This window comes from Bradyrhizobium yuanmingense, from assembly GCF_029167105.1.
Taxonomy (GTDB): domain Bacteria; phylum Pseudomonadota; class Alphaproteobacteria; order Rhizobiales; family Xanthobacteraceae; genus Bradyrhizobium; species Bradyrhizobium yuanmingense_A.
On record NZ_JARFML010000031.1, the window covers coordinates 1 to 90902 of the forward strand.

Consider the following 90902-nt stretch of genomic DNA (forward strand, 5'->3'; position numbering starts at 1 on the left):
CGATGTGACGCAGCTTCGTCGACATCGGCTTGACCACGATTTCTTCGGTGTGGAACACGCCGTCGACGACGATGCCGAAGGTCTGGCTGCCGACTTGCGTCACCACGATGAAGCCGTTCTCGGGATCGGAGGCCGCGCCGTCGTCGATCTTCAGCAGCTTCTTCAGATGGATCAGCGGCAGCAGCTTGTTGCGCAGGCGCAGCACGGCGGTGTCCTTGATGCGCTCGATGCGGTGCTCGCTATTGGCGCGGGCCCGGACCAATTCCACCACCGAGAGCTGCGGGATCGCAAAGCGGTCGCCGGCGGCTTCGACGATCAGCGCCGAGACGATGGCGAGCGTCAGCGGGATCTTGATGGTGACGGAGCTTCCTTCGCCGGCGACACTCTTGATGTCGATGGTGCCGCCGATCTGGTCGATATTGGTGCGGACCACGTCCATGCCGACGCCGCGGCCCGAGACCGAGGTGATGGCAGCGGCAGTGGAGAAGCCCGGCGCGAAGATGAACTTGTGGATCTGGGCTTCGCTCATCTTCTCCAGTTCAGCCTCGGTGACGAGACCGGACGAGAGCGCCTTGGCCTTGATCTTCTCGGTGTTGAGGCCGCGGCCGTTGTCGGCGATGCAGATGATGATGTGGCCGCCCTCGTGATAGGCGGACAGGCGAATGGTGCCCTGCTCGCTCTTGCCGCTGGCGAGGCGCTCGGCGGGGGTCTCCAGGCCGTGATCGGCGGAGTTGCGCACCATGTGGGTGAGCGGGTCCTTGATCAGATCGAGCACCTGGCGGTCGAGCTCGGTGTCGGCGCCGTGCATCTCGAGCTCGATCTGCTTGCCGAGTTCGGATGAGAGATCGCGGACGATGCGGGGCAGCTTCTGCCAGGCATTGCCGATCGGCTGCATGCGCGTCTTCATGACGCCTTCCTGCAGCTCGGCGGTGACGTTGGAGAGACGCTGCAAGGGCACCTTGAACTCGGTGTCCTCGTTGCGGCGGGAGATCTCCAGGAGCTGGTTGCGGGTCAGGACCAGCTCGGAGACCATGGTCATCAGGTGCTCCAGCGTATCCACGTTGACGCGGATCGACTGGTTGGCGATGCGGTCGCCCTCGCCCGCCATCTCGTCGGCCATCGACTTCTTCGGCGCGGCCTTCTCCTTAGGCTTTGCGGCTTCCTTCGCCACGGGCGCTTCAGCCGCGGGCTCGGCCTTTGCCTCAGCCTGAGCAACGGGCACCGGCGCTTCGATCGCGGTCTCGCGGAAGGCACGCTCGAGCTCGTCGAGCGAGACCTCGCCCGGACGCAGCGGACGCTCCAGGGTCTGATCGACCAGCGTGCCCATGGTCATCTCCTTGGCGGGGGCGGCAGCCGGAGCTTCCGGCACCAGCGGCGGGGCGTCAGCGACGGGAGCAGGCGCAGTTGCACCGGCAGCCATTGCCGCCATGCCCTGCTCGACCATCGCTTCCAGCTTGTCGATGAGATCGCGGTCGTTCCCCTCCGGCTCGGCCTCGGTCGCCTCCAAGCCAGCCAAAATCTCCTTGATGCGGTCGATCGAGGACAGGATCACCGTCACCGCCTCGGCCGTCACAGGCATGCCGTCACGGAATTTGCCCATCAGGGTCTCGCCGGCATGCGCCAGCGCTTCCAGCCGCGGCAGGCCGAGGAAGCCGCAGGTGCCCTTGATGGTGTGGACCAGGCGGAAGATGTTATCCAGGATCTTGGCGTTGTTCGGCTCCTGCTCGAACTTCACCAGCTGATTGTCCACGGTGTCCAGGCTCTCGCTGGTCTCCGTCAGAAACTCCCGCAACAGATCATCCATGAAAACAGGCCTTCATACAGGAAGGGCGCGCACGAGGCGTGATGCGCCATTTCGGAATGGGGCCAGCTTCACCGCAAAGCGTTTAATATTGGTTGAGTATGTGCAAAAGAACGGAACCAACAAAGAGATAAGGCGCTCCGGACAAGCCGAAGCGCCTCGTAAAGATTGCATTAACGCGTCGCGAGCGAGGCTTCGCGTTTACGAAGCGGTAACGATGATGGCTTCGCCTTCCGGCTTGAGCGTCACGGTGAGCCCGCAGGCCTGCGCGAGCAGCCGCGTATAATAAGGCTGGATCGCATGCGCATCCGCAGCAGGCCCGCGTTCGCCGCTCAGGAGCTCGGAGATGTTCTGCGGCAGGCGTGCATTGTGTCCGGTCGCGGTGATGCGAAAGCTCATCGTCTCGCCCTCGCCGACCGGATCGACCGTCAGCATGCCGCCGCGCGGGATCGTGTGCTGGGCGACGACCAGCATGTTGAGCAGCAGCTTGACGCGGTTCTTCGGCAGCAGCAGCCGCGGCAGATTCCAGGTGATCGAGCACTTGCCGTCCTCGATATGGCCCTTCGCCATGGTCTGGGCATCGCCGAGATCGATCTGCGCGCCGGAGGAGCCGGCCGCGCCGAAGGCAAGGCGGCAGAACTGGAGCCGGGCTGAGGCCGTCTTGGCGCTCTTGCGAATCAGGTCGATCGCGAACTCGCGGTCCTCGGGCTTGGGATCGTCATCGAGCACTTCGAGTCCGTTGACGATGGCGCCGACGGGGCTGATGAGATCGTGGCAGACCCGCGAGCACAGCAGCGCGGCGAGTTCGAGCATATCGGGAGCGGCAGTGGTCGCGGGCGACGAGGCGTCAGACATAAAATGGGGTCCTGGAGGGTTCCTGGAATTGCACGGCGCTGGACGCCGCGAATCACGCATGCTTGACGGATGCTGCGGGTTCTAACATTCGCAACCCCGCGGCAGCTAGCTTGCGATCGGTTCGAGGCGGCCATAAGCCAAGGCGAATCGATCGGGGCGAATCAGTGGACGAGGAACGAAATTGCCGACAGATGAGGCATGCAGGTGAAGCGGATCATTGACGGAGCGGCCGCTGCCGGCCTGATGGAGCCGCTGACTGCGCTGGTGGTGAAGGCGGGCGAGGCGATCCTCGCCGTCAACCGCGCTGGCATGCGGATCGACGGCAAGCAGGATGGCTCGCCGGTGACCGAGGCCGACCTTGCCGCCGACCGCATCATCGCGGACGGACTCGCGCAGCTCGCGGGCGACGTTCCGACGCTGTCGGAGGAGCGGACCCAGCTCGCCTCCCCGCCGTTCCAGGGCAGCTTCTTCCTGATCGATCCGCTCGACGGCACCAAGGAGTTCGTCGCCGGCCGCGACGAGTTCACCGTCAACCTCGCCTTGGTGACGGACGGCGTGCCGCTGCTCGGCATCGTCAGCGCGCCTGCGCTCGGCCTGCTCTGGCGCGGCATCGTCGGCCGCGGCGCCGAGCGCGTGAGGTTCAACGGCGCGACGATCGCCGCCGCCGAGCCGATCCGCACCCGCAAGCTGCCAACGCGCGGGGAGCCCTGGATCGCCGCAGTGAGCCGTTCGCACGGCGATGCCAGAAGCGAGGCGTTCATCGCCGACAGGCCCAATGCCGTCAGGATGACGTGCGGCTCGGCCGTGAAATTCGGCCGGATCGCGGAAGGCAGCGCCGACATCTATCCCCGTTTCGGGCCGACCTCGGAATGGGACGTCGGGGCCGGCTGCGCGGTCGTGACCGCGGCCGGGGGCAAAGTCACCGACGGCAACGGCGGCGAGATCCGATTCGGCCAGCGCGGCGACACCGGCTTCATCATCCCGGAATTCATCGCCTGGGGCGACAAGCAGGCGGTAGGCTGCTACTGACCGGGCTCGCTACTGCCCGAGCTTCTCCTGCAGGGCCGGCCAGCGCTTGCCCACCTCATAGAGGAAGCGCTCGGGATCGGCGACGAAGGCGTCGCGATTGTCTTCCCGGCTGAACAAATAGAGCCGCTGCGCCACGATCGCGAAGAAACGCGGGTTGGCGGCGACGGTGATGCCGCGGGCGATATCGACCGGATCATAACCGCCGAATTGCGGTCCGTAGATTTCGGGATGGGCCTGGAAAGAGGCGCGGTTGCCCTCGTTCCGGAAGCGCCAGACGGCCCCCCAGAGGTTCGCCTCGAACTCCGCCGTCCCCTGCACGGCCGCGCCGGCGACGAAATAGGCGACGGGGTCGAAGCCCTCGATGGCGACTCCGGTGAAGCGGTTGACGACGATCCGCTCGGTGGTGGTGGCCGCTGCCGGCCCGCCCGCACTGAGGATGCAAATGCCCGCCAGCAGGCAGAGGCGGCGGGCGATCAAGGCAATTCCGGGGCGCAAAGGGCTATCTTCCTGCCGTTGTGCCGTCATAGTTGCTGCGGATAACATCCGAGTCGAGGGGACATCCGGCGCAACCTAGAGCCGTGCCTGTTGGCGTCAGGTTAAGGAAGCGACCGGATTCGGTACCAGGGGTTCTTTTATGACTTTCGCATCACGCCTTGCTGCGCTCGCGCTTGCCGGGATGATCGGCTGGATCGTGCCGGCCTCCGCGCAGCAGGCGCCGCCGCCTGACCTGCCGCCGCCGCAGCGGTCCCCGACGCCCAATACCTATGGGCCGGACGAGCTGGTCACCGCCGGCCATCGCTTCTTCGGCAACGTCTCGCGCGGGCTCGCCTCGATCATCGAGAAGGCGGTCAGCCAATGGGGCCTGCCGAACGGCTACATCCTGGGTGAGGAAGGCTCCGGCGCCTTCGTCGCCGGGCTGCGCTACGGCGAAGGCACGCTCTACACCAAGAATGCCGGCGACCTGCGCGTCTATTGGCAGGGCCCCTCGCTCGGCTTCGACTGGGGCGGCGACGGCGCCCGCACCATGACTCTGGTCTACAACCTGCCGGCCACCAACGCGATCTACCAGCGCTTCGCCGGCATCGACGGCTCGGCCTACATCATCGGCGGCTTCGGCATGACGGCGCTCACCGCCAACAACATCGTGCTGGTGCCGATCCGCTCCGGGCTCGGTCTGCGCCTCGGCGCCAATATCGGCTATCTCAAATACACCCCGCGGGCGACCTGGAACCCGTTCTAGGCCCGCGTCCTCCCCACTGCCCACCGATCAAGGTTAACGACAGAGCGGGGCTGGCTTTCTGCCGGCCCGCCATGGCATTGTCGTTGGTGAATTTTTCCTTAAGCTTGGGAGTTCTGGCCCATGGTCGAACCGATCATGTACCTGGCGATCGGTTTCCTGCTCTCCATGTTGTGCGGGCTCGCGATCGTGCCGCTGGTGCATAACCGCGCGGTGCGCCTGACCACGCGCCGGCTCGAGGCCGCCACCCCGCTATCCATGGCCGAGATCCAGGCCGACAAGGACCAGCTCCGGGCCGAATTCGCCATGTCCGCCCGGCGGCTCGAGATGAGCGTCGAGCAGCTCAAGAACAAGACCACGAGCCAGCTCGCCGAGCTCGGCAAGAAGAGCGACGCCATCAACCGCATGAAGATCGAGCTCGGCGAGAAGAACGCCACCATCTTCGCGCTGGAGGCGCGCGAGAAGGCGGTGAAGGAGCAGCTCCGCGCCACCGAGGAGGAATTCGCCGCCAAGACGGCGTCCTTGCGCGAAGCCGAGATCGCGTTGACGGACAAGCAGGCCGAGCTCGCCAAGATCAACTCCGAACTGTCCGACCGCTCGATGATGGCGGAGAGCCGCCAGGTCGAGCTGGTCGCGGTGCGCGCGCAGATCGAGGAATTGAAGCACCGCGTCGGCGATGCCGAGAAGGAATTTGCCGCCACGCAAGCGCGCCTCGCACAGGAGCGCACCGAATCCGAGACCGCCTCGCGCGAGCTCGGCGAGGCGCGCGGCCGCGTCGAGAATCTGAGCCAGCGCGTCACCGAGCTCGACCGCCAGCTCATCGTGCAGGTCAAGGAGGCCGAGATGCTGTCGGGCCGCGTCGCCGATCTGGAAGCACGCCTCGCCACGCAGGGCAAGCTGCTCGCAGAGCGCGACTACGAGAACAACCAGCTGCGCCAGGCCAACGAGGCCAACGAGCGCACCATCAAGGAGCTGCGCGTCGAGATCGCGGGCCTCAGCGGTGGCAAGTCGTCGGCTGCGATGGAGCAGCTGCGCGCGGAAAAGGCCGCGCTGGAGGAGCAGCTGCGCAGCGCGCGCGACGAGCGCGCGAAACTGCAGCGCGACGTCAACGCGATCCAGCAGCAGGCCGAGAGCTCCTGGGCGACCGAGCGCATGGAGAACGCGCTGCTGCGCGAGCGCATCAACGACATCGCGGCCGAGGTGGCAAAACTCGCGATGCAGCTCGAAGGCCCGAATTCGCCGATCGAGGCCCTGCTCGCGGCCGAGGCCGGCCAGCCGCCGAAGCCGGCACCGCGCCCGGCCAACGACGCCGCAACCAACGGCACCCCGGCGCCCCGCCTGCCCGAAGGCGGCGGAACGCTCGCCGAGCGCATCCGCGCGCTCCAGGCCCACGCCTCCCGCGCCCGTCAGCAGGGCGCGTAAACCGGCCGAAATCCGGCTTCCGCCGCGGGTGGCGCGACCTGGCGAAGGTTTTCCGCCTCGGCGACGCCCTCAAAACTTGACACCTTGGGCCGGCACTTCTAAATCGCGGGCTCCGATGTGCCGGCCGGCCTAAGGTTGCGGCCGCCTGCATGATGGTCCCGGGCGCATAGCTCAGCGGGAGAGCGTTCCCTTCACACGGGAGAGGTCCAAGGTTCGATCCCTTGTGCGCCCACCACGCTTCGCCAAAAGGCTTCGCGTGGCTCAGCCACGCCCAATAGTTAGCGAAGCGTGTCCGGCGTAGCTCGAAGAGCGTAGCCAGACTGCGAGTCTTGCTTCCGCCCTGTCAAAAATTCGAAAACAACCCCATGCACAGTAGACGGCACCAGCGGGATCAAGGGGTTACGATTTTTCCGAATTTTTCTTGCTTCGTCGGGCAAAACAGGGGCATGATGGCATGATCGAAAGGGGCGCACAGATGATCGTCGCAGTTGGAGCGGCCAGGCATCGATGAGCGGGACTTCGGCTCACGGAGCCCGAAGCGGCAATCCCTGTTCTGCAAGCACCCGCACGGGCGGAAAAGAGACGCAATCCACGATGTCGAACAGCACGCTGATGCTGCCGCTGAATGACTGCGCGAAAGCGATCGCGTCATCGCGCTTTGCCTCGGCGATTTGTGTGCCGAGCGTGCAATGCGGTCGCCAGTTTTCGGGCCGATAGTGCAGCCGACACAAGGCGGGATCGATTGCAGCGCTGATGGAAGCGTGCCAACTGAGGAGCGTTTCGTCGAATTCCGGCTCCGCCCAGAGCACTAGCGGCGGACCTGCAAACCAACGAATTCGCTTGAACGCGATCAGCAATTGCCCTTCGTCTCCAACTGCGCGGAGCATGGCCTCCCACGCGGTCTTGGCGGTAATCTCGGGCGTATCGTAGATGGCGAATGTAAAATGCGGCCGATAGCCGAGAGCCCGCATCGAAGGCTGGCTCTCAAACGCTGCTACTTCATCCCACAAGGCTTCGATCTGCTTTGTCGAGGAATCGTCGGACCGAATGTTGATCGCCAAAGCCATGCGCTGGTCGCTCAGTGAACCAACCGATTTTTGCCGCACCAATGGCGACAAAACCAGGCTTTTTGTGCGCTAGTGAGCCATAAGAACGGCGATATCCGCGTGCTCCAGGATATAGCTGGTCGGCCCACCGAATATCATCTGCCGTAGCCGCGTGCGGGTGAAGGCTCCCTTGACCAATAGATCGCAACCGTGTGCCCTGGCGGCATCGAGGACCGCCTCACCGGTTTCGCGCCCGTCCAGCTCAACGCTGATCAAGCTGGCCGCAATGCCATTGTATTGGAGTTGCCGAGCGATCTGACCGGCAGACGGTCCCGGCACCGCCTGGCCGCCGACAACGGTTAGGACCGATACCCTTTCGGCCAGACGAAGCAACGGCATGGCAAACGCGTTTGCCCGAGCTTGCTCGGTACTCCCGTTCCAGTGGATCATGATGTTTGTTGCGACGCTTCTTGGTGCATTCGACGGCGCCAGCAGAACGGGCCTGCCGCTCTCAAACAGCGCGGACTCAATCGCGCGGCGGTGGGGGCCCACCGCATCAATGTCAGACCGCGCCATCACGATCAGATCGAAGGCGCGTCCATGACTTCCGACAAAGTCTTCGCCCTCAGGCGCGTTCTCCAGCCAGCCGAAGCATGGCGGGCTCGATCCCGCGGTGGCTCGAGGAACATCGTGCTTAAGCATGAATGCTTCGAAAAAGTTGCGCATGTCGTTCAGTTCGGCTTCGCTCTTCACTTGATACGTATCCAGGAGAATGCCGGTGGCCAATTCGGCAGCCGCATATTGAGGGATGCCGAAGCGGAGTGGAAAGCCTTCGATATAGGCGCCGGAGCGTCGCGCTAGACCTACGGCCACAGCGAGCGTGGATGTCATCATCGGAATATTCTGAAGCGGGACCAGGAGCGTCTTCATTTTGAATCTCCGATTTTTTTGACGAACATTGACGGAGGAAGCCTGACTTCAAATTGGGGTAGTGCCTCCGATAGCTTTACCTTGCGAGCCGTTCCCGTTTGCCAGCGGCAATAGTTGTCATCATGCGGCCTGCTCAAGCCTCATATCGATCTCCTGGCGCAGCGCCGCGAAGTCGATTGGCTTGGTCAACAGATCGGCGGCGCCCTTCTCCAGCGCCTTGCGCTTGGTCTCGGCATCACCGTAGGCCGTGATCATGATTACAGGCACATCGGGGCGGGCCGAGCGCACGATCGGCAGCATCTCCAGTCCGCTCATTCCAGGCATGTTGATGTCGGACAGGATCAGAATCAGGGTGGCATCCCCAATCACGGCCGCGCGCTGCAATGCCAGGGGCGCCGAGGATACAAATTCCATCAGAAAACGACCGGCGCGCAGATCGCGTCGAAACTGCTGACGGAACAGCGCCTCGACATCGGGCTCGTCGTCGACCACCATGATATAGACGCTCAACTTCTGCCTCCGCTCTGCAACGGTGCCGCCCGCGTACGCGGCAGCGTAATGATGAACTCGGTATATTCGCCCGGCTCGGTCTCGACCTCGATGCTGCCGCCGTGCTGCTTCACGATGATGTCGTGGCAGATCGAAAGCCCAAGGCCAGTTCCTTCGCCGGCGGGCTTGGTCGTGAAGAATGGATTGAATATCTTCTCCCTGACGTCGGCCGGGATGCCGGTGCCATTGTCGCGAATGCGGATTTCGACGGCGCCGCCGAGGTCTGTGGTCGTCGCGCGCAGCATTGGCTCGAAGCCGTCGCCGGCGGCGTCCCTTTGCTTGCTGGCCGCGTAGAAACCGTTTGACACCAGATTGAGGAACACCCGCGTGATTTCCTGCGGATACAGCTCGAGCGCTCCCGCAGACGGATCGAGCTTTCTTTCAAGCGTGATGTTGAAGCCGGCTCTTTCAGCGCGGGCTCCGTGATAGGCCAGGTTGAGGCTTTCTTCGAGGATGGCGTTGATGTCCGCCGCGCGGCGTTCGCCGGATCCTTCACGGGAGTGCAGAAGCATATTCTTGACGATGGAATCGGCGCGCGTTCCGTGCTGCACAATCTTTTCCAGGTTACCTTGCAGCATGTGGATCAACGCGTCGATGTCCTGCCTTTCCGTCTCGCCCAGGCCGGCTGAGCGCAGCGCGTCGCCGAGCTCGTCGGTCAGTTCGGAGGACAGCGCAGCAAAATTGTTGACGAAATTGAGCGGGTTCTTGATCTCGTGCGCAATGCCGGCGGTGAGTTGCCCGAGCGAGGCAAGTTTCTCGGTCTGGATCAGCCGATCCTGCGCGTTTCGCAATTCCTCGAGCGATTGTGACAATTCCATGGTGCGCTCGCGCAGTTCATTCAGCAGGCGTGCATTCTCGATCGCGATCACGCCCTGGTGTGCGAAGTTGGACACGAGCTCGATCTGCTTGTCTGTGAACGGTTTCACTTCCTGGCGGAAGATCGTGATGGTGCCAATCAGCTCATCTTCCTTGAGCATGGGCACGATGACGAGGGTCCTTGCGCCGGCAAGGTCGGCGAGTGCGCGAACATTGGGGTTGCCTTCGATATAGGGCGGCTGCGTCCTGATGTCGTCTATATGAACCGTCTGATGAGTCTTCTCGACGGTGCCGAGCCCGCTCGCGGGATGTGGGCGAATGTTCTGGTACAGCCGGGTATCGACGTAAGCTTGCGGCGCGTTGTGCAATGCGACCGTGCGAAAGCCGCCCTCCTCGTAGAGATTCATGGTGCCAAAGCCGGCGCCGCAAATTCGCGTCGCATTCTCCAGCATCTTGTGGAAGACCGGACCGAGTGCGCCCGAGGAAGCGCTTATGATTTCCAGCACCTCCGACGTTGCCGTCTGCCGCTCCAGCGATTCATTCAATTGCTCGAACAGACGCACATTGCCGAGGGCGATAACGGCCTGATCGGCAAAGGTCTGCAGCAAGGTGATCTGCTTGTCGTCGAATGGGCGCACCTCCATACGACGCAGCACGATCGCCCCCATGCTCTCGCCTTCGCGCAACAGCGGCACACTCAAAACAGTCCGAACGTTGGAGCGAGCCGCATATTCGCGTCCTATCGGGTATTCCTCTCCATCGGGCCCAAGCAAGTCGTGCACTTGAACGGTGCGACGATCGACAATCGCCCGGCCGGTGGGCGATTTGACACTGATCGCCCGCCGGCTCCACACCACGGGAACTTGTCCATGGTGCGCCTCGATGACGATATCGTCGCCATCCCTCAGAACGACCAGCGCATCATATGCCTCGCAAAGCCCGCATGCGCTTTCCACGATCGCCTTGAGCACCGGACCGACTTCGGTCGGAGAGGAAGCGATCACCCTCAAGATATTGGCGCTGCCGGTCTGGTAGGTCAGCGCCTCGGATAGATCGCGCGTCCTGGTCTGCAATTGTTCGAAGAGCCGGACATTCTCGATGGCGATAACAGCCTGATCGGCGAAGGTCTGTACGATCTCGATCTGTCGGTGGCTGAACGGGCCCGGTGCCGGCCGAGCCAAACTGAGCACCCCGATCGCAACGCCCTCCCGGACGAGAGGTACGTTGAGGGTCGCTCGATAGCCGCCGATCCTCGCGAGGTCATGCCGCGAGAAGTCGGGGTCTTTCATGAGATCGGCGACATGATCGACCCGGCCGGTGAGCGCTGCCCGGCCGCTCGGCGTGTCGCGGCTCGGCGCAAGCGGCTGGCTCTTGCGTAGCGCGACCCATTCCGGTGGGTTGTTATGGGAGGCTTCCAGGTGCAGCAGCCCATCGCGAATGAGATAGATCGCGGCTCTAGGGTCGCCGCAGAGCCGTGCGGCCGAGCTGACGAGCGTCTCGAGAACATTGGGCAGGTCGAACGCTGAACGGCTGATCACCTTGAGCACGTCGGCCGTTGCGGTCTGCTGGCGCAGCGATTCGCTGAGATCCTCAGTGCGTTCGCGCAACTCCTTGAGCAACCGCGCATTCTCGATGGCGATCACGGCCTGATCGGCAAATGTGGCTGCGAGCTCGATCTGCTTTTCCGTGAAAGGCTGCACGCGCTTGCGAGCAATCACGATCGCGCCGATCGGCTCATTTTCGCGCATGAGAGGAACACCGAGCGCCGTGCGCTGACCGGCCATGGCAGTCGACTCGCGCAGCCCGTATTCGGGATCGGCAGCGACGTCAAGGATCTGCACTGGACGGCGCTCGAGCACGGCCCGACCTGTAACCGTGCTCCGGCCGGGCGTAATTGGGTGATCCTGCAGGAACTCGGTGTATTCCTCGGAAAATCCGACCGCCGCTCCGGCCTGATATTCATCGCCCTCGCGGCGCATGATGAAGGCCATCTCCGCCTCGCACAGCCGTGCCGCCGAATCGACCAGCGTGTTGAGCACGGTTTGCAGATCGAAGGTCGAGCGGCTGATCACCTTCAGCACATCGGCCGTCGCGGTCTGCTGCTGGAGCGATTCGGCGAGATCGCGCGTCTTGGCCTGGACCTCATCGAACAGCCGCACATTTTCGATCGCGATCACGGCCTGATCAGCGAAAGTGGAGACCAGGTCGATCTGCTTGTCCGTGAACGAGTTCGCGGTCTTGCGGCCCAGGAATAGCACGCCGATCACTTCTCCGGACCGAAGCAGGGGTACGCCCAGAAGGGTGCGGTAACCTCCGGCCCTCTGTTGCTCGGGATAGGCATAGTCGGGATCGACCAGGACATCCGGAATCTGAACAGCCTTGCTGCACAGCAGGACGCGCCCGACCAGGCTGCCGCGTCCCGCATTGAGCCGAACGCCCGCCGAGACCTTGGCCCACTCGGGCGAGAAATTGTACCGAGTTGCATGATAGAAGGAACCATCGGCGTCCTGCCGGAGGATTGCCGCCATGTCGGCCCCACACAGCGACGCCGCCGATTCCGTCAGCGTATCGAGAACCGTTTGCAGATCGAACGCGGAGCGGCTGATGACTTTCAACACATCGGCGGTCGCGGTCTGCTGCTGCAGCGATTCCCGCAGGTCGTCGGTACGCGCCTGCACCTCGTCGAACAGCCGCGCGTTCTCTATGGCGATGACGGCCTGGTCGGCGAAGGTCTGCAGAAGTTGCACATGATGCGGAGCGAAGGCCCCCGGCTCGGCCCGCGTGACGCTGATCATGCCGATCACCGTGCCGCCGGTCGCGAGCGGAACGAACAACATGCTGCGAAAGCCGCGGGCACGCGCGATGAATTTGATGTCGTTCGTCAGCGCTTCAGTATCGGGGGTCGGCACCACTTTGCCGGCCTGTGTCCTCGCCATACTCTCGAAATCGGCGATCGGACGCGGAAACATCTCCTTCAAAGCTTCATCGGCGGCAGAATTCGTCGGCGTGAACGCCGCCAAGTGGGCATTGCCGTCGATGAAGCGGAATACGGTCGTCGAAAAGCCGCCGAGCAAGGCATTTGCGCGCCTCGCGATCGCATCGAAGACCGGTTTCACCTCCGATGGCGAACTGGCGATGATCTTGAGAATGTCCGCGGTGGCGGTCTCGCGATCTTGTGCGGCGCGCAATTCGGCCAGGAGCCGCGCGTTCTCCTGCTGCAAGTCCGCCACAACGTCCTGAGGAAGCGCGGCCATGATGAAAATCCATGTCGCCAGCCGGTTCGCGGCCGACGTCAAAATCTAATCAAGAAAGCGTCGGGAATTATTCCACCATCAGGTGCTTCCGACCAGACATACCGGGAGTTGATTTTCAATCGACTGCGCGTCAATTCGTCTCTCGCGAGCGCCGTAGGATTGCGTCCCGAAACACCTAGGAGAAACCCCATGGCGACCATATTCATCACCGGCAGCACCGATGGCCTCGGCCGGGCGGCGGCCCAATCGCTGCTCGATCAGGGGCACCGCGTGGTGCTGCACGCGCGTTCGGCCGATCGTGCCGCGGTTCTCGGCGGGCTCGCTTCGCGTGCCCAGGGATTGGTGATCGGCGATCTCAGGAGCGCGGCGGAGACGCGGAGCATCGCCGACCAGGTCAACGCGATCGGGCGCATGGATGCCGTCATTCACAACGCCGGCGTCTACACGCGGCCGAGCCGCGGCGCGACGCCGGAAGGCCATGCCGAGACGCTGGCCATCAACACGCTTGCGCCGTTCATGCTGACGGCTCTGATCGCGCGGCCGGCCCGATTGATCTATCTCAGCAGCGGATTGCACCGCGGCGGAGAGGGCTCGCTCGACGACCTCGATTGGACCAAGCGGACGTGGGACGCGGGCACGGCCTATGCCGAGAGCAAGCTGCACGTCGTCGCGCTCGCCTTCGCGCTGGCACGGCGCTGGCCCGACGTCCTCTGCAGCGCCGTCGATCCCGGTTGGGTGCGCACGAAGATGGGAGGCGCGGGCGCCCCGGTCGATATCGACACCGGGCAACGGACCCAGACCTGGCTGGCGGTCAGCGAGGATCCCGCGGCCCTCGTGAGCGGGCGCTACTGGCATCACCTCGAGCAGCAAGCGCCGGCCCGTGAGGCGACGGATCCGAGATTTCAGGACCAGCTGATCGGCAAACTGAGTGAGCTGACGGGCGTCGAGCTGCCGGAGGCGTGACGTTCGATGCATCCTCGTCATTGCGAGCCAACGGGTCCGCGCGAAGCGCGGCCCGATGACAGGCTCCACGCAGCAATCCAGAATCCCTCCGCGGAAAGACTCTGGATTGCTTCGTCGCACCAGTGCAAAATTGCTTCGCAATTTTGTCACGGGCTCCTCGCAATGACGGCGGAGCGGCGATTCACGTCGCGCGCTGTGGCCGCCAGGCCGTGTAGAGACCGATCAGTGTCCCCATGGCGACCAGCGCGGCTGCCAGCAGCACCTGCAATTCGCCATCGTCGGTGGGGCCGATGGACGACACCAGCCGGGATACGATGACGAAAAGAATGCCCACTGCGGCCGCGGCACCCACGCAGAGATAAGCGAGCTCGCGCGTCAGGCTGCGGCCGAGCAGTCCGAGCGCCGTGAAATACATCGAGCAGGCGTTGGGATGAACGAACAAGGCAATGCGCGCATAGCGGCCATAGGCGTCGAACAGGGACTCGCATCGGCGCAGGGCCGCCTTCGAGGCCACCCGCTGCAGAAACGGCCTGAAGAAACGCGCTTGTCCATAGCTGAGAACGGCGCCCAGGATGATGGCGAGCCACGCCGCGAGGAAGACGGAGCCATCCACGGCCTTCGGACTGAGCGCCATGGACATCAGGATGAGGGCGGTGCCGGGAAAATAGCCGAAATACGGGAAGACCGCTTCCACCAGCACGCAGGCGAACATGAAGGCTGGAAACCATGCCGACCCGGCCGCGCCATGGACGATGGCGTTCAGGTCGAACAGGCTCGTCCTGTAGAGAACGAGGTACATGCACATGGCGAGGCCCGCCAGCGCATAGAACGGCAAGGCTCCAGACAAAAACCGTCTCATCCGATCATCAACTTCGTTTGGCGGAGACGACGGCCTCGCGCTGTTCCGGATCACGCTTTAGGCGAATGGGATTGAGGCTGTCGATGGCGCTCTTTGCCACGCAAGCTTCCCCGGGCTGCCCGCCTCTACGCAATCGAGAGAATCTCGATCTCCTGCGCGCCCGAACCGACGACGTCGCCGACCGCCTTGCCCATCAGCGACCGCGCGACCGGCGCGACGAACGAGATCGAGCCGGCCTTGGGATCGGCTTCGTCCTCGCCGACGATGCGGTAGGTCTGGACGCGGCCGTCGGCGCGGCTGAAGCTCACGGTGCTGCCGAACGCGACGACATCGGTCGCGACAGGATCGGGCATCACCTGCGCCGTGCGCAAGCGTTCGGTGAGATAGCGGAGATCGCGCAGGGGCACGGCGGACTGCCGGCGCTTCTCGTTGACGTCCTCGATGGCTTGCGCGGCTTCATAGGCCGCCCGCGCTTCGGCGAGCTGCGCCTGCAATGCGTTGAAGCCTGCTTCCGTCACGAGGTTCGGATGCGGCGAGATCGGGCGGTCCGGCAACAGCGTCTCCGACGCGGTTTCGGCGCTCTCTTCCTTGGTGAAGGCGACGCTCAATTGAAGATCCTGTCGAACTGTTTCGCTTGCGACGCCATGGCGCCGACGACCGAGATTATATCTCAAGTTCGACGAAACGGCGGAGCTTGAAGACGAGGTCCGGCACGGCCTGGCGGAACCGGGTTGCGTTCTGGAAACTGGTGGAGAACGGCGCGAAAGTGAGCATCGCGTTCCAGTGCCGGTAACCATAGACCGTGACCGAGACGCCGGAACTCGGGAAGTTGTCCAGCTTGCGCAGCTCGCCGAGCACGAGATCGGCGATCGCCTCCGCCGGCAGCAGCCGCTTGCCGTCGCGCGTGGTTGCGATTTGCGCGGGCGGCTCGGCCGGCTCGGCGGCCGCCGCTGCGGCATCGGGCGCGCTCTCGGCTTTGGCCGCATCGGACCTGAACTCGGACCTGGACGTCGCGGCCGGCTCCACGGGATCCGCCGGCACGATCGGCGGGACCTCGGCGAGCGGAGGCGGTGCAACAGGGTCTGCGCGCTTGTTGCCTCCCAGGATGCTGCTGATCATGGCCACAAGGCCGGCATCCTTCACCTCATCGCTCATCATTCCCCCCGGGCTTCCGCCTACTCTAGCACCGCTCGCGCAGACCGCCACCGGCGATGTGGCAGGGCTATCGCACATGGGAGCTCTTCCCTTGCGGCCATCCTTCGAGACGCCCGCTTTGGCGGGCTCCTCAGGATGAGGTCGGAGCGCGCCAGCAGCTTCAACGAGCGCTGGTGCCGCAGAGCCTCATCCTGAGGAGGCGCGTAAGCGCCGTCTGGAAGGACGAGGCGTGCGCGCCGGCCGCGCCACAAGTCGTATGAGATAATCCTGGGCGACAGCGTGCGATCCGTTACTGTTTGGCGAACGGAATGTATTGGTGGTACCGCTTGGGCACCGAGCTGCGGTAGCGCGCCGGCACGGTGCCGGTGTCGACCGAATGATCGATCTCCTGCTGGCGGGTCATCTTCTTCTTCGCCGGCTTCTTCGACGCGCTCTTCTTGCCGTCAGTGGGCTGGCTGGACGTGTCGGTGGTCGCGCTTGGCGCTGTGGTCGTCGCAGCCGGCGCAGTGCTTGTCGCGGCAGGCGCATCGGTTCCGCCCGTGGCCGGCGCGCCCTGCGCCAGCGCGAGCGGCGATTGCATCATGAGCATCAGCGCTGCCGTCGCAGCCAGCAAATATGATTTCTGCATCAGAACCTCCAAAGTGCCTGATCCGAATGAGCCAGCGTAGGCCTCCGGCATCGACGCGTGCAAGTCCGCCCTTGATAGGCCCGATCGCACGCCGGAACTGTGGTGGGGGTCACACTCCCGGCATGGTCTGCCTCACGACATCGCAGCGCGCGCAGGTGCGCAATGGCGCGCTCGGCTATGCGCGAGCTGCGCGGCCGGTCTCCTCCAGGCGCGAGGCGAACCAGCGTGACAGCGGCTCGTCGACGGCACCGCTGACATAGACCTCCGACATCGTCACATGTTGCCTGTCCAGCACCAGGAGCAGGCCGATCCAATAGGGAAACCAGACATGGACGTCGGTCAGCGCCCGCAGCTTGTGCTGGTCGTGATCGAGCGGCGTGTGGTTGCTCGCCTTGCGGATCTCCACGGCTAGCAGATTGTTCGGGATCTCGCGCTGATGCACGACGACATCGGGGTAGATCGACTTGCCGAGATGGTCGTCGGTCGAGATGATGGTGCCGTGCGGCAGATGCAGCGTGCGCTCGCCGAGCCGGTCGTAATTGCAGTCGACCGACCAGCCCGAGAACTGCTTCTCCAGATGCACGGCGAAACGGTGCGTGACCGCCCGCTCGCCGACGTCCTTCTCGAACAGGAAACCCTCGTGGGCGTAGAACTCCCGGAGCGCCGCGATCACCTTGTTCAGCTCGGTCTGCATCGTGCCTCCGGGCTCACGGCGCTCTGTCTGTTGCCGCCCTACATCTGAACTTCGATCAGCCGCGGGCCGGGCTCGGCGACGGCCTCTGCCAGCGCCTTGTTGAACTCGTCGGCGTTGGTGACGGCGCGGCCGGGCACGCCCATGCCCTTGGCCAGCGCCACGAAGTCCAAGGTCGGGCGGTCGAGGCGGAGCATGTCGTTGGCGCGCTGGCCGGGCTCGCCGGCGCCGACATTGTCGAACTCGCCGCGCAGGATCTGGTAGATGCGGTTGGCGAACACGATGGTGACGATGTCGAGGTTCTCGCGTGCCTGGGTCCACAGCGACTGGATCGTGTACATCGCGCTGCCGTCGCCGACCATGGTGATCACCTTGCGGTCCGGGCAGGCGATCGCGGCACCGATCGACAGCGGCGTCGAGAAGCCGATCGAACCGCCCATGTTCTGCAGCCAGTCGTGCGGGGCGGCCGCCGCCGTCGGCGGGAAGAAGCCGCGGCCGGTGGTGAGGGATTCGTCGACCATGATCGCGTTCTCGGGGATCGCACAGGCAATGGCCTGCGCGATCGAGGCGAAGGTAAGCGCGCCGGTCGGCTTGACCAGTTCCTGCAGAGCCTGCGGCTTGACGTCCCTGGTGCTGGCTTTCACGGCGCCGGCGAGCGCCTCGAGCGCGGCGACCGAATTCTCGCCCCAGGAGGTCATGCGATGCACCTCGCAGCCCTGCGGCTTGAGCATGCTCGGCTTGTTCGGATAGGCGAAGAACGCCACGGGATCGTCGGACTCGACCAGCACGATGTGACGGAATTTTGCCAGCATCGGCAGGGCCTGATCGATGACGTAGTGGATGCGGTCGATCGAGAAACGGCCGCGGCCGCGCGCCATCTTCGGACGGAAGGTCGGGCCCATCACGGTGCAGCCGGTCTTGCCGGCGATGCGCTCGGCCAGCGCCAGACCCTGCGCGCTCAGCGCGCTGCCGGTCATCAGGAGCAGCGTGCCTTCGCCGTCGCCATGCAGGATCTTTGCGGCCTGCTCGACCGCCTGCGGCGAATAGCTGGCGCGCTGCTGCTCGGCCGGAACCTCGGCGATGCCGTCGGCCTCATTCCAGGCGGTGTCGGCGGGCAGGATCAGGGTCGCGATCTGCGGCGGCGCGCTTTTGGCGGCGGCAATTGCCGCCGCGCCGTCGGCGGCGACCGATTTGGCATCCGGGGAGGTGCGGACCCAGGACGACATCGGCCGGGCCAGGCCTTCGATGTCGGAGGTGAGCGGCGCGTTGTAGCCGATGTGGTAGACGGCGTGCTGGCCGACGATGTTGACGATGCCGGAATTGGCCTTCTTGGCATTGTGCAGATTGGCAAGGCCGTTGGCGAGGCCGGGGCCGAGATGCAGCAGGGTCGAGGCCGGCGTGCCCTTCATGCGGAAATAACCGTCGGCCGCGCCCGTCACCACGCCTTCGAACAGGCCGAGCACGCAGCGCATGCCGGGGACACGGTCGAGCGCCGCGACGAAATGCATCTCGGAGGTGCCGGGGTTGGTGAAGCAGACGTCCACCCCGCCCTTGACCATCGTCCGCACCAGGCTTTCCGCACCGTTCATTCTGTCTGCTCCCGCAACCGGCATTTCCAGCGATCCGTTTGATCAATCATTGTTCGCGCCGCCCGTCAAAGCAATAGCGGGCATTGCGGCCCAGCCCCGCGCGACGACACGCCGGTTTGGCTAACGCTTTCCAGCAAATTGGCGAGAGTTGCGATTTGGTAACGCCAGTCGTCAACGATGCCACCCTCACGGGCCCGTGGCTTGCGGAATGCGCGCAAATATGGCCTCTGGATCCAGTTGAATCGATTTTTTTCTGGGGGAAATGATGATCCGGTTTTTTGCCGCACCGATGGCCGCAATGGCGCTGCTGCTGGCTGGCGCAGCCGACGCGTCCGCGACGGGGATGATAGACTTCACGGGCACCAGTTCCACCAGCTATATCGGCCGCGGCGGCGCGAGCCCGATCCCCCGCACCACCGTCATGTATAACGGCACCTACGCCCCGGGCACCGTCGTGGTGAACACCGCCGAGCGGCGGCTCTATTTGGTGCTCGGGAACGGGCAGGCGCTGCGCTACGGCATCGGCGTCGGCCGCGACGGCTTCCGCTGGGCCGGGGTGCACAGGATCACCGCCAAGAAGGAATGGCCGGACTGGACGCCGCCCTCGCAGATGCTGGCGCGGCGGCCGGACCTGCCGCGCCACATGAAGGGCGGCATCGACAACCCGCTCGGCGCCCGCGCCATGTATCTGGGCTCGACGCTGTACCGCATCCACGGCTCCAACGAGCCGGAGACGATCGGTCAGGCCGTCTCCTCGGGCTGCTTCCGCATGACCAACGACGACGTCACCGACCTCTATAGCCGCGTCTCGATCGGCACCCCGGTGGTGGTGCTGAACAACTGACCAGGAACCCGCGCGGCGCGTGAATTTGCGGCCTTGTGCGCGCGGCGCGAATGCGGCAGCGTCACAGCACGATGAGCGCATTCGTCCCGCCCTCGCCCGGCCTTCGCTTCGCCCTGCTGGCGCTCGCGACGCTCGCCTGCGCGCCCGACACCGCACCCATGGCTGCCGCCGGCGAGCTGCCCGCGGTGTCCTCGCGCCAGCGCGCCGAGAAGAAGAGCTTCACCGACGGCGAGATCATCGAAGGCTTCCTGAAGACGGCATTCGGCGCCGAATACCATCTTGCCGGCCGCGTCGACCGCATCCGCAAGTTCGACGGGCCGGTGCGCGTCTACGCCGAGAGCGACCGCGAGGATCGCAAGACGCAGCTCGCCAAGGTCGTGGCCGACATCGGCAAGCGCGTGCAGCATCTCGACATCGCCATGATCGCGACCTCCGAAGCGGCGAACGTGCGCGTGAAGCTGGTGCGCGACCGCGATCTGTTCCGCACCATCTCGAGCTTCTACGGCGCCGAGAAGGCGCGCGAGATCCGCTCCTCGCTCGATCCGCAATGCCTGTCCGGCTTCCGCAAGAACGACAATTTCGAGATCGAGCATTCCGACGTCATCCTCACCGTCGACAACGGCGATTTCACCTTCCTCGATTGCGCCTATGAGGAGCTGCTGCAATCGCTCGGGCCGATCAACGACACCACGAGCGTGCCCTGGACCATGTTCAACGACAATGTCTCGATGGGCTATTTCGACGTCTACGACCAGTACATCCTCAACCTGCTGTACGATCCCCGCATCAAGGCGGGCATGACCGTGGCGGAGGTCAAGGCCGTGCTTCCCGCCGTCCTCAAGGACGTGCGCGCCTGGGTGAAGCGGACGAATAATCTGAAGGAGTGAGGCGGTCTAAGGGAGCGATCTACTCGTCCCCGTCCTTCTTCCGCAGCAGATCCGTCGCCAGATCCGACAGCTTCGGCGGCGGCAGGGCCGCGAACGGCAGCGGCCGCGTCACGTCGATCGCAGCCAATCCCAGCCGCGCCGTCAGCAGCCCGTTCAGCACGCCTTCACCCAAGCGCTGCGACAGCTTCGCCGCGATGCCGTGGCCGAGCATCTGCTGCACCAGGCTGTCGCTCGCGGCCATGCCGCCGGTGATGGCGAGATGGGCGATGACGTGGCGAAGCAGGCGGATCATCCCGAGCGCGCCGGGACGGCCGCCATAGAGATAAGCGAGCTGGCGGATCAAGCGCAGCGCGGCCACGAACACGAACAGCACGTCGATGGCGGCGCGCGGGCTCACCGCCGTCACGATCGAGACCTTTTGCGCCGCCGACGACACCAGCCGCCGCGCCTCGGCGTCCAGCGGCGACATCAGCTCGCGCTCGGCGAGGCGGATCATGTCGGCGCCGTCGATGATCTCGCCGGCGTGGCTCTCCAGCGTCGCGCGGGCGCGCGCCAGCTGCGGATTCTGGTGCGCGATCTTGAGCAGGTCCTCGACGATGACGCGGCTCTCCTTGCGATCGTCGCTGGCCAGTACGACCGCTGCGCGCTGATGCAGCTTCTCGATGGCCGCGAGACGCGCGAGACCGAATGCCTCGCGTCCGATCACCACGGCAAGCGCCAGTGCGGTGACGGCGGCGAAGGCAAGCCCGACGAAGCCGAGCGTCTGGCTGCGCGCGAACAGATCCTCGATCAGATGCACCACGCCGAGCCCGGTGCCGAGCAGCGTCAAGCCCGCGAGCCCCGACCAGAACAGCGTGCCCCAGGGAAAGCCGCGCCGCGCCGGGACTGCGGCTTGCACCGGCACCGGCAGCATCGCCGGATCGGGCTCCGGCGTGATCTGGACGGCGGCACGACCGAGACGGCCGGTCTCGTCGGCCTCCGCGACGACGACGCCGGGATCGTCGAGCCGGAACGTCGCCGGCCGCCGGGGCTTCGATCGGTCGTTCATGCGAGCTTGTCTCCGATCAGGAACTGCAAGGCACGGTCGAGGCGGATGTGTGGCAGCGTCGGCTCGTCGGCACCCTCGCGTTCGAGCTTCGGCGGGCGGAAGCGCAGGAAGCGGAAATCGCTGTTCCCGGCCGCCTCCGTCGCGAGCCCGCGGAACGCATCTGTCCTATTGAACAGCGGTTCGGGATCGAGCGGCAGGTCGCCCGGAAATGTCGCAACCTCGGTGTTGCCGTCGAAGAACTCGCCGCCGGCGCTTTCGCCCGCGGCGGGTGTTCCCAGGATCGACGGCAGCTTGTCGCGGCCGTGCGCCACCTGCGCTTCGCGCGTGGCGCGCACGGCGGCGAGCGCAACGACATCGATCGCCGCGCCGGTGTTTACCGCGCGCGCGACCGCGCGCGAGACGGCGCGGCGCAGCACGGCCTCGAGCCGGTCGTGGCTGGAATGGTGCAGATGATCCGCCTTGGTCGCGGCGAACAGGATGCGGTCGATGCGCGGCCGGAACAGGCTGGAGAGGATCGTGCTGCGGCCGGTGTTGAAGCAGTCGAGAATACCTGATAGCGCGGCTTCGAGATCGTGCAGCGCCTCGGGGCCGGAGTTGAACGCGGCGAGCGCATCGGCCAGCACGATCTGGCGATCGAGCCGCGCGAAATGATCGCGGAAGAACGGCCGCACCACGATGTCCTTGTAGGCTTCGAAGCGCCGCGCCATCATCGCCCACAGCGATCCCTCGCCCGCCTGCCCGCCGGCAGGCACGTCCAGCGGCGCAAAGGTCAGCGCCGGCGTATCGGCGAGATTGCCGGGCATCAGGAAGCGGCCGGGCGGCAACAGGCTCATCGCAAAGCGCTCGTCGCGGCAGGCGCGAAGATAATCGGTGAAGAGCTTGGCGGCCGTCAGCGTCGCCTGCTCGTCCTCGCGCGCTTCGGGCTTGAGCGTCGCGAGATGACTGTGCCACTCGGCCGCGAGATGCGCGCGCGGCGCCTCGCGCGACAGCGCCAGGCTCTCCGCCGACCATTGCTCGTAGCTCTTGTGAAGCAGCGGCAGGTCCAGCAGCCATTCGCCGGGATAGTCGACGATGTCGAGCGTCAGCGTGCGGTCGGCGCCGTTCGGGCGCTGGTAGTCGATCACGAGCCTGAGCTCGCTGATGTCCACGGTCGAGCTCGGCCAGCGCCGTTCCTCGATCAGCGCGCGCAGATGGCTCTCATAAGTAAAGCGCGGCACGGCATCGTCCGGCTGCGGCGCCAGATACGCCCGCGCGATCCGTCCCGAGGCATAGGCCTCGAACACCGGAAACCGGCCGCCGCGCGTCAGTCCATGGATCAGTGCGGTGATGAATACGGTCTTACCGGCACGCGACAGGCCGGTGACACCAAGCCGCACCGTCGGGTTGAAGAAATGCTCGCCATAGTCGATCAGCGCCCGCGCAGACAGCCGCGCCTCCTCGACCATATCCTGGAAACTGAATGCCATATGAACGTGAGGGATCTCGGGCGAGGGATACGCAAAACGGATTAGTCACAAAAGTGGCAATTGCCTGAGGAAATTCAAGCTTTCATACTTCCACCGCCTTTGTCGGCAAATCAGCCGTTTGAACGACGCGCCGGTCCCGAAACACCCATCTAGAGGGCATTGCCTCGAGCCTCTGCGGATTGCCATGACCGTCTTCCAATTGAAGCAGCTTGCATCCTCTTCCGTCCACGCCGCAGCCGACGCGATCGGCTGGGACTACGATCGCGCCGAGCTGATCGCCGACGGCATCGTCCACGGCATCGGCGTGCTCGCGGGCATCATTGCCGCGACGGTGCTGGTGGTGCTTACCGCGGTCTATGCCGACGCCACCGACATCGTCGGCGTCTCGGTCTATGTCGCCGGTCTGCTCTCGATGCTGGTGCTGTCGGCGACCTATAATCTCTGGCCGGTCTCGCCGGCCAAATGGCTGCTGCGCCGCTTCGACCATTCGGCGATCTATCTCTTGATCGCCGCGACCTACACGCCGTTCATCCTGGAGCTGAAGGACAGCGTGTTCGCGCTGGTGCTGCTGGCCGGCGTCTGGTGCGTGGCTATCCTCGGCATCGTGCTGAAGCTGCTCTATCCGGGCCGGTTCGACCGCGTCTCGGTCGGCATCTATCTTGCGATGGGCTGGAGCGGCATGATGCTCTACGATTCCGTGGTCAGGGCGCTGCCTGCGCTGGTGCTGGGCTTCATTCTTGCCGGTGGCCTGCTCTACAGCTTCGGCGTGATCTTCCACGCCTGGCGACGGCTGCGCTTTCAGAATGCGATCTGGCACGGCTTTGTCTTGGCCGGCGCGGCATGCCATTATACCGCGGTGCTCGACCTCGTGTTGAGCTGAGAAGCTTCCGCGAAGCGGTATAAGACGAGAGGAGACGTCGCATGCAGGTGACCGGCAAGGTCGTGGTCGTCACGGGCGGCGCAAACGGCATCGGCAAGGCGCTGTGCGAGGCCTTTCACAATGCGGGCGCGGCCAAGGTCGTGGTGGCGGACATGGACGCCGCCAATGCGAGAGCGGTCGCGGCCATGGTCGATGGCGCCGCGTTCAAATGCGACGTCGCGCAGGAAAAGGACATCGTCCACGTCATCGAGGAGACCGAGCGGCAGTTCGGCCCGATCGCGCTGTTCTGCTCCAACGCCGGCATCGGCGGCGGCTTCGATCCGATGTCGGAGAATGCCGGCGGCGCGTCCGACGAGCCGTGGCAGCGCAGCTGGGCGATCCATGTCATGGCGCATGTCTATGCGGCGCGGCATCTCGTCCCCCGCATGAGGGCGCGCGGCGGCGGCTATTTCCTCAACACCATCTCGGCCGCAGGCCTGCTGTCGCAGGTCGGCAGCCCTGCCTATTCGACGACGAAGCACGCGGCGGTCGGTTTTGCCGAGAATCTCGCGATCTCGCACAAGGCCCACAACATCAAGGTCTCGATCCTGTGTCCGCAGGGTGTCGACACCAACATGCTGCGCTCGATCCCGAAGGGCCCACAATCCGGCGACGGCGACCTCACGCCCGAGCAGGTGGCGAAAGACGTGCTCGCCGGACTCGAGCAGGAGACGTTCCTGATCCTGCCGCACCCGCAAGTGCTCGGCTACATGCGCAAGAAGACCGAGAATTACGACCGCTGGATCGGCGGCATGGCCAAGATCCAGGCGAAGATGCGGGAAGAGTTCGGGAGGTAGGTAGGGAACCACGCGTTTGAGCCACACTCGCGCCAGACACTCGCTGTCGTCCCCGCGAAGGCGGGGACCCATAACCACAGGCAGACGTTTGGCGAAGATTGGTGGTGTCGTATTGCGGGACTGACACCTGCGCTTATCGATGAATCACGCGGTATGGGTCCCCGCCTTCGCGGGGACGACACCGGTGATTAGGCAACCACTTCCTCCCCCACCCGGCTCGCCCGCAGCGCCCGCGCATAGAGCATCATGCCCTCGCGCACCGTGCGCTGCTCGGCCGGCGTCAGCGCCGCCAGCGCGCCGCGCACCTGCTGGCGGCCGAACGCATGGAGGGCCTCCAGCGTTCGCCAGCCCTTCGCCGTCAGCGACAGCAGCTTGCTGCGCGCATCCGCCTCGTCCGGCGTCTCCCTGAGCTCGCCGCAATCGACCAGCTTGCGCACCAGGCGGCTGACGCTGGATTTCTCCAGCCGCAGGAAATCGCCGAGCTCGCCCGAATTCATCGGGCCGCGAATTCCGATCTCCAGGATGGTGTGGACCGCCGAGGGCGGATAGCCCGAGGCCGCCACCGTGGCGTCCATGAAGCCGAGCTCGCGCACCATCAGGCGCGAGGCGGCGCGGATGTCGTCAATCAGCGAAAGCTCGTCCATGGCTTGACTCGACCCATATAGTTGTATCATACAACTATATGGGCGCAACGGCGCGCGCAAGTGTCTTGGAGTTCAAGTGTCTTGGAGTGGACCATGAGCGGAGCCTTGCCGGCAGGTCAGCGGATGAGCGGCAAGGTCTGCCTGGTCACGGGCGGCGGCAGCGGCATCGGGCGCGCGACGGCGCTGCGGATGGCTGCCGAAGGGGCGGAAGCGGTCATCGTCGCTGGCCGGCGCGAGGCCGAGATCGAGGCCACCGCCGCCGCGTGCCGCGAGCTCGGCACGGAGGCGATCGCGCTCAAGACCGACATCACGAAAGAAGTCGAGGTCGCGCGCCTCGTCGGCACAGCCGTCGGGCGCTGCGGCCGGCTCGACGTTGCCTTCAACAATGCCGGCTTCCAGGAGCGCCGCGCGCCGCTGGAACAGCAGGGCCCGGAGATCTACGACAGCGTGTTCGACACCAATGTCCGCGCGCTGTTCCTCTGCCTGCGCCATCAATTGCCGGCGATGCTGGCGCAGGGGCGCGGCAGCATCGTCGTCAACACCTCCGTCAGCGGCGTGCGCAATCCCAATCCCGGCTTCTCGCTCTATTCGGCCTCCAAGGCGGCCGCGATCTCGCTGACGCGCTCGGCGGCGATGGAGAACGCACCGCGCGGCATCCGCATCAATGCCATTGCCCCCGGCCGCGTCGTCACCGACATGATGCTGCGCGCCGGCGTCGGCGATGTCGCGACGGTCAGCGCGGGCCTGCCGCTGCGGCGGATGGGCAGCCCGGAGGAGGTCGCCGAGGCCGTGGTGTGGCTGTCGTCGGATGCCTCATCCTATGTCGTCGGCCACGTGCTGGCTGCGGATGGGGGTTTTTTGGCGTCGTGATGACGCCATCAATGCTTCTGCCCGTACAGCACCGGCACCGCGGAATCCACGACGACCTCGACGAGGCTCGTGCCCGCATACGCCATGCCGCGCTTGAGCGCTTCGCCCAGCTCCGCAGCCTTCGTCACCCGCACCGCATGACAGCCCATGCCTTCGGCAAGCCGGACGAAATCGATCCCGGGCAACTCCAGCCCCGGCACGTTGCGCACCTGCATGACCTGGCTGAACGAGCGCATCGCGCCGTAGCCGGAATTGTTGATGACGACGATTGTGAGCGGCAGCTTGCGCTGCGCGGCGGTCCAGAGCGCCTGGATCGAATACATCGCCGAGCCGTCGCCGATCAGGCACACCGTACGCTGTTTCAGCTTGCCCAGCGCCATGCCGACCGCGGCCGGCAGAGAGTAGCCGAGGCCGCCGCTCGACATGGTGTAGAAACTGTCCTGGCCGCGCATCGGCAGGAATTGTTGCATCGCCGGCCGGTGTGAGGGCACTTCCTCGACCAGTGATGCGTCATCCGGCATCGCCTGCGACAGCGAATGCAGCAGGAATTCGACCGGCAGCGGATCGGCAGGCTGCGGCGCCGGCGGCAGCGTGCGGCCCTTCGGCGCGGCGCGCTTGCTCTCCGGCAGCAGGTCGAGCAGCAGGCTCAGCGCCGGCTTCATCGTCGCGATGATGCTGGTGCCTGATGGCGTCACCGCGGCGGCGTCCGCATCATCCGTGATCTGGAAGATGGCCGCTCCGCCGTCGAAGATCGCGGCATGACCCTCGACATGGAAGGTGAACACCGGCGCGCCGATGACGACGACGACATCGTGCTCGCGCAGCGCATCGGACAGTTGCGCCGGCGAGGCATGCAGAAAGCCTGCGAATTGCGGATGCCGCTCGGGGAAGGAGCAGCGTGCCGAGAACGGACTGACCCAGACGCTCGCCTTGGTCTTCTCGGCGACGCGCACCATCAGCTCCACCGCACCGGCGCGATCGATTCCGGGGCCGACGACGAGCCCAGGGTGTTTGCTTGAGGCGAGCGCCGCCACCAGCGCCTTCATCGGCTCCAGCTCAGGGCCGATCTCGCGGCTCACTTTCCGCGCCTCGACCGGCGCGCAGGCATGGGCCCAGTCGTCGATCGGGATCGACACGAAGGTCGGCCCGCACGGCGGCTGCATCGCGGTGTAATAGGCCCGCGCGATCGCGGCGGGCACGTCCTCCGGCCGCGCCGGCTCGACGCTGTATTTCACGTAGGGCCGCGGAAACTCGGAGGCGCGCTCGGCATAGAGAAACGCCTGCAAGGGCAGGATAGAGCGCGCCTGTTGGCCTGCGGTGATCACCAGCGGGGTCTGGTTGCGATGCGCTGTGTAGATGTTGCCGAGCGCGTTGCCGACGCCAGCCGCCGAATGCAGGTTGACGAAGCCGGCATTGCGCGTTGCCTGCGCATAGCCGTCGGCCATGCCGACGGCGGATGCTTCCTGTAGCGCCAGCACGTAGTCGATATCGTCGGGCCAGTCGCTGAGGAACGGCAGCTCGGTCGAACCAGGGTTGCCGAACACCCTGTCGATGCCGAAGGCGCGCAAGAGATCGAGTGTCGCCTGCTTCACGGTGACGGGCTTGCTGCCGGTCTTGCCGTTCTTGGCCATGGTTTCCATCCCTTGCTTGTTGGTGCGCTGCCAGTCCCGCCCGTCATTGCGAGCGAAGCGAAACAATCCAGAATGTCTCCGCGGAGGCAGTCTGGATTGCTTCGTCGCTTCGCTCCTCGCAATGACGAGGAGAGAGTATCACCACACCGCCGTGCCCTTCATCGTCGGCTGCCCTTCCGCGTTCGCGGTCCACAGCTCCATCCCGGCCTCGGTCTCATTGGCGTTGACGGAGAACTCCGTGCCCTCGAACAGCGGTTGCAGCCCGCGATAGGTAAACTTCTTCGGTGACTTGCCGCCACGAAGCTTGGCCGCCATCTCGACGATCAGCGCCGCCTGCAGCGGGCCGTGGAAGATCAGGCCCGGATAGCCCTCGACCTCAGTGACGTAGTCGCGGTCGTAATGGATGCGGTGGCCGTTGAAGGTCAGCGCGGAGTAGCGGAACAGCAGCACGGGATCGGACACATGCGTTTCGCGATGCTGCGCCTGCGGCGGCGGAGGCGACGCCTTGCCGCCAGCCGGCGCGCCGCCGGTCATCTCGCGATAGACGATGTCCTGCCGCTCGCGGATCGCCGTGCCCCTCGGCGAGGAGATGCTGTGCTCGACCGAGACGAAGCACAGCGTGCCGGTCGAGCCTGATTTCACCTGCACATCTGCGATGCGCGACGTCCGCGTCGATTCATCGCCGACGCGCAAGGGCTGCAAGAACTCGATCTCACCGCCGGCCCACATCCGGCGCGGCAGCGGCACCGGCGGCAGGAAGCCGCCGCGGGTCGGATGGCCGTCGGGCCCCAACATCGACATCGGAAACACCGGCTGCGCCAGGCACCAATGCACCGTGAACGGCGCAGCGTCGCCCGCCTTGGGCTCGCCGACCTCCTGGAACAGCGTCGCGCGCAGGCCCTTCACGAGCTGCGCGGTGACGATGTCGGTGGCCTCCTGGCTGCGCCCGATCCATTGCCTGAGATGATCGATGTCGAGCTTCTCGGTCATGACGCCTCGCTCTCTTTATTTGGACTGGGGCCGCTCGCCGATGGCGGGCACGGCGCCGTAGCTGCGCGTCTCGCCGACGATGATCGGCGCCGGCGCGGGATAGCTGACGCGGCCGTTCGGCGTGTCGACCTCGATCCGCCGCAGATGCGGATGGTTGGCGAGGTCGGCCATGGTGTTGACCTCGGCGAATGCGATGTCCGCGTCCGACAGCCGCTTCAGGAGCTCGCCGCGCGTCATCTTGCCGAAGATATCGGCCACCGTCGTGTCGGTGAAGTCGCGGTTGCGCACGCGCTCGACCATGTTGGCGACGCGGGGATCGGCCGGCAGGTCCGGCTGATCCAGCACCTTCGCGCACAGCGTCTTCCACTCACGCTCGCTCTGGATCGAGATCAGGATGTCCTTGCCGTCCTTGGAGGTGAACACACCATAGGGCGCGATCGATGGATGGCGCAGGCCCATGCGCTTGGGCGGATTGCCGGCTTCGGCATTGAGCAGCGGCACGGTGCACCAGTCCGCCATCACGTCGAACATGGAGATGCGGATGTCGGCGCCCTTGCCGCTGCGCCCGCGCGCGATCAGCGCCTCCAGGATCGCCGCATGCGCAGTGGCGCCGGTGGCAACATCAACGATCGACATGCCGACGCGCGAGGCGCCATCGGGGTTGCCGGTGATCGAGGCCAGCCCGCTCTCGGCCTGGATCAGCAAATCATAGGCCTTGCGATGGGCGTAGGGGCCCTCGTCGCCATAGCCCGTAATCGTGCACGAGATCAGCTTGGGATAGTCCTTCAGGAGCCGCTCGCGCGAGAAGCCGAGCTTGTCCATCGAGCCGGGTTTCAGGTTCTGGATCAGCACGTCGGCGCTCGCGATCAGCTTCTCCAGCTCGGCGCGGCCGTCCTTCGTCGTGAGATCGACCACCGCCGATTGCTTGCCGCGATTGAGCCAGACGAAATAGCTGCTCTGGCCCTTGGCCGCCGCGTCATAGCCGCGGGCGAAATCGCCTTCGGGCCGCTCGATCTTGATCACCTCCGCGCCGGCATCCGCCAGGCGCGAGGAGCAGAACGGCGCCGCCACCGCCTGCTCGACCGCAATCACCCTGATCCCGTCCAATGCTCCCATGGCCGCGACCTCAGTACGAGCGCGGCATGCCGAGCACGTGCTCGGCGACGAAGGACAGGACGAGGTTGGTCGAGATCGGCGCGACCTGATACAGCCGCGTCTCGCGGAACTTGCGCTCGACGTCGTATTCCTCGGCGAAGCCGAAGCCGCCATGGGTCTGGATGCAGGCATTCGCCGCTTCCCAGGACGCATCCGCCGCCAGCATCTTGGCCATGTTGGCCTCCGCGCCGCAATCGAGCCCGGCCTCGTATTTGCGCGTGGCTTCCTTCACCATAAGCTCGGCCGCGCGCATCGAGGCGTAGGCCTTGGCGATCGGAAACTGGATGCCTTGATTCTGGCCGATCGGCCGGCCGAACACGGCGCGCTCCTTGGCGTAGTTCGTTGCCTTCGCGATGAACCACTTTGCGTCGCCGACGCATTCGGCCGCGATCAGGATGCGCTCGGCGTTCATGCCGGAGAGGATGTAGCGAAAGCCCTTGCCTTCCTCGCCGATCAGATTCTCCGCCGGCACCCTCATGTCGGTGAAGAACACTTCGGTGGTGGCGTGGTTCATCATGGTGCGGATCGGGCGGATCTCGAGGCCGTTGTTCTTGGCCTCGCGCATGTCGACGATGAACACCGACAGGCCGTCGGTGCGCTTCTTGACCTGGTCCTTCGGCGTGGTGCGCGCCAGCAGCACCATCAGATCGGAATGCTCGGCGCGGCTGGTCCAGATCTTCTGGCCGTTGACGATATAGCTGTCGTTGCCGTCCTTGCGCGCGAACGTCTTCAGCGAGGAGGTGTCGGTGCCGCTGGTCGGCTCGGTGACGCCGAACGCCTGCAGGCGCAACTCGCCGCTCGCGATCTTCGGCAGGTATTTTGCCTTCTGCTCGGCATTGCCGTGCCGGAGCACCGTGCCCATCGTGTACATCTGGGCGTGGCAGCCGCCGCCGTTGCAGCCGGCGCGCTGGATCTCTTCCAGGATCGCCGCGGCCGCCGACAGCTTCAGGCCCGCGCCGCCATACTCCTCGGGAATCAGCACCGAGAGATAGCCGGCTTCGGTCAGCGCATCGACGAAAGCCTTGGGGTAGGCCATCTCGCGATCGAGCTTGCGCCAATATTCGCCCGGGAACTGGGCGCAGAGCTTGGCAACGGCCTCGCGAATGTCAGCGTAATCTTCGGTGTGGTGTTCTTGACTCATGGCGTTTCCATTCTCAGCGGCAGTTAAGATAACGCCGGCCAACCCACGGGCGTTGTGAAAACAATGCCCGCCCCCTATGCTCATTTGTTATAGCGTATGGAGTAGCCTTCCAGGATTGGCAAGCATGGATTTCCGGCAGCTCAGGACCTTCAGTTGCGTGGCGGAGCTCGGCAGCCTGTCCAAGGCCTCCGACACCCTGCGCGTGGCGCAGCCGGCGCTTTCCAGGCAGATCAAGCTGCTGGAACACGAGTTGCGCACCGAACTCTTCACGCGCAACGGCCGCGGCATGGTGCTGACCGAGGCCGGCCGCCTGCTGCTCGCACGCACCTCCGGCATCGTGCGGCAGATCGACCAGATCCGCGACGACATCCAGTCGGCCAAGGGGCCGCCGTCCGGCCAGGTCGTGCTCGGCCTGGTTCCGACCGTGAGCTGCGTGCTGTCGGCGCGCTTTGCGCGGCGCTGCGTCGAAAAATTTCCCGGCATCTCGCTGCGCATCGTCGAGAGCTACAGCGGCCATCTGGTCGAATGGCTGCATCGCGGCGAGATGGATCTCGCCATCCTCTACGGCCGCTCGGCCGACCTGCATCTCAATGTGCAGAGCCTGGGGCGCGACAACATCGTCGCGGTCGGCCCGCGCGGCTGCGGGCTGGCGCGGAAGAAGAACGTCGACATCGGCTGGCTGCTGCGGCAACGCCTGGTGCTGCCCTCTCATTCCCACGGCCTCCGCGCGCTGATCGAGCACGCGGCGGCGCAGCGCAAGATCAAGCTCGACGTCCAGCTGGAAGCGGATTCGTTTCGCGTGCTGACGAGCCTCGTCGAGGAGGGCCTCGGTTTCGCGCTGCTGCCGCCGTCCTCGGTCCACGGCGAGGTCGCGGACGGGCGGCTGGAAACCGCCCCCGTATCCAAGCCGATGACGCGCGAGCTCATCTTTGCCTCTCCAATCGACCGCCCGGCCTCGACGGCCTCGCTCGCCATCACCGCGCTGTTGCGCGAGGAGGTCGCCGCCTGCCGCAAGGACGGCGTGTGGGACATCAGGTTGAGTTAGACGGCGTGTGGTAGAACAGCCGCGCGCCATCGTGCCTTCGCATCTGGCGCGAGCTGTCATGCCGGAATTTTATAGCTGGGCTGCCGCCGGGCTTTCTGCGACCAGTGTTATACGCGGAAGTCGCCTCGTCATTGCGAGCGTAGCGAAGCAATCCAGGAATCTTTCCGCAGTGGCAGTCTGGATGGCTTCGTCGCTTCGCTCCTCGCAATGACGGTAGGAGAGCTCAGCCCGGAATCCGCACCGGCAACGTCTCGTACCCCTTGATGAAGCTCGAATAGATCCGTTTGGGCTCGCCGACCACCTCGATGCGGTCGAACCGCTTCAGCATCTCCTCCCAAACGATCTTGAGCTGCAGCTCGGCGAGGCGCATGCCGACGCAGCGGTGGATGCCGAAGCCGAAGGAGAGATGGGTGCGCGGCCGCGGGCGGTCGATGATGAACTCGTTCGGCTTGTCGAACATCTCCTCGTCGCGATTGCCGGAGACGTACCACATCACGACGCGGTCGCCCTTCCGGATCGGCTTGCCGCCGATCTCGGTGTCCTGCAATGCGGTCCGACGCATATGCGCCAGCGGCGTCTGCCAGCGGATCACCTCCGGCACCATGGAATCGATCAGCTCCGGATTTTCGCGCAGCTTGTCGTATTGCTCCGGGTTCTCGTTCAGCGCCAGCACCGACCCGGTCATGGTGTTGCGCGTGGTGTCGTTGCCGCCGACGATGAGCAGGATGATGTTGCCCATCAAATTGTCGGGATCCATGTGGCGCGTGGCCTCGTTGTGCGCCATCAGCGACAACAGATCGTTGCGCGGCGCCGAGTTGACACGCTCGTTCCAGAGCTTCGACATGTAGGCGTAGCACTCGTCCATCTCGCGGCGGCGTTCTTCGCCGCTGGCGACGATGCCGCTCTTGGGCAGCGCGGTGGAAACGTCGGACCAGCGCGTCAGCTTGCGCCGCTCCTCCCAGGGAAAATCGAACAGGGTCGCCAGCATCTGCGTGGTCAGCTCGATCGAGACGCGCTCGACGAAATTGAAGGTCTCATTGCGCGGCAGATTGTCCAGCACGGTCTGCGAGCGCTGGCGGATCAGCTTTGCCAGCTCGTCCAGGTGTGTCGGCGTGAACATCGGCGACACCGTCTTGCGCTGTGCCGAATGCCGGGGCTGGTCCATCGCGATGAAGCTCGGATAGTCGTAGCCTTCCGGCACGTCGCGGATCGAGATGCCGCCGAGCTTGGAGTCCGAGGAAAAGATGCCGTGATTGGTGTCGACATGCATGATGTCGTTGTATTTCACCACCGACCAGTACGGCTCGATCGGCGCGTTGGTGCAGTAATGCACCGGCTCTTCGTTGCGCAGCCGCTCGAACCAGGGCCACAGCGTGTCGTCCTGGAACAGCCGGGGCGCGCCGGGGTGGAATTGCGACAGCGGCGTCGCATAGGCCTCCTCGCGGGCCCTGCGCATGCGTTCGGCCTTGTCCACTTTAACCGGCGCTTGGATGTTCATGATCGTGGCTCCGTTGCGTTCGACTCACGCAGCAATCTTCACCGGCAACATTTCGATACCTTTTACGAAACTCGAATAGACCCGGGTGGGTTCGCCGACCACATCAATATGGTCGAACCGCTTGAGAATTTCCTCCCAAATAATCTTGAGCTGAAGCTCGGCAAGCCGTAGGCCGACGCAACGGTGGATGCCGAAGCCGAAGGACAGGTGCGTACGCGGGCGGGCGCGATCGATGATGAACTGGTAGGGCTTGTCGATCACCTCCTCGTCGCGGTTGCCCGAGACGTACCACATCACGACTTTGTCACCCTTCTTGATCTGCTTGCCGCGGAACTCGAAGTCGGAGAGCGCCGTGCGGCGCATATGCGCCAGCGGCGTCTGCCAGCGGATCACCTCCGGCACGAAGCTGTCGAGCAGATCGGGGTTCTGGCGCAGCTTGCGATATTGCTCCGGATGCTGGCTCAGCGCGAGAAGCGAGCCCGACATGGTGTTGCGCGTGGTGTCGTTGCCGCCGACAATCAGGAGGATGAGATTGCCGAGGAAGTTCTTCGCATCCATATCGCGCGTAGCAGTGCCATGCGCCATCATCGACAACAGGTCGCTCTTCGGCGGCTGTTCGATGCGCTGCTTCCACAGCTTCGAGAAATAGGCCGCGCATTCCGTCAGCTCGGCCATCCGCTCGTCCTCGGTGGCGACGAGGCCGTCGGGGCCGGGGATCGTGGTGGCGATATCGGACCAGCGCGTCAGCTTGCGGCGATCCTCCCAGGGGAAGTCAAACAGCACCGCCAGCATCTGCGTCGTGAGCTCGATCGAGACGCGATCGACCCAGTCGAACACCTCGCCGCAGGGCAGATTGTCCAGGCATTCGGCCGAGCGCTCGCGGATGTTGATGGCGAGATTGTCCAGGTGCGTCGGCGTGAACATCGGCGCCACGGTCTTGCGCTGGGCGGCATGGCGCGGCGGGTCCATCGAGATGAAACTCTCACGGCGCAGATCCGGATCGATGTCGCGGATGGTGATGCCGCCGAGCGCGGAGGCCGAGGAGAACACCGCGTGGTTGGTCTCGATCTCCATGATGTCGTTGTAGCGCGTCACCGACCAGTACGGCCCGAACATCGAGTCCTTGCAGTAATGCACGGGATCCTCGCGGCGCAGCCGGTCGAAATAGGGCCAGAACGTATCGGTCCTGAACAATTCGGGGTCGCCGGGATCGAACTGCTCCAGCGGCAGCGACATGGCGCGCTCGCGCAAGGCGTCGAGCTTGGCCGCGCTTTCGATGGTCCCATGCATGACCGTTCTCCCTGGACATGAACCGCGCGTCGTTGAATTCTGCGCTGCGGTATTTGATTTGCAATTACAGCCGGTTGTCAGCGCCGGGGCAAGGGAGAGTTTTGCCGTATCCAGCCTTCACGAGCGCGTTGCACGACCGTCACGACGCCACGAGAACGTGACCTCCCGCACGCCGGACGACAGAGAATCGTGCGAGAAACCCGCTGGAATCGAGCCAAATCGAACCCGCTCATCTTGGGGATCGACTAACCTCTGATCTATAGTTTGGCCGGAACAGATCCGCATCCCGAGGTTGCCGCCCGTGAACGACATGCAATGGACCCCCATCGGGTCCGAACCCTTACCCCCGCCGCTGCCGCCGACGCGGGTCGATTTCTCCGGCAGCCGCTCCGAGTTCCGCAAAATGGTCACCAAGGGTGCCATGCTCGAACTCGTCACCTTCGGCTTCTACCGGTTCTGGCTCGTCACCGACATCCGCCGCCATCTGTGGACGCACACCGCGATCGACGGAGATACGGCCGAATACACCGGACGGGCCAAAGAGCTCCTGGTCGGCTTCCTGTTCGCGCTCGCGATCCTGGTGCCGATCTATCTCGCTTATTTTCTCATTGGCATCGAGTTCGAGCGCTGGCAGGCCTTTGCCTCGACGCCGTTGTTCATCGCCTTCTACGCCTTCGGCCAGTTCGCGATTTTTCGCGCGCGGCGCTACCGCCTGACGCGCACGGTCTGGCGCGGCGTCCGTTTCTGGATGGACGGCTCGGGCTGGGCTTACGCGTTTCGCGCCATGATGTGGGGCTTGCTGGTGCTCCTGACGCTCGGTCTCGCGCTGCCCTGGCGCGCGGCTGCGCTCGAACGCTACAAGATGCGGCACACCCATTACGGCGATCTCCGCGGCGATTTCGACGCCGACGGCTGGACCTTCTTCAAGCGCGGCTGGTGGCTCTGGCTGCTCAGCCCGATCGCGCTCCTCATCTTCCCGCTCGCACCGTTCCTGTACGCCGAGTTCAAGGCGCGCGAATGGCGCTGGTGGCTTGATGGCATCCGCATCGGCGGCGTCAGCCTGTCCTCGGAATTGCCTCATGATGCCTTCTACGGCCTGTACTGGAAAGTGATCGGCTGGTGGATGCTGCTCACGGTCGCGTTCACGGCCTATATGGGCGGCGGCGCCTTCCTGGTCGTCTCGCTCACCGGCGTTTCCGCCGAGGAGATCTTCGCCGGCGACAAAGCGACGAAGAGCATCCCGATGGTGGTCATGATGGTGATCGGCTATTTCGCGCTCGCCCTTGCCATCAACATCGTCATGCGGGTCTATCTCCAGCGCGATCTCTGGGCCAAGGTGCTGGAGACCGTCGAGGTGCACGACATCGCGGCCGCGGCGGACGTGCGCGGCAGCGGTCAGCTTGCCGGCGCGCTCGGCGAAGGCTTTGCCGACGGACTCGATGTCGCGGGATTCTGAGCTGTGAGTGACCTGTTTGCCGAGACCCCGGCGCAGTCGGAGAGGCCGACCATCTTCTTCGACGGCGTGTCGAGCCGCAGACGGCAGGTGACGCTGACGCTCAGTGATGCGCTCGAGATCGCCGAGGACGGCGCAACGCCCGTTCGCTGGGCCTATGCCGACCTTCGCCGCGCCGACAGTCCCCCCGGAATCCTGCGCCTGGCTGCGACGTCCGCACCGCCTCTGGCTCGGCTGGAGATCCGCGATGCGGCGCTCGCCGCGGACGTGGCGGCCCGCTGCACGCGTCTCGACGAGCACCGGACGACGCGCGGCGGCGTCGCGAAGATCGTGGGCTGGTCGGTGGCGGCGGCCGTCTCGATCGTCTGCGTCGTCCTGTTCGGCGTGCCGCTCGCCGCCGACCGTCTCGCACCGCTGGTGCCGAAGCCTGTCGAGCGGCGCATCGGCGACGCGGCCGAGGTCCAGATGAAGACCATCTTCGGCCGTAGGGTGTGCGAAGACCCCGCGGGCAAGGCCGCGTTCACGAAGCTCGTCAACCGCCTGCGCGATGCGGCCGGCCTCGACGACACCATGACGGCCGGCGTGCTGCCGACCGCGGTGCCGAATGCCTTCGCGCTGCCCGGCGGCAAGGTGTTCGTGCTGAAGGGGCTGCTCGACAAGGCCGAGAGTCCCGACGAGCTTGCCGGCATCCTCGCCCACGAGCTCGGCCATCTCAAGCATCACGACAACATGCGCGGCCTGATCTACAATGGCGGCACCTCGTTCCTGATCGGCCTCTTGTTCGGCGACATCACCGGCTCCTCGGCCGTGATCTTCGCCTCGCGCAGCCTGGTCGAAGCGTCCTATTCGCGCGAAGCCGAGACCGGCGCCGATACTTTCGCGATCGAGATCATGCATGCGCTCGGCCGGTCGCCGAAGCCCGCGGCCGAACTGATGTTCCGCATCACCGGCAAGGAGGGCGGCTCCGGCCTGACAAATATCCTCGCCAGCCATCCGCTCACCGAAGACCGCCTCGCGCGCATGACGAAGGAGGACCGGCCAGCCAGCGGTCCGCCGCTGCTGACCGACAAGGAGTGGCAGGCGCTGAAGGGCATTTGCGGCGGCGGGAAGGTGTGACGGCCAGCTGCTAAAGCGCGATGCGATTAATCGTCATCACGCTTTAGGTTTTTTTTGAGCATGATCTTTTCGGAAAACCGCTTCGCACTTTTCCGGATCATGCTCTGGCGCATCACTTCGTCGGCGGCGCAGCCGGTGGATTCGATCCGGTGGTGACGTTCGGCGCCGTGTTCGGATTCGAGGTCGTGGTTTGGGGACCGAACTCGCGTCCATTGTAGAAGAAGACGGCCGCGACCACGGCGATCACGAAGATCGCGCCGACTGCCCAGCCGACCGGGCTGTTGCGGCGCGCACGGTCAGTCCTGGGGTCATCATTCTGATAGGTCATCGTGCTCTCCCTGTTGGTGCAGGAGAACCTCGCGCGGCGGAAGCTGTTCCTAAAACGCGCCCAGCGCTTACCGCGTTCCGTAGGCGCGGTCGCCGGCATCGCCGAGGCCCGGCAGGATGAACCCGTTGCCGTCGAGCCCTTCATCCACCGCCGCGGTCCAGATCGGCACGTCCGGATGCAATCCGCGCAGCCGCTCGAGCCCTTCCGGTGCCGCGATCAGGCAGGCCAGGCGGATGTCCCTGGCGCCACGCTCCTTCAGCCGGTCGATGGCGGCGACGGCGGTGTTGGCGGTGGCGACCACCGGCGTCACCACGATGGCGAGGCGCTCGCTGAGATCGGAGGGCGATTTGAAGAAGTACTCCACGGCGGCAAAGCTGTGCGGCTCGCGATAGAGGCCGATATGGGCGACGCGCGCGGTCGGCACCAGGTCCATCATGCCGTCGACGAAGGTGGTGCCGGCGCGCAGCATCGGCACGAACACCAGCTTCTTGCCGGCGATCTTGGCCGAATGCATCGTCGCCAGCGGCGTCTCGATCACGGTGTCGGTGAGCGGCAGGTCGCGCGTCACCTCGTAGCACAAGAGCATGCCGATCTCCTTGATCAGCTCGCGGAACGACTTGGTCGAGATGGACTTGTCCCGCACCAGCGTCAGCTTGTGCTGCACCAGCGGATGATCGACGATCGTGACGCCTTCCATGGGGTGCTCCTGCTTTTCCCTTCTCCCTTGTGGGAGGAGGTGGCGCGAAGCGCCGGATGAGGGGTCGTTTCCGCGAACTCAAACCGAGAGATGTGCCCGCGGAGACAACCCCTCACCCGGCTTCGCTTTCGCGAAGCCACCCTCTCCCACAAGGGGGAGAGGGTTAGAACACCGTGCCGTCGCTGATCACCTTGAGCGGCGGCGATCCATCGGGACGGCGTGCAAATGCGACGGCGCGGCCCGCCGCCCAGGTGCCGCCTTCGAGGATGCTCGCAAGCGGCAAGGTCCGAGGGGTGCGGCCGAGCTTGGAGCGAATGCGCTCCGCCAACCTGTCGAGCAATGCAATTGTCAGCGCGCGCCACTCTACGACGAGCAGCGAATCCACTTCATGCGCACGCGCGGCGTCGGCGGCATCGCGCAGGCGCAGCACCTCATGGTCGACGAACAGGCCGCCATTGCGATATTCAGCAAGGCCCGTGAGGCCGTCGATGTCGGTCACCTCAAAGCCGGCGCGCTGCAGCGGCTCGATCAGCGAATAGCTCAGCCATTGCGACAGCTTGTGCAGCGGCACGAGGCCTGCCGTGCCGTCGTCCGCCTTGATCGCAGGATGGCGCCAGCAATCGCCGAGCGGCACGCCCGCAAGCTCAAGTCGCGACGGCCAAATCGGCCCAAGCTGGTTCAGCACCGCGGACAGGATCGCGGGCGCAGCGACGACGCCGCCGATCGCCTGCGCAGCGATATGATCAAACAGCCCGCCCGGCCGCGGCGTATCGTGCAAGCCGAACACGTCCGCACGCTCCGAGACCTGCCTGCCCAGACGTCGCAGCAGGTCGGTGCGTCCCTCCAGGCCGAGCAGCGGATTGGCCTCGGTCACCTGAAAGGCGGAGGTGAGTGAGCCAAGGGGCAGCTTTGCGAGCACCTCCGCATCGGCCCTGAACGGCGCACGCTGATCGTGCGAAAACAGCCCGCTCGCGAACATGTCGAGGCTCGCGATCGCAAGTCCTTCCGATCGCCCTACGTCTGCTCCCGTCACGGCGTCGCGATAGCGCCAAGCTGCGCCGGCGCCTGCATCGAGCAGCACGCTGACGATGGCGAGGTCGAACTCGGCGCGCGCCCGCGCCGCGCGATCCGGCCAGGACGCAGCATCGGCAAGCCGGGCCCAGCGGTCGACGCCGCCGAGCACGAAGTGCCGCCAGCGCGCATGAAAGGGAATGTCGAGCGTCGGATAGGCCTTGCGTGTCGCGGCGAGCACGGCATCGGCAACGCCGTCCATGCGGTCGAGATCGACAGTGAAATGGGTGAGCCCGCCGGCAAGGCCAAGCTCGAGCATCTGTCCGGCGCGCGCGCGAACCGCCTTTGCGGTGAGCAGCGCGCGCGCCTGCGATTCCAAAGTCTCAGCCATCGCGATCAGTATTTTTCCAGCGAACGCCCGACCACGCCGTCCACGGACTGCTCCGGTGCGATATCGGTGGAGTAATAGCCAGCGGCCTTCTTGGCGGCGATCTCGACATGGGCATCGGCCGGAATCAGCTCAAGCGGGATCGGCACGCGCTCGACGATGTCGATGCCTTGCGAAGTCAGCGCGTCGTATTTCATGTCGCTCATCGACAGGAAGCGATCGATGCGCTTGAGGCCGAGCCAGTGGATCGTATCCGGCATCAATTGCTGGAAGCGCGCGTCCTGGACGCCAGCCACGCATTCGGTGCGCTCGAAATAGGCGGCGGCCGCATCGCCGTCCTCCTGCCGCTTGCGCGCATTGTAGACCAGGAATTTGGTGACCTCGCCGAGCGCGCGGCCTTCTTTGCGGTTGTAGACGACGAGCCCGAGCCCACCCTCCTGCGCACCGCGCGCGGATTCCTCGATGCCGTGGATCAAGTAGGGCCGGCAGGTGCAGATGTCGGAGCCGAACACGTCGGAGCCGTTGCACTCGTCATGCACACGGCAGGTGATCCTGGTGCGATGGTCCGGCAATTTCGTCACGTCGCCGAACAGGTACACGGTGGTGCCGCCGATCGGCGGCAGGAACACCTTCATGTCCGAGCGCGTCACCAGCTCCGGGAACATGCCGGCGGTCTGCTCGAACAGCGTGCGCCGCAGCTCGGTCTCGCCGGTGCCGAAGCGCGCCGCAAGGCCCGGCAGGTGCCACACCGGATCGATCGCGATCTTCACCACCGAGACGCTGCCATTGGCGTGCACGACCTCGCCATCGGCGCGCAGCCGCTTTGCGGCGAGCGCGTCGCGGATCTCCGGCAGGTCGAGCCGCGCCCGAGTCACCGCGATGCTCGGGCGGATGTCCGCGCCCTCGGCGATCTCCTGGCGAAAATTCTCGGCGACCAGATGCCCCCAGGGATCGAGCGCGACGATCTTGCTGGGATCGCTCCATTGCGGGAACGGACCGATGGTCGCGGCCGGAAAGGTGTTGGTGAGGTCAGGACGCCTGATCGGGTCGAGCGCGCCGGCGGAGACCGCGAGCGCGCGGTACATCGCGTAGGACCCGCCATGGCTGCCGATCACGTTGCGATCCCCTGCGCGCGACACCGTGCCGATGATCGGCCCGCGCGCGCGGGCATCAGCGGCGCCCCAATGGATGGGAAAGGCGGCCTTCCTGCCCGGCTCCGGATGGGAGGTCAGGCGGATGTGGTCGGTACGGTTGGCACGGCTCATGTCCAGGCTCCCAAAAAGCCAACGGCCCGCCGCTCGGACGGGCCTGGCTCACTTGCGACGCCGAACCGGCGGCGCAAGCTCAATCCAACATATTGTAGCGGCCGGCGACGACAGACAAGTTAATCGTGGCAGAGCGCAGGGCCGTTCGGGGCCAAATTCCCGTCATTGAGCCTGCGAGGTCGCTCATCGCGCTCGCCGCCTGCCGGTGAGGCCAGTTTAAGGAATTGAAATAGTTTCGTTTTTCGTGTTTTCAAGGAGGCGTTGCTTGGTGCGGCCGGCTTCAAGTCCGGTGCACTGCGCTGCCCCCCTGGAGACTGCCATGCCCGCTGCCAGCTACATCGATCCCCGCAACGGAAAGCTCTATCCCTTGGATCAGCCGCGCTGGTGCTCGGACGAGCGCACGCCGCTGCTGGTGACGCCTGGGGCGGGCATCTCACGCGCGGACATCGATGGCCGGACGCGCTCGCTGTGGCGCTACCGGGCGGCGCTGCCGGTCGAGATCGAGAACCCGATCACGCTCGGCGAGGGCTGCACGCCGCTGGTCCAGCAGGACTGGGGCGCGCTGCGCCCGCTGTTCAAGCTCGAATGGTTCAACCCGACCGGCAGCTTCAAGGACCGCGGCTCGGCGGTGATGCTATCGTTCCTGCGACAGATCGGCGTCGACGCCATTCTGGAGGATTCCTCCGGCAACGGCGGCTCATCCATGGCGGGGCTGGGTGCGGCCGGCGGCATGCGCGTCAAGATTCTGGCGCCGGCCTCGACGTCGCCGGCCAAGATCGCGCAGGTGCGCGCCTACGGCGCGACCGTGCAGCTCGTGGAGGGCCCGCGCGAGGAATCCGAAGCCGAGGCCATCCGCCAGTCGAGCCAGGCCTTCTATGCCAGCCACAATTGGCAGCCGTTCTTCCTCGAAGGCACCAAGTCGCTGGCCTACGAGATCTGGGAAGATCTGGGATTCCGCGCGCCCGACAACGTCATCATTCCCGTTGGCGCCGGCAGCAGTCTGCTGGGTTGCGCCTTCGGCTTCCGCGAGCTGTTGAAGGCCGGGCAGATCTCGAAGCTGCCGCGCCTGTTCGCGGCGCAGCCGCTCAATTGCTCGCCGATCGATGCAAGCTTCAAGGCCGGTGTCGATACGCCCGTCGCGCGCGAGGTGAGCAAGACCGTTGCCGAGGGCACCGCGATCAAGACTCCCCTCCGCCTGCGTGAGATCATCGCCGCCCTGCGCGAGAGCGGCGGCGGCACCATCGCGCTCACCGAGGACGAGATCGTCGCCGCCCTGCGCCGCCTCGCACGCCAGGGCCTGTTTGCCGAGCCGACCAGCGCCAGCGCGGCTGCGGCGCTCGACAAGCTCGCCGCAACCGGCGCCATCAATGCGAACGAGACCACGGTCGCCGTTCTCACCGGCACCGGCCTCAAGGCCGCAACCGCCGTCGCCGATCTCGTGCAGTAGGCTCGCGCTTACCCTCCCGCTCCAGGCTCCTGGAGGGGATTGGAGAGAGAACGCGAGCGCCCGCCGGCGTCCGCCAGCACCTTCCACTGGAACAGCGGCGAGTCCTTTGGCGGCGAGAGCTGCGGGGTCCAGCCGGTCAGCTTTTCGATCGCATAGGTGTCCATCACGACGCCGCGCCAGCGGCGTTCGACCCTGAAGAGTTGCTCGCGCTGCGCCGGAATGTGCTCCCACAGCGATGCACGGTTGTCCGGCTCGCGCCCGACATAGATGCCGGCATGACCCTTGATCCTGTCCATGCCGGGGTCGCGGAAATCCTGAAAGCGGCCGCGCTCGTTGATCTCGATCACGGGCACGCGGCCCCGGAACAGCCAGCGCATCATGGCGTAGGTGCGATAGTCCGTGGTTGCGATCCAGGTCGCGCCTGTTGCGTCGAGGGCGGCTTGCGCCCGCGCGGCGACCTGCTCGTAGCCGGCCTCGGCGCCGATCGGGTCGATCTTGCCGAGCAGATTCCAGGGCGCGGCAACGTAGTAGAGGAACACGATGACGACGAATGCGACGCCCGAGACGATCCCTGTCCTGGCCCAGAACAGCGAGGACCTGAGCATACGGGCGGACCATCCCTCTTTCCTCATCGTGACGAGGTTGACCGCGGTGGCGGCAAAACCGACCGGCCACATGAACATCGGCCAGGTGTCGCCGACGCGAAGCGTCAGCGACTTGAAGAAGAAGTAGATGAACGGCACCAGCACCGCGGTTGACAAAAGGATCGCGACCGGCTCGCGCGTGCGATAGCCGCGCCCCGCCGTCAGCACCAGGCCCATCAGCACCACCGGCAGCAAGACGAAACCGACCAGGCCGAATTGCAGGCCGATGTAATCGCCGATCGTACGCAGCGAGATGCCGTAATTGGCGGTGGCGCGCACGCCCTGGAAACGGAATGAGGCCCAGTCGTGCTGCGCGTTCCAGATCAGCACCGGCGAGAACACCGCTAGCGCGACCAGGACGGCGAGATAGGGATAAGGACTGCGCAGCCAGCGCCAGCGCCAATCCGGCACCAGCAGAAAGGCGGCGACCGCCGGCGCGAACATGACCACGGTGAATTTCGACAGCATCGCGAGGCCCGCGAACAGGCCTGCCGCCAGCCACCAGCGGCCGTCGCCGCTTTGCGCCAGCCGCACCAGCGACCACATCATCGCGACCGCGAACGGGATCATCGCGACATCGGGCGCAACCTTGGCCATCAACAGGCCGTAATAAAGCGCGGCCTCCGGCATCAGCACCGCGAACACGATCGCGCGCGCATCATGGGTGAGGCGGCGGACGATGTCGGCGAGCAGCAGCTGCGTCACCAGCATCGCGACGATGCCGCCGAAGCGGACACCGAGATTGGTGTCGCCGAAGATCGCGGTTCCGAAGCGGATCAGCCAGGCGATGCCGGGCGGATGATCGAGGAAGCTGAGCGCAGCCTCCTTCGACCAGGTCCAGTAATAGGCTTCATCGGTGCGCAGCTCGATGGCCGAGGCATAGACGATGCGGAGCAGCGTCATCGCGGCAATGATCGCTGCGGCCATGAGAATGAGACGGCGTTCGGCGCCGGCCGGCTTCGCAGAGATGTCGGGAGCGATCGTCACGGCGGCGCTTTTCCCCGACTTGGAAGGGGGAGTCAATGTGGGGCCGTCGTCCCGGGCAAGCGAAGCGCGACCCGGGACCCACAACCACAGGGAGCGGTTGGGCGAAGATTCGGAGTTGCCATCCCGCTCCACAACTGCCCCCTGGGGTTATGGGTCCTGGATCGGAGCGCTTGAGGGCGCGCTTGTCCGGGACAACAGCGCGGCTTGTTCGTCCATGTGATCCCGCTGGCTGTCCATGTGGGGAATTAAAGGTTACGCTGGCTGGTCTCCTCCATGACCTGACACAACCGAATCATGGCCACCGCTCCCACACAGATGTCAGTCGTCCGCGCCGCCGGCGTGCGGCAGGTGCGACTCGTTTGCGGCATCATCCTGTTCGCCTTTGTGGTCAGTCATTTCCTCAACCACGCGCTCGGCAACATCTCGGTCGATGCCATGGAGGCCGGGGTCTACTACCACACGCTGTTCTGGCAGTTCCTCCCGGTCGCGATCGTGTTCTACACGGCCGCGCTCACCCATATGGGGCTCGGCCTCTACGCGTTGTATCAGCGCCGCCAGTTCCGCTGGCGAACGATCGAGCCGCTCCAGCTCGTGCTCGGCTTGAGCATCCCCGTCCTCGTCATGGGCCACGTCATCGGCGTGCGGCTCGCGCAGACGCTGTACGGGCACGAGAAGCTCTATCCGCAGGAGCTCTATTTGTTCTTCGTGGCGGCGCCGGGTCTGCTCTGGCAGATGACGATCCTGCTTCTCATTGCCTGGGTGCACGGCTGCATCGGCGTCTATTTCTGGCTTCGGCTAAAGCCGTTCTTCACCCGCGCGGCGCCCTATCTGCTCGCGGCCGCCGTGCTGATCCCGACGCTCTCGCTGCTCGGCATCTACCAGGGCGGCCGCAGCGTCGCCGTCGACAGCGACGATGCCGAATGGCGAAAGCAGCATCTCACCCGCCGCCAGGTCGGCACGGTTGCGGAAGGCAACACGCTCGAGCGCATCGCGGGCGGTCTCACCATGGGCTATTTCGGTCTGTTGGGACTGGTGCTGGCGGCGCGCGGCGTGCGCGCCTTGCGCGAACGGCGCGGCGGCATGATCGCGCTGTCCTACGGCAACGGCAAGACGGTGCGGGTCCCCAAGGGCCTGTCGGTGCTGGAGGCGAGCCTGCGCCACAACGTGCCGCACGCCAGCGTCTGCGGCGGCCGCGCCCGCTGCTCGACCTGCCGCATCCGCATCATCGGCGATCATGATGCCCTACCCACTCCGTCGCAGCGCGAGGCTTTCGTGCTCACCCGCGTCGGCACCGCCGATCCCTCGATCAGATTGGCCTGTCAGCTGCGTCCGACCTCCGATCTCTCCTTCTTCCAGCTCTTCGCAGCTCACACGCATGCAACGGACGGAGCCTCGACATCGGCCAGTATCGGCCAGGAGCGCTATCTCGTCAGCCTGTTCGTGGACATGCGCGGCTCGACGCAGCTGGCCGAGAAGCGCCTGCCGTTCGACACGGTCTTCATCGTCAACCGCTTCCTCGGCGCGGTGTCGCAAGCGGTGATCGAGAACGGCGGCCAGCCGAACCAATTCGTCGGCGACGGCATGCTGGCGCTGTTCGGACTCGCGGCCGACCCGCAAACCGCCTGCCGGCAGGCGATGAAGGCAGCCGCGGGAATCGCTGCGCATATCGACGAACTCAACGATCTCCTGAGCCACGATCTGCGCCAGCCGATCCGCTTCGGCATCGGCATCCACGGCGGCGAGGTCATCATCGGCGACATCGGCTATCGCGATCACATCGTCTTCACCGCGCTCGGCGATGCCGTCAACGTCGCCGCCCGCCTGCAGGACATGACCAAGACGCTGGCCTGCGAGGCGATCGTCTCGGACGAAGTCCGCCGTACCGCTGATATTGCCGAGGACGCCCTGCCGCAGCAGGAGGTCGCCATCCGCGGCCGCGACCAGCCGCTCGCGGTGCGGGTGGTGGCGAATGCGAGGGAGCTGGCGGCGCTGGTCGATCGCAGCGAGCGGGTGGCGGCGTGATTCTTTACCTCTCCCCGTAAGAACGGGGCGAGGGAGCGCACCGTCGTCGCAGCCTGCTGCTCGTGAATCTCGTCACGAGCACAACACCGGCCTGCTGCAATGCAGCGGCATGGGCTTGCTGCGAAAGCGCGAATTGACTTCACGCAAATGGTTGCGACAGATGAGCGCAGGATCGTGGTGATGCCCCCCGATCCAACGAGAAGCTCCGGGAGGAGAAAAAATGTTCGATCGACGCGACCTGCTCAAGGGAGCAGGCCTTGCCGCCATGGCGGCCACACTGAATTCCACCAAGGCGCTGGCCCTCGACACCGTGACCCTGCCCTTCACCAATGGCGAACGGCCGCTGGTGAAGTATCCGCAGAAGCGGCCGATGATCGGCCTGACCAGCCGGCCGCCGCAGCTCGAGACCCCGTTTGCGGTGTTCAACGACGGCCCGATCACGCCGAACAACGCGTTCTTCGTGCGCTATCACCTCTCCGACCTGCCCTACGATCTCGACCCCGACAAGTTCACGCTGGAGGTCAAGGGCAAGGTCGACAAGCCGCTGAAATTGTCGCTGAAGGACATCCGCAAGATGAAGGCGACGGAGATCGTCGCCGTCAACCAGTGCTCCGGCAACAGCCGCGGCTTCTTCGAGCCGCGCGTTGCCGGCGGTCAGCTCGCCAACGGCGCGATGGGTTGCGCGCGCTGGCGCGGCGTGCCGCTGAAGAGCGTGCTGGAGATGGCCGGCGTGCAGAGCGGCGCCAGGCAGGTCACCTTCAACGGCATGGACGGACCGGTCAACGACAAGACGCCGGATTTCATCAAGGCACTCGACATCGATCACGCCACTGACGGCGAGGTGATGCTGGCCTATGGCATGAACGGCGAGGACCTGCCGTTCCTCAACGGCTTTCCGCTGCGCCTGATCGTGCCCGGCTATTTCGGCACCTACTGGGTCAAGCACCTCAACGAGATCACCGTCATCGACAACGTCTATGACGGCTTCTGGATGAAGTCGGCCTACCGCATCCCCGACACGCCGAACAATGCAGTCGAGCCGGGCACCGCGCCGAAGGCGACGATCCCGATCAACCGCTTCACCATCCGCTCCTTCATCACCAGCGTCCCCGATGGTGCCAAGCTGAAGGCGGGAGCCGTGACCCTGCGCGGCATCGCGTTCGATGGCGGCAAGGGCATCAAGCAGGTCGACGTCTCCACCGACGGCGGCAAGACCTGGGTCGGCGCCAAGCTCGGCAAGGATCTCGGCAAATACGCCTTCCGCGAATGGAAGCTGCCGGTGAAGCTCGCGGCCGGCAGCCACGAGCTCAAGGTCCGCGCCGCCGGCAATGGCGGTGAGACCCAGCCGGACATGCCGCGCTGGAACCCGGCGGGCTATTTGCGCAACGTCGTCGAAACCGTCCGCGTCAGCGTGGCCTGAAGGAGACTGATCATGCAGCGCATCGTTCTCCTCGCCGTCGCCGCATCGATGGGCTCGTCACTTGCAGCTCCCGTCAATTACAAGACTCCCGACGAGGTCGCCGCCTTCAAGCCCGGTCCCAATCTCGAGGTCGTGCAGGGCAATTGCAGCGCCTGCCATTCGTCCGACTACGTCGCCACGCAGCCGCCGATGAAGGACAAGAGGGCGTTCTGGCAGGCCGAGGTGACCAAGATGATCAAGGTCTATGGCGCACCGATCGACGATGCCGATGTCGGCAAGATCGTCGATTATCTGGCCGCGACCTACTGACGGACGCCGCCACGCGCGCCGGCCATTTGACCGCGAAACGGGCAAAACCGGCAAAAACGCCGCGAAGTTGAGCGGAATTCGGCGAAATGGCGATGTGGTTTGAGCTACCAAGCCTGCCACATTCCGCGTATCCTGTTAGGACCGAACCGGCCGGTTGGCGGGGACTGGCGGTTCGAGATCTCGGAGGAAGACCCGCGGAGAAGTCGTGATGGCTAAAGGTACGGTCAAGTGGTTCAACCCGACGAAGGGTTATGGATTTATCCAGCCTGCGTCGGGTGGCAAGGATGTGTTCGTGCATATCTCGGCAGTGCAGAAGGCCGGTCTGTCGACCCTCAACGAGGGACAGACGGTGGAATATGAAGAGATCGCAAACCGGGGCAAGACCTCCGCGGAAAACCTCAAAGTATAAGCCCGCGCCAGCCTTTGCTGCCTCCCGGATTTGTCCGGGAGCGGGCCAAAAAAATTTAAGAAGACGGCCGGTGCATTCGACGACAGGCGTTGCGATTGCACAAGGATAGCTATTTTTTCCTTGCGAAGACCGCTCATCGAACCACAGCAATGACAATCGCGACTGCACTTCGCTAACCCACCGGCAGCGGTGCGTCGCGCTTGATCTCCTCCATCACCGCATAAGTTCGCGTCTCGCGCACGCCCGGCATCGACAGCAGGGTCTCGCCGAGAAAGCGTCGATAGGCGGTCATGTCCGCAAGCCGCGCCTTCACAAGATAGTCGAAGCCGCCGGCAACCATGTGACACTCCAGCACTTCAGGGGCGAGCCTCACGGCCCGGGCGAACCGCTCGAAATTGTCGGGCGTGGTCTTGTCGAGCAGCACCTCGACGAACACCAGGAGCCCAAGGCCGAGCCGATGCGGGTTGAGCCGCGCGCCATAGCCTTCGACGAAGCCCTCGCGCTGCAGGCGCTTCAGCCGTTCGCCGATCGAGGTCGGCGACAGCCCGATGCGCTCGGCGAGCTCGACATTGGCGATGCGCCCATCCTCCTGCAGGATCGAGAGGATTTTCCGGTCGGTTCGGTCAAGTTCCATAGTTTATATAGCCAAAGGGCTGATCTTCTTCATTTTCTAAGGCAAATCGGCTAGATTGTCTATCGAAGTACGGTCACGCGGGCCTTATCCTGGATTTCAGCCACAGGACACGCCATGCCGAACATTCCGCCCCCCTTCTCCGCCCCTTACGCTCCCGATGATTCCGAGATCGCCGCAAAGCTTCTGCCGGCCTCGCATCTCGCCCCGTCCCATGAGGCCCGGATCGACCGCACCGCGACGCGGCTGATCGAGGCGATTCGCAAGCGCGACGACCGGCTCGGCGGGGTGGAGGACATGCTGCGGGAGTTCGCGCTCTCGACCAAGGAAGGGCTGGCGCTGATGGTGCTGGCGGAAGCGCTGCTGCGCGTGCCCGATGCGCGCACCGCCGACCAGTTCATCGAGGACAAGCTCGGCGAGGGCGATTTCATCCATCACGAGACCAAGTCCACCGCGTTCCTGGTCAACGCCTCGGCCTGGGCGCTCGGCCTGTCGGCGCGGGTGATCCAGCCCGGCGAGACGCCCGACGGCACCATCGGCCGGCTGGTGAAGCGGCTCGGCGCGCCGGCGGTGCGCACCGCGACGCGCCAAGCGATGCGGCTGATGGGCAATCATTTCGTGTTAGGGGAGACCATCGAGCAGGCGCTGGAGCGGGCTCGGCCGCGCTCCGGCCAGAAGCCGCGCTATTCCTTCGACATGCTCGGCGAAGGCGCGCGAACGGCCGCCGATGCCAAGCGCTATTTCGACGCCTATGCCAGCGCGATTGACACGATCGGCAAGGCTTCGGGCAACCATCCCCTGCCCGACCGGCCCGGCATCTCGGTCAAGCTCTCGGCGCTGCATCCGCGCTTCGAGGCGATCAGCCGCGGCCGCGTGATGGCCGAGCTGGTGCCGCTATTGCTGGACCTTGCGCAGCGCGCCAAGGCGCATGACCTCAATTTCACGGTCGATGCCGAGGAGGCTGACCGGCTGGAGCTGTCGCTCGACGTGATCGCAGCGACGCTCGCCGATCCCTCGCTTTCCGGCTGGGACGGATTTGGCCTCGCGATCCAGGCCTATCAGAAGCGCGCCAGCGCAGTGATCGACTATGTCGATGAACTCGCCCGCGCGCACGACCGCAAGCTGATGGTGCGCCTGGTCAAGGGCGCCTATTGGGACACCGAGATCAAGCGCGCGCAGGAGCGCGGGCTCGACGGCTATCCCGTGTTTACGCGCAAAGCGATGACCGATCTGAACTTCGTCGCCTGCGCAACGAAGCTTCTCGCCTTGCGGCCGCGCATCTTTCCGCAATTCGCCACCCACAACGCGTTGACGGTCGCGACCGTGCTGGAGCTCGCAGCAGATGGCGGCGGCTTCGAGTTCCAGCGCCTGCACGGCATGGGCGAAGCGCTCTACGAGCAACTCGCCAAGGATCATCCTGACATCGCCTATCGCACCTATGCGCCGGTCGGCAGCCATCGCGACCTGCTCGCCTATCTGGTGCGGCGGCTGTTGGAGAACGGCGCCAACTCGTCCTTCGTGGCGCAGGCCGCCGATTATCGCGTGCCGGTTTCGGCGCTGCTGCAACGCCCCGCCGATGCCATCGGCCGGCCGCAACAGGCACCTCATGCCAAGATTCCGTTGCCGGCAGATCTGTTCGCTCCGGAGCGGCGCAATTCGCGCGGCGTCGAATTCGGCGAGCGTTCCGCACTCGACCGGCTTCTGACGGACGTGAAGGCCGCGACGGCCGATCTCAAGCCTGTCGCTGATGCCACACCGGATCAGGCCAACGCGGCGATGACGGCTGCGCGCGCCGGCTTTGGCAGCTGGAGCCGGACGCCGGCAGGCACGCGCGCGGCGGCGCTGGAGCAGGCCGCGCATCTCCTGGAAAGCCGCGGTGCCCGCTTCATCGCGCTGCTGCAAGCCGAGGGCGGCAAGACGCTCGACGACGCTTTGTCGGAGCTGCGCGAAGCCGCCGACTTCTGCCGCTACTATGCCGCGCAGGGCCGCAAGCTGTTCGGCGTCGATGCCGCCATGCCCGGCCCGACCGGCGAGAGCAACGCGCTCGCCATGCGCGGCCGCGGCGTCTTCGTCGCGATCTCGCCCTGGAATTTTCCGCTTGCGATCTTCCTTGGCCAAGTGACCGCGGCGCTGATGGCCGGCAACAGCGTGGTGGCGAAACCCGCCGAGCAGACGCCGCGCATCGCGCGCGAGGCGGTCGCCCTGCTGCACGAGGCTGGCATCCCCACAAGCGCGCTGCATCTCATCACCGGCGACGGCCGTATCGGCGCGGCACTGACCGCGCACCCCGATGTCGCCGGAATCGTCTTCACCGGTTCGACCGAGGTGGCACGAGCGATCAACCGGACACTGGCCGCCAAGGATGGGCCGATCGTGCCGCTGATCGCGGAGACCGGCGGCATCAACGCCATGATCGCCGATGCCACCGCGCTGCCCGAGCAGGTCGCCGACGATGTCGTGACCTCTGCGTTCCGCTCCGCAGGCCAGCGCTGCTCGGCGTTGCGGCTCTTGTTCGCGCAGGAGGATGTCGCCGACCGCATGATCGAGATGATCGCGGGCGCCGCGCGCGAACTGAAAATCGGCGATCCTGCAGATGTTTCGACTCATGTCGGTCCAGTGATCGATGATGAAGCCAAGCAGCGCCTCGATGCGCATATCGCGCGGATGAAGCGCGAGGCGCGGCTGCATTTTGCGGGCACCGCGCCGAATGGCTGCTTCGTCGCGCCGCATATCTTCGAGCTCAAGGAGGCCGGTCAGCTCACCGAGGAGGTGTTCGGCCCGATCCTGCATGTCGCGCGCTATCGCGCCGAGAACCTGGCGCGTGTGCTGGAATCCATCGCGCGCACCGGTTACGGGCTCACCTTGGGCATCCATTCGCGCATCGACGACACCATCGAAGCCATCATCGACTGCGTCCAGGTCGGCAACATCTACGTCAACCGCAACATGATCGGCGCCGTGGTCGGCGTGCAGCCGTTCGGCGGCAGCGGCCTGTCCGGAACCGGTCCCAAGGCCGGCGGCCCGCACTACCTCGCGCGCTTTGCCACCGAGCAGACCGTGACGATCAACACGGCTGCGGCCGGCGGCAATGCCGCGTTACTTGCGGGGGAGGAGTGAGGCCCTGCGCCAGGCGCCGTTGCATCCCGGCAAAACATCGGTCTAATGCTCTCATCACCCGCCCGCGCCAATTCCAGCGCGCGGGAAACGACTGAATCGAGGGAGCGACGCCGCGATGGAGAAGGGCATTTTTGCAGGCCTGAAGGTGCTGGACTGCGCGAGCTTCATCGCAGCGCCGGCGGCCGCGACCGTGCTGTCGGATTTCGGCGCCGACGTCATCAAGATCGAGCCGCCCGGCACTGGCGATCCCTATCGCAACCTGCCCAATTTGCCGGGCTATCCATCAGGCGAGCACAATTTCGCCTGGCTGCTGGAGGCGCGCAACAAGAAGAGCATCGCGCTCGACCTGTCGAAGCCGGAGGCGCAGGCCGTGCTCTATAGACTGGTGGCGGAGGCCGACGTCTTCATCACCAACATGCCGCCGCCGGTGCGCACCAAGCTCGGCATCACCTATGACCACCTCGCCCATCTCAACGACCGGCTGATCTACGCCTCCTTCACCGGCTATGGCGAAAAGGGCGAAGAAGCCAACAAGCCCGGCTTCGACAGCAACGCCTATTGGGCGCGCTCCGGCCTGATGGATCTCGTCCGCGCCGACACCGACACCACGCCGGCGCGCTCGGTTGCGGGCATGGGCGATCATCCCTGCGCCATGGCGTTCTACGGCGCGATCGTCACCGCGCTGTATCAGCGCGAGAAGACCGGCAAGGGCTCGCATGTCGCATCCAATCTGATGGCGAACGGGGTGTGGGCGGCGAGCGTGCTTGCGCAGGCAAAACTCTGCGGCGCCAAGTTCGGCGAGCGGCGCCCGCGCGAGCGCGCGCTGAACGCGGTCGCCAGCCATTACCAGTGCAAGGACGGCCGCTGGCTGATCCTGTCGCTGCTGAATGAGGAGAAGCAGTTTCCGACGCTGGCCAAATGCCTCGGCCGCGAGGATCTGATCAACGATCCCCGCTTCGTCACCAAGGCCGACCGTCACGCCCGCTCGGTCGAGCTGATCAGGATCCTGGACGAGACCTTCGCCACCAGGGATCTCGCCGAATGGCGCAAAATCCTCGACGGCAACGGCCTGGTGTTCGGCGTCGTCGCCATCCTGGACGACATTCCCAACGACAAGCAGATGCTCGACAACGAGGTGCTGGTGCCGTTCGAGAACGACACCATGCTGACGATCAATAGCCCGATCTGGATCGATGGCGCCAAGAAGGTGCAGCCGCGCAAGCCGCCGGCCGTCGGCGAGCACAGTGACGAGATTTTGCGCGGCGCGGGATACGACGAGGCGGCGATCAAGCAGCTGCGAGGGTCGGGAGCGGTGGGGTAGAAGCGCGCTCGCTCTAACCTCGTCATTGCGAGCGCAGCGAAGCAATCCAGAGTGTCTCCGCGGACGCATTGCTGGATTGCTTCGCTGCGCTCGCAATGACGGCGAGGGACTATCTCGCTATAACGATCGGCAACACACCCATGCCGCGAGGTCCCATGCCTAGCTACCGCCTGCACTACTTCCCCGAATCCGGCAACAGCTACAAGCTGGCGCTGATGCTGACGCTCTGCGGCGAGACGTTCGAGCCGGTCTGGACCGATTTTGCCGGCGGCGTCACGCGCACGGCCGAGTGGCGCAAGGCCGTGAACGAGATGGGCGAGATTCCCGTGCTCGAGATCGACGGCGTGAAGATGACGCAGACCGCGCCGCTGCTGCTGAAACTGGCCGAGCAATATGGCCGTTTCGGCGCCGAGACGGAGGACGAGAAATTCGAGTTGCTGCGCTGGCTGTTCTGGGACAACCACAAGCTCACCGGCTACATGGCGACCTACCGCTTCATGCGTGCCTTCACCGAGAAGAACGATCCGCAGGTGCTGAAGCATTTCCGCCGGCGGCTCGAGGACTTTCTCGGCATCCTCGATGGCCATCTCCAGCACAATGATTTCGCGATTGGCGCAAGGCCGACAGTCGCGGACATCTCGATGATGGCCTATCTGCATTATCCCAGCGACGAGCATGGCTTCGATTTCGCGTCGAGCCATCCGGCCATCCACGCCTGGCTCGGCCGCATGGCCGCGCTGCCGGGCTGGAAGCCGGCTTACGAGCTGCTGCCGGGAAAACGGATGACGAACTACGCGAAGTGAGGACTTACTTGTCCCCTCTCCCCGCTTGAGGAGGAGTCTCCACGGGGACGGTGATAGCGAGACTCGCGGAGAGTCCCCCTCACCCGCCGCGCTTCGCGCGTCGGCCTCTCCCCGCAAGCGGGGCGAGGCGAACCTGCAGCCCGTTCCGGGATCGTATCGAGAGAGATTTCACCGCAACGCCAGCCAGCCGAACGTGAACAGAATTCCGCCGACGATGACGGCCACCGCGACGGCCCAGATGCTCACGCGGGCGCTGCCGATGACCTGCTTGGCTTCCTCGTTCCGCGCAATCTCGCGATTGCGCGCCTTGTTGGCTCCGCCGGTATCCGTCATGGGTCATCCAAATCGCTTGAGACTTTATCTTGCGCGTGATCCTTCGGAAAGCCGCTCCACACTTTTCCTGGACCACGCACTAACGCGTCTTGATGAAGCACATGCCGACGCGGCGCGAGGCCGCGGCAGCCTGACAGGTCAGACCGTTGGCACAGCTCCATGACGTAAAACTCCTGTCGGGCGTTCCCGATCCCGGATCTTGCAGGGAACAATGCGCGCCCCAGCCGTCCTGATATTCGCTGCCGGCCAGCTCGCTTCTGCCGCGGGTCTGTGGCCGGCTGGCAAATCCGCGTGAGAAATCAGGGGTTTTTCCGGCCGCGAACGCGGTCAGGATGTCGCGGCGGCGGAGTTGGTCGCCGAAGAAGTGCGGCGAGGCCGCCACGATGGCGGCATTCGACGGTCTGTCCGCAAGCCAATCGACGCCCGGGAAATGGAAGCCGCCGATGCCACGGGTCTGGTGACAGCCGGCGCAGGTGACGTCGTTGAGACGGCGCTGGAAGCCTGCGACCGAACGGACGTTCTGCATGTCGAGGCCGCGTGCCGCGGCCTGCTTCAGCGCGCCGACCACGTCATTGTCGGTGAAGACGGGATCGCCTTTGCCCTCCCCCTGCATCAAGCCGAACTCCGGCTGCAAGGCTGAGGCGTCAAGGCCGGCGGGGGTCGGCACAATTGCGGACCTAGCCAGGAATTTCTCGGGGATCAACACCGTGCCACGATCGAATTCGCGCAAGTTCTCGGGCGCGAGCAGCCAGGCCTTGAAGTCGCGCCGCAGTGCATCGTCGGCAAGGATGCGGTCGCGGTCGATCTGGTTCTCCAGCGTCGATTCCTCGAACGTCCTGGTGGCGGCGTCGTACTTGAACGTCTTGAGAAGATAATCGGAGCGGAAATCGTGCAGCGCCGATTTCGGCGCGACCGAGACCTGGATGTTGGTCTCGATGCGGTCGAGCATGGCGTCGTCAGGCGGGAAGCGGCTGCCGATCAAGCCTTGCCAGTCGCCATTGTCGAGCCAGCGCCGCGCGATCTCGGCGCAGCTGATCGGCTTGCCCCTCGCATCCGTCTGGCGCCCATCGCGCGCCTTCATCACGAGGTTGAATGTCATCGGCAGGCGCGTTGCGGTCTTGCCGCCATTCGGCCCGCTGTCGAAGCGCGCCAGACGATAGATCAGCCGGATCTCGCCACAGGACTCCTCCGAGACATAGGCACGGTCCATGCGATTGACGATGCCAGCCAGCACGAAGCGCGCATCACGCGATTTCAAGCTCGCTAGGTCGAACAATTGCGCATCAAAGCCCTCGCCGACGCCGATGGTCTCGCCCGGGTAGGTCGCCTTGTACCAGGCAATATAGCGTTCGAATTCCGCATCGATCGCCGGCAGAACCGGCTTCAGCTGCGGCAGCGAGGCGAACATCAGCTCGGTCGTGAGCGGGACGCCCGAATTCCGCTCCGGCGACAAAAGACGCGAGATCGTCAGCGTGTTGTTCTGGTCGAGCTTGCGCAGGAGATCGGGATCGGTGATCGCGGTGCCGCGCGTCAGCGCGGTGCTCTCCGCTGCCAAGAGCGAAACGACACCGCCCAGCAATGCGGCGGCAGCAACGAGAATTCGCAAGGCGCGGCCCATGCCTGAGGTAACACCGCGCAAGCATGCCTATTCAAGCGAAAAGGCGCTTCACATCGCGGTGAAGCGCCTCTTCGAAAGTCGGATATCGGACGCTCAGCGTCCGACGATCAGCCCCCTTGAGGTGACGACCACCCAGCGGCCATCCTGGCGGCGGATCGCATCAACACGGCCGACGCCGGGGATGGGATCGCCGGGATAGACCTCATAGAGCCCGTCGCGACCCTCGATCAGCGCGCCGCCGTTGCTGGCGTTGCGCAGCCGCCAGCCTTCAATCGTCGGCAGACGTCCGACTTCGGTCTTGGGCGCTGCGCCGACCGGGCCGGTGCGGCCGCGGCGGTCGCGAGCTGAGTCTGGGGCTGGGTCGGCGCGATCGAGCCGGTGGTCTCCTTGGACGCCGCTGCTGCGGCCTGCGCGGGCGCGGCGGGCGGCGTGGCGCGGAGCTTGTCGACGGCCTCGGACAGCTTTGCGATCCTGGCCAGCGGCTCGGCCTGCGCCTTTTCGAGCTTGTCCAGGCGGTCGTTGGCCCGGTTGAACTGGGTGAGGCCGGTCTTCGAGCTCTGCTCGACATTGGCCTTCAGGGCGACGAGGTCGGCATCGATCCGCGCCACGGACGCATCCAGCGCGCTGGTATCGGCGACTTGGACCGGAGCGACTTGGAGCGGAGCCGGGGCGGGTGCGGCGAAACGCATCATGCCGGCGGTCGCAAGCGCGCCGCTGATCGCGCCGACGCTGGCGGCAATCGCCACCACCGCGGCCATCGCCGACAGCCGGCGCTTGCTGCCGGACTCGCGCGGCTCGTCCGCCTTCCCATGCGGGGCGAACTCCTCGCGCTCCCAGCGGTCGGCGGGCGGCATGACCATGAGCTTGCCGTGCTTCGGCTCGGGCTTGGCCTCAGCTTTGGCGTCAGTCTTGGCCTCAGTCTTGGCCTCAAACTTCGGCACTTCGATCCGCGGCGGCTCAATCTTCGGGGCGTCCGCCTTGACCGGATCGGGCTTGGGCGGCGCTTCGTGATCGGGGGCGATCGAGGGGGCCTCGATACCGGCGGCAGCCTCGATGGCCTGCGGTGCTGCGGCGTCGATGGCAGCGGCATCGTGGGCAGCCTGCTCGGGCATTGGTTCGCTCACGGCTCAAATACTCCAGTCTCGGTTGACCTTTTGGTAACTTTCATTGCTTGCGAAATCCTTACCTCGGGACCCGCTTACCTAAATTTTAGGAATTCATCCGGGGCCGAATTGGGCCGGGAACGTGGAACCGGTGTGGCGGGCGTGAAACAATTTGTAATCGGGGGAAGATGAACGGCGGCGGAATGGTCTTCCTCCAGAGCGACAGTGCGACGGAGTGAGCGGCGCCCGCTCCGTCCACATCACTGTCCCTCACATCACCACCGGGGCATCCGGCAACTCGTTCGCATGCGGCCCCTGCTTCGGAAAATGCTTTGCCATTTCGCGCGACACGGCCTCGATGCCGCTGATCACGCCGCGTTCGAACCGGCCCGATCTGAACTCGGCCTCCATCGCGCGGCAGATCGTCTCCCAACCCTCCGCGCCGACCTTCGCGTCGATGCCTCGATCGGCGATGATCTCGACGTCGCGGTCGGCGAGCAGGAGATAGATCAGAACGCCATTGTTATGGGCGGTGTCCCAGATACGCAGATGCGAGAACACATCGAGGGCGCGCGCGCGGGCCGGCTGGTTGCGGAACAGCGGACCGCCGTCGAGCGCCCCTTCGACGACAAAGCGGACCTGGCCGGAATGGGTGGCTTCGGCGCGCTTGATCGCCTGCTCGATGCGATCGAGCACCGCTTGCGGAAAGATCTGCTTCGCCCGCCAATGATGCTGCACGAGATGTCGGGCAATGCGCTTGATGCTCATGATCGCTACCAGCTCCCCGAGGCGCCGCCGCCGCCGAAACTGCCGCCGCCGCCGCTGAAGCCGCCGCTACTCGACGATCCGCTGCTCCATCCGCCGGAGGAGCCGCTCGACCACGAGCCGCCGCGCGAACGACCCGTGCCTGGCGTGATCGCCGAAAACAGATCGGCGATAAATCCGACGATGAAGCCGAGGATGCCGACAGCCGCCGCGAGCGCCGCGGAGCCGAGAATGAGCCAAGTTACCGCTGCGATGATGCCCCCGGTCACCAATGATCCGAGCAGCCGCCCCAGGATGGCGCGGAAGAACCCGCCGACGCCGATCGAGGCAAACAGCGCCACCGCAAACACTGGCGCCAGATCATCCAGATTATTGTGGGCGAAGTTGACGCTGCGCGAGGGTGACGGCAGCGGCTCGCCATCGATCACCCGCAACATGCGGTCGACGCCTGCGCTGATGCCCGCAGCGAAATCGCCGCTTCTGAATTTCGGGGTGATAGCCTCGTCGATGATGCGCCGGGAGGTGACGTCGGTGAGCGCGCCCTCGAGACCGTAGCCGACCTCGATGCGCAAATGCCGGTCGTTCTTGGCGACGACGAGAATCGCGCCGTCGTCGACCTTCTTGCGGCCGATCTTCCAAGCCTCCGCGACCCGGATCGAGAATTGCTCGATCGTCTCCGGCTGCGTGGTCGGGACGATCAGCACGGCGATCTGGCTGCCCTTGCGGTTCTCGAAGTCGCGCAGCTTTTGCGTGAGCGCGGCGATGTCGCCGCTGGAGAGCGTGCCGGTCTGATCGACGACACGGCCGGTGAGCTGGGGGACGACGACGTCGGCGTGGGCGGGGAAGGCAAAGATGAGGAAGAGTGCTGCAACGATGACCGCGCACCACACCCTCGCCGTCATCGCCAGGCTTGCCGCCTTCGCTGAAGCTGCGGCGCGCCGAGCACCCGTGTAAGCCTCGGCGTAGCCTTGGCGAAGCCGGGACCGGGCGATCCAGTATTCCAGAGACGCCTGTGGCATATGGAGAGGCCGCGGCGTACTGGATTCCCCGCTTTCGCGGGGAATGACAGTGGTGGGTGGGACGCGCATCGGGGCCGAACGCGACTACTTCGACGGCGCCGGCGCCGGATTGAAGTCCACCTTCGGCGCGGTCGAGATCGCCTTCTCGTTCTCGACCGAGAAGTTCGGCTTCTCCTTGTAGCCGAACGCCATCGCGGTGAGATTGGTCGGGAACGAGCGGACAGTGACGTTATAATCCTGCACCGCCTTGATGTAGCGGTTGCGCGCCACCGTGATGCGGTTCTCGGTGCCCTCGAGCTGCGACATCAAATCCTTGAACAGGGCGTCGGACTTCAGCTGCGGATAGTTCTCGGTCACGACCAGCAGGCGCGACAGCGCGCTGGAAAGCTCGCCCTGGGCGGCCTGGAATTTCTGGAACGCGGCGGGATCGTTCAGCACCTCCGGCGTCGCCTGGATGCTGCCGACCTTGGCGCGGGCATTGGTGACGCCGAGCAGCACGTCCTTCTCCTGCTGGGCAAAGCCCTTCACCGAGTTGACGAGATTGGGCACGAGATCGGCGCGGCGCTGATACTGGTTCACCACCTCGGACCAGGCGGACTTGATCTGCTCGTCCTCGCTCTGGATCGCGTTGTAGCCGCAATTGGTCAGGCTCAGCGAGGCCAGGGCGGCCAGCACGGTCAGGATCTTGCGCATCAAATTTCTCCCGGTGGAATCCTGTGATTCAATATCAGATAGCGATCACACGCTGCTAGCTTCCGCGTCATTCCGGGGCGCGAAGCGAACCCGGAATCTCGAGATTCCGGGTCTGGTCCTTCGGACCATCCCGGAATGACTGCGGCGAATGGGGTGCCCCAGCCGGCTGACGCAAGCCTCTTGCCTCGCACCGGCCGACATAGTCAACTCCGGCAAAACAAGAGCGGAAACACCAGGGGGAACGCGATGTCCTCGTTCGAGACCATCCTCGTGGAACGGCCGGAGCCGGCGATCGTCCGTGTCGTGATGAACCGGCCCGAGGCGCGCAACGCGCAGAACCTGCAAATGACCTACGACCTCAACGCCGCCTTCGATGCGGCAGTGCAGGACGATGCGGTCAAGGTGATCATTCTCGCCGGCAACGGCCCGCACTTCTCTTCTGGCCACGACCTGCGCCCCGGAGACAAGAATACCGCTGGGGTCGATTTCCCGCCGATCGGAAATTGGGGCGGTTTCGCCGAGCCGAACGCCCATGGCCGGTTCGCCCGCGAGCAGGAGATATATCTCCAGATCACGCGGCGCTGGCGCAATCTGGCAAAGCCCACCATTGCCGAGGTGCATGGCAAGTGCATCGCCGGCGGGCTGATGCTGGCCTGGGCCTGCGACCTCATCGTTGCCAGCGACGATGCGCAGTTCTGCGATCCCGTCGTCACCATGGGCGTGTGCGGCGTCGAATGGTTCGTGCATCCCTGGGAGCTGGGTGCACGCAAGGCCAAGGAGTTCCTGTTCACCGCCGACAGCTGGAGCGCGCAGGAGGCGCACCAGCTCGGCATGGTCAACCAAATCGTGCCGCGCGCCGAGCTCTCGTCGCGCGTGCTGGAGCTGGCGCGAAGGATCGCGACAAAACCATCCTTCGCGCTGAAGCTGACCAAGGAGGCGGTCAACCGCTCGGTCGATGTCATGGGCCAGCCGGCCGCGATCGACCAGGCCTTCGCGCTGCATCAGCTCTGCCACGCGCACAATCTCCAGGAGTTCGGCATGATCGTCGATCCATCCGGCCTGCATCCCTCCGTGCGCAGGCCGCCCGCCGCCGCGGAGTAGACGCGATGGATCTCAATCTCAGTGACGAGCAAAAGTTGCTGCGCGAGAGCGCGGAACGATTCGTGGCCGAGAGCTACGATGCCGAGCACCGCCGCAGAATCGCGAACGATCCGCTCGGCTTCAGCCCGGCCGTTTGGAAGCAGTTCGCCGAGCTCGGCTGGCTGGCACTGCCGCTTCCGGAAGAGTTCGGCGGGCTCGGCGGCGGCGCGGTCGATATCGGCATCTTGATGGAGGCCTTCGGCCGGGGCCTGGTTTCTGAGCCTTATGTCGCAACCGTCGTGCTCGGGGCCGCGCTGATCGCCAGATGCGGCACCAGCGAGCAGAAGCAGGCGAGCCTGCCCAAGGTGGCGGAAGGATCACTGAAGCTTGCGCTGGCGCATTCGGAGCGCGCCGCCCGGTTCGATCTTGCCAAGGTCACGACCAGCGCCAACAAGACCGGACAAGGCTGGCGCCTTTCCGGCAGCAAGATCGCCGTGCTCGACGGACATGCCGCCGATGCGATCATCGTCTCCGCCCATATCCACGATCATCAGGGCCCCTCGGGGCGGATCGGCCTGTTCCTCGTGCAGGCGACGACGCCGGGTCTCGTCATCAGTGATTATCCGCGTCTCGGCGGCGGACGCGCCTGCAACATCGAGCTGTTCGACGCGCATCTGCCGGAAGACGCCCTGCTCGGCGACGGCAGCGACGCCGTGCCCGCGATCGAATGGGCGATTGATCGCGCCATGGCCGCGCTAGGTGCGGAAGCTGTCGGCATCATGCAGACGCTGCTCGACACCACGCTCGACTACACCAAGATCCGAAAACAATTCGGCCGGCCGCTCTCCGCCAACCAGGTGATCCGCCACCGCCTCGCCGACATGGCGATGCAGGTGGACGAGGCGCGCTCGATGGCGCTGCGGGCTGCGTTGAAGGCCGATAGCGCGCCGATCGAGCGTGCCCGGGCAGCCTCGGGCGCGAAGGCGAAGATCGGCAAATGCGCGCGCTTCGTCGGCGAGCAGTCGATCCAGCTCCATGGCGGCATGGGTGTCACCGAGGAGCTCGAGGTCGGCGCCTATTTCAAGCGGCTGGTCGCCTTCGACACGCTGTTCGGCGGCAGCGCCCATCACTATGCCCGCCACGCCGAGCTGAGCCGCAGGGCCATCTCTGCTTAACAAGGAGCGCATCATGGACCTGTCGTTCAATGCCGAGGAGCGCGCCTTCCAGAGCGAGGTGCGCGGCTTCATTGCCAAGAATCTCACCGAGGAAATGAAGCGCGCGACCGCGCTGACGCCATCGGTGTTCTCCGACCCCGACATCGGCATGGCCTGGCAGCGCGCGCTGCACGCCCAAGGCTGGGGCGCGCCGGGCTGGCCGGTCGAATATGGCGGCCCCGACTGGACACCGGCGCAGCGCTGGATCTTCGAGACGGAGTGCGCCCGCGCCGGCGTGCCCAACGTCAACGTGATGGGCGTGAAGATGGTCGGGCCCGTCATCATCGGCTTCGGCAGCCCCGAGCAGAAGAATTTCTACCTGCCGCGGATTCTCTCCGGCGAGGATTATTGGTGCCAGGGCTATTCCGAGCCGGGCTCCGGCTCAGATCTGTCGTCCCTCAAGACGCGCGCGGTGCGCGACGGCGACGATTACATCATCAACGGCACCAAAATCTGGACCACGCACGCGCATCACGCCAACCGCATGTTCGCGCTGGTGCGCACCAGCGACGGCCCGCGGCAGCAGGACGGCATCAGCTTCATCCTGATCGACATGAAGACGCCAGGCATCACCATCCGTCCCATCCTCACCATCGGCGGCGACCACGAGGTCAACCAGGTGTTCTTCGACGACGTCCGCGTGCCCGTCGCAAATCGCGTCGGCGAGGAAGGCAAGGGCTGGACCTACGGCAAATATCTGCTCGAGTTCGAGCGCGGCGCGGGCATCGCCTCGGCCAAGCTGCGCGAAGGATTGAAGGCGATTGCCGATCTTGCCGAGTCCGACCTCACGGGCCGCGCCATCGACAGCCCCGACATCGCGACGCGGATTGCCGAGGTCGAGGTCGACATCGACGCGCTCGAGATGACGGAGCTGCGCGTGCTCTCGGCACTGCAGACCGGCCAAAATCCCGGCGCGGTGTCGTCGATCCTGAAGCTGCGCAACAGCGAGATCCGCCAGGCCGTGACGCGGTTAGGAGCCGACGTGATCGGCCACGACGCCCTCGCCGTCGAGCCGATGCGGCCGCTCTACAAGCTCAACCACGAGCCCGCGATCCCTGAGGAGATGCTGACGGTGATGCCAGAATATCTCAACGGCCGTGCCTACACCATCTTTGGCGGCACCTCGGAGATCCAGCGCGATATCATCGCGAAGATGATGCTGGGGATTTAGGCGAGCTGGCGCGACATACTCGGTGTCGTCCCCGCGAAGGCGGGGACCCATAACCACAAGCGGACGTGGTTACGGAGACCCGGAGTTACCAATTTGGCAATAACCACTCCCTGTGGTTATGGGTCCCGGGCTCGCGCTTTGCGCGCCCCGGGACGACGAGCTGAGTTTGGCGCAATAGCCTGCGCAACAGCTAGCGCACTTACCCCGCCGCCTTCGCGTCCCGGATCGCCTGCCAGATCTTCTGCGGCGTCAGCGGCGTATTCAGCTGGGTGATGCCGAGCTCGGCGAGCGCGTCCATCACACCGTTGGTGACGCAGGGCGGGCCACCGATGGCGCCGGATTCGCCGCAGCCCTTGGCGCCGAGCGGATTGGTGCGGCAGGGCGCGGAATCGTCCAGCGTCACCACGATCGGCGGCACGTCATCGGCTCGCGGGATGCAGTAATCCTGGTAGCTCGCGGTGAGGAGCTGGCCGTCCGGATCGTAGGAGACGCCCTCATACAGCGCCTGGCCGATGCCCTGCGCGACGCCGCCATGGATCTGGCCGGTGACCAGCATCGGGTTCACGGCAACGCCGACGTCGTCGACCGTGGTGTAGCGCACGACCTTGGAGACGCCGGTCTCGGGGTCGATCTCGACCTCACAGATATGCGTGCCGTTCGGCCAGCTGGGACCATCGACCTCGCCTTCGGAATCGACGCTGAGCCTGGCGCCGCTCTCCTTCTCGGCGAGATCGAACAGGCTGATGCGGCGGTCGGTGCCGACCACGGTGAGCATGCCGCCCTGATATTCGATGTCCTCGACCGAGGTCTCCAGCACGTTCGCTGCCTTCTCGCGCGCCTTCTGGATCAAGTCATTGGAGGAGACCGCGACCGCCGTGCCGCCGACGAACAGCGAGCGCGAACCGACGCTGCCGAAGCCCATGGCGAGATCAGTGTCGCCCTGCACTACGTCGATCTTGTCCATGGGGATGCCGAGCGTGTCGGAGATCATCTGGGTGTAGGTGGTCTGCAGCCCCTGCCCCATCGCCATGGTGCCGGAATGCAGCACGACGCGCCCTTGCGAGGTCGCGTGCAGGCTGACCTTCTCGGTGTGGGCGCGGCCGCCGGTCCACTCGATGTAGGAGGTGAGTCCGCGGCCGTAGAGCAGGCCCTTCTTCTTCGCCGCCTTCTTGCGCGCTGCAAAGCCGTCCCAGTCAGCGAGCTTCACGGCGCGGTCGAGCATGTGCGCGAAGGCGCCGGAATCGTAGACCTGCCCGGCCGCATTGGTGTAGGGCAGCTGTGCCGGCTTGATGTAGTTGACTTTGCGGATCGCGCGCGGATCCATGCCGATTTTTCGCGCAGCAGCGTCGAAGAGGCGCTCGACGATGAACACCGCTTCGGGACGGCCGGCGCCGCGATAGGCTCCGACCGGCGCGGTGTGGGTCATCACCGACATCACCTCGAAATGCACCAGCGGCAGGTCGTAGACACCGGTCTGCACGAACGGCCCCAGCACCAGCGGGATGATGTTCGCCGCTCCGGAAGAATAGGCGCCGGTGCAGCCGATCGACTTGACGCGATAGGCCAGCACCTTGCCCTTCTCATCCAGCGCGAAGGACGCCCTGGAGGTGAGATCGCGGCCGTGGGTACCGCCGACAAACTCGTCAGTGCGGTCGCCGCGCCAGCGGATCTTCTTGTTCAGCTTGGTCGCGGCATAGGCGACGATGCCGTCCTCGGGATAGAGATTGGTCTTCTGGCCGAAGCCGCCGCCGATGTCGCCGACCAGCACGCGGACGCTGTCCTTGGGCCGCTTCAGCACGGCTTCCGCCAGCACGTCGCGGGTCGAGGCCGGCGTCTGCGACTGCACATGCAGAAGGAGACGTCCGGACTTCTTGTCGATCTCGGCAATGGTCGAGCGCGGCTCCATCGCGGACGGAACGAGACGCTGGCTGACGATATCGAGCTCGACGGTGTGCGCCGCCTTGGCAAAGGCCTCGTCCACCTTCGCGGCGTCGCCGTAAGACATCGCGCCGACGATGTTGTCGGGCGCCTCCGGCCACACCGCGGGCGCGCCTGATTTCACGGCCTCGACGGGATCGACCACCGCGGGCTGCACATCGTATTCGACCGCGATCGCCTCGGCCGCGCTCTGCGCCTCCACGCGCGAGGAGGCCACCACTGCGGCCACGGCCTCGCCGGCGTAGCGGACGACCTCGTGGGCGAGCAGCCGGCGCGGCGGCACCGTCATCGGCTTGCCGTCCGGGCGCTTGAAGATGTTCAGCGTCGGGATGGTGCCGATATCGTCCCTGACGAGGTCTGCGCCGGTGTAGATCGCGGTGACGCCGGGCATCGAAGCCGCGGCGCTGGTGTCGATCGAGACGATCTTGGCGTGGGCGTGCGGCGAGCGCCGCACGTGCAACCACAAGGCGCCGTCCGCCGGCTTGTCGTCGATGAACTGTCCCTTCCCGGTGAGCAGCCTCTGGTCTTCCAAACGCTTGACGGGCTGCCCCGCTCCGAAACGCAAATTGCCGGGAAGAATGTTCATTCCGCTGTATCCTCGAGATCGGGAAAAACGACGGCGGCGGTTTTAACCGATTTTGCGCGCCAGACAACCGAGCCCCGGCGCATCTGCAATGCGCGTCAGAACCCCTTGCCAGCGCGGACTGGCCGGCTAGGACCTGTCGATATCGACAATGCTCACATTCACGTCACGGGTGTCCGAGCCGCGTTTGACCGTGAGCCGAACGGTCTTCCCGGCCCCGGCCTGCTCCAGCGCATCGGTCAGATCGGAGAGGCGGCGCACCGGCTTGCCTTCGGCCGCGGTAATGATGTCTCCGACCGCGCCGGTCGAAAAATTGACGCCGCGAATGCCCGCGCGCTCGGCAGGGCTGCCGGGGGCCGTGCGCACCACGATCACCCCCTCGACGCCAAGCCGCGTCATGACGTCCTCGCCGGCGGCCACGATGCCGATGCCCGGTGTCGGCACGCGGCCGTTGCGGATGAGCTCAGGAACGATCCGGTTCACGACATCGACCGGCACCGCGAAGCCGATGCCGGCGTTCGATCCGGACGGCGATATGATCGCGGTCGTGACGCCGATCAGCCGGCCGGCGGAATCCAGCAATGGCCCGCCCGAATTGCCAGGGTTGATCGCGGCATCGGTCTGGATGACGTTGGCGATCTCCCGGCCGCCATGGGTCGGGAGCCGGCGCTTGAGCGCGCTGATGATGCCAGAGGTCATCGACTGATCCAGCCCGAAAGGATTGCCGATCGCGAATGCGGATTGCCCGACCTTCAGGTCATTCGAACTGCCCAGCGCAATCGGAGCCGGAAGCTGGCGCACGCTGCGGATGCGCAGCACCGCGAGATCGTAATTGGGCGCCGTGCCGACGAGGTCCACCTGGGCCACTTCTCCCGAGGCAAAGCGCACGGCGATCTCGCCGCTACTAGCGACGACATGATTGTTCGTCACCAGGTGACCGTCGCGGTCCCAGACAAATCCCGTGCCGGAAGCGCCGCCACCGCCCTGGCTCTCCTCGCCCATGAGGGGACTTGCGAGGGGACTTGCCGCCGACCTGACCGCAACCTGAACGACCGACGGCGATACGCGCTCGAAGATGTCGATGGTCGCCTTCTCGCCGTCCGACAGCGGACCGCGCTGCTCGACGGCACGTGCGGAGGGCGCCGCCCATGGGACATACGAGATCGGGCCATGCAGGATCTTCGCGGCCGTGACGGCGAGCAGCAGGGCGGCGAAGGCTGCAGCGGCAATCGCATAGCGACGATTCATTGGGTGATCACCGTGTCTTGTGCTGAATGCGGGCTCTGAGATGCACATGCGTGGGCGACAGAGGCCGCTCACGCGGCAACGTCGCAAACGCAAGGAAGTTTCTTGGCTGCGCAGGTGGGGGCTCTTTTTGGCTCCCGCACGGGGCATATTGCCGCGTGGCGAGCTATTCCAGCTCGCGCAGCGCCGTTTCCACGATTTTGCGCGCCTCGGCGGTCAGCGGTGCCTGCGGCGGGACGGGGTCGCCGACGTCGTAGCCCTGGATCGCAAGGCCGGCCTTGATGCAGGCCGCGAGGTTGAAGCGGGCGAAGGCTTCGTTGATGCGCCACAGCCGGCGCTGCTGCGCCATGGCCTCGTCCCAGCGGCCGGCCGTGCAGAGGTCGTAGAGCATCACGCTCTGGCGCGGGATGATGCAGGCAGGTCCCGCCATCCAGCCGCGGCCGCCGATCAGCATCACCGCGGCCGGAATGTGGGCGGAGGCGGAGAACACGCGCAAGGCGTCGCCGCAGCGGTTCATGATCGAGAGCAGGCGGCCGGTGTTGGTCGAGGCATCCTTGATGTAGCCGATGCGCGGATGCTCGGCGAGGCGCGCGATGACGTCGAGGCTGAGATCGGAGCGCTGGAATTGCGGATTGGTGTAGATGACGACGGGAATGTCCACGGCATCGGCGATGGCGCGGAAGTAGGATTCGACCTGCGCATCGGCCAGCGGAAAATACGCCTCCAGAATCGCAAGGATGCCGTCGGCCCCACACTTCTGACAGGCTTTCGCCTGCGCCACCGCATCCGCCGTCGCGGTCGAAGCGACGCCGGCAACGACAGGCACGCGGCCCTGCGCGGCCTCAATCGTGGTCTGCACGACCGCAATGCGTTGCGCGGCATTGAGGTAGGCGAATTCGCCGGTCGAGCCCAGCGGCGTCAGCCCGTGCACGCCGGCGCCGATCAGGTCGTCGCAGAGTTTTGCCAGCACGTTGGTTCGCACCGTGCCATCGGCATCGACGGGCGAGACGAGGTACGGAAAGACACCGTGGAATTCGGACATGCGGCGCAGATCCCGGTCGATTGATTGCGGCTGACCGCTATTACCAATGCCGGCGCCGGCGATCAAACCCTGAGCAGGCGCACCCGCGTGCCCCAGGGATCGATCGCCTCCACCCCGTCCGCGAGCGCCGTGACTTTCCCACCGCCCTTGCGCAGGCGCTCTTCCTGTGCGGCGAGCAGCTCCGGCTTCGCCATCACCAGCGAGAACCAGGCAAGACCGGTCGTGGAATCGTCGCGCTGGCCGGCGCCCTGGCTCTGCCAGACGTTCATGCCGAGGTGGTGGTGATAGCGGCCCGACGCCAGGAACGCGGCGCCGTTGCGGCGACGGGTCGGATCGAGGCCGATCGTGCCGTGATAGAAGCTCTCGGCCTGGGCGAGATCGCCGACGCGCAGATGCATGTGGCCGATGCGCAGTCCATCCGGCGCCTTGGCATAGTCAGGGACGCGCGTATTGGTGAGCGACAACAGGTCGGGAATGTTGAGCTCGTCGGTCGCCATCTTCACGCTGCCCTCGCTCCATTGCCATTGCGAGGGGTCGCGGTCGGCATAGACCTCGATGCCGTTGCCTTCGGGGTCGTCGAGATAGACGGATTCGGACACGAGATGATCGGCGAAGCCCGACAACGGCACGCGGTGCGAGGCGGCATGAACCAGCCAGCGCGCCAGGTCCTTGCGCGTCGGCATCAGGAAGGCGGTGTGGTAGAGGCCGGCGGCGTTGCGCGGCTCGATTGCGGCATCGGGCCTGGCCTCCAGCACCAGCAGCGTGAGGCCTGAGGTGCCGAGCTTGGCTGTGGCCGCCGAGCGCTCCATCACGGTGAGCCCGATCACGTCGCGGTAATAATCTGCGACTTTGTCGAGATTCTTCACCCGCAGCGTCACCATGCCGACCCGCATCGGCGTACGGCTGGCAAAGGTCGGGCCGCCGCCCTGCGCTGTGCCCTCGGCACGGGCCGCGGCTGCGGCGGCCATGGCGAGCGAGGTGGCGCCGGCGAGCTGCAGCAGGGTGCGGCGGGTCAAGTCGATGGTCATCAGTCAGGGCTCGCTGGAAATCCTCGAGGCCATATGGCCCAATTTTAGGATTGCTACACGTTCCCGTGAGGCGCTCCCAATCACATGTTCGTCGGCCGTGGTCTTGACGAGGCCGTCCTGGTCCTGGCCACCCGGCCAGTTTCGCAATCGCGCGCGGCATCCCAGATTGAGGACAACTTACAGGAGCCCGCCATGACTGATCCTAGTCCCCTGTCCTCACTGTCGTCCGCGCTCGCGGAGGTGGTGGCGCGCACCGCGCCGTCCGTCGTCTCCGTGCATTCGCATCGCGCTCGCGCAACCGGCTTCGTCTGGAAGAGCGGCCTGATCATCACCGCCGATGAGGCCCTCGCCGACGAGGGCGAGGTCGAGATCGGCCTCGCCGACGGTCGTCGGGTCGCTGCCACGATCGCCGGCCGCGACCACACCACCGACATCGCGCTGCTGCGCGCTGAGGCCGCGGCCGCGCCGGTCAAGCTCGCAACCACAGTCCCGCCGCTGGGCGCATTGTCGGTCGTGGTCGCCACCAACCGGGAGACACCGAGTGCGGCGCTCGGGCTGGTGTCGGCGTCCGGCAAGGGCTGGCGCTCCTTGCGCGGCGGCGACATCGATGCGCGAATCGAACTCGATGTCCGCCTGCGCGGCAGCCAGCAGGGTGGGCTCGCGCTCGATGCATCGGGCGAAGCCTTCGGCATGGCCGTGCTCGGCCCGCGACGCGTGCTGGTGATCCCGACGGCGACGATCGAGCGTGTCGCGCCCCAGCTGGAGGCGCGCGGCCGCATCGCACGCGGTTATCTCGGCCTCGGGCTGCAGCCGGTGCGGCTCGACGACGGCATCGGCGCGATGGTGATGAATGTCGACAAGGCCGGGCCTTCGGCCGCGGCCGGCATCCGCCAGGGCGACGTGATCGTAGCGGTCAACGGCCAGAAGCTCTCGGGCGTGCGCGCACTGTCGCGAACGCTGGGACCGGCGAGCGTCGGCGCGGTGGTCGACCTCGCCGTGCACCGTGGCGGCGAGCCGGTCAGCTTCAAGGTCACGGTCGGCGAAAGGCCGGAGGCGTGAGCGAGGATAGGACGGCCGAGATCGTACTGTCGCTCGAGATCGACGATGCCGCCCTCGCCGATCGCCTGGCGGCCCTGCTCGGCAATGTGGCCGGGCTTCGCCTCGCCGCGCCCGGCGAGCATGCCGCCGCGACAATCATAGCCCGCGATCCGCGCATCAGCCCTGCGGACATCGCGCTGACGCAGCGCGAGCTCGACGTGCTGGCGCTGATGGCCGAGGGCGCCTCCAACAAGATGATCGCACGGCAGCTCGGCATCTCCGTGCACACCGTGAAATTCCATGTCGGCTCGCTGCTCGACAAGCTGGATGCGACCGGGCGCACGGATGCAGTGGCGCATGCGGCACGGCGCGGCGTGATCGAGCTTTGACGGCACCGCGCCTCACTTGGCCGAGGTCGGCAGGAAGCTGAGCTCGACCTTCAGGCCCGGGGAATTGTCGCGCAACGCGATCTCGGCGCCATGAAGCCGCGCGACCGCGGCGACGAGGCTGAGGCCGAGACCATTGCCCGGCGTGTAGCGGCTCTGCTCGAGCCGGTAGAAGCGCTTGAAGACATGCTCGCGCTGCTCGGCGGGAATGCCAGGACCGTCGTCGGCAATCGAGATCACCGCACCGCCGTCGGCCCTGCGGCAGCTCACAATCACCCGCCCGCCCTTGCGGCCATGCTTGATCGCGTTGTCGACGAGATTGGCGATGGCGTCGAACAAGAGGTCGCGGTCGCCGGTGATCGCGACCTCGTGGTCACCATCGAGGCTGAGGCGCGTGGCAACTTGCTCGGCAGCGGCATCGTAGAGCTCGACCACCTCGGCGGCGATCTCGGAAAGATCAAGCACGCGGAAGGCGCCGGTGCGGGCGCGGGTCTCGATCTCCGAGATCCGGGTGATGGAGGCGAACATGCCGAGCACGGCATCGAGATCGGCGATGGTGTCGCCGATCAGCGCGGCATCCGTCTCACTGTTGCGCGGCGCGTGATAGGCCTTCTCCAGCCGGCCGCGCATGCGCGTCAGCGGCGTGCGCAGATCGTGCGCGACGTTGTCGCTGACCTGCTTGACCTCGCCCATCAGCGTCTCGATGCGGTCGAGCATCTGGTTGAGGTTTTCAGCGACACGATCCCATTCGTCGTTGCTGCCGCGCAAGGGGATACGCTGGTCGAGGCCTGCGAGCATGATGGCGCGGCTGGTGGCGTTGATCTGCTCGATCCGCCCCACGGTGCGTCGCGTCACCAGCACCGCCGCGAGCCCGGCGAGCACCAGCAGCAGCGCGGCAACGGCGGCCATCGCGAGCTCGATCATGCCGGTGAAGCCGTCATGATCGCCGACCGTGCCGAGCCGGCTCTCCACATAGGCCAAGGTGCCGAAATAGAGGTAAGCCATGATCGCCGCGACGATCAGCCCGAACGCTGCGATCGCGATCAGCGCCAGGCGGAAGGTCGAGGACCGGAGTGTCTTAACCAGGAGCACGAAGGCAATATCCGATGCCGCGAATGGTATGGATCAGCGGATAGGCCTGGGCATCGTCGACCTTGCGGCGGACGCGCCCGACATAGACATCGATGATGTTGGTGGAGGGATCGAAATGCAGGTCCCAGACGTGCTGCAGCAGCATCGCGCGGGAGACGACGCGGCCCTCGTTGCGGACGAGATATTCGAGCAGCTGGAATTCGCGCGGCAGCAGCGGGATCTTGCGGCCGCGGCGGAAGGCGCTGCGGGCGATCAGGTCGACGGCGAGATCGCCGACGCGCAGCAGCGTTTCCTTGGCGATGGTCTCGCTGCGGCGGCCGAGTGCCTCGAGCCGCGCCAGCAATTCCGTGAAGGAGAACGGCTTGACGAGGTAGTCGTCGCCGCCGGCGCGCAGGCCGCGCACGCGGTCGTCGACTTCGCCAAGCGCAGAGATGATCAGGAAGGGGGCGGCAACGCCGTCGTCGCGCAGCTGGCGCATCACGCTGATGCCGTCGATATCGGGCAGCATGCGGTCGATGGTGATCACCGCATAGTCGCGCGCGGCGCCCTGGCTGAGGGCTTCGCGGCCATTGGCGGCGAGGTCGACGTCGTAGCCCGAAACCGTCAGTTCCTCGACGAGCTGGCCTGCGGTTTCCGGATCGTCCTCGACGACCAGGATGCGACGGTGACCTCCGGTCATGCAGAACTCCGCGACAATCGCCACCAGACTATCCCGTTCCGGGGCTGGACGGAACCGCCCGGTGGCGATCGCGACAATGGTGCGGCACGGCGATGCTAGTACCAATCGCCTCCGCACACATTGACCCATTGCCACCCATAGGGCGTCCAGCTCCTGCGCCAGCAGCCGTCGTTGTAGCCGGTGTAGAAATAGGGCGCGCCGAAGACGGCGAACCGACGGAAATGGTGGTGATGGTGGAAGCCGTGACGGCCATGCCAGCCCGCGCCGGCGAAACGCGGCCCGATCGGCGCGTGCGCGAACCGCGCCCCGCCGAAGCCGGGTCCGCCGACGTGAGCGAAGCGTGCACCGCCCATGCCGCCGGCCCGCATGCCGCCAAAGCCGCCGGCGTGCATGCCGCCGCCGAAATGGCCGCCACCGCCATGGCCGCCGCCAAAGCCGCCGCGCGCGAGCGCCGGTGACGCGACCGCCATCATGGCCGCGATCACGCTCGCCGTGAGGCCTTTGAGAAGCCTGTTGTTCATCGAAGCATCCTCCTTGCAGTGCGGCGGTCTTAGCGCCGCACGAGGAGGATCAGATGATGAGAATGGGAGGGTCGCTTCAACTTACAAATGCGCCAGATTCTGACGCGGGAGTTAGGGAGGGTAGTCCCAGCTCTCTCCCCGTCATTGCGAGCAGCCCTTGCGACGAAGCAATCCAGAATCCCTCCGCGGAAGCACTCTAGATTGCTTCGCTGCGCTCGCAATGACGACGGGATGGAGCGAATTCCGACCTCTCCCCGCAAAGAGCGGGGAGAGGTTAAGAGGTCACGCCCGCTTGCCGTTGTTCTTCTCGGCCGCGCGGCGCAGCGCTTCGGCGAGTGCGCCGCCGCCCGAGGACTCCTGCTTGCGCGGCGCGGACGAGGTCATGCGGCTTGCGTTGCGCTGATTGTTGTCGCGCTGCATGCCCGGCGCGTCCTTCTTAGGCCCGACCTCGTCGTCGAGGCGCAGCGTGAGCGAGATGCGCTTGCGGGCGACCTCGAAGTCCAGCACCTTCACCTTGACGATGTCGCCGGGCTTCACCACCTCGCGCGGGTCCTTGATGTAGGTCTTGGACATCGCCGAGATGTGCACGAGACCATCCTGGTGCACGCCGATGTCGACGAAGGCGCCGAAGGCGGCGACATTGGTCACGGTGCCCTCGAGGATCATGCCCTTCTTGAGATCCTTGATCTCCTCGACGCCTTCCTTGAACACCGCCGCCTTGAACGCAGGGCGCGGGTCGCGGCCGGGCTTTTCCAATTCGCGCAGGATGTCGGTGACGGTCGGCAGTCCGAAGGTCTCGTCGACGAAATCCTTCGGCCTCAACGTGCGCACGACGTCGCTGTTGCCGATCAGCGCCTTGATGTCGCTCTTGGTCGCCTCGAGAATCCGGCGCACCACGGGATAGGCTTCGGGATGCACGCCGGAGGCATCGAGCGGATCCTCGCCGCCGAGGATGCGCAGGAAGCCCGCGCACTGCTCGAACGCCTTCGGCCCGAGCCGCGGCACGTCCTTGAGCGCCTTGCGCGACTTGAACGGGCCGTTGGCGTCGCGATGCGCCACGATGCTCTGGGCGAGGCCGGAGCCCACGCCCGAGACGCGCGCCAGCAGCGGCGCGGAGGCGGTGTTGACGTCGACGCCGACCGCGTTCACGCAATCCTCGACCACGGCGTCGAGCGATTTGGCGAGCTTGGCCTGACCGAGGTCGTGCTGATACTGGCCGACGCCGATCGCCTTCGGCTCGATCTTGACGAGCTCGGCAAGCGGGTCCTGCAGGCGCCGCGCGATCGAGACCGCGCCGCGCAGGGTGACGTCGAGGCCGGGCAGCTCCTCCGAGGCGAAGGCCGAGGCCGAATAGACCGATGCGCCGGCTTCCGACACCACGATCTTGTTCATCTTCAGCTCGGGCAGACCCTTGACCAGCTCCGTGGCGAGCTTGTCGGTCTCGCGCGAGGCGGTGCCGTTGCCGATCGCGATCAGCTCGACGCGGTGCTTGATCGCGAGCCGGCCGAGCGTCGCCAGCGACTCGTTCCATTGCCGCTGCGGCTCGTGCGGATAGATCGCGGTGGTGTCGACCACCTTGCCGGTGGCATCGACGACGGCAACCTTCACGCCGGTGCGGTAGCCGGGATCGAGCCCCATGGTGACGCGGGTGCCGGCGGGCGCGGCGAGCAGGAGGTCGCGCAGGTTCGAGGCGAACACGCGCACGGCCTCGGTCTCGGCCGAGTTCCACAGCCGCATGCGCAGGTCGATATTGAGATGCACCTGGATCTTGGTGCGCCAGGCCCAGCGCACGGTGTCGATCAGCCAGCGGTCGCCGGGGCGCTTGAGGTCGGCGATGCCGAACCGCTTCATGATCTTCAATTCATAAGCGCTCGGCACGCCCGGCGGCGGCGCTTCGGCCTCGGGCTGAATTTGCAGGTCGAGAATCTCTTCCTTCTCGCCGCGGAACATCGCGAGGATGCGGTGCGACGGCAGTTTTGTCAGCGGCTCGGAGAAATCGAAATAGTCGGCGAACTTCTCGCCCTCGGTCTTCTTGCCGTCGCGCACCTTGGAGGCCATGCGCGCATTGGTCCACATCTCTTCGCGCAAGGCGCCGATCAGATCGGCGTCCTCGTCGAATCGCTCGACCAGGATGGCGCGGGCGCCGTCGAGCGCGGCGGCGGCATCTGCAACACCCTTCTCGGCGTTGATGAAGCTTTCGGCCACGACCTTTGGATCGTTGCCGGGCTCGGCGAGCAGCTGATTGGCGAGCGGCTCGAGGCCGGCTTCCTTGGCGATCTCCGCCTTGGTGCGGCGTTTCGGCTTGAACGGCAGATAGATGTCCTCGAGGCGGGCCTTGCTGTCAGCGGCCATGATCGAGGCCTCGAGCGCCGCATCGAGCTTGCCCTGTTCGCGGACTGATTCGAGAATGGCCTTGCGGCGGTCCTCGAGTTCGCGCAGGTAAACCAGGCGCTCCTCCAGAGTGCGCAATTGCGCGTCGTCGAGCGCACCGGTCGCCTCCTTGCGGTAGCGGGCGATGAAGGGAACCGTGGCGCCGCCGTCGAGCAGCGTCACCGCCGCCTCGACTTGCTCGGCGCGAACCCCAAGCTCCTGCGCAATTTTCTGGTTGATGTTGGCCACGCGAGATTCCCTCTATCCAAGTACGCGGGCGAAGGGGCGAACCACCGGCCGCGGGACGCCGCTTATGGACCAACCCAGGTTGATTCATCAAGGTGCGGTGCGCAACCGTCGACAGAGGATTTTTTGCCCGACCGATGCGATCTCGCCACAATCGTAGGCGCACGACGACTTGACATCAACCCCGCGTTCCGCGCCTGCTTGCTCCGCCGGGCCACTGAACTCCACGCGAGGACCCATCATGCGGACGACATCGGTCGGCGTCTTCAGGATCGCCACCACGGGCCCCGGCGACGTCTCCGGCCTGATGGACTTGATCGACTCCGGCGCGATCGATCCCAACGCGATCCTTGCCATTCTCGGCAAGACCGAGGGCAATGGCGGCGTCAACGATTTTACCCGGGAATACGCGGTGGCCGCGCTTTGCACGGCGCTGGCGCCCAAGCTTGGCCTGTTGCCGGCGGCCGTCGAGCAGCGGATCGCCTTCGTGATGTCCGGCGGCACCGAGGGCGTGCTGAGCCCGCATCTTACGGTGTTCACACGGAGCGAGGCCGAGCGGCCGGCAGGCCTCTCCGGCAAGCGCCTCAGCATCGGCATGGCGCACACGCGGGACTTCCTGCCTGAGGAGCTCGGCAGCTCCGCGCAGATCACCGCGACGGCCAAGGCCGTGAAGGCGGCGATGGCCGATGCCGGCATCAACGATCCCGCGGACGTCCATTTCGTGCAGATCAAGTGCCCGCTGCTGACCAGTGAGCGCGTTGCGGCGGCAAACGCGCGCGGCAACACAACGGCAACGACAAGCGCTTACAGCTCGATGGCCTATTCGCGCGGTGCGTCCGCATTGGGCGTTGCGGTCGCACTCGGCGAGATCGGCTCCGACGTCGGCGACGAGGATGTGCTGCGGCGCTATGATCTCTTCTCCAAGGTGGCCTCGACCTCGTCGGGAATCGAGCTGATGCACAACGTCGTCATCGTGCTCGGCAATTCGGTGTCATCGACGAGCGAGTTCGTGATCGGGCATGCCGTGATGGAGGATGCGATCGACGCTGCGGCGGTGCTATCGGCGTTGAACAGCGTCGGGCTCGGCGCGCAGGCAAAAGCAGGCCGCACGCTCGTCAACATCTTCGCCAAGGCGGAGGCCTCTCCCGACGGCGCCGTGCGCGGCTTCCGCCACACCATGCTCGAAGACACCGACATCAGCTCGACCCGCCACGCCCGCGCCGCGGTCGGCGGCCTGATCGCGGGCCTTGCCGGCACCGGCGCGGTCTACGTGTCCGGCGGCGCCGAGCATCAGGGGCCGGCCGGTGGCGGCCCGGTTGCAGCGATCGCACGACTGTCGGATTGATAGCCGGCAGCCCGACCTCTCCGCCGGGCGCAACCCTGCCCCTCGCGGCGGCTCGGTTGATTCACGTGGGGCGTTGCGAAAAAGGTGACGCCGCGACCTTAAGGGGATTTGACTTCATGACTTTGCCGATGAGCTGGAATGAATGGGCGCAGCACGATGGCGTCGCGCTGGCGGGGCGCGTCCGCAAGGGCGAGCTGACGGCGAAGGAGCTGGCGCGGCAGGCCGCTGCGGGCGTTGCCAAGGTCAATCCAGCGCTGTCGGGCGTGGTCGAGCTGTTCGAGGATGTGATCGCCGATCCCGCCAAGGACGGCGCCAATCTCGCAGGCCCGTTCGCCGGCCTGCCCTTCCTGATGAAGGACCTCGGGCCGACCATGAAGGGCCGGCTGCAGGAGATGGGCTCGCTCTTGATGCGCGGCAATCGCGCGAGCGCCGATACGTTCCTCACCAGCAAATTCCGCCAGGCGGGGCTCAACCTGATCGGACGCACCACGACGCCGGAGTTCGGCGTGTGCTCGTCGGCCGATAACCCCGCAGTCTACGTCACGCGCAATCCCTGGAATACCGACTACACCACCTGCGGCTCATCGGCAGGCAGCGCCGCGATGGTGGCCGCGGGCGTGGTGCCGATCGCGCATGCGACCGACGGCGGCGGCTCGATCCGCATTCCCGCCGGCGTCAACGGCAATATCGGCCTGAAGGTCTCGCGCGGCGTGTTCTCGCTGGCGCCGCACATGTCCGACCTCACCGGCCTCGTCTCGATCCAGGGTTGCCAGTCACGCTCGGTGCGCGACACTGCCGCCTTCGTCGATCATGCGCGCGGGCCTGCGCCCGGCGAGTTCATGCCGTTCTGGACCACGGCGCAGCCTTATTGCGAGATGATCAAGCGTGATCCCGGCAAGCTTCGCATCGCGCTGTCGCACACGTGGGGCAATTACACGGCGGCGCCCGATCTCGCTGCCGAGCTGGAGAAGGCCGGACGCTTCCTCGAAGGGCTCGGCCATCACGTCGACTATGCGCTGCCGGAGATCGACCTCCCGGCCGCCTTCGAGGCGCAGACCACCTGCTACATCTCGAACTTTGCGGTGGTGATCTCCAACATGCTCGCCGGGCGCGGACTGGAAAAGCCGCCGGAGGACCTGATCGAGCCGATGAACATCCGCATCTGGGAAGCGGGGCGCCACACCAGCTTCGCCGAGCGGGCGAAGATGCAGGCGGTGTTCAACACGACCTCGCGCGGCTTCGGCAGCTTCTTCGAGCAATGGGACGTGATCCTGACCCCGATCACGGCACTGCCGACGCCTAAGGTCGGCACCAGGGAATATCTCACCATCTCGGACAATCCCGATGTGCGCGACTGGTTCGACAATCTCTGGCGCTTCTTCGCCTTCACGCCGCTCGCCAATCTGTGCGGCATGCCGGCCATCTCGATGCCGATGGCGACCCAGGACCATGGCCTGCCGCTCGGCATCCAAGCGATCGCCAAGCAGGCCAATGACGGCCTGTTGCTGCAGCTCGCCGCCCAGATCGAGCGCGCGCTCGACGGCAAGTGGAACGGCGGCAAGACCGCGAAGGTGCATGTGACCAAGGCGTGAGCTGCCGCCGCTTCTCCTCTAGCCGTTGTCTTTGGCACTCGCTTTCGCAATGGCCTCGTCCACGCGCCAGCGCGATACGCCTTGCTCAGCGAGCAAGCGCACCGCAGGGCTTCGCGTCTCCGGAAAGAGGGCGACCAGTGCATTGACGCCGGTTACCCCTGAATTGCCGACCTTCTGAGCGTGCAGCGCGGCCCGACGGTCGACGCGCTGGAATGCAGCGGTCGGCGCGGCGGTGCCGGTCTCAACCACGATGTGAGCGAGCTCCTTGTCGAGATAGTCGGTGAGGTTTTGCCTGAGCGCGCCGAGATCGGCATTGCAGGCTTCCAGGACGGGCGCGGCATCGCCGTCTTCGGTCAACGCCAACAGAAGATGTTCCAGCGTTGCAAATTGATGGCGGCGTCGGTCGGCAAGAGCAAGCGCCCGTTGGCGCGTGGCGCCATAGGCCGGAGCGAACGGGCGAGACGCCACGTCGAGCAATGCGTCGATCGTCTCCAGCCGCTTCACGGGATCGAGGATTGCGAGCAGCTCATATTTGTCCTTGATCGACAGCTTCATCCGCGTCGCCATCGTATCGGCGATATGTCCGATGTCGCGCGTACGATCGAAGAACGACCAGACGTCCGGCATGAGCAGACCGTGGGCCGCCGCGTAATCCTCGAAGCGTTGGATGGCGCGGCTAGTCAGCTCAGGCGCATCCGCAGCCGGGCTCTCGGGCAATTCGAAAGCCTCGGACTGGTAACCGTTGTTCGTTGCCGCGAAGCTGCGAAGCCCGATGCGGCGGAGTCCGCGGGTCAGCACCCTGATCGAGCCGTCGGAGAGCCGCTCGAGCTCGACCAATTGAGCGAGCAGACCGACCTCGTAGACGTCAGAAAATTGCGGCTCGTCGACGCCCGCCTCGCGCTGGATCGCGCAGAGCATCTCGCGCGCGCCCTCGAACGCACGGTTGAGAGCGAGTACGGTGTTCTCGCGGCCGACGAACAACGGAAAGGTCGCGCCCGGAAACGGCACGAAATCGCGGAGCGGCACCGCCGGATAGACCGCGGTCGAGCTTTTGAGCCTTACGCTCGGCACCGGCGAGTCGCGACGAGCGGTCTGGAGCATCGCCGACAACGTATTCCAGTCGGCAACGCCGAGCATCCTCGATACGACTTCGAGGCTCTCGCTGTGACTGATGGTAACGGCCTTGGTAGTCAAGGATTCGCGTAGGGTATGCGCCATAGCCTTGGCATCGCGAAAATCGCGCATCGGTTCGTCCTCTGCATGAGCGATCCAGGTGTGTCAGGTGGTTGCGTTGCTGACCCGGTCGCTCGGGCAAAGGGGGGCCGATCAGGGCTCGATACGTTCACCATTCCACGGAGGGTGCAACCGGCAGGTCGTATCAACCTGCGCGAAGGGTGGCGCAAAGAAAGTTTGCTGTCAATTGCGATCTCAGTTCTTGACCGCCGGTATCTCCTCCGCCACCGGCTGCTTCTGACCCTGCTGATACATCGCGAGCGCCTTGTCGAGAGCTTCGCGCAGTGCCAGCGCCGCGGCGACACTGCAACGTAAGTGCGCGGTCTGCACCACGTCGACCCTGACGGCGGCGCCGACCGGCATCAACAGGTTTGCGGCGAGCTCGATCTGGATCGCGCCGTTGTGGTGGCCGAAGCAGGATGCGCCGTCGAAATAGATGATCGGCGCCCGCTCGGCGCTGGAGGTGGAAATGGTGACGGGCCCCTGGGCGGTCGAGGGCGTTTCGGGGTCGGCCATGGGCGCTCCTTGCAGTTCATCGACGAACGAAGCGCCCACCATCGGCGCTTCGGCACGCCCTGTCGAGACCAAACCGCCCCATGCGGGGCTCATTCCGGGTTTTGCGCGAGCCCCGACACTGGTCTAGAAGGTCCCCATGAGCACCACGCCGACCACGCTTGCCTTCGAGGAACTCGCCGAGGCCATCAAGGGCCGCCGCTCCGATTACGGCCATATCAGCGGGCTCCAGCTCGACCGCTTCGCACCTGGCGAGGCGTGGTCCAGCCTGCCCTATCGTCCGGTCTTCGTCGGCGACACCGAGACCGGCGTTCTGCATGGCGGCGTCGTCACCGCGATGCTGGACGAGAGCTGCGGCATGGCGGTGCAACTTGCGCTCGACGGCACCCGCGCCATCGCAACCCTCGATCTGCGCATCGACTACCAGAAGCCGGCAACGCCCGGCCTCGACATCAAGGCGCATTCGGTATGCTACCGCACCACGCGCTCGATCGCCTTCGTGCGCTCCACCGCCTATCAGGAGTCCGAGGACGATCCGGTTGCGACCGCGACCGCCTGCTTCATGATCGGCGCCAACCGCACCAACATGCTGGCCGACCGCCGGATGGATGCGCGCAACATCCCGACGCTGGAGGCGCCGGAGCATCCGGACGGGCCCTTTGCGCGCAGCCCCTTCGCGCGCGCGCTCGGCATCCGCGTCAACGACGACGGCACGCTGACGATGCCGTTCTCGCCCCAGATCATCGGCAATCCGATCCTGCCCGCGATCCATGGCGGCATGACGGGCGCCTTCCTCGAGACCACCGCCATCATCGGCGTGGCGCGGGAACTCGGCGCTGGCGCACCGCCCAAGCCGATCGGCCTCACCGTCAACTACTTGCGCTCCGGACGCGCGCTCGACACGTTTGCCGACGTCTCGATCGTGAAGCAGGGCCGACGTATCGTCGCCTTCGAGGCGCGGGCCTGGCAGGACGATGCTACGAGGCCGATCGCCACCGCTTTCGGTCACTTCATGCTGCGCCCGACGCCTGGAAGTGACGAGGAATAAGCCCATTTTGACTTGACGGCCGCAGCTCCGGCCCCAACGATAGCGCGCCTTTCGCCAGAGGAATTGGATTGCGGCATCCGCTCGACATCGTTGCCATGTTCGCCGCACTCTGGCTGCTGGCATCGATGGTGCTCGACGCGCTGACGCCGAAGGAGCTGACCGCGATCATGATCGGCATCGCGATCGGCCCGGCCATCGTCATCACCGCCGTGTTCTATTACCTGCGGTGCCCGCGAACGGATTTTGCGGTGATGTTCGCAGCGCTGTGGCTGATCTCCGATATCGCGATCGCCCTAATCTCGCCGAAGCAGCTGCCGCATTTCCTGATCGCACTCGGCTTTCTGCCGGCGCTGCTGATCGGCATCGTGCTGCACTGGCAACGCTTCCAGCGTCGCCAAGACGATTTGCCCGTGCCTTCGCCGAAGCGCGGCTAGAAGCCGTTCAACGTCTCGACTGCGCGAGTCACGATCTTCTCCTCATCCCAGTGAAGACGTTCGAAGGATACTGCGATCCGTCCTGTGGCATCAAGAATGAAGAGTTCGATGCGGTGACGGTTCACGAGCGCTTCACCAAAATTGACACCAAGCCCGAAGTACGAGCGCAACGCGTCATTCCCCTCGACGGCCCGCAGCATCCGATGATCTTCGTCCGTGCGCACGGCACGGTCCCGGCCATACACCCGCAACCGCTCGGCCCGATCAAACTCCGGATCATACGTGATCGCAGCCGTACGGATCCGTCCTGCGAGTCCCCGCGCGCCAAGCAATGCCTGGACGCGCGCCAGCTTCGTGACGGTGAGCGAGCACTTCATCGGATTATCGCAACGGGTATAGAAAAAGACTACTATTGCAGGCTTGCCACGGAAGAACTCAAGGAACTTCATCGATTTCCCGTCTTGATCTTGCATCAGGACGGAATTGATCGAGCTAGGCTCCTGGCTTTTCACTGGCCTCCTGACCGGGACACTTCCGGCCGCTGGCAAGCCACCGCAGCATGAAGAAATGGTGTGGTCGGGCTCTCGGATGGCCTTCAGGGCTCGGTCGAGATCGAGCCGCAACTTCCGTGACAGGCCGTGCTCTGCGCGCCAGCGCTCGAGCTGGGGTTGAACAGCTTGCGCGGTCGGGCCGAGCCAGGCCAGGGCGGCCAGCAATTCCGATACCGCGCTAGTCCCGGTGGATGAGGTCGCATACTCGCCGTACCTCTCGAACGAAACCGGCTCGTCGTGGAGTCGAATCCGGTCGAGCGCCCGCGCAACAAAAGGCGCCAAGGCTTCGTTCGGTTTCGAATAAGAACGCAATGCGCGCGCGGCGGCAGCGATCAGGTAGGCATCGATCCCTGTATCCAGCTCTTCGAGCACGAAGATCAGTGCTTGATCTGAGAGTCCGATCCGCGCCAGGGCAAGCAGAATCCAACCTCGCATTTGGACGACGGTCGCGGACCCTCGCCCGTCATAGACAGGATGCTCTTCGCGCAGAAGATCCGTGAGTTCCGCACCACCGACCGGATCGGCAGAGAGCATGCCGACCAGATCGGCAAATCGGTCCTCCGACATCACGCTTGTTGCGTCGCCGGGAATGGGCATTCTACTGATCGTATTTGCTGAGGAAACGACGTGCGGACTGCTTGTATTTTGCGGGCGTGTTGGACGAGTTGAAGCGAGTGACGCTCAGCATCAACGCCTTGTCCTTGGCGAACTTGGCGTCATCGCCGAATTGCTCCAACGCGGTCAAGCTCGTGGCCTTGATATCCGAGTAGTCCGATTTATCCTTCAGGATCTTGAGCGCCTGCTGTTGCAGCTTTTGGGGGTTCAGCGAGTGCAATGCAGAGGCTGCGAGCTGCCGATTTTCTCGCAGCTCCTTCTTGTTGCGGAGCACCTTTTCGAACATTGGTGCCGACTTGGCATCGGCCGCTAGCAGACGCAATGCCTCACGCTTCGCGTCCTGATTCGGCGGTTTCTTCACGATCGCGCGCGCCACCGAATACGCTTCGGCATGAGCGTCGTTGCCGAGAAGCTGAAGCGCCTTCTCCGGCGGGAGCAGCGCCTTGGCGGGATTCTTCAGGCCGTCCAGGAGCTTCTTTTGCGCAAATCCATCCTTGTTGCGCATGAGGATACCAAGCGCCCGCCGCCGCAATTGTTCATGAGAATCGGTCGAGACCTGGCGCAAGGCCGCAATATAGTCCGCACTGACGGATTCGAAATTGGGGACACTGAAGGCCGCCGCACCAAGCGATTGCAGCGCCGCCATCCGTACCTCGATGAGCTTGCCGGTATCGCACAAGACCTTCAATAGACGCTGAACATCCTCAGTGCTCTCTGCAACCTGGACAGGGGTCGAGGCGGAGGTGCTGCGCTTTCTCGGCGAGACCGTTTTCTTTGCTGCCTTTTTCTTTGCTGCCGTTTTCTCTGCTGCCTTTTTCTTTCCTGCCTTTTTCTTTGCAACTTTCCGCTTCGTTGCCATCATCTCATCTCCCCGCGCAAGGCGCGCTAGATCTGGACATCATCATAGCCGAATCCCGCGTTGGCGGCGGCATTGACAGCGCCGAGGTAATCGATGCAGTCCTTGACACGCGGCTGCGGCCCCGGCGCCGCGACGCAGGGTGATGTAGCCAACGTCCCGCCCGGCGCGTCCGGCGGACGGGTTGGGTCCGCGGGGCTGGTGATGCCATTCCACGGCCACATCGTATCATTCAGCTTGTGGCCCGGCCGACTGGTTGGTCTCTCGTCGAACGACGCCGCGGTCGCAGGATCGAAACGCCCGTTCTGGCGCTGCCACTTTGCCCAGAGCCGATCGACGTTGCAGTGAAGCAGGAAAAACAGCGGGTCCTTCGCCGCGGTCCTAGGATCTTGAATGGAGCCGCCAAAGCTAGTGTGTGCAAGGCCGTGCGGATCTCCTTCCATGCCCCTGAACGTGCGAAATTGATTACCCAGCGCCAGCGTTTGCGCTTCTTTCATTGGATTTGGCGGAGCCTGCGACGTGGGAAAATCCGGAGTGCGATTGATGCCGGGAGTGCCATCCGTCACCCAGAATTCCAGTGGATTGCCATTGCGGAATTTCACCGTGCCATTTGCGTCGGACTCGCCCAGGAAGTCGCGTGTAAAAACGTTCGGAGCGGGCTGGTCGAAGCGCCAATAAGGAAGCGCCACACTTGGATCGATCGCCTGAAGCTCGCGCTCGAGATCGAGCAGATAGGCGCGATGCCATGGCAGGAAACCGGGCGCGGAATGCGCCTGCGATAGACCGGGCCCCTTGTGCATCTTGTTGAAATCCGCGAAGCGACCGAGGCCTTGATTGTTGAGCTTGGCAAACGCCGCAATGAACCGATCGCGCTCGCCGTTCGTCAGCTTATTGGCATTCTTGCGGATGCGCACCATCAATTGGGAAGATCCGACGAGCGTGTTGCCCACGCGTGCTTCGATCTTCACGTCTCCGGAATTGGTACTCGGCTGGCCAAATTTTCCGGCAACGAAGAACGGGACCGTTGTGCCGTTCGTCGGAACGGTCAGAGTAAGGCTGCTCGCGAACGCTCCCGTCGTACCGCTGCGAAATCCGACTCCACCGCCATTTGCCGCCGATACAGCGGCAATCTTGACGCTGACGGTCGACGCGTTGGCGCCTGACGGGTCCGTCACGCGAATCCGGCACGGAGACGGTACCCATGTCACGAACCGCGCCTCTGGAGCTGTGCTGTTGTTGATCTGAAGTTCGACGTCCATGAATGCGCCCTCCCTGCAATTGGGTGGCCCGAACAACATTCTCTACGAGCAATGGCTTACGATACAATCACCTCGTGCAATTGGCAAGATGCTCACCGCGACCGAATGCCTCCGGCCGGCGGCGAGCTTCTGGCTCTGTTGGCTTCGCGTCGCATTCGGAGAGAAGCCGGGATGCGCATACGCCACGCGCCTACCGCGGCAAGAGGTTCGTCTTCGCGAGGTCCAGCACCTCGTCGCCGCGCCCGTTCATCACCGCGCGGAGAACCCAGAGGCTGAAGCCCTTGATTTGCTCGGCCGTGATGGTCGGCGGCATCGACAGCTCCTGCTTGGCGGTGACGACGTCGAGCAGCGCCGGCCCATTGTGCGCCAGCATCTCCTTCATCGCGCCCGGAAGCTCGCCGGGATCCTCGACGCGCTTGGCAAAGATGCCCATCGCGCGCGCCATCGCGGCGAAATCCGGGTTCTCCAGGTCGACATTGGTGTCGACGAAGCCCGCCGCCTTCATCTCCAGCGCGACGAAGCCGAGCACGCCGTTGTTGAAGACGACCACCTTCACCGGCAGCTTCTGTTGCGTCAGCGTGATCAGGTCTCCCATCAGCATGGTGAAGCCGCCGTCGCCGGAGAGCGAGATGACCTGGCGCCCGGGCTGAGCAGCCTGCGCGCCGATCGCCTGCGGCATGGCATTGGCCATCGAGCCGTGCACGAAGGAGCCGATCAGCCGGCGGCGGCCGTTCATGTCGAGATAGCGCGCCGCCCACACCGTCGGAGTGCCGACATCGGCGGTGAAGACGGCATCGTCGGAGGCATGGTCGCTGATGATCTTGGCGAGATATTGCGGATGGATCGGCTTGGCTCCGGGCGTGCCCCTGGCAAGCGAATCCAGCCCCTCGCGGGCCCTCTTGTAGTGCGCGAAGGCATCGTCGAGATGCTTGCGCTGCGTCTTCGTCTCGAGCAGCGGCAGCAGCGCCTCGATGGTGAGCTTGACGTCGCCGACGAGGCCGAGATCGATCCTGCAGCGCCGTCCCAGATTTTCCGGGCGGATGTCGATCTGCGCGATCTTCGCATCATCAGGGAAGAACTGCTTGTAGGGGAAGTCGGTGCCGAGCATCACCAGCGCGTCGCAGGCGTGCATCGCGGCGTAGCCCGAGGAGAATCCGATGAAGCCGGTCATGCCGACGTCATAGGGGTTGTCGTATTCGACATGCTCCTTGCCGCCGAGCGCATGCACGATCGGGCTCTTCAGCGCTTCGGCGAGTTGCATCAAGGGCGCATGTGCGCCGGCGCAGCCGCGGCCGCAGAACAGCGTGATGCGCTCGGCGCCGTTGAGAAGATCGGCGAGCGCCTTCAGCTCGTCCGGCTGCGGGACGACCTTCGGCGGAGCCAGCGCAAGACCGCGCGTCGTCGACAACGCGCGCTTCGGAGGACTCCGGAATGCGACATCGCCGGGCATGGCGACCACTGCGACGCCGCGCAGGCCCACCGCCGCGCGAATCGCGTTCTCCAGCACGAAAGGCAGCTGGCTCGGGTCCGACACCAGCTCGCAATAATGGCTGCATTCGCGGAACAGGTTTTGCGGATGCGTCTCCTGGAAATAGCCGCCGCCGATCTCGGCGGTCGGGATCTGCGCCGCGATCGCCAGCACGGGAACGCGGCTGCGATGCGCGTCGAACAGGCCGTTGATCAGATGCAGATTGCCGGGGCCGCAGGAGCCCGCGCAGACCGCGAGGCTCCCGGTTATCTCGGCTTCGCCGGCCGCCGCGAAGGCCGCGACCTCCTCGTGCCGGACATGAATCCATTCGATCGTGCCGCGGCGGCGCAGCGCCTCGGTGAGCGCGTTCAGGCTGTCGCCAACGATGCCGTAGATGCGCTTGACCCCGGCCTGTTCGAGCGTTGCCACGAACAGATCGGCCAAGTTGTTGATCGCCATGTCGGTCTCCCGATTCAGCCAGTCGCATAACACGATGCGCGCATGTCGGCATCGCGCCACCATATGGCAGAATAGACCATGTCAGGATTACGGCCAGTTTATTGTCGGCTCAACCTTTCTCAATTGCCCGATCGTAGGCGGCAATTGTCACCTCTGCGCGAGCTGCAACATCTGCTGCACTCATGCCCGGCTTGTAGAGGCTGGAGCCAAGCCCGAAGGCAGTCACCCCGCCCTTGATGTACTCGGCAAAATTCTGGTCAGAGACGCCGCCGACGGCAGCGATCATCACGTCTGCCGGCAGCACGGCACGGATCGCGGCGATGCCGGAAGCGCCGAGCACGCTCGCCGGAAAGAATTTCAGGCTCGACGCGCCGGACCGTGCCGCCAGCAGCGCCTCGGTCGGCGAGAACACGCCGGGCATGGTCACCATGCGATGCTGATGCGCGCGCGCCAGCACTTCGGTGTCGACATTTGGCGAGACCATCAGCCTGCCGCCGACATCGTTGAGGCGATCGACATCTGCCCTCGTCAGCACCGTGCCGGCGCCGATCAACACACCTGATGGCGCGAGCTTCACGGCAAGCGCGATCGAGCGGAACGGATCGGGCGAATTCAGGGGGATCTCGATCGCGGTCATGCCGGCCTCGACCAAGACGCCGACGATCGCTTCGGTCTCCTCAGGCTTGATGCCGCGCAAGATCGCGACCAGCGGGCGCTGCATCGGCGGAAAGGGAACGCTCATTTCTCGCAGTCCTTCTACTTCGTCCAGATCGCGGCTGCCGCCATCGACAGGCCGCGGCGGACGGCTTCATCCGCATCGACCGGATTTGCGGTTACCGAAAGCGCCTCGAATGCCAGCCGATACAGCACCGCAAGCCGCCCCGCGGCAATCAGCTGGACGCCCGCTTGCGGCACGGTGCCGGAGAGCCCTGCCGCGAGCTCCACACCGATCAACGTGCCCGATAGCGTCTCACGTGCCGCTGTCGGCGTGCCGCCGAACAAGAGCTGTCGCGACCGTGCAGTGAACAGCAGGTTGGCGGCGAAGGCCGGGGCGTCGAATGCGGCCTTTACGGCTGCCTTGAAGCTCGCGATATCTTCGGCGTCATCAGCGCCGGCGACCGCGAGCGACAGGATCGTCTCGCGCGAGACGGCGCTGAACAGCTCGCCGGTCATGAAGGTGGCGAAGCGCTCGACCGTGCCGTCTTTCACCCGCACCCATTTCGAATGCGTGCCGGGCATGCAGACCAGCGCCTCGCCCGCGGCATCGAGGCCGAGCGCGCCGAGCAATTGCGTCTCCTCGCCGCGCATGACGTCCGGCGCCTTGGCATCGCGCTGGGCGATGCCCGGCAGGAAGCGAATGTCGCGCGCCTCGCCCGGCACGCGCACTGCCTGTTTCAGGACCGCTGAGAGCTTTGCCGGCGTGTCGACGTAGCCGGCCTCGACCCAGCCGGTCTTGGCACCGGCCATGCCGCAGACCAGAACCGGCAGATGCGCGGGCGCTTCGACCGCGGTCAGATGCGCTTGCAGCACGGCGGGAAAGCCGGTCTTCGCCGCCGCCAGCATGCCCTCACCGCTGCGGCGCTCGGCCAGCACCTGACCGGCGCGATCGACTAGCCAGAGCCGGAAGCTGCTGGTGCCCCAATCCACCGCGACAAAGGCGGGTTCGGTCATGTCAGGTCTCGTCCTCGTCTCATGGCCAAGACGCCGTCTCGCGACACATGAGACGATGTCCAGCAGGCTCCCGTCGAGATACCGGCTATTGCGCGGGCAAACCAGCCCTTTCTCTTCAATTTGGGGCTCCGCCGCGCTGGCACACGGCTTGCTGACGCTTGATCTCTCAACTCCGTCAACGCGCGACAAGACGCGTCAACATCAGATGAGGAAACCCATGGAGATCGGCTATTTCACGATGCCTTCGCATCCGCCGGAGTGCGGCCTCAAGGAAGGGAACGACTGGGATCTGCAGGTCATGCGCTGGCTCGACGAGCTCGGCTATCAGGAGGCCTGGGTCGGCGAGCACCACACGGCGCCCTGGGAACCCAATCCCACGCCGGACCTCTTGATCGCGCAGGCCTTGATGCAGACCAAGCGCTTGCGCATCGGGCCGGGCGGCTTCCTGTTGCCCTATCACCATCCGGCCGAACTCGCCAACCGCGTCGCCATGCTCGACCATCTCTCCGAGGGCCGGCTCAATTTCGGCGTGGCGGCGAGCGGATTGCCGAGCGACTGGGCGATGTTCAACGTCGACGGTATGAGCGGACAGAACCGCGACATGACGCGCGAGGCGCTGGAGATCATCCTGAAACTGTGGACCGAGCCGGCGCCCTTCACCCACAAGGGGAAGTACTGGACGGTGACCAAGCCGGACACGATGTTCGACTTCCTCAAGCCCCACATCAAGCCGCTGCAGGCGCCGCATCCGCCGATCGGCGTTGCGGGTCTTTCCAAGAACTCGGACACGCTGAAGCTCGCCGGGGAGCGCGGCTTCATCCCGATGAGCCTCAACCTCAATCCGGCCTATGTCTCGAGCCATTGGGACTCCGTCGAGATCGGGGCGGCCAAGACCGGCCGCAAGCCGAACCGGCAGGACTGGCGCCTGGTGCGCGAGGTGTTCGTCGCCGACACCGACGAAGAAGCCTGGAAGCTCTCGACCGGCGACATGATGGGCCGGATGATGAGCGAGTACTTCCTGCCGCTGCTCGGCCATTTCGGCTTCAAGGACTATCTCAAGCACGCGCCCGATGTGCCCGACAGCGACGTCACGGTCGAATATTGCGCCAAGCGGAACTGGATCGTCGGCTCGCCCGCAACGGTCGCCGAGAAGATCGAAAAGATCTACGACGAGGTCGGCGGCTTCGGCGTGCTGCTGGTGTTCGGCTTCGACTACAAGCACAAGGCCGAGGCCTGGCACCACTCGCTCGCGCTGCTGAAGAATGAGGTGATGCCGCGCCTTGCGCATCTCGGCTCCGCGAAGAAGGCGGCTTGACGCTCAGCGGGTGCGGCGCGATCGTGTCGCACCCGCTTCTATTGTCGGAGATTTCCGCGTGACGGTGGACGGCAATTCTTTCGACGCCAATCATTTCAAACAGGCGATGCGCCAATGTGCCGGTGCGGTAGCGCTGGTCACGGTGGGCGCCGAGCATGGCAGGCGCACGGGGCTGACGGTGACCTCGGCCTGCTCGTTGTCGGACAAGCCGCCCTCGCTGATCGTCTGCGTCAACCGCAACGCCAGCGCACATGCGCGCATCCGCGAGGAAGGTGCTTTCGCCATCAACTTCCTGCACGAGGATCACGCGCTGCTCGCCCTCACCTTCAGCGGCCAGAAGGGCGTCAACGGCGACGATCGCTTCGCCTTCGGGCAATGGACGCGTGGCGTGACCGGCGCACCGGTACTGGCGGACGCAGTGGCCGCGTTCGACTGCGTGCTGGCGCAGGAGTTCGAGACGACGACGCATTCGATCTTCGTCGGCGAAGTCCGCGGCGCCTCGCATTCCGCTGCGGCAACGCCGCTGGTGTACCTGCGCAGCAATTTCCACAAGCCGCGAGAACTCCGCGAGACCGTCGCGATCGGCGATCTCGACGCGCGGCATCTGAGCTGGACGGATTTTTCGTAGGACGAGTGCTCGCTTTCTTCCTTCTCGCCTTGTGGGAGAAGGTGGCATAGGCGGCCTTCGGCCGCCGTTCTTAAGAACGCCGAAGCGGAGCTTCGGCTATGGCGCCGGATGAGGGGTTGTCTCCGCACATTCAATCGAAAATTGGATTCGCGGAGAGAACCCCTCACCCGTCTCGCCGCTGCGCGGCGAGCCACCCTCTCCCACAGGGGGCCTGTTGCGTAATTCGCCATTTGTGATTCCCTAGGGCAAAGCCTTGGAGGGTAGCGATGGCAGTGAAGCAGACGGGGCAGCCGAGTTTTATTGAGGGGTGGCTGCCGAAGGGAGCCGGGGCCAA

The 90902-nt window shown here is 65.3% G+C and carries 80 protein-coding genes, 1 tRNA gene and 2 pseudogenes; 32 read left to right on the top strand and 51 right to left on the bottom strand.

All coding sequences use genetic code 11. From position 1 onward, the window contains the following. Both P0R31_RS30760 and chpT read right to left on the bottom strand, forming a co-directional pair. Nucleotides 1–1804, bottom strand: a 1804-nt coding sequence (locus P0R31_RS30760) for a chemotaxis protein CheA (RefSeq protein ID WP_275518267.1), incomplete at its 3' end; no start/stop codon positions are given. Between the two features lie 198 nt (nucleotides 1805–2002). Beyond that, nucleotides 2003–2656: a histidine phosphotransferase ChpT gene (gene chpT, locus P0R31_RS30765; protein WP_275518269.1), complete on the bottom strand. Its 654-nt coding sequence runs from the start codon at nucleotides 2654–2656 to the stop codon at nucleotides 2003–2005. Between the two features lie 198 nt (nucleotides 2657–2854). Between chpT and P0R31_RS30770 the strand changes: the two genes are divergently transcribed. After that, a complete protein-coding gene (locus P0R31_RS30770) occupies nucleotides 2855–3685 on the top strand; it encodes a 3'(2'),5'-bisphosphate nucleotidase CysQ family protein (protein ID WP_275518270.1) in 831 nt (276 codons plus the stop codon). Between the two features lie 9 nt (nucleotides 3686–3694). On the opposite strand, the gene P0R31_RS30775 is transcribed toward P0R31_RS30770, so the two are convergent. Next, nucleotides 3695–4180 (bottom strand): YHS domain-containing (seleno)protein, encoded by a 486-nt coding sequence (locus tag P0R31_RS30775; RefSeq protein ID WP_275518272.1) that lies wholly within the window; start codon nucleotides 4178–4180, stop codon nucleotides 3695–3697. A gap of 139 nt (nucleotides 4181–4319) precedes the next feature. On the opposite strand from P0R31_RS30775, the gene P0R31_RS30780 reads away from it, so the two are divergent. The 3 genes from P0R31_RS30780 (at nucleotide 4320) to P0R31_RS30790 (ending at nucleotide 6579) form a co-directional block, all read left to right on the top strand. Beyond that, the gene (locus P0R31_RS30780; protein WP_275518273.1) at nucleotides 4320–4925 is read left to right on the top strand and encodes a DUF1134 domain-containing protein; all 606 of its coding nucleotides are present in this window, start codon (nucleotides 4320–4322) and stop codon (nucleotides 4923–4925) included. Nucleotides 4926–5045: 120 nt separating this feature from the next. Further along, nucleotides 5046–6344: a hypothetical protein gene (locus P0R31_RS30785; protein ID WP_275518275.1), complete on the top strand. Its 1299-nt coding sequence runs from the start codon at nucleotides 5046–5048 to the stop codon at nucleotides 6342–6344. Between the two features lie 160 nt (nucleotides 6345–6504). Beyond that, nucleotides 6505–6579: transfer RNA gene (locus P0R31_RS30790), tRNA-Val, on the top strand. Nucleotides 6580–6868: 289 nt separating this feature from the next. Here P0R31_RS30790 and P0R31_RS30795 read toward each other — a convergent pair. The 5 genes and pseudogenes from P0R31_RS30795 to P0R31_RS41130 all read right to left on the bottom strand — a co-directional run. Beyond that, the gene (locus P0R31_RS30795; RefSeq protein ID WP_275518276.1) at nucleotides 6869–7411 is read right to left on the bottom strand and encodes a 2'-5' RNA ligase family protein; all 543 of its coding nucleotides are present in this window, start codon (nucleotides 7409–7411) and stop codon (nucleotides 6869–6871) included. A 69-nt stretch (nucleotides 7412–7480) separates the two neighbouring features. Beyond that, nucleotides 7481–8320 (bottom strand): universal stress protein, encoded by an 840-nt coding sequence (locus tag P0R31_RS30800; protein ID WP_275518279.1) that lies wholly within the window; start codon nucleotides 8318–8320, stop codon nucleotides 7481–7483. A gap of 120 nt (nucleotides 8321–8440) precedes the next feature. After that, the gene (locus P0R31_RS30805) at nucleotides 8441–8830 is read right to left on the bottom strand and encodes a response regulator (RefSeq protein ID WP_275518281.1); all 390 of its coding nucleotides are present in this window, start codon (nucleotides 8828–8830) and stop codon (nucleotides 8441–8443) included. Then, nucleotides 8827–11859 carry a GAF domain-containing protein gene (locus tag P0R31_RS30810; protein ID WP_430516878.1) on the bottom strand — a complete coding sequence of 1011 codons (3033 nt, stop codon included), beginning with the start codon at nucleotides 11857–11859 and terminating at the stop codon, nucleotides 8827–8829. The genes P0R31_RS30805 and P0R31_RS30810 overlap by 4 nt, the downstream gene beginning before the upstream one ends. A 45-nt stretch (nucleotides 11860–11904) precedes the next feature. Then, nucleotides 11905–12939, bottom strand: a pseudogene (locus P0R31_RS41130) (GAF domain-containing protein); the annotation flags it as partial. A gap of 189 nt (nucleotides 12940–13128) precedes the next feature. On the opposite strand from P0R31_RS41130, the gene P0R31_RS30815 reads away from it, so the two are divergent. Continuing rightward, nucleotides 13129–13902 (top strand): SDR family NAD(P)-dependent oxidoreductase, encoded by a 774-nt coding sequence (locus P0R31_RS30815; protein ID WP_275518284.1) that lies wholly within the window; start codon nucleotides 13129–13131, stop codon nucleotides 13900–13902. Between the two features lie 181 nt (nucleotides 13903–14083). On the opposite strand, the gene P0R31_RS30820 is transcribed toward P0R31_RS30815, so the two are convergent. The 6 genes from P0R31_RS30820 to P0R31_RS30845 form a co-directional block, all read right to left on the bottom strand. Then, nucleotides 14084–14761, bottom strand: coding sequence for a hypothetical protein (locus P0R31_RS30820; protein ID WP_275518285.1), 678 nt, complete (start codon nucleotides 14759–14761; stop codon nucleotides 14084–14086). A 125-nt stretch (nucleotides 14762–14886) separates the two neighbouring features. Further along, the gene (gene greA / locus P0R31_RS30825) at nucleotides 14887–15369 is read right to left on the bottom strand and encodes a transcription elongation factor GreA (protein WP_275518286.1); all 483 of its coding nucleotides are present in this window, start codon (nucleotides 15367–15369) and stop codon (nucleotides 14887–14889) included. A 55-nt stretch (nucleotides 15370–15424) separates the two neighbouring features. Further along, nucleotides 15425–15916 carry a hypothetical protein gene (locus P0R31_RS30830; protein ID WP_275518287.1) on the bottom strand — a complete coding sequence of 164 codons (492 nt, stop codon included), beginning with the start codon at nucleotides 15914–15916 and terminating at the stop codon, nucleotides 15425–15427. Between the two features lie 289 nt (nucleotides 15917–16205). Further along, nucleotides 16206–16544, bottom strand: coding sequence for a hypothetical protein (locus P0R31_RS30835; protein WP_275518288.1), 339 nt, complete (start codon nucleotides 16542–16544; stop codon nucleotides 16206–16208). Between the two features lie 175 nt (nucleotides 16545–16719). Then, nucleotides 16720–17238, bottom strand: a complete 519-nt coding sequence (locus tag P0R31_RS30840; RefSeq protein ID WP_275518289.1) for a hypothetical protein — start codon at nucleotides 17236–17238, stop codon at nucleotides 16720–16722. Nucleotides 17239–17276: 38 nt separating this feature from the next. Next, nucleotides 17277–18824, bottom strand: a complete 1548-nt coding sequence (locus P0R31_RS30845; RefSeq protein WP_157284959.1) for an acetolactate synthase large subunit — start codon at nucleotides 18822–18824, stop codon at nucleotides 17277–17279. A gap of 265 nt (nucleotides 18825–19089) precedes the next feature. Here P0R31_RS30845 and P0R31_RS30850 point away from each other — a divergent pair, with 265 nt between their 5' ends. Both P0R31_RS30850 and P0R31_RS30855 read left to right on the top strand, forming a co-directional pair. Further along, nucleotides 19090–19668 carry a L,D-transpeptidase gene (locus P0R31_RS30850; RefSeq protein ID WP_275518291.1) on the top strand — a complete coding sequence of 193 codons (579 nt, stop codon included), beginning with the start codon at nucleotides 19090–19092 and terminating at the stop codon, nucleotides 19666–19668. A 71-nt stretch (nucleotides 19669–19739) separates the two neighbouring features. After that, on the top strand, nucleotides 19740–20555 hold the full coding sequence (locus P0R31_RS30855; protein ID WP_275518293.1) for a DUF2927 domain-containing protein: 816 nt from the start codon (nucleotides 19740–19742) through the stop codon (nucleotides 20553–20555). A gap of 19 nt (nucleotides 20556–20574) precedes the next feature. Here P0R31_RS30855 and P0R31_RS30860 read toward each other — a convergent pair whose 3' ends face one another. Together P0R31_RS30860 and P0R31_RS30865 are read right to left on the bottom strand one after the other, a co-directional pair. Next, nucleotides 20575–21603, bottom strand: coding sequence for a YcjF family protein (locus tag P0R31_RS30860; RefSeq protein ID WP_275518295.1), 1029 nt, complete (start codon nucleotides 21601–21603; stop codon nucleotides 20575–20577). After that, the gene (locus P0R31_RS30865; RefSeq protein WP_275518296.1) at nucleotides 21600–23069 is read right to left on the bottom strand and encodes a YcjX family protein; all 1470 of its coding nucleotides are present in this window, start codon (nucleotides 23067–23069) and stop codon (nucleotides 21600–21602) included. The genes P0R31_RS30860 and P0R31_RS30865 overlap by 4 nt, the downstream gene beginning before the upstream one ends. Before the next feature lie 184 nt (nucleotides 23070–23253). On the opposite strand from P0R31_RS30865, the gene trhA reads away from it, so the two are divergent. Both trhA and P0R31_RS30875 read left to right on the top strand, forming a co-directional pair. Then, complete coding sequence (gene trhA, locus P0R31_RS30870; protein ID WP_275518297.1) at nucleotides 23254–23949, top strand: PAQR family membrane homeostasis protein TrhA; 696 nt, start codon at nucleotides 23254–23256, stop codon at nucleotides 23947–23949. A 41-nt stretch (nucleotides 23950–23990) separates the two neighbouring features. Further along, nucleotides 23991–24785, top strand: a complete 795-nt coding sequence (locus tag P0R31_RS30875; protein ID WP_275518298.1) for an SDR family oxidoreductase — start codon at nucleotides 23991–23993, stop codon at nucleotides 24783–24785. Nucleotides 24786–24973: 188 nt separating this feature from the next. Here P0R31_RS30875 and P0R31_RS30880 read toward each other — a convergent pair whose 3' ends face one another. Continuing rightward, on the bottom strand, nucleotides 24974–25429 hold the full coding sequence (locus P0R31_RS30880) for a MarR family winged helix-turn-helix transcriptional regulator (protein ID WP_275518299.1): 456 nt from the start codon (nucleotides 25427–25429) through the stop codon (nucleotides 24974–24976). Nucleotides 25430–25522: 93 nt separating this feature from the next. Here P0R31_RS30880 and P0R31_RS30885 point away from each other — a divergent pair, with 93 nt between their 5' ends. Further along, nucleotides 25523–26299, top strand: coding sequence for an SDR family NAD(P)-dependent oxidoreductase (locus tag P0R31_RS30885; protein WP_275518301.1), 777 nt, complete (start codon nucleotides 25523–25525; stop codon nucleotides 26297–26299). An 8-nt stretch (nucleotides 26300–26307) separates the two neighbouring features. On the opposite strand, the gene mdlC is transcribed toward P0R31_RS30885, so the two are convergent. The 4 genes from mdlC to P0R31_RS30905 form a co-directional block, all read right to left on the bottom strand. Beyond that, nucleotides 26308–27930, bottom strand: coding sequence for a benzoylformate decarboxylase (gene mdlC / locus P0R31_RS30890; RefSeq protein ID WP_275518370.1), 1623 nt, complete (start codon nucleotides 27928–27930; stop codon nucleotides 26308–26310). Between the two features lie 138 nt (nucleotides 27931–28068). After that, nucleotides 28069–28920 (bottom strand): FAS1-like dehydratase domain-containing protein, encoded by an 852-nt coding sequence (locus tag P0R31_RS30895; protein WP_275518302.1) that lies wholly within the window; start codon nucleotides 28918–28920, stop codon nucleotides 28069–28071. Between the two features lie 15 nt (nucleotides 28921–28935). Then, the gene (locus P0R31_RS30900; protein WP_275518304.1) at nucleotides 28936–30036 is read right to left on the bottom strand and encodes a CaiB/BaiF CoA transferase family protein; all 1101 of its coding nucleotides are present in this window, start codon (nucleotides 30034–30036) and stop codon (nucleotides 28936–28938) included. 10 nt (nucleotides 30037–30046) lie between these two features. Beyond that, a complete protein-coding gene (locus P0R31_RS30905; protein ID WP_057027777.1) occupies nucleotides 30047–31216 on the bottom strand; it encodes an acyl-CoA dehydrogenase family protein in 1170 nt (389 codons plus the stop codon). A gap of 124 nt (nucleotides 31217–31340) precedes the next feature. Here P0R31_RS30905 and P0R31_RS30910 point away from each other — a divergent pair, with 124 nt between their 5' ends. Then, complete coding sequence (locus tag P0R31_RS30910) at nucleotides 31341–32261, top strand: LysR substrate-binding domain-containing protein (protein ID WP_275518306.1); 921 nt, start codon at nucleotides 31341–31343, stop codon at nucleotides 32259–32261. Nucleotides 32262–32484: 223 nt separating this feature from the next. Here the strand turns inward: P0R31_RS30910 and P0R31_RS30915 are convergent, their stop codons facing one another. Then, complete coding sequence (locus P0R31_RS30915; protein WP_275518308.1) at nucleotides 32485–33759, bottom strand: cytochrome P450; 1275 nt, start codon at nucleotides 33757–33759, stop codon at nucleotides 32485–32487. Nucleotides 33760–33783: 24 nt separating this feature from the next. After that, nucleotides 33784–35049, bottom strand: a complete 1266-nt coding sequence (locus tag P0R31_RS30920; RefSeq protein ID WP_275518309.1) for a cytochrome P450 — start codon at nucleotides 35047–35049, stop codon at nucleotides 33784–33786. 310 nt (nucleotides 35050–35359) lie between these two features. On the opposite strand from P0R31_RS30920, the gene P0R31_RS30925 reads away from it, so the two are divergent. Continuing rightward, on the top strand, nucleotides 35360–36505 hold the full coding sequence (locus P0R31_RS30925) for a DUF898 family protein (protein ID WP_275518310.1): 1146 nt from the start codon (nucleotides 35360–35362) through the stop codon (nucleotides 36503–36505). A gap of 3 nt (nucleotides 36506–36508) precedes the next feature. Further along, a complete protein-coding gene (locus P0R31_RS30930; protein WP_275518312.1) occupies nucleotides 36509–37618 on the top strand; it encodes a M48 family metallopeptidase in 1110 nt (369 codons plus the stop codon). Between the two features lie 112 nt (nucleotides 37619–37730). On the opposite strand, the gene P0R31_RS30935 is transcribed toward P0R31_RS30930, so the two are convergent. The 4 genes from P0R31_RS30935 to P0R31_RS30950 form a co-directional block, all read right to left on the bottom strand. Beyond that, the gene (locus tag P0R31_RS30935; protein WP_275518314.1) at nucleotides 37731–37946 is read right to left on the bottom strand and encodes a hypothetical protein; all 216 of its coding nucleotides are present in this window, start codon (nucleotides 37944–37946) and stop codon (nucleotides 37731–37733) included. A 67-nt stretch (nucleotides 37947–38013) separates the two neighbouring features. Further along, nucleotides 38014–38643, bottom strand: a complete 630-nt coding sequence (gene upp, locus P0R31_RS30940) for a uracil phosphoribosyltransferase (protein ID WP_275518315.1) — start codon at nucleotides 38641–38643, stop codon at nucleotides 38014–38016. A gap of 163 nt (nucleotides 38644–38806) precedes the next feature. After that, on the bottom strand, nucleotides 38807–40045 hold the full coding sequence (locus P0R31_RS30945) for a URC4/urg3 family protein (RefSeq protein WP_275518317.1): 1239 nt from the start codon (nucleotides 40043–40045) through the stop codon (nucleotides 38807–38809). A gap of 5 nt (nucleotides 40046–40050) precedes the next feature. Beyond that, nucleotides 40051–41307 (bottom strand): GTP cyclohydrolase II, encoded by a 1257-nt coding sequence (locus P0R31_RS30950; protein ID WP_275518318.1) that lies wholly within the window; start codon nucleotides 41305–41307, stop codon nucleotides 40051–40053. Nucleotides 41308–41626: 319 nt separating this feature from the next. Here P0R31_RS30950 and P0R31_RS30955 point away from each other — a divergent pair, with 319 nt between their 5' ends. Continuing rightward, nucleotides 41627–42754 (top strand): threonine synthase, encoded by a 1128-nt coding sequence (locus P0R31_RS30955; RefSeq protein WP_275518319.1) that lies wholly within the window; start codon nucleotides 41627–41629, stop codon nucleotides 42752–42754. A gap of 8 nt (nucleotides 42755–42762) precedes the next feature. On the opposite strand, the gene P0R31_RS30960 is transcribed toward P0R31_RS30955, so the two are convergent. Further along, nucleotides 42763–44325: a glycosyltransferase family 39 protein gene (locus tag P0R31_RS30960; protein ID WP_275518373.1), complete on the bottom strand. Its 1563-nt coding sequence runs from the start codon at nucleotides 44323–44325 to the stop codon at nucleotides 42763–42765. 354 nt (nucleotides 44326–44679) lie between these two features. Between P0R31_RS30960 and P0R31_RS30965 the strand changes: the two genes are divergently transcribed. The 4 genes from P0R31_RS30965 (at nucleotide 44680) to P0R31_RS30980 (ending at nucleotide 48545) form a co-directional block, all read left to right on the top strand. Further along, nucleotides 44680–46407 (top strand): adenylate/guanylate cyclase domain-containing protein, encoded by a 1728-nt coding sequence (locus P0R31_RS30965; RefSeq protein ID WP_275518321.1) that lies wholly within the window; start codon nucleotides 44680–44682, stop codon nucleotides 46405–46407. 220 nt (nucleotides 46408–46627) lie between these two features. Beyond that, on the top strand, nucleotides 46628–47827 hold the full coding sequence (locus P0R31_RS30970; RefSeq protein WP_275518324.1) for a molybdopterin-dependent oxidoreductase: 1200 nt from the start codon (nucleotides 46628–46630) through the stop codon (nucleotides 47825–47827). 12 nt (nucleotides 47828–47839) lie between these two features. Next, nucleotides 47840–48136, top strand: coding sequence for a cytochrome c (locus P0R31_RS30975; protein ID WP_275518325.1), 297 nt, complete (start codon nucleotides 47840–47842; stop codon nucleotides 48134–48136). Nucleotides 48137–48344: 208 nt separating this feature from the next. Continuing rightward, a complete protein-coding gene (locus P0R31_RS30980) occupies nucleotides 48345–48545 on the top strand; it encodes a cold-shock protein (RefSeq protein WP_008563500.1) in 201 nt (66 codons plus the stop codon). 172 nt (nucleotides 48546–48717) lie between these two features. Here the strand turns inward: P0R31_RS30980 and P0R31_RS30985 are convergent, their stop codons facing one another. Next, a complete protein-coding gene (locus P0R31_RS30985; protein WP_036009699.1) occupies nucleotides 48718–49179 on the bottom strand; it encodes an Lrp/AsnC ligand binding domain-containing protein in 462 nt (153 codons plus the stop codon). A 114-nt stretch (nucleotides 49180–49293) separates the two neighbouring features. Between P0R31_RS30985 and putA the strand changes: the two genes are divergently transcribed. The 3 genes from putA to P0R31_RS31000 all read left to right on the top strand — a co-directional run bounded on the left by putA (nucleotide 49294) and on the right by P0R31_RS31000 (nucleotide 54417). Then, complete coding sequence (gene putA, locus P0R31_RS30990; RefSeq protein WP_275518327.1) at nucleotides 49294–52293, top strand: bifunctional proline dehydrogenase/L-glutamate gamma-semialdehyde dehydrogenase PutA; 3000 nt, start codon at nucleotides 49294–49296, stop codon at nucleotides 52291–52293. A gap of 115 nt (nucleotides 52294–52408) precedes the next feature. Next, entirely contained in the window at nucleotides 52409–53614 is a 1206-nt protein-coding gene (locus P0R31_RS30995) for a CaiB/BaiF CoA transferase family protein (protein ID WP_275518328.1), read from the top strand. Between the two features lie 155 nt (nucleotides 53615–53769). Continuing rightward, nucleotides 53770–54417 carry a glutathione S-transferase family protein gene (locus P0R31_RS31000; RefSeq protein WP_275518329.1) on the top strand — a complete coding sequence of 216 codons (648 nt, stop codon included), beginning with the start codon at nucleotides 53770–53772 and terminating at the stop codon, nucleotides 54415–54417. 168 nt (nucleotides 54418–54585) lie between these two features. Here the strand turns inward: P0R31_RS31000 and P0R31_RS31005 are convergent, their stop codons facing one another. From P0R31_RS31005 to P0R31_RS31030, 6 genes and pseudogenes are all read right to left on the bottom strand, one after another. Continuing rightward, nucleotides 54586–54750, bottom strand: a complete 165-nt coding sequence (locus tag P0R31_RS31005) for a hypothetical protein (protein WP_275518330.1) — start codon at nucleotides 54748–54750, stop codon at nucleotides 54586–54588. A 79-nt stretch (nucleotides 54751–54829) separates the two neighbouring features. Beyond that, on the bottom strand, nucleotides 54830–56368 hold the full coding sequence (locus P0R31_RS31010; RefSeq protein ID WP_275518374.1) for a hypothetical protein: 1539 nt from the start codon (nucleotides 56366–56368) through the stop codon (nucleotides 54830–54832). A gap of 93 nt (nucleotides 56369–56461) precedes the next feature. Then, a pseudogene (locus P0R31_RS31015) lies at nucleotides 56462–57480 on the bottom strand (hypothetical protein). A 261-nt stretch (nucleotides 57481–57741) separates the two neighbouring features. After that, nucleotides 57742–58239, bottom strand: a complete 498-nt coding sequence (locus tag P0R31_RS31020) for a TPM domain-containing protein (RefSeq protein ID WP_275518331.1) — start codon at nucleotides 58237–58239, stop codon at nucleotides 57742–57744. 5 nt (nucleotides 58240–58244) lie between these two features. Beyond that, complete coding sequence (locus P0R31_RS31025; protein ID WP_275518332.1) at nucleotides 58245–59138, bottom strand: TPM domain-containing protein; 894 nt, start codon at nucleotides 59136–59138, stop codon at nucleotides 58245–58247. 201 nt (nucleotides 59139–59339) lie between these two features. Continuing rightward, nucleotides 59340–59948, bottom strand: a complete 609-nt coding sequence (locus P0R31_RS31030) for a LemA family protein (protein ID WP_275518333.1) — start codon at nucleotides 59946–59948, stop codon at nucleotides 59340–59342. 246 nt (nucleotides 59949–60194) lie between these two features. Between P0R31_RS31030 and P0R31_RS31035 the strand changes: the two genes are divergently transcribed. Genes P0R31_RS31035 through P0R31_RS31045 form a run of 3 tightly spaced genes read left to right on the top strand, consistent with a single transcriptional unit; the run spans nucleotide 60195 to nucleotide 63413 of the window. After that, complete coding sequence (locus tag P0R31_RS31035) at nucleotides 60195–61049, top strand: enoyl-CoA hydratase (RefSeq protein WP_275518334.1); 855 nt, start codon at nucleotides 60195–60197, stop codon at nucleotides 61047–61049. Between the two features lie 5 nt (nucleotides 61050–61054). Continuing rightward, a complete protein-coding gene (locus P0R31_RS31040; RefSeq protein ID WP_275518335.1) occupies nucleotides 61055–62203 on the top strand; it encodes an acyl-CoA dehydrogenase family protein in 1149 nt (382 codons plus the stop codon). Between the two features lie 13 nt (nucleotides 62204–62216). Next, nucleotides 62217–63413: an acyl-CoA dehydrogenase family protein gene (locus P0R31_RS31045; protein ID WP_128264018.1), complete on the top strand. Its 1197-nt coding sequence runs from the start codon at nucleotides 62217–62219 to the stop codon at nucleotides 63411–63413. 199 nt (nucleotides 63414–63612) lie between these two features. On the opposite strand, the gene P0R31_RS31050 is transcribed toward P0R31_RS31045, so the two are convergent. From P0R31_RS31050 to P0R31_RS31065, 4 genes are all read right to left on the bottom strand, one after another. Next, the gene (locus P0R31_RS31050) at nucleotides 63613–65937 is read right to left on the bottom strand and encodes a xanthine dehydrogenase family protein molybdopterin-binding subunit (protein WP_275518339.1); all 2325 of its coding nucleotides are present in this window, start codon (nucleotides 65935–65937) and stop codon (nucleotides 63613–63615) included. Between the two features lie 126 nt (nucleotides 65938–66063). Continuing rightward, complete coding sequence (locus P0R31_RS31055) at nucleotides 66064–67182, bottom strand: S1C family serine protease (protein WP_275518341.1); 1119 nt, start codon at nucleotides 67180–67182, stop codon at nucleotides 66064–66066. A 163-nt stretch (nucleotides 67183–67345) separates the two neighbouring features. Next, complete coding sequence (locus tag P0R31_RS31060) at nucleotides 67346–68221, bottom strand: dihydrodipicolinate synthase family protein (protein WP_275518342.1); 876 nt, start codon at nucleotides 68219–68221, stop codon at nucleotides 67346–67348. Nucleotides 68222–68283: 62 nt separating this feature from the next. Beyond that, on the bottom strand, nucleotides 68284–69249 hold the full coding sequence (locus P0R31_RS31065; protein WP_275518343.1) for a VOC family protein: 966 nt from the start codon (nucleotides 69247–69249) through the stop codon (nucleotides 68284–68286). 192 nt (nucleotides 69250–69441) lie between these two features. Here P0R31_RS31065 and P0R31_RS31070 point away from each other — a divergent pair, with 192 nt between their 5' ends. Beyond that, nucleotides 69442–70308, top strand: a complete 867-nt coding sequence (locus P0R31_RS31070) for a S1C family serine protease (protein WP_275518345.1) — start codon at nucleotides 69442–69444, stop codon at nucleotides 70306–70308. After that, nucleotides 70305–70676, top strand: a complete 372-nt coding sequence (locus P0R31_RS31075) for a response regulator transcription factor (RefSeq protein WP_275518346.1) — start codon at nucleotides 70305–70307, stop codon at nucleotides 70674–70676. The genes P0R31_RS31070 and P0R31_RS31075 overlap by 4 nt, the downstream gene beginning before the upstream one ends. A gap of 12 nt (nucleotides 70677–70688) precedes the next feature. Here the strand turns inward: P0R31_RS31075 and P0R31_RS31080 are convergent, their stop codons facing one another. The 4 genes from P0R31_RS31080 to P0R31_RS31095 all read right to left on the bottom strand — a co-directional run bounded on the left by P0R31_RS31080 (nucleotide 70689) and on the right by P0R31_RS31095 (nucleotide 75584). Next, nucleotides 70689–71765 (bottom strand): sensor histidine kinase, encoded by a 1077-nt coding sequence (locus tag P0R31_RS31080; protein ID WP_275518347.1) that lies wholly within the window; start codon nucleotides 71763–71765, stop codon nucleotides 70689–70691. Beyond that, entirely contained in the window at nucleotides 71752–72444 is a 693-nt protein-coding gene (locus P0R31_RS31085) for a response regulator transcription factor (protein WP_275518375.1), read from the bottom strand. Before P0R31_RS31085 ends, P0R31_RS31080 begins: the two co-directional genes overlap by 14 nt. Before the next feature lie 95 nt (nucleotides 72445–72539). Further along, nucleotides 72540–72965, bottom strand: coding sequence for a hypothetical protein (locus P0R31_RS31090; RefSeq protein WP_275518349.1), 426 nt, complete (start codon nucleotides 72963–72965; stop codon nucleotides 72540–72542). Nucleotides 72966–73247: 282 nt separating this feature from the next. After that, nucleotides 73248–75584: a Tex family protein gene (locus P0R31_RS31095; RefSeq protein ID WP_275518350.1), complete on the bottom strand. Its 2337-nt coding sequence runs from the start codon at nucleotides 75582–75584 to the stop codon at nucleotides 73248–73250. Between the two features lie 238 nt (nucleotides 75585–75822). Here P0R31_RS31095 and P0R31_RS31100 point away from each other — a divergent pair, with 238 nt between their 5' ends. Together P0R31_RS31100 and P0R31_RS31105 are read left to right on the top strand one after the other, a co-directional pair. After that, nucleotides 75823–76926: a ring-opening amidohydrolase gene (locus tag P0R31_RS31100; protein WP_275518351.1), complete on the top strand. Its 1104-nt coding sequence runs from the start codon at nucleotides 75823–75825 to the stop codon at nucleotides 76924–76926. 116 nt (nucleotides 76927–77042) lie between these two features. Continuing rightward, on the top strand, nucleotides 77043–78518 hold the full coding sequence (locus P0R31_RS31105) for an amidase (RefSeq protein WP_275518353.1): 1476 nt from the start codon (nucleotides 77043–77045) through the stop codon (nucleotides 78516–78518). An 18-nt stretch (nucleotides 78519–78536) separates the two neighbouring features. Here P0R31_RS31105 and P0R31_RS31110 read toward each other — a convergent pair whose 3' ends face one another. Beyond that, entirely contained in the window at nucleotides 78537–79763 is a 1227-nt protein-coding gene (locus P0R31_RS31110) for an LON peptidase substrate-binding domain-containing protein (RefSeq protein ID WP_275518354.1), read from the bottom strand. Nucleotides 79764–79946: 183 nt separating this feature from the next. Further along, nucleotides 79947–80267: a hypothetical protein gene (locus tag P0R31_RS31115; RefSeq protein ID WP_025032108.1), complete on the bottom strand. Its 321-nt coding sequence runs from the start codon at nucleotides 80265–80267 to the stop codon at nucleotides 79947–79949. A gap of 136 nt (nucleotides 80268–80403) precedes the next feature. Here P0R31_RS31115 and P0R31_RS31120 point away from each other — a divergent pair, with 136 nt between their 5' ends. Together P0R31_RS31120 and P0R31_RS31125 are read left to right on the top strand one after the other, a co-directional pair. After that, nucleotides 80404–81312 carry a PaaI family thioesterase gene (locus tag P0R31_RS31120; protein ID WP_275518355.1) on the top strand — a complete coding sequence of 303 codons (909 nt, stop codon included), beginning with the start codon at nucleotides 80404–80406 and terminating at the stop codon, nucleotides 81310–81312. Between the two features lie 68 nt (nucleotides 81313–81380). Continuing rightward, on the top strand, nucleotides 81381–81746 hold the full coding sequence (locus P0R31_RS31125) for a hypothetical protein (RefSeq protein WP_275518356.1): 366 nt from the start codon (nucleotides 81381–81383) through the stop codon (nucleotides 81744–81746). Here the strand turns inward: P0R31_RS31125 and P0R31_RS31130 are convergent. From P0R31_RS31130 to P0R31_RS31155, 6 genes are all read right to left on the bottom strand, one after another. After that, entirely contained in the window at nucleotides 81743–82894 is a 1152-nt protein-coding gene (locus P0R31_RS31130; RefSeq protein WP_275518357.1) for an SCO family protein, read from the bottom strand. The two genes, P0R31_RS31125 and P0R31_RS31130, sit on opposite strands and share 4 nt — an antisense overlap. A gap of 1 nt (nucleotide 82895) precedes the next feature. Further along, nucleotides 82896–83774 carry a hypothetical protein gene (locus P0R31_RS31135; RefSeq protein ID WP_275518358.1) on the bottom strand — a complete coding sequence of 293 codons (879 nt, stop codon included), beginning with the start codon at nucleotides 83772–83774 and terminating at the stop codon, nucleotides 82896–82898. 23 nt (nucleotides 83775–83797) lie between these two features. After that, nucleotides 83798–85027 carry a tyrosinase family protein gene (locus P0R31_RS31140; RefSeq protein WP_275518360.1) on the bottom strand — a complete coding sequence of 410 codons (1230 nt, stop codon included), beginning with the start codon at nucleotides 85025–85027 and terminating at the stop codon, nucleotides 83798–83800. A gap of 190 nt (nucleotides 85028–85217) precedes the next feature. After that, the gene (poxB, locus tag P0R31_RS31145) at nucleotides 85218–86954 is read right to left on the bottom strand and encodes a ubiquinone-dependent pyruvate dehydrogenase (RefSeq protein WP_275518362.1); all 1737 of its coding nucleotides are present in this window, start codon (nucleotides 86952–86954) and stop codon (nucleotides 85218–85220) included. Between the two features lie 109 nt (nucleotides 86955–87063). Beyond that, nucleotides 87064–87696 carry a 2-dehydro-3-deoxy-6-phosphogalactonate aldolase gene (locus tag P0R31_RS31150; protein WP_275518364.1) on the bottom strand — a complete coding sequence of 211 codons (633 nt, stop codon included), beginning with the start codon at nucleotides 87694–87696 and terminating at the stop codon, nucleotides 87064–87066. Nucleotides 87697–87710: 14 nt separating this feature from the next. Continuing rightward, entirely contained in the window at nucleotides 87711–88625 is a 915-nt protein-coding gene (locus P0R31_RS31155) for a 2-dehydro-3-deoxygalactonokinase (RefSeq protein ID WP_275518366.1), read from the bottom strand. Nucleotides 88626–88842: 217 nt separating this feature from the next. Here P0R31_RS31155 and P0R31_RS31160 point away from each other — a divergent pair, with 217 nt between their 5' ends. Further along, nucleotides 88843–89940 (top strand): LLM class flavin-dependent oxidoreductase, encoded by a 1098-nt coding sequence (locus P0R31_RS31160; RefSeq protein ID WP_275518367.1) that lies wholly within the window; start codon nucleotides 88843–88845, stop codon nucleotides 89938–89940. A gap of 58 nt (nucleotides 89941–89998) precedes the next feature. After that, nucleotides 89999–90568, top strand: a complete 570-nt coding sequence (locus tag P0R31_RS31165) for a flavin reductase family protein (RefSeq protein WP_275518368.1) — start codon at nucleotides 89999–90001, stop codon at nucleotides 90566–90568. The last annotated feature ends 334 nt before the right edge of the window (nucleotides 90569–90902 follow it).

What these genes read in the sequence shown, in the direction of transcription:
- P0R31_RS31140 (WP_275518360.1), bottom strand. Translation starts at nt 85,027, where the DNA reads ATGGACGTCGAACTTCAGATCAACAACAGCACAGCTCCAGAGGCGCGG.
- P0R31_RS30995 (WP_275518328.1), top strand. Translation starts at nt 52,409, where the DNA reads ATGGAGAAGGGCATTTTTGCAGGCCTGAAGGTGCTGGACTGCGCGAGC.
- P0R31_RS31090 (WP_275518349.1), bottom strand. Translation starts at nt 72,965, where the DNA reads ATGAACAACAGGCTTCTCAAAGGCCTCACGGCGAGCGTGATCGCGGCC.
- P0R31_RS30835 (WP_275518288.1), bottom strand. Translation starts at nt 16,544, where the DNA reads ATGCAGAAATCATATTTGCTGGCTGCGACGGCAGCGCTGATGCTCATG.
- P0R31_RS31000 (WP_275518329.1), top strand. Translation starts at nt 53,770, where the DNA reads ATGCCTAGCTACCGCCTGCACTACTTCCCCGAATCCGGCAACAGCTAC.
- P0R31_RS31020 (WP_275518331.1), bottom strand. Translation starts at nt 58,239, where the DNA reads ATGAGCATCAAGCGCATTGCCCGACATCTCGTGCAGCATCATTGGCGG.
- upp (WP_275518315.1), bottom strand. Translation starts at nt 38,643, where the DNA reads ATGGAAGGCGTCACGATCGTCGATCATCCGCTGGTGCAGCACAAGCTG.
- P0R31_RS31025 (WP_275518332.1), bottom strand. Translation starts at nt 59,138, where the DNA reads ATGACGGCGAGGGTGTGGTGCGCGGTCATCGTTGCAGCACTCTTCCTC.
- P0R31_RS30885 (WP_275518301.1), top strand. Translation starts at nt 25,523, where the DNA reads ATGAGCGGAGCCTTGCCGGCAGGTCAGCGGATGAGCGGCAAGGTCTGC.
- P0R31_RS30925 (WP_275518310.1), top strand. Translation starts at nt 35,360, where the DNA reads ATGCAATGGACCCCCATCGGGTCCGAACCCTTACCCCCGCCGCTGCCG.
- putA (WP_275518327.1), top strand. Translation starts at nt 49,294, where the DNA reads ATGCCGAACATTCCGCCCCCCTTCTCCGCCCCTTACGCTCCCGATGAT.
- P0R31_RS30955 (WP_275518319.1), top strand. Translation starts at nt 41,627, where the DNA reads ATGCCCGCTGCCAGCTACATCGATCCCCGCAACGGAAAGCTCTATCCC.
- P0R31_RS31050 (WP_275518339.1), bottom strand. Translation starts at nt 65,937, where the DNA reads ATGAACATTCTTCCCGGCAATTTGCGTTTCGGAGCGGGGCAGCCCGTC.
- P0R31_RS31130 (WP_275518357.1), bottom strand. Translation starts at nt 82,894, where the DNA reads ATGCCCATTCCCGGCGACGCAACAAGCGTGATGTCGGAGGACCGATTT.
- P0R31_RS31040 (WP_275518335.1), top strand. Translation starts at nt 61,055, where the DNA reads ATGGATCTCAATCTCAGTGACGAGCAAAAGTTGCTGCGCGAGAGCGCG.
- P0R31_RS30855 (WP_275518293.1), top strand. Translation starts at nt 19,740, where the DNA reads ATGAGCGCATTCGTCCCGCCCTCGCCCGGCCTTCGCTTCGCCCTGCTG.
- P0R31_RS30900 (WP_275518304.1), bottom strand. Translation starts at nt 30,036, where the DNA reads ATGGGAGCATTGGACGGGATCAGGGTGATTGCGGTCGAGCAGGCGGTG.
- P0R31_RS31150 (WP_275518364.1), bottom strand. Translation starts at nt 87,696, where the DNA reads ATGAGCGTTCCCTTTCCGCCGATGCAGCGCCCGCTGGTCGCGATCTTG.
- P0R31_RS30815 (WP_275518284.1), top strand. Translation starts at nt 13,129, where the DNA reads ATGGCGACCATATTCATCACCGGCAGCACCGATGGCCTCGGCCGGGCG.
- P0R31_RS30800 (WP_275518279.1), bottom strand. Translation starts at nt 8,320, where the DNA reads ATGAAGACGCTCCTGGTCCCGCTTCAGAATATTCCGATGATGACATCC.
- P0R31_RS31110 (WP_275518354.1), bottom strand. Translation starts at nt 79,763, where the DNA reads ATGCGCGATTTTCGCGATGCCAAGGCTATGGCGCATACCCTACGCGAA.
- P0R31_RS31100 (WP_275518351.1), top strand. Translation starts at nt 75,823, where the DNA reads ATGCGGACGACATCGGTCGGCGTCTTCAGGATCGCCACCACGGGCCCC.
- P0R31_RS30840 (WP_275518289.1), bottom strand. Translation starts at nt 17,238, where the DNA reads ATGCAGACCGAGCTGAACAAGGTGATCGCGGCGCTCCGGGAGTTCTAC.
- P0R31_RS30780 (WP_275518273.1), top strand. Translation starts at nt 4,320, where the DNA reads ATGACTTTCGCATCACGCCTTGCTGCGCTCGCGCTTGCCGGGATGATC.
- P0R31_RS31055 (WP_275518341.1), bottom strand. Translation starts at nt 67,182, where the DNA reads ATGAATCGTCGCTATGCGATTGCCGCTGCAGCCTTCGCCGCCCTGCTG.
- P0R31_RS30970 (WP_275518324.1), top strand. Translation starts at nt 46,628, where the DNA reads ATGTTCGATCGACGCGACCTGCTCAAGGGAGCAGGCCTTGCCGCCATG.
- P0R31_RS30915 (WP_275518308.1), bottom strand. Translation starts at nt 33,759, where the DNA reads ATGAACATCCAAGCGCCGGTTAAAGTGGACAAGGCCGAACGCATGCGC.
- P0R31_RS30960 (WP_275518373.1), bottom strand. Translation starts at nt 44,325, where the DNA reads ATGGCCGCAGCGATCATTGCCGCGATGACGCTGCTCCGCATCGTCTAT.
- P0R31_RS30950 (WP_275518318.1), bottom strand. Translation starts at nt 41,307, where the DNA reads ATGAGCCGTGCCAACCGTACCGACCACATCCGCCTGACCTCCCATCCG.
- P0R31_RS30980 (WP_008563500.1), top strand. Translation starts at nt 48,345, where the DNA reads ATGGCTAAAGGTACGGTCAAGTGGTTCAACCCGACGAAGGGTTATGGA.
- P0R31_RS31010 (WP_275518374.1), bottom strand. Translation starts at nt 56,368, where the DNA reads ATGGGCCGCGCCTTGCGAATTCTCGTTGCTGCCGCCGCATTGCTGGGC.
- P0R31_RS30965 (WP_275518321.1), top strand. Translation starts at nt 44,680, where the DNA reads ATGGCCACCGCTCCCACACAGATGTCAGTCGTCCGCGCCGCCGGCGTG.
- P0R31_RS31045 (WP_128264018.1), top strand. Translation starts at nt 62,217, where the DNA reads ATGGACCTGTCGTTCAATGCCGAGGAGCGCGCCTTCCAGAGCGAGGTG.
- chpT (WP_275518269.1), bottom strand. Translation starts at nt 2,656, where the DNA reads ATGTCTGACGCCTCGTCGCCCGCGACCACTGCCGCTCCCGATATGCTC.
- P0R31_RS31160 (WP_275518367.1), top strand. Translation starts at nt 88,843, where the DNA reads ATGGAGATCGGCTATTTCACGATGCCTTCGCATCCGCCGGAGTGCGGC.
- P0R31_RS31135 (WP_275518358.1), bottom strand. Translation starts at nt 83,774, where the DNA reads ATGATGGCAACGAAGCGGAAAGTTGCAAAGAAAAAGGCAGGAAAGAAA.
- P0R31_RS31035 (WP_275518334.1), top strand. Translation starts at nt 60,195, where the DNA reads ATGTCCTCGTTCGAGACCATCCTCGTGGAACGGCCGGAGCCGGCGATC.
- P0R31_RS30860 (WP_275518295.1), bottom strand. Translation starts at nt 21,603, where the DNA reads ATGAACGACCGATCGAAGCCCCGGCGGCCGGCGACGTTCCGGCTCGAC.
- P0R31_RS30895 (WP_275518302.1), bottom strand. Translation starts at nt 28,920, where the DNA reads ATGACCGAGAAGCTCGACATCGATCATCTCAGGCAATGGATCGGGCGC.
- P0R31_RS31120 (WP_275518355.1), top strand. Translation starts at nt 80,404, where the DNA reads ATGAGCACCACGCCGACCACGCTTGCCTTCGAGGAACTCGCCGAGGCC.
- P0R31_RS30910 (WP_275518306.1), top strand. Translation starts at nt 31,341, where the DNA reads ATGGATTTCCGGCAGCTCAGGACCTTCAGTTGCGTGGCGGAGCTCGGC.
- trhA (WP_275518297.1), top strand. Translation starts at nt 23,254, where the DNA reads ATGACCGTCTTCCAATTGAAGCAGCTTGCATCCTCTTCCGTCCACGCC.
- P0R31_RS30945 (WP_275518317.1), bottom strand. Translation starts at nt 40,045, where the DNA reads ATGGCTGAGACTTTGGAATCGCAGGCGCGCGCGCTGCTCACCGCAAAG.
- P0R31_RS31115 (WP_025032108.1), bottom strand. Translation starts at nt 80,267, where the DNA reads ATGGCCGACCCCGAAACGCCCTCGACCGCCCAGGGGCCCGTCACCATT.
- P0R31_RS30785 (WP_275518275.1), top strand. Translation starts at nt 5,046, where the DNA reads ATGGTCGAACCGATCATGTACCTGGCGATCGGTTTCCTGCTCTCCATG.
- P0R31_RS30770 (WP_275518270.1), top strand. Translation starts at nt 2,855, where the DNA reads ATGCAGGTGAAGCGGATCATTGACGGAGCGGCCGCTGCCGGCCTGATG.
- P0R31_RS30845 (WP_157284959.1), bottom strand. Translation starts at nt 18,824, where the DNA reads ATGAACGGTGCGGAAAGCCTGGTGCGGACGATGGTCAAGGGCGGGGTG.
- mdlC (WP_275518370.1), bottom strand. Translation starts at nt 27,930, where the DNA reads ATGGCCAAGAACGGCAAGACCGGCAGCAAGCCCGTCACCGTGAAGCAG.
- P0R31_RS30880 (WP_275518299.1), bottom strand. Translation starts at nt 25,429, where the DNA reads ATGGACGAGCTTTCGCTGATTGACGACATCCGCGCCGCCTCGCGCCTG.
- P0R31_RS30920 (WP_275518309.1), bottom strand. Translation starts at nt 35,049, where the DNA reads ATGCATGGGACCATCGAAAGCGCGGCCAAGCTCGACGCCTTGCGCGAG.
- P0R31_RS31155 (WP_275518366.1), bottom strand. Translation starts at nt 88,625, where the DNA reads ATGACCGAACCCGCCTTTGTCGCGGTGGATTGGGGCACCAGCAGCTTC.
- P0R31_RS31105 (WP_275518353.1), top strand. Translation starts at nt 77,043, where the DNA reads ATGACTTTGCCGATGAGCTGGAATGAATGGGCGCAGCACGATGGCGTC.
- P0R31_RS31030 (WP_275518333.1), bottom strand. Translation starts at nt 59,948, where the DNA reads ATGCGCAAGATCCTGACCGTGCTGGCCGCCCTGGCCTCGCTGAGCCTG.
- P0R31_RS31005 (WP_275518330.1), bottom strand. Translation starts at nt 54,750, where the DNA reads ATGACGGATACCGGCGGAGCCAACAAGGCGCGCAATCGCGAGATTGCG.
- P0R31_RS31070 (WP_275518345.1), top strand. Translation starts at nt 69,442, where the DNA reads ATGACTGATCCTAGTCCCCTGTCCTCACTGTCGTCCGCGCTCGCGGAG.
- P0R31_RS30865 (WP_275518296.1), bottom strand. Translation starts at nt 23,069, where the DNA reads ATGGCATTCAGTTTCCAGGATATGGTCGAGGAGGCGCGGCTGTCTGCG.
- P0R31_RS31060 (WP_275518342.1), bottom strand. Translation starts at nt 68,221, where the DNA reads ATGTCCGAATTCCACGGTGTCTTTCCGTACCTCGTCTCGCCCGTCGAT.
- P0R31_RS30795 (WP_275518276.1), bottom strand. Translation starts at nt 7,411, where the DNA reads ATGGCTTTGGCGATCAACATTCGGTCCGACGATTCCTCGACAAAGCAG.
- P0R31_RS30875 (WP_275518298.1), top strand. Translation starts at nt 23,991, where the DNA reads ATGCAGGTGACCGGCAAGGTCGTGGTCGTCACGGGCGGCGCAAACGGC.
- P0R31_RS30905 (WP_057027777.1), bottom strand. Translation starts at nt 31,216, where the DNA reads ATGAGTCAAGAACACCACACCGAAGATTACGCTGACATTCGCGAGGCC.
- P0R31_RS30975 (WP_275518325.1), top strand. Translation starts at nt 47,840, where the DNA reads ATGCAGCGCATCGTTCTCCTCGCCGTCGCCGCATCGATGGGCTCGTCA.
- poxB (WP_275518362.1), bottom strand. Translation starts at nt 86,954, where the DNA reads ATGGCGATCAACAACTTGGCCGATCTGTTCGTGGCAACGCTCGAACAG.
- P0R31_RS30935 (WP_275518314.1), bottom strand. Translation starts at nt 37,946, where the DNA reads ATGACCTATCAGAATGATGACCCCAGGACTGACCGTGCGCGCCGCAAC.
- P0R31_RS30850 (WP_275518291.1), top strand. Translation starts at nt 19,090, where the DNA reads ATGATCCGGTTTTTTGCCGCACCGATGGCCGCAATGGCGCTGCTGCTG.
- P0R31_RS30820 (WP_275518285.1), bottom strand. Translation starts at nt 14,761, where the DNA reads ATGAGACGGTTTTTGTCTGGAGCCTTGCCGTTCTATGCGCTGGCGGGC.
- P0R31_RS30985 (WP_036009699.1), bottom strand. Translation starts at nt 49,179, where the DNA reads ATGGAACTTGACCGAACCGACCGGAAAATCCTCTCGATCCTGCAGGAG.
- P0R31_RS31065 (WP_275518343.1), bottom strand. Translation starts at nt 69,249, where the DNA reads ATGACCATCGACTTGACCCGCCGCACCCTGCTGCAGCTCGCCGGCGCC.
- P0R31_RS31085 (WP_275518375.1), bottom strand. Translation starts at nt 72,444, where the DNA reads ATGACCGGAGGTCACCGTCGCATCCTGGTCGTCGAGGACGATCCGGAA.
- P0R31_RS30830 (WP_275518287.1), bottom strand. Translation starts at nt 15,916, where the DNA reads ATGAGCGATGAGGTGAAGGATGCCGGCCTTGTGGCCATGATCAGCAGC.